Origin of the sequence: Pseudonocardia parietis, assembly GCF_017876315.1 — a bacterium.
Classification (GTDB): Bacteria; Actinomycetota; Actinomycetes; order Mycobacteriales; family Pseudonocardiaceae; genus Pseudonocardia; species Pseudonocardia parietis.
In genome coordinates, this window is the sequence record NZ_JAGINU010000001.1 from 3,982,172 (window position 1) to 4,097,514 (window position 115,343).

94 protein-coding genes (1 of these 94 cut by a window edge) are annotated in these 115,343 nt (G+C 73.5%); 44 read left to right on the top strand and 50 right to left on the bottom strand.

Annotated features, from left to right (window positions below; translation table 11 throughout):
* Nucleotides 1–290: 290 nt before the first annotated feature.
* The 3 genes from JOF36_RS18875 to tcuA form a co-directional block, all read right to left on the bottom strand.
* Nucleotides 291–2,783, bottom strand: coding sequence for an HNH endonuclease signature motif containing protein (locus JOF36_RS18875; RefSeq protein ID WP_210028364.1), 2,493 nt, complete (start codon nt 2,781–2,783; stop codon nt 291–293).
* 495 nt (nt 2,784–3,278) lie between these two features.
* On the bottom strand, nt 3,279–3,938 hold the full coding sequence (locus JOF36_RS18880) for a GntR family transcriptional regulator (protein ID WP_210028367.1): 660 nt from the start codon (nt 3,936–3,938) through the stop codon (nt 3,279–3,281).
* Nucleotides 3,939–3,973: 35 nt separating this feature from the next.
* Nucleotides 3,974–5,440 (bottom strand): FAD-dependent tricarballylate dehydrogenase TcuA, encoded by a 1,467-nt coding sequence (gene tcuA, locus JOF36_RS18885; protein WP_210028373.1) that lies wholly within the window; start codon nt 5,438–5,440, stop codon nt 3,974–3,976.
* A gap of 169 nt (nt 5,441–5,609) precedes the next feature.
* Between tcuA and JOF36_RS18890 the strand changes: the two genes are divergently transcribed.
* From JOF36_RS18890 to JOF36_RS18900, 3 genes are read left to right on the top strand one after another with little or no spacing between them, the layout of a single operon-like run.
* The gene (locus tag JOF36_RS18890; RefSeq protein WP_210028379.1) at nt 5,610–6,566 is read left to right on the top strand and encodes a Bug family tripartite tricarboxylate transporter substrate binding protein; all 957 of its coding nucleotides are present in this window, start codon (nt 5,610–5,612) and stop codon (nt 6,564–6,566) included.
* Nucleotides 6,563–7,099: a tripartite tricarboxylate transporter TctB family protein gene (locus JOF36_RS18895; protein WP_210028383.1), complete on the top strand. Its 537-nt coding sequence runs from the start codon at nt 6,563–6,565 to the stop codon at nt 7,097–7,099. The genes JOF36_RS18890 and JOF36_RS18895 overlap by 4 nt, the downstream gene beginning before the upstream one ends.
* A 4-nt stretch (nt 7,100–7,103) precedes the next feature.
* Nucleotides 7,104–8,618, top strand: a complete 1,515-nt coding sequence (locus JOF36_RS18900; protein WP_210028384.1) for a tripartite tricarboxylate transporter permease — start codon at nt 7,104–7,106, stop codon at nt 8,616–8,618.
* Between the two features lie 7 nt (nt 8,619–8,625).
* On the opposite strand, the gene JOF36_RS18905 is transcribed toward JOF36_RS18900, so the two are convergent.
* Entirely contained in the window at nt 8,626–9,717 is a 1,092-nt protein-coding gene (locus tag JOF36_RS18905; RefSeq protein ID WP_210028385.1) for an AbrB family transcriptional regulator, read from the bottom strand.
* Between the two features lie 135 nt (nt 9,718–9,852).
* On the opposite strand from JOF36_RS18905, the gene JOF36_RS18910 reads away from it, so the two are divergent.
* A complete protein-coding gene (locus JOF36_RS18910; protein WP_210028386.1) occupies nt 9,853–11,571 on the top strand; it encodes a class I adenylate-forming enzyme family protein in 1,719 nt (572 codons plus the stop codon).
* A 13-nt stretch (nt 11,572–11,584) separates the two neighbouring features.
* On the opposite strand, the gene JOF36_RS18915 is transcribed toward JOF36_RS18910, so the two are convergent.
* The 3 genes from JOF36_RS18915 to JOF36_RS18925 form a co-directional block, all read right to left on the bottom strand.
* Nucleotides 11,585–12,049 (bottom strand): nitroreductase/quinone reductase family protein, encoded by a 465-nt coding sequence (locus JOF36_RS18915; protein ID WP_210028388.1) that lies wholly within the window; start codon nt 12,047–12,049, stop codon nt 11,585–11,587.
* A 207-nt stretch (nt 12,050–12,256) separates the two neighbouring features.
* Complete coding sequence (locus JOF36_RS18920; protein ID WP_210028391.1) at nt 12,257–13,378, bottom strand: hypothetical protein; 1,122 nt, start codon at nt 13,376–13,378, stop codon at nt 12,257–12,259.
* An 8-nt stretch (nt 13,379–13,386) separates the two neighbouring features.
* Nucleotides 13,387–13,920 carry a YbhB/YbcL family Raf kinase inhibitor-like protein gene (locus JOF36_RS18925; RefSeq protein WP_210028395.1) on the bottom strand — a complete coding sequence of 178 codons (534 nt, stop codon included), beginning with the start codon at nt 13,918–13,920 and terminating at the stop codon, nt 13,387–13,389.
* A 102-nt stretch (nt 13,921–14,022) separates the two neighbouring features.
* Here JOF36_RS18925 and JOF36_RS18930 point away from each other — a divergent pair, with 102 nt between their 5' ends.
* Nucleotides 14,023–15,600 carry a Na+/H+ antiporter gene (locus tag JOF36_RS18930; protein ID WP_245352182.1) on the top strand — a complete coding sequence of 526 codons (1,578 nt, stop codon included), beginning with the start codon at nt 14,023–14,025 and terminating at the stop codon, nt 15,598–15,600.
* Nucleotides 15,601–15,847: 247 nt separating this feature from the next.
* On the opposite strand, the gene JOF36_RS18935 is transcribed toward JOF36_RS18930, so the two are convergent.
* The 7 genes from JOF36_RS18935 to JOF36_RS18965 form a co-directional block, all read right to left on the bottom strand.
* Complete coding sequence (locus JOF36_RS18935) at nt 15,848–16,180, bottom strand: GYD domain-containing protein (protein ID WP_210028401.1); 333 nt, start codon at nt 16,178–16,180, stop codon at nt 15,848–15,850.
* Nucleotides 16,181–16,295: 115 nt separating this feature from the next.
* On the bottom strand, nt 16,296–17,117 hold the full coding sequence (locus JOF36_RS18940) for a family 1 encapsulin nanocompartment shell protein (protein ID WP_307862462.1): 822 nt from the start codon (nt 17,115–17,117) through the stop codon (nt 16,296–16,298).
* Nucleotides 17,114–17,695 (bottom strand): hemerythrin domain-containing protein, encoded by a 582-nt coding sequence (locus tag JOF36_RS18945; protein ID WP_210028408.1) that lies wholly within the window; start codon nt 17,693–17,695, stop codon nt 17,114–17,116. Before JOF36_RS18945 ends, JOF36_RS18940 begins: the two co-directional genes overlap by 4 nt.
* Nucleotides 17,696–17,762: 67 nt before the next feature.
* Entirely contained in the window at nt 17,763–20,072 is a 2,310-nt protein-coding gene (locus JOF36_RS18950; RefSeq protein ID WP_210028412.1) for a xanthine dehydrogenase family protein molybdopterin-binding subunit, read from the bottom strand.
* A gap of 106 nt (nt 20,073–20,178) precedes the next feature.
* Nucleotides 20,179–20,940 carry an SDR family NAD(P)-dependent oxidoreductase gene (locus JOF36_RS18955; RefSeq protein WP_210028414.1) on the bottom strand — a complete coding sequence of 254 codons (762 nt, stop codon included), beginning with the start codon at nt 20,938–20,940 and terminating at the stop codon, nt 20,179–20,181.
* Between the two features lie 25 nt (nt 20,941–20,965).
* A complete protein-coding gene (locus tag JOF36_RS18960) occupies nt 20,966–21,961 on the bottom strand; it encodes an iron-siderophore ABC transporter substrate-binding protein (protein ID WP_210028419.1) in 996 nt (331 codons plus the stop codon).
* 87 nt (nt 21,962–22,048) lie between these two features.
* Nucleotides 22,049–22,804 carry a class I SAM-dependent DNA methyltransferase gene (locus JOF36_RS18965; RefSeq protein WP_210028424.1) on the bottom strand — a complete coding sequence of 252 codons (756 nt, stop codon included), beginning with the start codon at nt 22,802–22,804 and terminating at the stop codon, nt 22,049–22,051.
* Between the two features lie 212 nt (nt 22,805–23,016).
* Between JOF36_RS18965 and fabG the strand changes: the two genes are divergently transcribed.
* Nucleotides 23,017–23,775, top strand: a complete 759-nt coding sequence (gene fabG, locus JOF36_RS18970) for a 3-oxoacyl-ACP reductase FabG (protein WP_210028427.1) — start codon at nt 23,017–23,019, stop codon at nt 23,773–23,775.
* Nucleotides 23,776–23,859: 84 nt separating this feature from the next.
* Here the strand turns inward: fabG and JOF36_RS18975 are convergent, their stop codons facing one another.
* From JOF36_RS18975 to JOF36_RS19030, 12 genes are all read right to left on the bottom strand, one after another.
* Nucleotides 23,860–25,290, bottom strand: a complete 1,431-nt coding sequence (locus JOF36_RS18975; RefSeq protein WP_210028431.1) for a GH39 family glycosyl hydrolase — start codon at nt 25,288–25,290, stop codon at nt 23,860–23,862.
* Nucleotides 25,291–25,441: 151 nt separating this feature from the next.
* Complete coding sequence (gene cydC, locus JOF36_RS18980; RefSeq protein WP_210028435.1) at nt 25,442–27,166, bottom strand: thiol reductant ABC exporter subunit CydC; 1,725 nt, start codon at nt 27,164–27,166, stop codon at nt 25,442–25,444.
* Nucleotides 27,163–28,953 carry a thiol reductant ABC exporter subunit CydD gene (gene cydD, locus JOF36_RS18985; protein WP_210028438.1) on the bottom strand — a complete coding sequence of 597 codons (1,791 nt, stop codon included), beginning with the start codon at nt 28,951–28,953 and terminating at the stop codon, nt 27,163–27,165. The genes cydC and cydD overlap by 4 nt, the downstream gene beginning before the upstream one ends.
* Complete coding sequence (cydB, locus tag JOF36_RS18990; RefSeq protein ID WP_210028440.1) at nt 28,950–29,984, bottom strand: cytochrome d ubiquinol oxidase subunit II; 1,035 nt, start codon at nt 29,982–29,984, stop codon at nt 28,950–28,952. The genes cydD and cydB overlap by 4 nt, the downstream gene beginning before the upstream one ends.
* A 10-nt stretch (nt 29,985–29,994) precedes the next feature.
* A complete protein-coding gene (locus tag JOF36_RS18995; protein WP_210028442.1) occupies nt 29,995–31,437 on the bottom strand; it encodes a cytochrome ubiquinol oxidase subunit I in 1,443 nt (480 codons plus the stop codon).
* A 139-nt stretch (nt 31,438–31,576) separates the two neighbouring features.
* A complete protein-coding gene (locus JOF36_RS19000; protein WP_245350900.1) occupies nt 31,577–33,016 on the bottom strand; it encodes a M1 family aminopeptidase in 1,440 nt (479 codons plus the stop codon).
* A 10-nt stretch (nt 33,017–33,026) separates the two neighbouring features.
* On the bottom strand, nt 33,027–34,460 hold the full coding sequence (locus JOF36_RS19005) for a heparan-alpha-glucosaminide N-acetyltransferase domain-containing protein (protein ID WP_210028448.1): 1,434 nt from the start codon (nt 34,458–34,460) through the stop codon (nt 33,027–33,029).
* Complete coding sequence (locus JOF36_RS19010; protein WP_307862463.1) at nt 34,457–35,161, bottom strand: BPL-N domain-containing protein; 705 nt, start codon at nt 35,159–35,161, stop codon at nt 34,457–34,459. The genes JOF36_RS19005 and JOF36_RS19010 overlap by 4 nt, the downstream gene beginning before the upstream one ends.
* Complete coding sequence (locus JOF36_RS19015; protein WP_245352189.1) at nt 35,158–39,447, bottom strand: Pls/PosA family non-ribosomal peptide synthetase; 4,290 nt, start codon at nt 39,445–39,447, stop codon at nt 35,158–35,160. Before JOF36_RS19015 ends, JOF36_RS19010 begins: the two co-directional genes overlap by 4 nt.
* 245 nt (nt 39,448–39,692) lie before the next feature.
* Nucleotides 39,693–40,667, bottom strand: a complete 975-nt coding sequence (locus JOF36_RS19020; RefSeq protein WP_210028457.1) for an alpha/beta hydrolase — start codon at nt 40,665–40,667, stop codon at nt 39,693–39,695.
* Nucleotides 40,667–41,671: an Acg family FMN-binding oxidoreductase gene (locus JOF36_RS19025; protein WP_210028458.1), complete on the bottom strand. Its 1,005-nt coding sequence runs from the start codon at nt 41,669–41,671 to the stop codon at nt 40,667–40,669. Before JOF36_RS19025 ends, JOF36_RS19020 begins: the two co-directional genes overlap by 1 nt.
* A gap of 241 nt (nt 41,672–41,912) precedes the next feature.
* The gene (locus JOF36_RS19030; protein ID WP_210028462.1) at nt 41,913–42,377 is read right to left on the bottom strand and encodes a CBS domain-containing protein; all 465 of its coding nucleotides are present in this window, start codon (nt 42,375–42,377) and stop codon (nt 41,913–41,915) included.
* 343 nt (nt 42,378–42,720) lie between these two features.
* Here JOF36_RS19030 and JOF36_RS19035 point away from each other — a divergent pair, with 343 nt between their 5' ends.
* A complete protein-coding gene (locus JOF36_RS19035) occupies nt 42,721–43,179 on the top strand; it encodes a hypothetical protein (RefSeq protein ID WP_210028464.1) in 459 nt (152 codons plus the stop codon).
* 380 nt (nt 43,180–43,559) lie between these two features.
* On the opposite strand, the gene JOF36_RS19040 is transcribed toward JOF36_RS19035, so the two are convergent.
* Both JOF36_RS19040 and JOF36_RS19045 read right to left on the bottom strand, forming a co-directional pair.
* Nucleotides 43,560–44,219 (bottom strand): hypothetical protein, encoded by a 660-nt coding sequence (locus JOF36_RS19040; protein WP_210028466.1) that lies wholly within the window; start codon nt 44,217–44,219, stop codon nt 43,560–43,562.
* 8 nt (nt 44,220–44,227) lie between these two features.
* Nucleotides 44,228–44,779, bottom strand: a complete 552-nt coding sequence (locus JOF36_RS19045) for a DUF4389 domain-containing protein (protein WP_307862464.1) — start codon at nt 44,777–44,779, stop codon at nt 44,228–44,230.
* Nucleotides 44,780–45,013: 234 nt separating this feature from the next.
* Between JOF36_RS19045 and JOF36_RS19050 the strand changes: the two genes are divergently transcribed.
* The 9 genes from JOF36_RS19050 (at nt 45,014) to JOF36_RS19095 (ending at nt 57,662) form a co-directional block, all read left to right on the top strand.
* Nucleotides 45,014–45,883 carry a universal stress protein gene (locus JOF36_RS19050; RefSeq protein WP_245350901.1) on the top strand — a complete coding sequence of 290 codons (870 nt, stop codon included), beginning with the start codon at nt 45,014–45,016 and terminating at the stop codon, nt 45,881–45,883.
* 331 nt (nt 45,884–46,214) lie between these two features.
* On the top strand, nt 46,215–47,867 hold the full coding sequence (locus JOF36_RS19055; RefSeq protein ID WP_210028474.1) for a sensor histidine kinase: 1,653 nt from the start codon (nt 46,215–46,217) through the stop codon (nt 47,865–47,867).
* Nucleotides 47,868–48,017: 150 nt separating this feature from the next.
* Nucleotides 48,018–48,905: a universal stress protein gene (locus JOF36_RS19060; protein WP_210028483.1), complete on the top strand. Its 888-nt coding sequence runs from the start codon at nt 48,018–48,020 to the stop codon at nt 48,903–48,905.
* Nucleotides 48,906–49,819: 914 nt separating this feature from the next.
* Entirely contained in the window at nt 49,820–51,091 is a 1,272-nt protein-coding gene (gene istA, locus JOF36_RS19065) for an IS21 family transposase (protein WP_210026967.1), read from the top strand.
* Nucleotides 51,092–51,928 (top strand): IS21-like element helper ATPase IstB, encoded by an 837-nt coding sequence (gene istB, locus JOF36_RS19070; RefSeq protein WP_245350810.1) that lies wholly within the window; start codon nt 51,092–51,094, stop codon nt 51,926–51,928.
* A gap of 1,295 nt (nt 51,929–53,223) precedes the next feature.
* The gene (locus JOF36_RS19075) at nt 53,224–54,252 is read left to right on the top strand and encodes an Acg family FMN-binding oxidoreductase (RefSeq protein WP_210028485.1); all 1,029 of its coding nucleotides are present in this window, start codon (nt 53,224–53,226) and stop codon (nt 54,250–54,252) included.
* A 393-nt stretch (nt 54,253–54,645) separates the two neighbouring features.
* Nucleotides 54,646–55,335 (top strand): universal stress protein, encoded by a 690-nt coding sequence (locus tag JOF36_RS19080; RefSeq protein WP_210028488.1) that lies wholly within the window; start codon nt 54,646–54,648, stop codon nt 55,333–55,335.
* Between the two features lie 1,577 nt (nt 55,336–56,912).
* Nucleotides 56,913–57,368, top strand: coding sequence for a CBS domain-containing protein (locus JOF36_RS19090; protein ID WP_210028489.1), 456 nt, complete (start codon nt 56,913–56,915; stop codon nt 57,366–57,368).
* Nucleotides 57,369–57,401: 33 nt separating this feature from the next.
* Nucleotides 57,402–57,662 (top strand): hypothetical protein, encoded by a 261-nt coding sequence (locus JOF36_RS19095; RefSeq protein WP_210028490.1) that lies wholly within the window; start codon nt 57,402–57,404, stop codon nt 57,660–57,662.
* Between the two features lie 121 nt (nt 57,663–57,783).
* Here the strand turns inward: JOF36_RS19095 and JOF36_RS19100 are convergent, their stop codons facing one another.
* The 3 genes from JOF36_RS19100 to JOF36_RS19110 all read right to left on the bottom strand — a co-directional run bounded on the left by JOF36_RS19100 (nt 57,784) and on the right by JOF36_RS19110 (nt 59,750).
* Nucleotides 57,784–58,437, bottom strand: a complete 654-nt coding sequence (locus JOF36_RS19100; protein ID WP_210028491.1) for a response regulator — start codon at nt 58,435–58,437, stop codon at nt 57,784–57,786.
* 117 nt (nt 58,438–58,554) lie between these two features.
* Nucleotides 58,555–59,571, bottom strand: coding sequence for an Acg family FMN-binding oxidoreductase (locus JOF36_RS19105; RefSeq protein WP_210028495.1), 1,017 nt, complete (start codon nt 59,569–59,571; stop codon nt 58,555–58,557).
* Between the two features lie 8 nt (nt 59,572–59,579).
* The gene (locus JOF36_RS19110; RefSeq protein ID WP_210028496.1) at nt 59,580–59,750 is read right to left on the bottom strand and encodes a hypothetical protein; all 171 of its coding nucleotides are present in this window, start codon (nt 59,748–59,750) and stop codon (nt 59,580–59,582) included.
* 178 nt (nt 59,751–59,928) lie between these two features.
* Here JOF36_RS19110 and JOF36_RS19115 point away from each other — a divergent pair, with 178 nt between their 5' ends.
* The 7 genes from JOF36_RS19115 (at nt 59,929) to JOF36_RS19145 (ending at nt 64,772) form a co-directional block, all read left to right on the top strand.
* Nucleotides 59,929–60,210, top strand: a complete 282-nt coding sequence (locus JOF36_RS19115) for an SHOCT domain-containing protein (RefSeq protein ID WP_245350902.1) — start codon at nt 59,929–59,931, stop codon at nt 60,208–60,210.
* A 273-nt stretch (nt 60,211–60,483) separates the two neighbouring features.
* Entirely contained in the window at nt 60,484–61,377 is an 894-nt protein-coding gene (locus JOF36_RS19120) for a universal stress protein (RefSeq protein WP_210028502.1), read from the top strand.
* A gap of 123 nt (nt 61,378–61,500) precedes the next feature.
* A complete protein-coding gene (locus JOF36_RS19125; RefSeq protein ID WP_210028504.1) occupies nt 61,501–62,076 on the top strand; it encodes an Rv1733c family protein in 576 nt (191 codons plus the stop codon).
* A 273-nt stretch (nt 62,077–62,349) separates the two neighbouring features.
* Entirely contained in the window at nt 62,350–62,586 is a 237-nt protein-coding gene (locus JOF36_RS19130) for a CBS domain-containing protein (protein ID WP_210028510.1), read from the top strand.
* Between the two features lie 496 nt (nt 62,587–63,082).
* Nucleotides 63,083–63,289: a hypothetical protein gene (locus JOF36_RS19135; RefSeq protein WP_210028512.1), complete on the top strand. Its 207-nt coding sequence runs from the start codon at nt 63,083–63,085 to the stop codon at nt 63,287–63,289.
* The gene (locus JOF36_RS19140) at nt 63,289–63,735 is read left to right on the top strand and encodes a universal stress protein (protein ID WP_210028514.1); all 447 of its coding nucleotides are present in this window, start codon (nt 63,289–63,291) and stop codon (nt 63,733–63,735) included. Before JOF36_RS19135 ends, JOF36_RS19140 begins: the two co-directional genes overlap by 1 nt.
* Nucleotides 63,736–63,878: 143 nt before the next feature.
* Nucleotides 63,879–64,772, top strand: coding sequence for a universal stress protein (locus JOF36_RS19145; protein ID WP_210028521.1), 894 nt, complete (start codon nt 63,879–63,881; stop codon nt 64,770–64,772).
* 209 nt (nt 64,773–64,981) lie between these two features.
* Here JOF36_RS19145 and JOF36_RS19150 read toward each other — a convergent pair whose 3' ends face one another.
* The gene (locus JOF36_RS19150; RefSeq protein ID WP_210028524.1) at nt 64,982–65,449 is read right to left on the bottom strand and encodes a universal stress protein; all 468 of its coding nucleotides are present in this window, start codon (nt 65,447–65,449) and stop codon (nt 64,982–64,984) included.
* Between the two features lie 626 nt (nt 65,450–66,075).
* Between JOF36_RS19150 and JOF36_RS19155 the strand changes: the two genes are divergently transcribed.
* Entirely contained in the window at nt 66,076–67,119 is a 1,044-nt protein-coding gene (locus tag JOF36_RS19155) for a tellurite resistance/C4-dicarboxylate transporter family protein (RefSeq protein WP_245352193.1), read from the top strand.
* 277 nt (nt 67,120–67,396) lie between these two features.
* On the opposite strand, the gene JOF36_RS19160 is transcribed toward JOF36_RS19155, so the two are convergent.
* The 4 genes from JOF36_RS19160 to JOF36_RS19175 all read right to left on the bottom strand — a co-directional run bounded on the left by JOF36_RS19160 (nt 67,397) and on the right by JOF36_RS19175 (nt 70,859).
* Nucleotides 67,397–68,146, bottom strand: coding sequence for a succinate dehydrogenase/fumarate reductase iron-sulfur subunit (locus JOF36_RS19160; RefSeq protein WP_210028528.1), 750 nt, complete (start codon nt 68,144–68,146; stop codon nt 67,397–67,399).
* A gap of 43 nt (nt 68,147–68,189) precedes the next feature.
* Nucleotides 68,190–68,933: a succinate dehydrogenase cytochrome b subunit gene (locus JOF36_RS19165; RefSeq protein WP_307862465.1), complete on the bottom strand. Its 744-nt coding sequence runs from the start codon at nt 68,931–68,933 to the stop codon at nt 68,190–68,192.
* A gap of 81 nt (nt 68,934–69,014) precedes the next feature.
* Nucleotides 69,015–69,392, bottom strand: coding sequence for a cupin domain-containing protein (locus JOF36_RS19170; protein ID WP_210028529.1), 378 nt, complete (start codon nt 69,390–69,392; stop codon nt 69,015–69,017).
* Between the two features lie 231 nt (nt 69,393–69,623).
* Complete coding sequence (locus JOF36_RS19175) at nt 69,624–70,859, bottom strand: MFS transporter (protein WP_281071543.1); 1,236 nt, start codon at nt 70,857–70,859, stop codon at nt 69,624–69,626.
* Nucleotides 70,860–71,122: 263 nt separating this feature from the next.
* Here JOF36_RS19175 and JOF36_RS19180 point away from each other — a divergent pair, with 263 nt between their 5' ends.
* From JOF36_RS19180 to narI, 4 genes are read left to right on the top strand one after another with little or no spacing between them, the layout of a single operon-like run.
* On the top strand, nt 71,123–74,833 hold the full coding sequence (locus JOF36_RS19180) for a nitrate reductase subunit alpha (RefSeq protein ID WP_372447455.1): 3,711 nt from the start codon (nt 71,123–71,125) through the stop codon (nt 74,831–74,833).
* Complete coding sequence (narH, locus tag JOF36_RS19185; RefSeq protein ID WP_210028543.1) at nt 74,833–76,596, top strand: nitrate reductase subunit beta; 1,764 nt, start codon at nt 74,833–74,835, stop codon at nt 76,594–76,596. Before JOF36_RS19180 ends, narH begins: the two co-directional genes overlap by 1 nt.
* Nucleotides 76,593–77,228, top strand: coding sequence for a nitrate reductase molybdenum cofactor assembly chaperone (gene narJ / locus JOF36_RS19190; protein ID WP_210028547.1), 636 nt, complete (start codon nt 76,593–76,595; stop codon nt 77,226–77,228). Before narH ends, narJ begins: the two co-directional genes overlap by 4 nt.
* The gene (narI, locus tag JOF36_RS19195; protein WP_210028551.1) at nt 77,225–77,956 is read left to right on the top strand and encodes a respiratory nitrate reductase subunit gamma; all 732 of its coding nucleotides are present in this window, start codon (nt 77,225–77,227) and stop codon (nt 77,954–77,956) included. The genes narJ and narI overlap by 4 nt, the downstream gene beginning before the upstream one ends.
* 19 nt (nt 77,957–77,975) lie before the next feature.
* Here the strand turns inward: narI and JOF36_RS19200 are convergent, their stop codons facing one another.
* Together JOF36_RS19200 and JOF36_RS19205 are read right to left on the bottom strand one after the other, a co-directional pair.
* Nucleotides 77,976–78,449 (bottom strand): hemerythrin domain-containing protein, encoded by a 474-nt coding sequence (locus JOF36_RS19200; RefSeq protein ID WP_210028555.1) that lies wholly within the window; start codon nt 78,447–78,449, stop codon nt 77,976–77,978.
* Between the two features lie 53 nt (nt 78,450–78,502).
* Complete coding sequence (locus JOF36_RS19205) at nt 78,503–78,676, bottom strand: hypothetical protein (protein ID WP_210028556.1); 174 nt, start codon at nt 78,674–78,676, stop codon at nt 78,503–78,505.
* Nucleotides 78,677–78,853: 177 nt separating this feature from the next.
* On the opposite strand from JOF36_RS19205, the gene JOF36_RS19210 reads away from it, so the two are divergent.
* Nucleotides 78,854–79,174, top strand: a complete 321-nt coding sequence (locus JOF36_RS19210) for an acetate--CoA ligase family protein (protein ID WP_210028560.1) — start codon at nt 78,854–78,856, stop codon at nt 79,172–79,174.
* Nucleotides 79,175–79,451: 277 nt separating this feature from the next.
* Here JOF36_RS19210 and JOF36_RS19215 read toward each other — a convergent pair whose 3' ends face one another.
* Complete coding sequence (locus JOF36_RS19215) at nt 79,452–80,939, bottom strand: bifunctional aminoglycoside phosphotransferase/ATP-binding protein (protein ID WP_210028568.1); 1,488 nt, start codon at nt 80,937–80,939, stop codon at nt 79,452–79,454.
* Nucleotides 80,936–81,847: a universal stress protein gene (locus JOF36_RS19220; protein WP_210028570.1), complete on the bottom strand. Its 912-nt coding sequence runs from the start codon at nt 81,845–81,847 to the stop codon at nt 80,936–80,938. Before JOF36_RS19220 ends, JOF36_RS19215 begins: the two co-directional genes overlap by 4 nt.
* Before the next feature lie 384 nt (nt 81,848–82,231).
* On the opposite strand from JOF36_RS19220, the gene JOF36_RS19225 reads away from it, so the two are divergent.
* The 4 genes from JOF36_RS19225 (at nt 82,232) to JOF36_RS19240 (ending at nt 88,619) form a co-directional block, all read left to right on the top strand.
* The gene (locus JOF36_RS19225) at nt 82,232–84,160 is read left to right on the top strand and encodes a methylmalonyl-CoA mutase family protein (RefSeq protein WP_210028572.1); all 1,929 of its coding nucleotides are present in this window, start codon (nt 82,232–82,234) and stop codon (nt 84,158–84,160) included.
* A gap of 23 nt (nt 84,161–84,183) precedes the next feature.
* Nucleotides 84,184–86,373, top strand: a complete 2,190-nt coding sequence (gene scpA / locus JOF36_RS19230) for a methylmalonyl-CoA mutase (RefSeq protein WP_307862756.1) — start codon at nt 84,184–84,186, stop codon at nt 86,371–86,373.
* Complete coding sequence (meaB, locus tag JOF36_RS19235; RefSeq protein WP_210028578.1) at nt 86,373–87,356, top strand: methylmalonyl Co-A mutase-associated GTPase MeaB; 984 nt, start codon at nt 86,373–86,375, stop codon at nt 87,354–87,356. Before scpA ends, meaB begins: the two co-directional genes overlap by 1 nt.
* Nucleotides 87,357–87,494: 138 nt before the next feature.
* On the top strand, nt 87,495–88,619 hold the full coding sequence (locus tag JOF36_RS19240) for a VanZ family protein (RefSeq protein WP_210028584.1): 1,125 nt from the start codon (nt 87,495–87,497) through the stop codon (nt 88,617–88,619).
* 77 nt (nt 88,620–88,696) lie between these two features.
* On the opposite strand, the gene JOF36_RS19245 is transcribed toward JOF36_RS19240, so the two are convergent.
* Complete coding sequence (locus JOF36_RS19245; protein WP_210028585.1) at nt 88,697–89,452, bottom strand: HpcH/HpaI aldolase family protein; 756 nt, start codon at nt 89,450–89,452, stop codon at nt 88,697–88,699.
* 54 nt (nt 89,453–89,506) lie between these two features.
* Here JOF36_RS19245 and JOF36_RS19250 point away from each other — a divergent pair, with 54 nt between their 5' ends.
* Nucleotides 89,507–90,118, top strand: coding sequence for an NAD(P)-binding domain-containing protein (locus JOF36_RS19250; protein WP_210028590.1), 612 nt, complete (start codon nt 89,507–89,509; stop codon nt 90,116–90,118).
* On the opposite strand, the gene fdhA is transcribed toward JOF36_RS19250, so the two are convergent.
* Complete coding sequence (fdhA, locus tag JOF36_RS19255) at nt 90,049–91,263, bottom strand: formaldehyde dehydrogenase, glutathione-independent (protein WP_210028594.1); 1,215 nt, start codon at nt 91,261–91,263, stop codon at nt 90,049–90,051. The two genes, JOF36_RS19250 and fdhA, sit on opposite strands and share 70 nt — an antisense overlap.
* Before the next feature lie 300 nt (nt 91,264–91,563).
* Here fdhA and JOF36_RS19260 point away from each other — a divergent pair, with 300 nt between their 5' ends.
* The 4 genes from JOF36_RS19260 to JOF36_RS19275 all read left to right on the top strand — a co-directional run bounded on the left by JOF36_RS19260 (nt 91,564) and on the right by JOF36_RS19275 (nt 95,468).
* On the top strand, nt 91,564–92,772 hold the full coding sequence (locus JOF36_RS19260; RefSeq protein ID WP_210028597.1) for an acyl-CoA dehydrogenase family protein: 1,209 nt from the start codon (nt 91,564–91,566) through the stop codon (nt 92,770–92,772).
* 51 nt (nt 92,773–92,823) lie between these two features.
* Nucleotides 92,824–93,756 (top strand): alpha/beta hydrolase, encoded by a 933-nt coding sequence (locus JOF36_RS19265; protein WP_210028598.1) that lies wholly within the window; start codon nt 92,824–92,826, stop codon nt 93,754–93,756.
* A gap of 200 nt (nt 93,757–93,956) precedes the next feature.
* A complete protein-coding gene (locus JOF36_RS19270) occupies nt 93,957–94,661 on the top strand; it encodes a DUF742 domain-containing protein (protein ID WP_210028602.1) in 705 nt (234 codons plus the stop codon).
* Between the two features lie 21 nt (nt 94,662–94,682).
* The gene (locus JOF36_RS19275; RefSeq protein ID WP_210028608.1) at nt 94,683–95,468 is read left to right on the top strand and encodes an LLM class F420-dependent oxidoreductase; all 786 of its coding nucleotides are present in this window, start codon (nt 94,683–94,685) and stop codon (nt 95,466–95,468) included.
* Between the two features lie 16 nt (nt 95,469–95,484).
* On the opposite strand, the gene JOF36_RS19280 is transcribed toward JOF36_RS19275, so the two are convergent.
* On the bottom strand, nt 95,485–97,635 hold the full coding sequence (locus JOF36_RS19280; protein WP_210028611.1) for a putative bifunctional diguanylate cyclase/phosphodiesterase: 2,151 nt from the start codon (nt 97,633–97,635) through the stop codon (nt 95,485–95,487).
* A 139-nt stretch (nt 97,636–97,774) separates the two neighbouring features.
* Nucleotides 97,775–100,309, bottom strand: coding sequence for a DEAD/DEAH box helicase (locus JOF36_RS19285; protein WP_210028615.1), 2,535 nt, complete (start codon nt 100,307–100,309; stop codon nt 97,775–97,777).
* 83 nt (nt 100,310–100,392) lie between these two features.
* On the opposite strand from JOF36_RS19285, the gene JOF36_RS19290 reads away from it, so the two are divergent.
* The 4 genes from JOF36_RS19290 (at nt 100,393) to JOF36_RS19305 (ending at nt 107,823) form a co-directional block, all read left to right on the top strand.
* Nucleotides 100,393–102,078, top strand: a complete 1,686-nt coding sequence (locus JOF36_RS19290) for an ATP-dependent DNA ligase (RefSeq protein ID WP_210028616.1) — start codon at nt 100,393–100,395, stop codon at nt 102,076–102,078.
* Between the two features lie 73 nt (nt 102,079–102,151).
* Nucleotides 102,152–102,892 (top strand): beta-phosphoglucomutase family hydrolase, encoded by a 741-nt coding sequence (locus JOF36_RS19295; protein ID WP_210028618.1) that lies wholly within the window; start codon nt 102,152–102,154, stop codon nt 102,890–102,892.
* 62 nt (nt 102,893–102,954) lie between these two features.
* A complete protein-coding gene (locus tag JOF36_RS19300; RefSeq protein ID WP_245352203.1) occupies nt 102,955–105,276 on the top strand; it encodes a glycoside hydrolase family 65 protein in 2,322 nt (773 codons plus the stop codon).
* A gap of 180 nt (nt 105,277–105,456) precedes the next feature.
* Nucleotides 105,457–107,823: a HelD family protein gene (locus JOF36_RS19305; protein WP_307862466.1), complete on the top strand. Its 2,367-nt coding sequence runs from the start codon at nt 105,457–105,459 to the stop codon at nt 107,821–107,823.
* 5 nt (nt 107,824–107,828) lie between these two features.
* Here JOF36_RS19305 and JOF36_RS19310 read toward each other — a convergent pair whose 3' ends face one another.
* The 4 genes from JOF36_RS19310 to JOF36_RS19325 form a co-directional block, all read right to left on the bottom strand.
* Entirely contained in the window at nt 107,829–108,419 is a 591-nt protein-coding gene (locus JOF36_RS19310; RefSeq protein WP_210028632.1) for a DinB family protein, read from the bottom strand.
* A gap of 63 nt (nt 108,420–108,482) precedes the next feature.
* Entirely contained in the window at nt 108,483–109,217 is a 735-nt protein-coding gene (locus JOF36_RS19315) for a gamma-glutamyl-gamma-aminobutyrate hydrolase family protein (protein ID WP_210028635.1), read from the bottom strand.
* Entirely contained in the window at nt 109,214–111,052 is a 1,839-nt protein-coding gene (gene recQ, locus JOF36_RS19320; RefSeq protein WP_210035926.1) for a DNA helicase RecQ, read from the bottom strand. Before recQ ends, JOF36_RS19315 begins: the two co-directional genes overlap by 4 nt.
* Before the next feature lie 137 nt (nt 111,053–111,189).
* Nucleotides 111,190–112,044 carry a polysaccharide deacetylase family protein gene (locus tag JOF36_RS19325; protein ID WP_245350904.1) on the bottom strand — a complete coding sequence of 285 codons (855 nt, stop codon included), beginning with the start codon at nt 112,042–112,044 and terminating at the stop codon, nt 111,190–111,192.
* A gap of 204 nt (nt 112,045–112,248) precedes the next feature.
* Here JOF36_RS19325 and fgd point away from each other — a divergent pair, with 204 nt between their 5' ends.
* A complete protein-coding gene (gene fgd, locus JOF36_RS19330) occupies nt 112,249–113,253 on the top strand; it encodes a glucose-6-phosphate dehydrogenase (coenzyme-F420) (protein WP_210028638.1) in 1,005 nt (334 codons plus the stop codon).
* Between the two features lie 5 nt (nt 113,254–113,258).
* Nucleotides 113,259–114,038: an enoyl-CoA hydratase/isomerase family protein gene (locus tag JOF36_RS19335; RefSeq protein ID WP_210028641.1), complete on the top strand. Its 780-nt coding sequence runs from the start codon at nt 113,259–113,261 to the stop codon at nt 114,036–114,038.
* 61 nt (nt 114,039–114,099) lie between these two features.
* Here JOF36_RS19335 and JOF36_RS19340 read toward each other — a convergent pair whose 3' ends face one another.
* Both JOF36_RS19340 and JOF36_RS19345 read right to left on the bottom strand, forming a co-directional pair.
* A complete protein-coding gene (locus JOF36_RS19340; protein WP_210028645.1) occupies nt 114,100–114,948 on the bottom strand; it encodes an AfsR/SARP family transcriptional regulator in 849 nt (282 codons plus the stop codon).
* A 283-nt stretch (nt 114,949–115,231) separates the two neighbouring features.
* A protein-coding gene (locus tag JOF36_RS19345; RefSeq protein WP_210028649.1) for an ATP-binding protein crosses the window boundary here: on the bottom strand, nt 115,232–115,343 show its end. 842 nt of this gene lie beyond the right edge of the window; 112 of the gene's 954 nt are visible here — the last part of the coding sequence; its start codon lies off the right edge, out of view; its stop codon occupies nt 115,232–115,234.

The following is a 115,343-nucleotide window of genomic DNA, read 5'->3' on the forward strand; positions in this document are numbered from 1 at the left end:
CCAGGGTGATGTGTCGTCGATTTCCCGGCTGGGCGGTGCGCGTGGATCGGCGTGGGGCACGGTGACTCCTCGGACAGCGGTATGCGGTCGGACAGGCCGGGGCGACCAGTGCGTTGCTCCCCGGGGTCTCCGGCCGCCTTCACCCGGGGCCGGGAGGGCGTGACGGTGTAGCACCGCACTCCGCCGGCCCAGCAACTCCGCCGGCCCAGTAACTCCGCCGGCCCAGTAACTCCGCCGGCCTACCGCGGTCGGTCTTGGTCATGGATGGACCAGTGGCGTCCGGCCGGAGATCAGAACGGCGGTGGCTCGTCCCGTGCTTCGCCGCCGCGGGGCGTGGTGTCGCCGGGCGCGGGGGCGTCGGGTGCGTGGTCCTCGCCTGGTGGGGCGCGGTCGTGTCGGCGCAGGTCGGGTTGTTCGTGGTCGATGTCGTAGGCGGGGTGGTCGAACCAGGGTTCGGGGTCGCGGTGGACCGGCCGGGTCGGGGGCGGCAGGATCGGTTCGGGCTCGACGGGGTAGTGCCGCCCGAGTGGGCTGGTCCAGATGAAGTGGCCGGGTTCGGGCTGTTCGAGGCGCCATCCGCCCTTGGTTTTGAGCATGTGGTGGTGGCGACACAGTGGTGCCAGGTCGTCGTGGGTGGTGGTGCCGCCGTGACTGTGATCGAGTGTGTGGTCCTGGTCGCAGCGTCGGGCCGAGGTGCGGCATCCGGGGTGGACGCAGGTGCGGTCGCGGACCTCGGTGTGGCGGCGTAGCGGCGCGGACGGGAATCGGGCGGTGGGGTCGGCGTCGAGTTCGGTCCAGGGTTCGGTCTGTTGGCGGTGTTGTTCGTAGCGGGCGGCGATGTCGGTGATCACCCCGGTCCAGCGGCCGTGCTGTGCCGCGGTAGCGGTCAGGGTGGCGAGCTGGGTTTCGGGGATATGGAGTTCGACGATCCCGCCGGGCGGTCCGGTGGGGTCGCGGGGTGTGGGTCGGTGGCGGGTGAGGCCTTCGGCCAGGAGGTGTCCGTGGTCGTCGACGATGACCCAGCGCCATTGGGCGCGGCGTTGGCGGGCGACGATGCGGCGGGCAGTGTGGGCGGGGATCGGGCCCCAGCCGGGTAGTTCGGCGGCGCGGTCGTCGAGGCCGAGTAGGGTGCTGAGCGGGACCCGGACCTCCACGCCGAGGCTGCTGCTCGGGCTCGTTGTCGCCGTGCTGGGTGCCGGGCGGTGGTCACGCTGTTCGTCCTGTTCCGGAGTGGGTCGCTTCGACGTGTCCTGCTCGGCTCGGGCGGGTGCACCCGTCACGGCGGCGCCGCTATCCGCATTACCGCCGCGGGTGTCCTCGCAGGTAGCGCGGGTATCGAGTTCGCGGCCACCTGCCGGCGAACCACCCGTGTCCGGTCCATCGGGCTCGGGGTCGCCCGGGCCGGGGGCAGAGCCGGGGCCGGGGCCGGGTTCATCGGGCCCGGAGTCATCCGGTCCGGGCCCGCCGGACCCAGGTTCCTCGGGCTCGCCGGAGCCGGACTCGTCGGACTCGTCGGACTCGTCGGACTCAGGCTCCTCGGGTTCTGGCTCGTCGGACCCGGACGCGCCGGACGTGGGTTCGCTCGGCTCGGCCTCGTTGGACGCGGGGTCGCCGGATGCGGCGGCGCCGGAGGCACTCACCGTGGTCGCGCTGAACTCGGCCTCGGCCTCGGACCCGGACCCGGACCCGGACCCGGACCCGGACCCGGACCCGGCCTCGGATCCTGCCTCGGGCTCGGGCTTCCCGGGCTCGAGCCTGCCGGAGTCGGGACCGGAACTGGGCGGGCCGGTAGCGGGCCGGTCGGACGCAGCACCCGCTCGACCGGACCCGGCATCACCGGACCCGGCATCACCGGACCCGGGGGTACCGGAGTCAGGAGTACCGGACCCGGGGGTGCCGGACCCGGGAGTTCCGGCGCCGGCTTCACCGGACTCGGTGTCGCTCACGGTCGTGCCGGGATCGGCGTGGCCGGCGAAGCGCTCCAGTAGCGCCTGCAGGATCTCGGCGCGGTTCAGCCCGTGCAGTGATCCGTCGAGCAGGCCCAGTACGAGGTCGGCCCGGACCTGGTCCAGGGTGCCGGGGTGCCCGTCGTGGCGGGCGGCGCGGGCCAGGGCGTCGAGGCGTTCCCAGGCGGCGGCGGCCTCGTCGGCCGGGAGACCGCTCGCCGAGAGCACCGCGGTGCCGTCGGCGCACAGGTAGGCCACCACCTGGCGGTCCCGGATCGCCTTGCGGTAGCGGCGTTCGTAGTAGGCCGGGTCCAGCTCCAGGACCAGGCGCTTGATCCGCTCGGCGATCTGGCCGGTGGTCAGCCGGGGTGCGTGGGGCAGGACCGCAGCGCAGACTGCGGCGATCTGGTCGGCGGGTAGGTCGCCCAGGTGCTGGGCGAAGACCCGGGCCTTGCCGCGGTCGATGTGGCCCTGCGACAACGCCGCCTGCACCTGCGGCAACGCGTGCACCAGCACGAACGCTAAATCGGTCTCCGACTCTGCGGCGCGTCGGGTCCAGGCCAGGGCGGCGCGGACCTCGTCGGCGCCGTAGAGCTCGGGGGTGTCGGCGCGGCGGACCTCCAGGGGCCCGGCGAACGGGCGCCGGCACACGACCTCGGCCATCGTGGCGAACATCCGGGCCTGCTCGTGGGCGAGCTGGCGGGACTGGGCGACCAGGACGTCACCGATGTCGTCGTTGGGCACCCGGTCAAGGTCGAGGCCGGCGAGTGTGGTGGCCAGCTCGGGGCCGGGCGACAGCGCCGCCAGCCCTTCTGGAATCACCTGCCCGACCACCATGAATCGAACATACCGTCGACCCCCGACAGTTTCGGTCCATCGCTCGGCGGCGAACCGGACGAGGGGGTCTTTCGGCGTGTGGAACGGGTCGCCGGCTGCTGCTGCGGTCACTCACACGTGCGTCGTCGCGCGCGCCCGAGCTTCGGGGTGTGCGACGAAGCGATCCGTCAACAACGCGGATGGCGTCAGAGCGACGTCTTCCCCGTCCTCGACGGCGCGGCGCGCCGGCAGCCTCAGGAACGCTCCAGTAGATGGACGGTGCCCGCAGGTCCGCAGGCCCACGCGCCGGCGACGGCGAGCGGCACGACGCCTGGTCGGCGAGATCGAGCGCCGATCGGCGTCCACCCGGCAGCGACCGCGTCCGCCGGCACCCGACGCCGCCGCGCCAGGACCTCCCCCGACCGCAGTCCGATCATCCGGCCCGGCCCGGCCCGGCCGGCCCGACCATCAGACCCGGCCCGATCGCCACCGGAGCGGCTGCGCCGACCGTGCGGATCAGGCGCGGCCGGCTGCCTCACGCAGCAGGTTCAACCGGAGAGACCGGGCGGTGTTCATGTGCGCCGCAGCGATCCCGGCGGCCCGGTCGGCATCCCGGTCCCGCACCGCCCGCAACAGATCGGCGTGCTCGCCGAGGGCCTCGTTCCAGCGCCCGCCCACCGAGAGCGTCGAGCGCGGCGCGTGCACCAGGTGCACGCTGAGTCGCTCGAGCAGGTCGATCAGCACGGGGTTGTGCGTGGCCTGCCACAGCATCGCGTGGAACTCCAGATTGGTCCGGATCCGGGCCGCGTCGTCGGGCTCCACGAGCTCCCGGTCGCGGGCCAGCAGACCTTCCAGGCGCAGCAGGTCGGAGGTGCGGTGCCCGGCCGCGGCCTGGCGGGCGGCTTCGGCCTCGAGCATGATCCGCATGTCGTAGATCTGCACGACCTCCTCCGGGTCGACCCGCCGGACCTCCAGTCCGCGCACCCCGGGGACCAGCAACCGGTCCTGCTCCAGGCGCCGCAACGCCTCCCGCACCGGAGTGCGGGAGACGCCGAACCGCTCGGCCAGAGCGGTCTCGCGCAGCGGGGTACCAGGGGGGAGCTCGCCGGCGACGATGTCCGCCCGCAGGCCCGAGTACACCGTGGTGCCGTCGGGCCGCGCCCCGTTCGCGGTCATCGCTGCCCAGCTCCCATCGTGGCGCCCGTCGGTACTCAGGCCAGTGTCCCAGCCCGCCGCCCGAACACCGCCCCCGAGGTCAGTCCGGTCCCGCCGGGGTAGTTCCCGCTGAACAGCCCCCCGAGCATCTCCCCGCAGACGAACAGCCCGTCGATCGGCGCGCCGTCCGTACCGAGTACCCGGCCGTGGGTGTCGGCACGGAGCCCACCGAAGGTGAAGGTGATCCCGCAGGTGACCGGGAAGGCGTAGTACGGCGGCTGCTCCAGCGGGATCGCCCAGTTCGACTTCGGCGGCTCGACCCGCGCCGCGCGGCCGTCCTTCACCGCGATGTCCAGCGGGACGGACTCGTCGATCGCGGCGTTGAACTCCTTCACGGTGCCGGCCAGCGCCTCCGGATCCACCCCGATGCCGGCGGCCAGCTCCTCGAGCGATCCGGCGGAGACGACCGAGACGCCCGCCATGTCGTACTCCTCGGCGCGCAGGCTGGATCGGGTGCGGGCGTCGAAGATCTGGAACGCGACGCCGCCCGGCTGGGCGAGGATCGAGGCGCCGTACCGGGCGTAGGTGTAGTTGCGGAAGTCGGCGCCCTCGTCGACGAACCGCCGGCCGTGGGCGTTGACGATGATCCCGAGCGGGTAGCCGCCGCGGGTGAGCTGGTTGGTGAGCTCGCGGTTGCTCTCGTTGTCCGCGAACCACGCGTCCCAGGCGACGCTGTGGCACGTGCCCCAGTCGCCGTGGACGTCGGCGCCCGCGGCGATCGCGGCCGTGAGCATGTCCCCGGTGTTCAGCGGGGTACCGCGCACCTTCGCCTGCTCCCAGCCCGGGCCCAGGTGCTCGCGGCGCATGTCGGCGTCCGCCTCGAAACCGCCTGCGGCCAGCACCACCGACTCCGCGGTGACGGTGCCCGAACCGCCGTCGGTGCCGGTCCAGGTCACACCGGTCACCCGGTCGCCGTCGCGAACCAGGTCCCGGGCACGGACGCCGTGGCGGACGGTGATCCCGGCCCGCTCGGCTGCCGAGGCGTGGTCGGTGATCAGGCCCTTCCCGCCGCCGGTGTTGCCGACGGCGAGCCCGCCCCAGAACACCTGCCTGCCCTCGGCGTCGGGATAGGCCTGGCGCTCGTACATCAGCCGGTAACGCAGGCCCTTGCCGTGCAGCCACCGGATGGCGCCCTGGCTCTGCGCCACCAGGACCTCGGTCAGCTCCGGATCGTTGCGCCCGGAGGTCACCTTCGCCATGTCGGCGTGGAAGGCCTCCTCGGGGTAGGGCGGTAGATCGCTGATCGGGTGCCGGTCGTCCGGGTCGAGCAGATCGGCGATCGAGTCGAGGCCGTCGTGCGCGATCCGGACCGCCCCGGCGGTGTAGTAGCTGTTGCCGCCGTCCTGACCGCGGTCTCCCTTCTCCAGCAGCAGCACCCGGCGCCCCCGCTCGGCGGCGGCATGTGCCGCGCTGAACCCCGCGTTGCCTCCGCCGACCACCACGACGTCGAATCGTTCGTCCATCGATGCCTCCCTTGTACCGAGTGGATACGAGTGTATACCGTTGTATCCATCGGGGCGGCGGTGAAGGCCGTCACCGGAACCGGCTGGAGGCGTGATGGAGCGACGAGGCTCGTCGAGAACCCGACAACGGCGGCCTGCGCCGGGGAGCTGGGTCCCCTGGACGGTGGCCGTGCTGGCCACTCTCCTGGTGGTGTCGACCGCGCCGTCCGAGCGGACCGGATCGGCCACGCACGACGTGCTCGCCGGTGGCCAGATGCGGCTGATGGCTCCGGCCGCGCCCGGCGGTGGATGGGACCAGACCTCGCGCGAGATGCAGGCGGCGCTGCGGGACCTGACCGGGCGGACCGAGGTCTACAACGTCGCGGGCGCAGGCGGAACCATCGGGCTGAGCCAGTTCGTCCGGTTCGGCGACGACCCGACCCAGCTCATGACCACGGGACTGATCATGCTGGGAGCGGTCGAGGCGAACGGCTCCGAGCACTCGCTCGACGACACGACCCCGCTGGCCCGGCTGACGACCGACTACCAGGCCGTGGTCGTTCCGGCCGAGTCCCCGCTGCGCTCGACCGCCGACCTGGTCGCGGCGATGCGCGCCGACCTGTCCGCGGTGTCGATGGCGGGTGGCTCGGCAGGTGGCGTCGAGCAGATCCTGGCCGGGCTGATGGCCGAGGCCGTCGGCCAGGACCCCGCACAGGTCAGCTACGTCGCGCACTCCGGCGGGGGAGAGGCACTGACCACCCTGCTGTCCGGTCGCGCGACGATCGGGATCTCCGGGCTGTCGGAGATCGAACCGCAGATCGAGGCGGGCACGGTGCGCGCACTGGCGGTGTCGAGCGCGCAGCGGCTGCCCGCGGTGCCGGACGTTCCGACGCTGGGCGAGGGAGGCGTCGACGTCGAGCTGGAGAACTGGCGCGGTGTCGTCGCGCCCGCGGCGATCTCCGACGAGGAGGAACGCGCGCTGGAGGACGTCGTGGTCGCCATGGCCCGCACCCCGGCCTGGCAGGACGCCCTGGCTCGGCGCGGATGGGGCGACGCCCTGCTCGCCGGCCCGGAGTTCGAGGAGTTCGTGCAGAGCGAGCAGGCGCGGGTCTCCCAGGTACTGACCGAGCTGGGGGTGGGGTCGTGAGCGACGACCGGACCGAGGCGGACGACCGGACCGGGACAGCAGCCGCCGACGGGGGCCCGGCGGGTCTCGAGGACCGCCGCGAGCTGATCGCGTCGGCCGCACTGGGTGGTGTGATGGTCGTCGCGGCGGTGCTGATCCTGGTGGACGCGGCCCGGCTGCCCACCACCTCCGACGCCCTCGGTCCGGCGGCGGTACCGATCCTGGTGGGAGCACTGCTCGGCGTCGTCGGGGCGGTGCTCGCGATCCGGACCGGCCTGCGCCTGGCCGGTGCCCCGCAGGGCGCCCTACGCCCGGCGGGCGGCGCCGTGCGGGTTGGCGTGATGGTGCTCGTGCTGGTCGTGTTCGCCGTGCTGCTGCCGGTGCTGGGCTTCGTGCTGTCGTCCGCGGCGTTGTTCGCGATCACCGCGCTGCTGCTGGGCGCGCCGTCCGTGGGACGTGCGATCGCCTACGGCTGGGGTCTCGCCGCGATCGTCTTCCTCGTCTTCGACCGGCTGATCGGGCTCACGCTCCCGGCCGGACCCTGGGGGTTCTAGCCAGATGGACCAGCTCGGACTCCTGCTCGACGGGTTCGCCGCCGCACTCACACCGGCCAACCTGTTGTGGGCACTTCTCGGCGTCACGATCGGGACGGCCGTCGGCGTGCTGCCCGGCATCGGCCCCGCCCTGACGGTGGCGCTGCTGCTGCCGGTCACCTTCCGGCTCGAGCCGACCAGTGCGCTCATCCTGTTCGCCGGCATCTACTACGGCGGGATGTACGGCGGCTCGACGACCTCGATCCTGCTCAACACCCCCGGCGAGAGCGCTTCGGTGATCTCTGCGCTGGAGGGCAACAAGATGGCCCGCTCCGGACGCGCCGCCGCGGCGCTCGCCACCGCCGCGCTGGGCAGCTTCGTCGCGGGCACCGTCGGCACGATCGCACTGACGTTCCTCGCACCGGTCGTGTCGGACCTCGCCACCTCGTTCGGGCCGCCGGAGTACGTCGCGTTGATGGCGGTCGCGTTCGTGACGGTCAGCGCGTTGCTCGGCGCCAGCCTGCTCAAGGGGGCGGCGAGCCTGCTGATCGGCATCACCGTCGGACTGGTCGGGCTCGACTCGCAGAGCGGACAGCCACGGCTGGTCTTCGGCATCGACTCGCTGCTCGACGGCATCGACGTCGTGATCGTGGTCGTGGCGCTGTTCGCGCTGGGGGAGACCTTCAGCCACCTGCTCACGGGCACCGGGCACTCGACGGTGGAGCCGCTGCGGGAGCGGGCCGTGCTGTCGGGCGCCGACCTGCGCCGGTCGTGGCCGGCATGGTTGCGCGGCACCGCGCTCGGCTTCCCGATCGGCAGCCTTCCGGCCGGTGGGGCCGAGATCCCGACGTTCCTCAGCTACAACCTCGAGAAGCGGCTGACCCGGCATCCCGAGGAGTTCGGGAAGGGCGCGATCGAGGGTGTCGCGGGGCCGGAGGCGGCGAACAACGCGGCCGCGGCCGGAGTGCTGGTGCCATTGCTGACGATCGGGTTGCCGACCTCGGCGACCGCGGCGGTGATCCTCACCGCTTTCCAGTCCTACGGCCTGCAGCCCGGTCCGCAGCTGTTCTCCGAGTCGGGGCCGCTGGTGTGGACACTGATCGCCAGTCTCTACCTCGGCAACGTCATGCTGCTGGTGCTGAACCTGCCGCTGGTCCGGCTGTGGGCTCGGGTGCTCACGATCCCGGCGTACGGGATCTATGCCGGTGTGGTGGTGTTCGCCGCCCTCGGTGCCTTCGCCGCCGGGGGAACGACGGCCGACCTGCTGGTCCTGTGCGCGATCGGGCTGCTCGGACTGGTGATGCGCGAGGCCGGTGTGCCGGTGGCGCCGGCCGTCGTGGGGCTGATCCTGGGCCCGCTGGCCGAACAGCAGCTGCGTCGCGCCCTGACCCTGTCCGAGGGGGACCCGTCGATCCTCGTGTCCGGTCCGGTCACCGTCGGGTTGTGGTGCGTCGTCGCGGTCGCACTGGGCCTGGCCGGCGTGCGGACGATCCTCCGGCGCAGGCCGCGCCCGGCAACCCGGGCCGGACAGCAGGTGTGACCGGCGCTCAGCCCTGGACGCCGGTGCCGAGGCGTCGTCCCACGAACCGGGCGAGCCACGGCGCGACCAGCAGCATCAGGATCACCCGCAGCACCTGGACGGCGAGCACCGACGTGACGTCCACCCCGGAGGAGATCGCGGTCGCCAGCACCGCGTACACCCCGCCCGGGGTGGTCGCGAGGTAGCCCTCCAGCAGCGTCATCCCGGTGAAGTGCGACAGCAGCAGCCCCAGCCCCGCGGACACCACGACCACGGCCAGGATCAGCGCCGTCGCCAGGGGCAGCACCCGGGCGACGGTGCTCAGCGCGTGGCGGGTGAACCGGAGCCCGGCCTGCCAGCCGATCACCGCATAGGCCACGCCGACCAGCAGCATCGGTACCGAGGCGTCGAACGACAGCCCGGACAGGCTGATCGCCAGCGCGACCACCATCGGGCCGAGCAGGGAACCGGCGGGGACCCGGGCCAGCCGCCCCAGCGGTACCCCGACGGCCACGCAGACCGCGGTGACGACGAGCCCGACCCACCACGGCGCGTCGGTGACCGGGGGGCTGCCGCCGTCGCCGGGTGAGCCGGGCCGGGCGCCGTAGACGAGGGTGGCGACGACCGGCATCGTCGCCGTCACCAGCCCCACCCGCAGATACTGGATCACCGCGACGACGCGTTCGTCGCCACCGAGCTCGCGGCTGATCGCGACCAGCCCGGAGGCACCGCCCGCGGTCTGCGCGAGCATCCCGGTGAGCGGGGTGACCCCGCGCTGCAGGCCCATCAACAGCCCGGCCGCCATGCTGGCCAGCAACGTCCCGAGGCTGATCAGCAGCACCGGGAGCCACTGCGCCGCCACGGCCGCGAGCGTGTCGGGGCGGGCCAGCAGCCCGATGACGATCCCGATCACGGCCTGGCCACCGGACGTGATCGACCGCGCGACCCGGGCGGGGCCGAGGCCGGTCAGCGCGAGGGCGGCCGCCACGAACAGTCCGGCGAACAACGCGGGGGAGGGGACGGCCAGCGCGCTCAGGGCGGCGGTGCCGGCGACGGTGAGCACGGCGAGCAGCAGCCACCGCCACCAGCAGATGCTCCGGAGGCGCCCGGACGCCGTCACCGTGGGATCACGCCTGCGAGGGTAGGTCGGTGGGTCGACGGTGTCCCGGTGAAACCTCACACGGTCGTTGATCCGTCGCAACTACTTCCGGTCGGGCGCGTGACCGGGTAGGACGGGCGGTGAGGAGGTGCGCCGATGGCGGAGCACGCCGACGAGGTCGGGCTCGGGCCGGTGATCGCGGGTCTGACCGCGCCGGGCGGGGAGTTCGCGCTGGAGACCGTTGAGGTCGGCGGGATGCCGATGCGGGTCTACCGCCGCGCCCCGCACACGCTGCGCGAGCTGTGGGAGACGACGGCGGCGTGGCCGGAGCGGACGTTCACCGTCTACTACGGCGAGCGGCTGACCTACGGCGAGCACCGGTCGCTGGTCGCGGACCTGGCGGGCCGGCTGCTCGACCCGTTCGGGCTCCGCCGGGGTGACCGGGTCGCGATCGCGATGCGCAACGTCCCGGAGTGGCCGGTGGCGTTCTTCGCCGCGCAGGTCGCCGGCCTGGTGGTCGTGCCGCTCAACGCGTGGTGGAGTGCCGCGGAGCTGGCCTGGGCGGTGGCGGACTCGGGGGCCCGGGTGGTCGTCGCGGATCCGGAGCGGACGGAGGCGCTGACCGCGACGTGGGGCGCCGATCCGGCCGGAGCGGTTCCGGTGGTGCGGGTGCGTGGTACCGGGCCGCAGGCACCGCCCGGCGTCGTCGAGTGGGCCTCGCTCGGCCTGCGTACCGACGGTCCCGGCTCGGTCGACGACCTGCCGGCTCCCGGCCCCGACGACGTCGCGACGATCCTCTACACCTCCGGGACCACCGGTCGTCCCAAGGGCGCGGTCGGCACGCACCGCAACCACGTGACGAACCTGCACAACGTCGCGCTGCAGGCCCGCGCCACGGCACTGCAAAGTGCAGATGTTCGCTCCGCAAGCTCGCTCAGCGGCGCCGAACCGCCCGCGGGGCAGCAGGGCACGCTGCTGATGTACCCGATGTTCCACATCGCCGGGATCAACGGCCTGGTCGGCGCGGTGCTGGCCGGCTCGAAGCTGGCGACGCTGCACCGCTGGGACCCGGAGCAGGCCCGCGCCGTCGTCCGGTCCGAGCGCCTGACCCGCTCCAACGGGGTCCCGTCGACGACGGCGGAGTTGCTCGACGGTGCCGACCCGCAGGACCTGGCGTCGTTGCGGACGTTCGGCATGGGCGGGGCGCCGGTGCCGCCGGAGCTGGTGACCCGGATCGGGCGGGAGCTCGGCGCCGGTGTGGCCAACGGCTACGGCCTGACCGAGACGACGTCGGCGATCTGCGCGAACACCGGATCGGACTACGCGGCCCGGCCGGACAGCGTCGGCCGGCCCGCGCCGGGTGCCGAGCTGCGGATCGCCGGGCCGTCCGGGGAACCGCTGCCGGACGGCGAGATCGGCGAGCTGTGGTTCCGCGGGCCGAACATCGTGCGCGGGTACTGGAACGACCCCGATGCCGACGCCGCGGCGTTCGTCGACGGCTGGTTCCGCAGCGGGGACCTGGGGCACGTCACCGACGGCTGGGTGTACGTCGTCGACCGGCTCAAGGACGTGGTGCTGCGCGGCGGGGAGAACGTGTACTCCGCGCAGGTCGAGGCCGCGATCCACGCGGTGCCGGGTGTGGTCGAGGTGGCGGTGTACGGCGTCCCGCATCCGCGGCTCGGCGAGGAGGTGGCGGCGTTGGTGCGCGGGGCACCCGGCGCGGACCGCGACGACGACGCCGTACGCGCCGCCGTCGCGGACCGGGTGGGGACGTTCGCGGTGCCGGCCCACGTGGCCTGGACCGGCGAACCACTGCCGAGGACGGCGACCGGGAAGATCCGCAAGCGGGAGCTGCGCGACGCCTTCCCGGGCTGAGGTGCGGGCCTGGTCAGACCGGGTCGACGCGGAACACGGGGCAGATCCCGGCCAGCTCCCCGAGCGCCTCGGGGGTCGGCTCGGCCGCGACGCCGTTCTCGACCATGAGCTCCACGCCGTCGGGCGTCACCTCCGGCCAGGCCCGCAGGACCGGCCGGGCGGCGTCGGCCGGGAGCTCGGTGAGGACGACCGGCTCGGGCTCGGCGGTGGGTGCGCTGCTCAGCGTCGCCCGCCCGTCCGCGGCGCGGACGTTCTTGATCCAGTCGGCGGCCGGGAACCCGCCGACGACGAACCGGGTGCCACCGGACTCGTGGACCGTCAGCGGGGTGGAGCGGGGCGCGCCGCTGCGGCGGCCCGGGACGGTGAGGACCGGCAGCTCGAACGGCAGCTCGCCGCGCTCCCGCCGGCCGAGGAACTCGTCGTTCATCTCCTTGAGTCCGCGCGGGGCGCGGATGAGGCTGCGTGGGTCGTCGATCACGGGCGGGCTCCCCTGCTCAGTACGGCGTACGGAGTCCCAGAGTGCCACCGCGCGGGGCCGGCGTCGAGGAGATTTCCGCGACGGGTGGCGCCGACACCGCGGTGGCGACGGCGGTCCGCGGCCGGGTACGTGTGCAACCCGGGTCAGGCCGACATGCGGACGGTCCTGCAGCAGGCGGTCAGGAGATCCCGTGCGAGACCGACGTGCTCAGGTGTCCCGGGCGGCGTCGAGCTCCTGCTCGGCGCGGGTGACCTCGGCATCGGCCCGCCGGGCGCGCCGGGCGGCGTCGCCCGCCTCCCGCTCGACCGACTTGAGCGCGCGGTCGGCCTCGGTCGCCTCGGCACGGGCCCGGTCCAGCTCCGCACGCAGGTCGTCGACGCGCCGATGGGCGTCGTCGCGGTGCTCGGCGGCGTCGTCCGCGCGTTCCCGGGCGTCGTCGCGTTCCCGGGTCGCGTCGTTCGCGGCGAGCCGGGCCTGTTCGAGCCGGTCCTGCGCGTCGGCGAGCGCCTGCTCCCGGCGTTCGCGGTCGCGGCGTTCGGCTGCCTCGCGTTCCCGCTCCTCCCGCTCGGCCCGGCGCTGTTCCCGGGTGCGCCGGTCCACCTCGCGGCGCTTCCGGTCGAGCTCGCCGGTGCCGGTGCCGGTGCCGGTGTCCGAGTCCGAGCCCGTGTCCGCGTCTGTGTCCGTGTCTGCGCCGGAGCCCGGGCCGCCGTCCGCGGCCGCCCCCGAACCTGCGCCTGTGCCGGTGGCCGGGCGCTCGTCCTCTGAGTCCGAGTCCGTTCCCGGGTCCTTCTTCGGCCGGGCCATCTTCCGAGCCTGTGACGGCCCGGACCGACGCCCGTCACCGTCGTCGGCACCGAAGGTCCCGAAGCCGCTGTGCCGCTCGAAACGCACCAGCCGCCCGGAACGCACCTGTGCGGCCAGGTCGTCGTCGGCCAGTGCCGACTCCAGCACGCCGCGCACCTCGCGCTCGAGGCCGGAGTCGACCTGCTGCCCGGCCTCCCGGCCGAGCCGTGCCGCGCGCCGGGCCAGCGCCCCGACCAGCTTGTTGCGCTGGGCGGAGACCTGACGCAACGCCGAGCCGTCCAGCGAGCGCTGCGCGTCGGCCAGGGGGCCGGCCAACGCCAGCAAACCTTCGACCTCGTCGGGAGCCGCATCGACGAGCAGGTTGGTCAGCCAGGCCGCCCGGGTGGGACGCCGGAGTGCGGCGATCGCCCGGGCGGCGGCCTTGTCCCCGGCATCGCGGGCGTGGGTGACGGCGTCGTCCCGCGCGGCGACGAACTCCCCGGGCGGCACCCGGTAGAGCTGCTCGGCGACGGCGTCGGCGTCCACGACAGCGGTCAGCTCAGGTTCGCGTGCGTCCCGACCAGCACCGCCCGGCCGAGGGTGTGGCCGAACAGGTTGAACGCCAGGAACGCGGGCGTCGCGGTGGCGGGGATGTCCAGCGACGGCACGTCGACCGCGTGCACGGCGAAGAAGTAGCGGTGCGGACCGTGCCCGGGGGGCGGGGCGGCACCGAGGTACCGCGCCAGGCCGGCGTCGTTCGGCAGCTGCACGGCGCCCTCGGGCAGCCCGGAACCGGCCTCGTCACCGGCGCCCGCGGGCAGCGAGGTCACCGACGCCGGGATGTTCAGCACCGCCCAGTGCCAGAACCCGGACAGGGTGGGGGCGTCCGGGTCGTAACAGGTGACCACATAGGACTGGGTTCCCTCGGGGGCACCGGTCCAGGACAGCTGCGGGGAGACGTCCTCGCCGCCGGCGCCGAAGATGCCGGAGAGCTGGGGTGTGGCGAGCGCGGAGCCCTCGGCGACGTCATCGCTGGTCACGGTGAACGACGGGACCGGGGGCAGCTCGTCGTAGGGGTTGCGGGGCACTGTGGACGACCTCCTCGAATCGGATGCGGGTGTCCGCACGATCCTGGCACGGCGCGCCGAGTTCCGTCCGGCAGGCGAGTGTGCAGGCTGGCACGTGTGGAGATGCTGCTGCTCGTCGTCGGCCTGATGCTGGCCGCGGTCGTGCTGGTCGGGGTGGGGGAGCGGCTGCGGCTGCCGTGGCCGGCGCTGATGGTCGTGCTCGGCGCGGTCGCGGCGCTGGTCCCCGGCCTGCCCGACGGGTTCGCCGTCGACCCGGACCTCATCCTGCCGCTGTTCCTGCCGCCACTGCTGTTCGCGACCGCGCAGCGCACGTCGTGGGCACTGTTCCGGGCCCGCTGGCGGACGATCGCGCTGCTGGCCGTCGCGCTGGTACTGGTCACCGTCACGGCGGTCAGCGCGACGGCATGGGCGCTGGTCCCCGGGATCGCGCTCACCGCGGCGGTGGCCCTCGGGGCCATGGTCGCGCCGCCGGACCCGGTCGCGGTCGAGGCCGTCGCCGGGCAGGTGGCGATCCCGCGGCGGCTGATCGCGGTGCTGCAGAGCGAGGGCCTGTTCAACGACGCCATCGCGCTGGTCGTGTTCCAGACGGCGGTGCTCGCGACCGTCTCCGGCGACGAGCTCAGCCCGCTCGGCCTGGGGTGGCGGTTCGTCGCCGGTGCGGCCGGCGCCGTGGTCCTCGGTCTCGCGGTCGCCTGGCTGGCCCGCACCGTGCTCGGCAGGCTCACCGACACCACCGGTCGCAGCGCGCTGACCCTGGTGCTGCCGTTCGCGACCTACCTGGCCGCCGAGGAGGTCCACGCGTCCGGGGTGGTCGCGGTCGTCGTGCTGGCGCTGCAGCTGCGGGCCCGGGCGGGCGCCGACGAGGCCGCGGAGCGGATCACCCAGACGTCGCTGTGGGACGTGGTGGAGCTGCTGGCCACCGGTGTCGCCTTCGGACTGATCGGGCTGGACCTGCGGCAGGTGGTGACCGGAGCCGGGGACGAACTGCCCCGGATGCTCGGGCACGCCGCGGTCGTCTGCGTCGTGGTGGTCGCCGTCCGGACACTGTGGATGTTCGTGGCCTGGCGGGTGGTGCGCCGCGGTGACGACGCGACCTCGGTGCCCCGTACCGGACGCGAGGCGGTGCTGCTGGCCTGGTGCGGCATGCGCGGGCTGGCGACCCTGGCGCTGGCGCTGTCCCTGCCGGTGACGCTCGCGTCCGGCGCGCCGTTCCCGTTCCGGTCCGAGCTGGTGCTCATCGCGATCTCGGTGCTCGTGGTGACGCTGCTGCTGCCCGCGTTCACCCTGCCCGCGCTGGTGCGGGCGCTCGGCGTGGACGACGAGGCCGAGGCCGAGCGGCGCGCCGAGCGGGAGATCGTGCTCCGGGCCCGCCGTGCCGCGATGGCGACCGTCGAGTTCGAACGGGGGATCCGGCACCTGCCCGACGACGTCGGTACCCGGCTGCGCGAGCGGATGGAACGCCTGGGTGGCGTGCTGTCCGGTGAGACGGCGACCGAGGAGGACCGGCAGCGGCTCGCCGCGATCCAGGCGGTACGCGGGCAGCTGGCCGAGGCGGAGGCCTCGGCACTGGCCGCGGCCCGGGCCGAGGTGCTCTCCGCCCGCCGGGAGCCCGGGGTGGACCCGCACGCCGCCGACCGGGTGCTGCGCCGGCTGGACCTGCGGACGGTGCTGCTCGACTGACCGAGCGCGGCAGACGCCCGACGGCCTGGCGTCCGGCAGCGCCCGAGTGATCGTCATTTCAGTGCCGATCGGTGCCACGGATGGCACGGATCGGCACTCATCGGGTGATCACGCCGAGCGCGGAACCCGGTCCGGCGACCTGCTGACCTACGACGCGGACCTGGTGAACGGTGTCCCGGCCGCGGAGCCGGGACACCGCTGACCGGCTCCCACAGGCGAGCAGCTCGGCACGACCGCCGCGTCCGGATCAGGTGCCGGGGGCCCGGTAGACCCCGGCCGCCTCACCGGCCTTGCCCAGCACCGCGACCAGCCGTCCCGGATCGATCAGCTCCCGGGTCTCCACGCTGCGGAACGCACCCGAGCTGTTCACCGCGATCGACGCCGCGGCGGCCGCTTCGGCGTCGGGCAGGTCACAGATCGCCATTCCGTCGTGGCCGCCGAACATGAGGTAGATCGACTCCAGACTGCCCCCGGCCCCCTCGGCCACCGCGCGTGCCGCGGCTGTCCGGTCGCCCGGGTTCTGGATCATCCTGCTCCACGCCTCGGCGGTGTAGGAGAAGAACAACACGTACTTGGGCATCGCGTCCTCCCTGCTCGATCGGCTCGATCGCCTCGCCGGGACGGCGGAGGCGTGCCGGGCTACTCGCCGCCGATCTCTCCCGGGTTACGGGCCGCTCGCAGCAGGAGCGGAGGAGTCAGCGCAGCACCACCGCCGCGTCGGGCTCGGTGACCCGGAAGGTGAAGGACTCCTCCAGGTAGAGGTGCACCTCGCCGGCGTCGTGGTCGGAGTAGCCGATCGCGATGTCCTGGCCGACGTCGAGCACGAAGTCGCCGCCCCGCTGAGAGACGACCAGCGCCCCGTCCAGCCCCGGTGCGCGCAGGATCTGCCCGCCGAGGATCCGGGTGAGGTGGTCGAACAGCGGATAACCGCCGTGCTCGGCGGTCTCGGCGATCCGGGTGAAGCCCTGCGGGCCGATCGCGAGCGCGAACGGGCCTTCGATCCCGCTGCAGCGCAACCGGTCCACTGCCCGTGCGACGATGCCGGGGTAGTGGTCGGCCTGCTCACCGAGCGGTAGCGCGGGGTGGGGCGAGGACTCGACGACGCCCTCGATCAGCGCGTCCGGCCAGCCGTGGAACATCGCCCGGTTCTCGATCTCCGCGGCCTCCCGGGCGGCCCGGGCGAGGTCGTCGAACTCCGGGTCCTGGGCGCCGCGCTCGAGGTCGTCGATCTCGTCGCGCGACACCGTGAACGGCACCCGGAACTCGGCGAGCGGCTGGACCCGGCGCAGCCGGGCGGTGGCACGCCCGGCCGCCACCCCGGGCGGCGGGCCGCCGAGCCGGGTCGAGCGGCCGAGCGAGACCGAGGAGGTCTCCCAGCCGGCGGCCCCGCCCCAGTCGGCGAGCCGGCGTCCGGCCAGCAGCGGGGTGAGCCGCTCCCGGGCCTCGTCGTCGATCGCTTTCCAGGCCGTGACCGGGATCGGCGCCTTGTCGCGGAGGAGATGGTCCTGCACGGTCACTGGTTCTGTCCCTTCAGACTGCCGATGCCGAGGCCGGCGGTCGTCGCGGTGGAGGGATCGAGGCGTTCCTCGACCCGCTCGACGTAGGCCTCGGGGTCCTGGTCGGTGTTGTCGAGGCCCGCGGTGGTGGGGTGGGCCTCGAGGAACTCCGCGAACTGCTGCCCGAGCGAGTCGCGCAGCCCGGAGGTGGCGCTCTGGCGGAAGTTGGCCAGGCCCTCGTTCTCCTCCTCGGCCATGTGCTCGTCGTTGGCGCGGCGGGCGTCCCAGACACCGGCCCACCATTCCTGGGAACCGACCGGGTTGCGCTCGGCCCGCGCGACCCCGTCCCGGATCTCGTTGTGGTCCCCGATCGCGTCGAGGGTCTCCTCCTCGGGGTCCTCGCCGTGCGCCAGCAACTGCGGGTAGAAGATCTTCTCCTCGGCGATGGCGTGCACGTCGAGCCGGGCGGCGAGTGGCTCCCACAGCCGGGACAGCTCGCGCGGATCGGTCCCCGCGCGGGCCTGGAGCTCGTCCAGGTCCGCGAACTGTCTCCGGAACCAGGCGTGGTCGTCGAGGATCAGCGTCGTGATGTCGGGCACGATCCGCAGCGTAGGTCCGCGCCGCCCGCCCGGCACGGCGAAGACCGTACCGGGCGGACGGCGGGGGTCAGGCCGTCGTGGTGGTCGACAGCGCCCGCCACACGTTCTGCGGGGTCAGCGGCATGTCCACGTGCCGGACGCCGAGGTGCGACAGCGCGTCGACGACGGCGTTGTGCACCGCAGGCGTCGACCCGATCGTCCCGGACTCGCCGATCCCCTTGGCCCCCAGCGGGTTCAGGTGTGTCGGCGTCTCGGTGGTGGACGCCTCGAACCCGCACAGGTCGGCGGCGGACGGGATCGTGTACGAGGCCAGGTTGCCGGAGGTGGGGTTGCCGTCGTCGTCGTAGCCGACGTTCTCGAACAACGCCTGGGAGATCCCCTGCGCGATCCCGCCGTGCTGCTGGCCCTCGACCAGCATCGGGTTGAGGATCTTCCCGCAGTCGTCGACGGCGACGTGGCGCAGCAGCGAGACCCGGCCGGTGTCGGCGTCGACCTCGACGACGGCGATGTGCGTGCCGAACGGGAAGCTGGACTGGCCCTGCGTGAAGTCGAGCTCCTCGCGCAGGGCCGCGGCGGCGCCGTCGGCCCGGCCGCTGCCGTCCTCCGCCGCGGCCGCGGCCTGCGCCCAGGTCACCACCCGGTCGGCGACCCCGCGCACGCCGAGGCCCTGCTCGGTGAGCTCGATGTCGTCGACCGAGGCCTCCAGCAGGTGCGCGGCGATCTCCCTGGCCCGGTTCACCAGCTCGCCGGAGGCGGAGTGGATCGCGCTGCCGCCGGTCTGCAGCGAGCGCGACCCGAGCGTGCCGGCGCCGCGCGGCACCTGTGCGGTGTCCGACTGGACGAGACGGATCTTCTCCATCGGGACCTTCAGCACTGCCGACGCGACCTGGGCGAACGCGGTCTCGTGACCCTGGCCGTGCGCGCTGGTGCCCGCCGAGACGGTGAAGCCGCCGTCCGGGTGCGCCTGGGCCGAGCCCCACTCGCCGTCGAGCCCGAGCGGGGCGGTGACCTCGACGTAGCAGCCGACGCCGATGCCCAGCAGCGACCGGTCGCCCGCCGCGCGCCGGGCCCGCTGCTGCTCGCACAGCTCGCGGTAGCCGGCCGCCTCGATCGCCGCGTCCAGGGTCCGGGCGTACTCGCCGTTGTCGTAGGGGGCGCCGGTCACCGTGGTCATCGGGAACGACTCCGGCGGGATGAAGTTCAGCCGGCGCAGCTCGGTGGGATCGAGGTCGAGCTCGTCGGCGGCGATGTCGAGGACCCGCTCGAGCATCTGGGTCGCCTCGGGGCGCCCGGCGCCCCGGTAGGCGCCGACCGGGGTGGTGTTGGTGGCCACCGAGCGCCAGGAGAACTCGATCTTCGGGATGTCGTAGACGCCCTGGGACATGAGGTGGGTGAGGGTGGGCAGGATGGTGCCGATCATCGGGTAGGCCCCGACGTCGCCGACGACCCCGGCCCGCAGCCCGACGATCCGGCCCTCGCGGGTCAGGCCGAGCTCGACGTCCTGGCGCTGGGCGCGGCCGTGGACCATCGCGAGCATGTTCTCCGAGCGGGTCTCGGTCCACCGCACCGGATGCCCGAGCAGCAGGGCCGCGCGGGCGACGATCGACCACTCGATGTACTCGAAGGCCTTCGGCCCGAACCCGCCGCCGACCCGCGGTGCGATCACCCGGACCAGATCCGGTTCCAGGCCGAGGTCCCCGGCGAGCGCGGCCTGCGCCCCGTGCGGGGTCTGGGTGGGCAGCCACATCGTGACGCCGCCGCCGGGCTCGCCCGGGACCGCGACGCACCCGTTCGGCTCCATCGGGACGCCGGCGATGCGCTGGTTGACGAAGGTGGCGCGCACGACGTGGTCGGCGCCGTCGAACAGGCCCTCGATCTCACCGGTGCCGCCCGCGGCGGCCACGTTGGTCCCGGCGTCGTCGAACAGCAGGCCCGCGCCGTCGGCGAGGGGCGCCTCGTAGCCGGTCACCGCCGGGAGCGGCTCGATGTCGGGGACGACGGCCTCGGCCGCGTCCTGGGCCTGGGCGGCGGTCCGGGCGATGATGACGGCGACGATGTCACCGACGAACCGGACCTTGCCGTGGGCGAGGTGCGGCCGGGACATCGTGTCGGGGACGACCCCGGGCAGCCCGGCCCGCGGCGGCAGCCCGAGCGTGTCGAAGGTGTGGACCGCCTCGACACCCGGCAGGGCCCGGGCCTCGTCGACGTCGATCGCGCCGAGCGTGCCGTGCGCGATCGGGGACCGGATGAACACCGCGTGGTAGGCCCCCGGGTGCGGCAGGTCCGCCGTGTAGTCACCGGCTCCGGTGATCAGCTCGCGGTCCTCGGTGCGCAGTACCCGGTTACCGAGGTACGAGCCCTGAGTGGTGATCGACATCGTGGCGGCTCCTCTCACGCGGCGACGACGACGCGTGGGGCGGGGGAGTTGTGTCGGTGATCACGCTAGCGGCTGATGTGTCACCGACCAACCCTCCCGGTGCCGCTCAGGTGATGGTGATCCCGCCGTCGACCGGGATGGTCTGCCCGGTCAGGTACCCGCCGGCGTCCGAGGCCAGGAACACCACGGCCGCGGCGAGCTCCTCCGGGTCGCCCGTGCGGCCCATCGGGATCCGCGCGGACATCTGCTCCAGGTAGCCCGGCTTGTACTGGTCGGTCATCTCCGAGGCGAAGAACCCGGGCGCGATCGCGTTGACCCGGATGCCCTTGCGCTCGGCCCACTGCTGGGCCAGGTCCCGGGTCAGCCCGATGACCGCCGCCTTGGACGCCGAGTACGCGGCCTGCGGCAGCGCGGCGGTGGTCAGCCCGAGGATGCTGGAGATGTTGACGATGCTCGACCCCGGCTCCATCCGGGCCGCGCAGGCCTGCGCCATCCAGTAGCTGCCGTTGAGGTTCACGTCGATGACCTGCGTGAACTGCTCCGGGGTCTCCTTCAACGCGGGGACAGCGGTGCCGATCCCGGCGTTGTTGACCAGCACGTCGAGCCGGCCGAACTCGTCGATCGCCCGCTGTGCGAGCGCCGTGCAGTCCGCCGGGTCCGCCACGTCGGTGGCGACGGCGACGGCGCGGCGCCCCGCGGCCTCGACCAGCTTCACGGTGTCGGCCAGCTTGTCGGTGCGCCGGGCACCGAGCACCAGGTCCGCGCCCGCCTCGGCGAGGCCCTTGGCGAAGGCCACGCCCAGCCCGGCCGAGGCACCGGTGACCACGGCGACCTTGCCGTCCAGTCGGAATCGCTCCATCACGCTCACGGGCGCGACCCTAACCCGGACCGGCTCAGGACCCGGCGCGGCTCAGCGCCGCGTCGAGCTGCGGGACCAGGCGCTCCAGCGCGTAGGGGGCCGAGAGGACGCTGTTGTAGGTCATCGCGCCGCGGGTGTCGGCGTCCGGGACGACCATCCGGCCCTGCGCGACCACGGGGACCTGTGCCAGCACCGCGTCGCCGTCGACCTGGGCCTTCGCCGAGCCCTCGTCGGCCAGCATCACCAGCGTGTCGCCGTCGAGCAGACCGGTCTGCTCCGCGGAGATCTCGACGAAGAAGCTCTCGCCGTCGTCGAGCTCGGCGATCCGCGGCGGCTGGACGAAGCCCAGACCGGACATGAACCGGCCGCGGGCGTCGGCGGCGGTGAAGGCGCCGTACTTCCCGTCGAACGGCAGCACGGTCGCCCCGACCTTCCCGCGGAACTGCGGGTGCGCCTCGACCGCGTCGGTGAACGCGGCGTCGGCCTGCCGGATCAGCTCCTCGCCCCGCTCGGGCTCCCCGAGCGCGGTGGCGACGGTGCGCATCTGGTCGTCGCGCGTGACACCGAACGGAATCGTCCCGGCCGGGCGGGCGACGACCGGGGCGATGGCGGAGAGCTGCTCGTACATCGGCTGCTCGATGCCCGAGCTGACGGCGAGGATGACGTCCGGGGCGAGTGCCGCGATCTGCTCCAGGTTCGGCTCCCCGGTCAGGACCACCGGCGGCTCACCCTGCACGAGCCCGCGGGCCCACGGTCCGAGCCCGCCGGTCTGCTCGTAGAAGGTGTACGACGCGGTGGCCACCGGGGTGACGCCGAGCGCCAGCACCGGGTCCGCGTCGGTGACGCCCAGGGCGACGACCCGCTGAGGTCGTTCCGGGATCTCGGTGGTCCCGAAGGTGTGCTCCACCTGGACCGGGAAGGGGCCTCCCGCCGCTCCCTCCGGTGCATCGGCGCCGTCGCCCGGGGCGGCGGACGAACAGGCGGTGAGCAGGGCCAGCAGGGCCACCAGGGGGAGGAGCTTTGTCAGCACGGCGCGGACATTAGCCGAGCCTTGCCTGGGCGGGGTACTCGCGCCCGCGTCGGTCGCGGCGTTGCGGCCGACGCGGACGCACCGTGACTAGCGCGGACGGCGCTTGCGGGCCACGACGGCCCGGTAGAGCAGCGGGTCCCGGCTCGTCGCGAGCCGGTGCTCGTAGACGCTGGAGTCCAGCTGCTCGAGCTCCCCGGACTCCAGCATGGAGTTGATCAGCCCGGCGAACCCGGTGGTGTCGCCGTCGGACAGGAAGTCGTCGCGCAGCGTGATGGCGACGAAGCCGTCCACCGCGACCATGTCGAACGCGGCCCTGAACGCCTCCGGCGGGATGTCACCGAAGCCGAGTGCCGCCACGCAGGTCATCGCGTCGAAGCCGCCGGAGGCGATCGCCGATGCCCGGTCCGGCTCCAGTGCGGTGAGGTCGATCACGTGGTAGTCGTCGTAGGCGTCGGGACGGTCGCGCTCGGCGGCCTCCCTGGCCTCCGGGATGATGTCGACGCCGACGACCTTGCCGATCCCGCGGGACCGGAGCTCCTCGGCGACGATGCCGTTGCCCGCGCCGACGTCGAGCACCCGCAGGCCGCCCGGGTCGACGCGGTCCGCGGTGAGCTGCCCGGCGAGCAGGTCGCAGACCACCGGCGGTGACTGGCACTGCAGGACCTCGTAGAACAGCTTCTCGTACAGGCCGGGGACCTTGTAGAGCTCGTCGTAGTCGTGGAACCGGTACTCCGTCCACCCGGTGCCGGTGTCGACGACGCAGTACTCCGTGTCCTGCTCGTGGGACTGGGTGGTTTCCGGCAGTGCGAGCCGGAAGGACGGTTCGGAACGCTCTACGGCCATAGAAGCACCTCGTGGTCGGGGACGGGACACCCCCGACGGTAGTCGACGGGATGCCCCTGGCCGGGTGAGCAATCGCGCACAGTTGCCTGCCCAACGGCGGGTGGTGGGTGACACGATCGACCCCGGCGGCGCGGCCGGACACCCGACGACTCGGGCACCGGCGGTGCGCCGCACCGGTTTCACCGGCGATGACCGAGGACGCGAGGAGAGACATGACCCAGCAGCAGAGGACCGCCATCGTCACCGGGGGTGCCCGCGGGATCGGCGCGGCGACCGCGATCCGGCTGGCGGCCGACGGGCACAAGGTGGCCGTGCTGGACCTGGAGGAGTCGGCCGCCAAGGCGACCGTCGAGACCATCGAGGGTGCCGGCGGCACCGCGGCGGCGTTCGGCGCGAACGTGGCCGACACCGCGGCCGTCGAGGCGGCCGTCGGCGCGGTGGCCGAGAAGCTCGGCCCGCCGACGATCCTGATCAACAACGCCGGGATCACCAAGGACAACCTGCTGTTCAAGATGTCCGAGGACGACTGGGACGCGGTCATGGGCGTGCACCTGCGCGGCTCGTTCCTGATGGCCCGCGCCGTGCAGAAGCACATGGTCGAGGCGAAGTGGGGCCGGGTGGTCAACCTGTCGTCGACCTCGGCGCTGGGCAACCGTGGCCAGGCGAACTACTCGACGGCCAAGGCGGGCCTGCAGGGCTTCACCAAGACCCTGGCGATCGAGCTGGGCAAGTTCGGCGTCACGGCGAACTGCATCGCCCCGGGCTTCATCGCCTCGGAGATGACCAAGGCGACCGCGGAGCGCCTCGGCGTGGACTGGGAGCAGTTCAAGGCGTCGCGGGCCACCGAGATCCCGGTGCAGCGTCCGGGCACCCCGGAGGACATCGCCCAGACCGTGTCGTTCTTCGTCGACGAGCGGTCGTCGTTCGTGAGCGGCCAGGTCATCTACGTGGCGGGTGGCCCGAAGGCCTGAGCACCGGCCGACATACGAACGGGACCGGCCCACCTACCGTGGGCCGGTCCCGTCGTCGTACGGCACCGGATCAGTGGTGCCGGGTCAGGCGTTGCTCTCCATCGGGACGATCGCCCAGCCGGGGATGGCCTCCTGGCCGGGGACCGGCACCGGGTCGGCACTGAAGTTCATCAGCAGCACCGCACCGTCGGCGGCCCGGAACGCGCCGAGCGTGGAGCCCTGGGCGCGGCCCAGCTCGACATCACCCTCGCGCAGCTTGGGGACCAGCCAGCGCCAGGCGTCGGTCAGCGGGGTCGGCTGCCCGCCGTCCTCCTCGGTGGCCGGGCTCCACAGCGACGAGTACTCCAGGTCGTCACTGCCCTCCGGGCCCCACAGCAGCGCACCCTGGGTGCCGGAGCGGGCCATCGCCTGCAGGACGGCGAGCGTCGACACGGCGCTGGCCGGGGTGCCGTAGCCGGCCTGGGCGTCGGCCGGGACGTTCGCGTAGAACTCGCCCCACCAGATCGGCAGCTGGGTCCGCTCCTGGATCCACCGGTCGATCACCGCGAACTTGTCGGCCCCGACGTCGACCGGGGAGATCGCGTCCTGCTGGCCGCGGTTGGTGGTCGCCCCGTCGACGACGATGAAGTCCGCGCCGACGTTGTTGGCCAGCCAGTACTCGATGACGTCGAGCGGACGCTGGTCCAGCGCGCCCCACGGGCCGCGGATGGGCGAGGCGTCGGGGGAGTCCGGCGGGACGCTGCTCATGACGACGTACGGGCCGCCGACCTGGACGTCCGGCCGGACGGACTTCACCGCTTCGTAGACCTTGTTGTAGAGCTCGGTGTAGCCCTCGTAGTCCCAGCGGTTCTGCTCCTCGTGGTAGAAGCCCTTGAGCTCGTTCCACACCAGGACGCGGTCGACCTGCGGGTAGCGCGCCACGGCCTCCTTGGCCAGGTTCGCGTAGTCGTCGAAGTGCTCGGGCAGGACCTGGCGCTCGAGCTTGTCCCACGCGGTGACGCCGGGCGGGCCGCCCTTCATCCAGTCCGGGCCGCAGCACAGCGTCAGCATCGCCTTGCCGCCGGTCTCCTGGGTCAGCTCCATCCGGCGATCCAGCGAACCCCACTCGAACTGGCCCGGCGCCGGCTCGGGGTTCAGCGTCCCGAAGCCCATGAGGTGGTGGTTCTGGTACTCGGGGCCCAGGCTGGACAGGATGTCGGCGCCGCGCTGCCGGGCGGCGGCCGGCTCGGTGTCGTCCAGGCTGTTCTGGGTGTGGGTGACACCGAGCTCCATCGGGCCGGGCTGCTTCTCCCAGGTCCAGCCCTCGTTCAGGTCGAGGGCGCGGGCGGAGGCCTCCAGCGCGGTCGGCGGTGGGCCGCCGGTCTCCGGGCCGCCCGAGGTGCAGGAGGCCAGGGCGAGCACTCCGACCAGGAGTACGGCCAGGGCGGACACCCGGCGCGAGGCCGAGCCGGTCGCCGGGGACGGCAGCAGCCGTCGCGGTGGCCTCGTCGGGGAGGGACGGCGGGACGCTCGCACGGGTTGGGACCTCACGTTCTGACACGGTCGCTGACACGTTCCGTGGCCGCTCCGACGAGACCGTGTCGTCGGGTGGCCGGTGCCCAGACTGGCAGCGGGCCGCTGTGATCCACCTGAGAGCGGGTTGCAGCCGGTCGGTCGCAGCCCGCGTTCAGGCGTTCGGAGCAGGGTAGGGGCGCGGTTCACGGTCCTGCCCATCAGGTCCGCGACGGCGGCGCAGGCGCTTGTCCCGCAGCGTGTACACCGCGTCGACCCGGTCGAGGACGGCCGGGTCGTGGGTGATCAGCACGACCGAGCGGCCCGCCGCGGCGGCCAGCAGGTCGTCCAGGACGGCGTCACGGGTGTCCGGGTCGAGGTGCGCGGTGGGCTCGTCGAGGACGAGTACGGCCGGGTCGACGAGCAGCGCGCGGGCCAGCGCGAGCCGGCGGCGCATCCCGCCGGAGAGCCGGGCGCCGTGCGCGCCGACCTCGTGATCGAGGTCGAGGCCGGCCAGCCCCACCCGGTGCAGCACGCCGCTCAGCTCGGCGTCGGTCGCCCCGGACGCGGCGAGGCGCAGGTTCTCTCGCACGGTCGAGTCGAACACGTGCGGATCGGCCGGGACGCCGGAGACGACCCGGCGCACCTCGTCCGGCGGGCGGGTGGTCAGCTCGTGGCCGCCCAGGGTGACCGACCCGGTGAGCGGGTCGAGGAACCGGAACAGCACCGCGGCCAGGGTCGACTTGCCCGAGCCGCTCGCCCCGACCAGCGCGACGTGCTCGCCCTCGGCGACGTCGAGGGCGAGGTCGTCGAGCACGGCGGGCCCGGGCGTCCCGTCCGGCTCCGGGTGGGCCACCCTCAGCCCGCGGATCCGCAGCGCCCCCCGGGCGGGCAGCGGTGCGGGTCCGGGCTCGCGGCGCGCTACCGACGGTTCGGCGGCCAGCACCGGCACCAGCCGGGCGAGCCCCGCGCGCACCGTGGCGAGCTTCGCGGCGGCGGCCGGGAGCGGGGCGACGATCTCGAAGGCGGCCAGCGCCGTGAGCACCAGCACGGCCATCGGGACGGCGCCGAGCGTGCCGGCGTCGACGGCGGCGACACCGAGCAGCAGCGTCGCGGCCAGGGTCAGCCCGGCGACCAGCGCGCCTGCCCCGGCGCCCAGCCCGAGCAGCGCGGCGTCACGGCGCGCGGTGCGGGTGAGCTCGGCGTCGGCCGCCTCGACCGCGCGCACGGCCCGGTCGGTGGCGCCGTGGGCGATGAGATCGGGCGCGCCGTCGAGCAGGTCCACCAGGCCGGTCGAGAGCCGGGCCCGCGCCCGCGTGGCGCGCGCGGCCGGACCGCGCGACAGCGCCGCGGCGACCGCGGGGACGGCGACACCGGCCAGCAGCAGCCCCGCGGCGAGCAGCACGCCGCCGGGCACGAGCAGCGCGGTCGCCAGCAGCACCGCACCGGAGCCGACCAGGGTGGCGGCGCCCAGGGGAAGGACGCTGCGCACGACCAGGTCCTGCACCGAGTCGGTGTCGCTGACCAGCCGCGACACCAGGTCACCCGAGCGGAACCGGTGGATCGGCTCGGTGGCCGCGAGCCGGGCGTAGACCCGGTTGCGCAGGTCGGCCAGCGCGCGCAGCGCGGCATCGTGGCCGACGAGGCGCTCGGCGTAGCGGGCGACCCCGCGGCCGACGCCCAGCGCCCGGGTGAGGACGACGGCGACCGACAGCGCCGTCACCGACGGGTGCTGGGCCGCGGTGGCGATCAGCCAGGCGGCCAATGACAGCAGCCCGGCACCGCAGGCGGTGGCCAGCGCGCCGAGCAGCGCGCCGCCGAGGACCCCGCGGGCCTGCGGGCGCAACACCGAGCGGGCCAGGGCGGCGGTGCCGGTCGGGGTGGTGCCGGGGGCGCTCATCGCCGGGCCGCCACGGCGTCACCGTGCTCGACGGCACCGCTGTGCTGGGTGGCGCTGCCGTGTTCGATACCGACGGTGCGGTCGGTGTGCTCGGCCCAGCCGGCGTCGTGGGCCACGACGAGCGCGGTCCGCCCACGCAGCAGCTCCGTGGCCGCGGCGCGCACGGCGGCCGCGGAGTCCGGGTCGAGGTGTGCGGTGGGCTCGTCCAGCAGCACCAGCGGGGCATCGCGCAGGAACGCCCTGGCCAGCGCCACCCGCTGCCGTTCGCCCGACGACAGCCGGGACCCGCCCTCCCCGAGGGGGGTGTCCCAGCCGCGCGGCAGCCGCGCGACGACCGCGTCGAGCCCGGAGCGGCGGGCGGCCGCGTGCACGGCCGCGTCGGAGGCGTCCGGGTCGCCGAGCCGGACATTGTCCGCGACCGACCCGGCGAACAGGTGCGGCTGCTGCGGGACCCAGGCGATGCCGTGCCGCCACGCCTCGAGGTCGAGCTCGGCGAGGTCGGCGGCCTGCGTGGCGGTATCGCGGCCCGGGATCCGGACCGTCCCGCCGGTGGGTGCGACGAACCCCAGCAGCACGCCCAGCAGCGTCGACTTGCCGGAGCCGGACGGGCCGCGCAGCAGCACGGACTCGCCGGGACGCACGCGCAGCGACAGTCCCGCGAGGGCGTCGGTGGATGCGCCGGGGTAGCGGACGCGCAGGTCGTCGACCACCAGTCCGCGGCCCGCCGGATCGGGGACGGGCGGCGGTGTGGTCCCGCCCGCCGCACCCCCGGCCGGGCGGTCCAGCTCGGCGAACACCTGCTGGGCGGCGGCGACGCCCTCCATGCTGGCGTGGAAGCGGGCGCCCACCTCGCGCAGCGGCAGGTAGGCCTCCGGGGCGAGGATCAGCACGAACAGCGCGGTCGCGTAGTCGAGGTCGCCGTAGAGCAGCCGTAGCCCGACCTCGACGGCGACCAGCGCCACCGCCAGGGTGGCGAGCACCTCGAGCACGAACGCGGACAGGAACGCCACCCGCAGCGTCCCCATCGTGGCGTGGCGGTGCTCGTCGGTGGTGTCGCGGACCTTCTCGGCGACGACGCCGGCCCGCCGGAACAGCGCGAGCGTCGGCAAGCCCTGCACGACGTCGAGGAAGTGCCCGCCGAGCCGGGACAGCAGGTGCCACTGCCGCTCGGTGCGGGCCCGGGTGTGCATCCCGACCAGCACCATGAAGACCGGGATCAGCGGCAGCGTGACCCCGATGACGATCGCCGAGATCCAGTCGGCGTCGGCGACGACGACCAGCACCGCGACCGGGACCAGCACCGCGAGCACGAGCTGGGGCAGGTAGCGGGCGAAGTAGTCGTCGAGCGCGTCGAGCCCGCGGGTGGCCAGGGTGACGATCTCGCCGGTCGAGCGCGACGGGTCGGGCGGTGCGGCGGCGAGCCGGCGGACCAGGCGCATCCGCAGCTGCGACTTGGCGCGGGCCGCGCTGCGCAGCGCGGCGGACTCGGCGCCGTAGGACAGCAGCGCGCGCGCCAGGGCCACCACGGCCACCGCCGCGACCAGCCCGGCGAGGGCGTCGAGGCCGGCGCCGGCGCCCTGGAGCGCCCCGTCGGTGCCCCAGGACGGGGTGGCGCCGGCGATCACCTGCGACACCAGCCAGGCCTGGGCCAGGATGAGTCCGGTCGCGGCGACACCACATGCGGCGGCGACGAGCAGGTGCACACGGACCGCGCTCGCCGTCCGTAGCAGTCTGGGGTCCACCGGCGGGCCGCCGGCTCGAGTCGGGGTGCTTGTCGTGGTGCTCATCGTGGCGCCGGTACCTGCGGTTCGACGCGCTCGCCGCCGAGGCGCTTGCGGAAGACCCAGTAGCTCCAGCTCTGGTAGAGCAGCACCAGCGGCAGGAACACCACGGCCACCCAGCTCATCACGGTCAGCGTGTACGGGGCCGACGCCGCGTTCGCGACGGTCAGGGTGTGCGCCGGGTCGGTCGTCGAGACCAGCAGCTCCGGGTGCAGCTGGCCGAACAGCACGACCGACAGCCCGCCGACGGCGAGCGCGGTGGCGGTGAACGCCCAGCCCTCGCGGCCGAGGAGCACCGCGATCCCGGCCAGCGCCAGCGCCAGCCCGGACGCCCAGGCCACCGGGGTGGTCCACGCCGGGTCGCGCAGGGCCAGCGTGGCGGTCAGGAACGCCACCGTCAGCAGCAGGACCGGCAGCACCGCGCGTACGGCGAAGCGCCGCGCCCGGCGGCGCACCGGGCCGTCGGTCTTCAGCGCCAGGAACACCGCGCCGTGCAGCAGGAACAGTGCTGTGGTGACCGCGCCGCCGAGCAGGGCGTAGCCGTTCGCGAGATCGCCGAGCGACGCGGTGACGACGGTGTTCGCGCCGTTGCCGGGTGCGGTGCGGATCGTGGGCAGGCCGCGGACGAGGTTGGCCAGCACCATGCCCCACACGAAGGCCGGGACCAGCGACCCGACGCCGATGCAGACGTCCCACCGCAGCCGCCACGCGGCGTCGTCGCGCTTGGGCCGGTACTCCAGGCCGACCCCGCGCACGATCAGCGCCAGCAGCACGAGCAGCACCGGCAGGTAGAAGCCGGAGAAGGTGGCCGCGTACCAGGCGGGGAACGCGGCGAACATCGCCCCGACCGCCGCGATCAGCCAGACCTCGTTTCCGTCCCACACCGGGCCGATCGCGCCGAGCGTGACCTCGCGATCCTCCTCGGAGCGGCCGAGGACGCGCAGCAGCATCCCGACACCGAAGTCGAAGCCCTCCAGGACGAGGTAGCCGGTCCAGAGCACGGCGACGGCCAGGAACCAGATCGTGGGCAGGTCCATGACGACCCCTCTAGTAGCTGAACGCCGGGTCGCGGCGCTCGGTCGGCTCGGGTGGCGGGTCGTCGGCGTAGGGCATCACCGCGCCGGGGCCCGCCTTCACGTAGCGGAACAGCAGTCCGACCTCCACGACCGCCAGCACGCCGTAGAGCAGCGTGAACGCAGCGAGCGAGAACGCGACCTGGCCGAGGCTCACACCGGGGGAGACGCTGGCCGCGGTCAGCAGCTCGCCGTGCACGGTCCACGGCTGGCGGCCCATCTCGGTGAGCACCCAGCCGAAGATGTTGCCGGCCAGCGCCGCGGGCAGTGCCGCGACGACGACCTTGTACATCCAGGTGTTGCCCGGCAGCCGGCCGCGGCGCGTCAGCCACAACCCGGCGACGGCGACGGCGACACCGGACAGGCCGAGGCCCATCATCAGCCGGAACGACCAGTACAGGACGGCGATGTTCGGCCGGTAGTCGCCGGGACCGTAGAACGCCTCGTACTGGGCCTGGACGTTCTCGATGCCCTGCACGGTGCCCCACGGGTCACCGGTGGCGAGGAAGCTGAGCACGCCCGGGATCTGGACGTTGATGTGGTTGCGGCTGCCGTGGATGTCACCGACCGCGAACAGCGAGAACCCGGCGGACTCCTCGGTCTGCCAGAGCGCCTCGGCGGCGGCGATCTTCATCGGCTCGTGCTGGGTGGCCAGCTTGGCCTGGTGGTCGCCGGAGACGGCGACGAGCGCTCCGGCGATCGCGGTGACCAGGAACCCGGCGCGCATGCTCGTGCGGAACAGCTCGCGCTCGGACGCGTGGGGTGTGACGTCCCCGTCGCGGGGCCTGCGTTCGCGCATCAGCTTCCAGGCGCTGACCGCGGCGACGAACAGGCCCGCGATGACGAACGCCGCCGCCACCACGTGCAGGTAGGTCGACCAGGCCTGCGGGTTGCCCAGCACGGCGCCGATGTCGGTGAGGCGGGCGCGGCCGGTGGCCTGGTCGACCTCGTAGCCGACCGGGTTCCGCATCCAGGCGTTCGCGGCGAGGATGAAGAACGCCGACAGGTTCGACCCGATCGCGGCGGCCCAGATGCAGGCCAGGTGGACGCCGCGGCGCAGCCGGTCCCAGCCGAAGATCCACAGACCGATGAAGGTCGACTCGAGGAAGAACGCGATGAGCGCCTCCATCGCCAGCGGCGCCCCGAAGACGTCGCCGACGAAGGTCGAGTAGGTGCTCCAGTTCATCCCGAACTGGAACTCCTGGACGATGCCGGTGACGACACCCATCGCGAAGTTGATCAGGAAGAGCTTGCCGAAGAACTTGGTCGCCCGCAGGTACTCGGTGCGGCCGGTGCGGTACCACGCGGTCTGCAGCGCGGCGACGATCACCGAGAGGCCGATCGTCAGCGGCACGAACAGGAAGTGGTAGATCGTCGTGATCCCGAACTGCCAGCGTGCCAGGTCCAACGCGTCCATACCGGCCCCGCCCTCCGCGAAGTTCTACGTCCAGTAGTAGTTCTACCGTACGTAGAAGATCGAAGGGTGACGGGGCGGCGTGGGAACGGCCACGCGTGTCGCTACTCGCTCAGTTTCGATGTTCGCTCCGCAAGCTCGCTCAGTCCCGCGCGAACGCCCCGTGCGCGCGCAGCACGTCGAGGACCTCGGGCAGCTCGGCGAAGGCGCGTTCGACGTCGCCCGGTGCCGCGACCCGGTGCGCGTTGACGGCCACGTAGGCGCGCGTCGCGGCGTCGAACCGGTCCTCGCCGACCCGGCGGCGGCCCTCCAGCAGGGCGGCGGCGCCCTGGTCGTAGACGCCGGAGACGTAGGCCGTGAAGCTGCCCCCGCGGCGGTCCCAGAACGCCATCGGCGCGCCGATCGGGCCGTCCTCGGCGCGGGAGAACGCGGTGATCCGGTAGTCGTCGAACTGCTCGGCGACGACGGCCTGGGCCCAGGTGGCGAACGCCTCGTCCAGCCAGGGGTCGCGGCCCTGGTCGTTGCCGACCAGGGAGTAGAACCACATGTGGGCGAGCTCGTGCGCGACCAGCGCCGGCCGGGTGCCGTCGGACACGTCACCGAACTGCAGGTGGGTCGGGAACTCGACGCCGTCGCTCTGGGTGGGCACGATCGTCAGCCACAGGTCCGGGTACGGGTACGGCCCGAGCAGCCGCTCGAGCTTCGGCAGGTACTCGGCGACGGCGTCGGCCCAGTCCTGCGCCGAGCCGCGCAGCGCGCCGCCGTCCCCGGCACCGGCGCGTCCGGCGACCGGGACCGCGACGTGCACCCGGGTCGCCCCGACCGTCGTTGCGGTGATGCGGTAGTTCCCGACGGCGAGCGCGACGTCGCGTACCGCCTCGGCGGTGAAGGTGTGCGTGGTGCGCCCGGGGCCTGCGGCGACCGTGCCGGTCGGGGTACCCACCCCGGCGACCTGCTGGTCGTCGTCGGCGGTGACCGCGAGGGAGGCCAGCCGGGCGTCCTCGGCGACGACCGTCTCGCCGGACATGTCGACGGCCGGGGTCCGTACCCAGCCGCGGTCGCGCACCCAGGCCAGGACCGGCAACGGGGTGCCCAGCCACGCGGTCCCGGCCGAGGGGGAGTGCCCGATCCGCTCGGCGGAGTCGGCGCCGAGGGTGAGTGTGAAGCCGAGCTCGGCGGTCACTGTGGTGCCTGCCTCGACGCAGGCGGGCAGCGGCAGCTCCACCAGGGTGCCCGGGGCGCCTGCGGGGGCACCGGCGGGCTCGGACCGCGGAGTGGCCGGGGCCCCGTCCACCGCGGCGCGCGTGATCCGCGCCGACGTCCCGTCCGCGACCGTGGTCGGGCGGTTGGCCCAGAGCCGGAACACCAGCTCGCAGACCCGGGCGTCCGGGGTGAACCGGACGGTCTGCGTACCGGTCGCCGACGACAGGTCCGGCGCCATGTCCAGGGTGGCGTCGACGACCGGGCGGTCGTCCGACGGCGCGGCCCGCTCGGGCCCGACGCCCGCGGCGCAGCCACCGAGCACCGCCAGGACGACCGCGACCGCGGCGAGCGCCCGGTGCCGCCGGGTCAGAACGATCATTGCGGTGACGTTAGGTGCGGCGGCCACCCACAGCGACCGGCGGCGCCGCCTCGTGCGCCGGGCTCACCCGATCGCGTCCGGCGGCGCGGGCCCGGGCCCGGGCCCGGTCCCGCAGTGCGTGCGCCGGAGCGGAGACCAGGGCCTCCAGCGGGCCCCGGCCGACTCCCCGCCGCCAGGCGAGACCGATCGCCGCGGCGACCGCGATCTGCCAGAGGTAGCCCTCGACCGGATCGAACGTGTCGAGCGGGGAGTTCATGAACAGGACCGAGGCCACGTAGAACGTCAGGGTCATCGCCCCGGCGGCCGCGACCGGGCGCAGCACGTGCCCGAGCACCCTCGAGACGCCGGGCCTGGTGATCCCGGCGAGTAGCAGGGTGGCACCGAGCGCGGCCAGTGCGGCCCCGGTGGTCGCGACGACGTCGAGCGGGGTGCCCGAGTGCGGCGCAGCCGTCGCGAGCCACCACCAGGTGGTGGTCGGGGTGACGCCGTCCGGCGTGCCGGTGACGGCGGCGGCGACCGTCGGCGCGGACTCGAGCAGTGCCGGTGGGCTCGCCGCCACGATCGCGGCGTAGCCGCCACCGGGCCCGAGCAGCCACATCGAGATGCCGGTCGCGGCGAGCGCGGCCGCGGTACCGCCGGCGAGCAGGCTCACCGCGGTCCGCACCGAGGACAGCCGCAGCCGCCCGACGACGAGCCCGACGGCCATGTACGCCAGCCAGATCACCGCCGGGTAGGCGCCGGTCACCGTCAGCCCGGACAGCAGTCCGAGCGGGTCGGCGACCAGGTCCACCGGCGACGGATGGCCGGGGTCGGTCCGCGGCAGCAGCGGGCGCACCAGCTGCGACAGCACGGGGATCCCGAGGCAGAACAGCACCGCGAGCGGTGCGAGGACCCGGGTGGGCAGCGCGACCAGCGGGATCGCCAGCACGAACGCGACGGCGTAGTAGGGCAGGATCAGCGTGGCGATCGACGGGTCGGTCCAGCTCAGCGCGAACGCCAGCAGCAGCAGGATCCCGGCCCGGGTGGCCAGCGTCGCCGCGGCGGCCCGCAGGTCCGGTCCGGCCCGCACCTGCGCGCGCCCGGTCACGAACGCCAGCGACACCCCGGCGAGCACCGCGAACAGCGCTGCCGATCGGCCGCCGAAGATCAGGTAGCTGGTGGTGGGGGCGCCGTCGTCGCCCGCCTCGAGCAGTGCGTGCACGGCGATGATCCCGAACAGCGCGAGGCCGCGGGCGGCGTCGACGCCGAGCAGCCGGCCGGTGCGTTCCTGCGGCGGCGCGGTGCGCGGAGCCGGTGCCGGGGGTGGTGGGCCGGTGGCCGGGACGAGGGGAACGGTCGGGCCGTCGACCGGCGCGAACGTCGTCGTGGCGTTCTCCGTGGCCGGGCGCTGGGCCGGGATCGAGGGCACGGTGCCCGGGCCGGGCGGGGGAGTCGGTCGGTTCACGCCATCACCTCGTCGATCAGCTGGAGGCCGAGGTCGCGGGCGTCGGCGCGGGGCAGTCCGGCGTCGTCGAACCAGTCGGGACCGGCCTCGGGATGCGGGCCGACCACGCCGACCCGGCCGGCGCCGAAGGGCGTCACGGCCGCGGCGACCTCGTCGTTCGGGTAGCGGGCCAGGACGGTGCCGCCCGTGCCCGCGTCGAGCAGGAAGTGCGGCCCGTCCTGGAAGTAGAGGGTCCGGTCGCGGCCGCACCAGTCGAGCCGGACCAGGGCGTCGCCGTCGTGGGTGACGGTGGCGCCGCGGGTGTCGATCCACCGGTCGGTGTCGCCGGGCAGCAGCCCGAACCCGGGGGTGGCGCCCGCGAGGTAGCCGCCCAGGCAGAAGCCCAGGTAGCGGCCCCCGCCCGCGACGAGGTCCCGCAGCGGGCCGCGGGCCCGGCGCACCACGGGCCAGGCGTCCTCGAGGGTGCCGCCGCCCGGCTGGGCGTACAGCGTGGCGCCGGCCAGGACGGCCGGGCTCAGCTTCAGCTCCTCGCGCGGGCCGACGAACCGGACGTCGAACCCGTGCCGCGACGAGGCCAGCAGCGCCGCGACCGACTCCGGGCAGCCCGGCACGGTCGCCGGTCCCCGGTAGACCAGCGCGAGCGGACCGTCGGTGCGCACCGGGGCGGACCGGAACCGGTCGAGCAGACCGCGCAGCCTCACCGCTCGTCCACTCGGTGCCGCGACCGGCCGCCGCACAGCGACACGGCGTCACCGGCGCCGGCCCGGCCGGACCGCGGGCCGGCGACCCGGTGCCGGCCCACGGCCGAGGACGCGACGAGCTTCGGGGTCGTGCGCCCGGCCTGCACCGAGCGCATCCGCAGGGTGCGGCCCGTGTCGACGACCGGCCCGACCCGGGTGAGCACCGTCGTCCGCTCGGGGTCGACCGCCCTCAGCCGGTCGGTCTCCTCGACCGGTGCGGCCGGGGCGACGGTGGCGGCCGAGGCGATCGGGGCGCCCGCCGCAGCTGTCCCCGCCGGCGTGTCGACGACCGGCTGGGCGGTGATGCCCCGCCACCGGCTGCCCGCGGGCAGGTGCTCGCCCTTCATCACCAGCGACAGCGGCTCGAGCCGTACCCCGGCGCCGACGACGGAGTCGTAGAGCACGATCGCCCGGTCGCCGACCGACGCTCCGTCGGCCACCCGGATCCCGGCCATCTTCATGACCCGGTCCTCGAACAGGTGGGTCTGCAGCGACACGTCGCGGCCGACGACGGCGTCGTCGCCGATGTCGACCAGGTCGAACTCGGTGAGGTAGGTGGTGGACACGCACGTCCGCCGCCCGATCCGGGCACCCATCAGGCGCAGCAGGGGCGGCAGCATCGGCGTCCCGGCCAGCATGCCCAGCAGCGCCGGTACCGCGGCGGCCTCGTACAGCCCGGTGACGAACTCCGAGCGCCGGACGAAACGGCTCCAGAGCGGCTCGGTGCGTGCCCGGTAGGTGCCGACCACCAGCCACTTCACCGCGGCGACCAGCAGCACCAGCAGCAGCGCCGTGCCCAGGGCCAGCGCAGGCGCGGCGAGCACCACGGTCCACGCCGAGGAGGTCCGGGCGACGTCGGAGAGCGCCTGCAGGAACAGGTGGATCGACACCGCGATCACCGAGGCGGGCAGGGTCGCCCGCAGGAACTCGATGCCCAGCCGCTCGGCGACCCGGGCGCGCGACGGCCGGAACGTCAGGCTTTCCGGCTGCTCGCCGGAGTCCTGGCGGACCGGCAGGTTCATCGCCGGGGAACCGAGCCAGGTGGTCTCCCTCGGCACTCCCGACGGCGGCGGCACGGTCGCGACGCCGATCAGCGACTCGTCGCCCAGGGTCGTCCCGGCGGGAACGATGGCGGCGTTCCCGACGAACGCGCGGCGCCCGACCAGCGTCGGGCGCCGCACCATCCAGCCGTTGTGGAAGGTCGCGCTGCCGACGCTCGCCATGTCGGCGACGAAGCTGCCCGCCGAGATCGTCAGCATCTCGGGGTCGATGTGCGAGGCGGTCGAGACCTCCGCCCCGCGCCCGACCCGGGCGCCGAGCAGCCGCAGCCAGAGCGAGGTGTAGAGGGTCGCGTACAGCGAGTTGGTGAAGGCCAGGCTCATCTCGAGCAGCTTGTCGCCGAACCACTTGCGCAGGCCGAGCGCCGAGCGGGCCGGGAACACGCCGGGGCCGGTACGCGGCGACACGATCCACCGGCCGGCGGCGACCAGCACGCAGACGGTGACCACGAAGACCGGGCCGACGAGGAACGCGACGGCCAGCGCCGGACCGGCGCCGAACAGCAGCAGCGACGTCCACACCAGCAGCACCGCGGGCACCAGGGACGCCAGCGCGACCAGCTCCAGGGCGGCGACGCCACCGACCGCGGCGGCCAGGTGGCGCCGCGTCCAGGACGGTGCCGGACCGCGCTCGGTCAGCTCGGCGACCGCGGCGTCGGCCGCGTCCGGGACGCAGGGCGACCCCGCCCAGTGCTCGGCGCGCGGGATCAGCTGGTCCGCGGCGACCGCGGACTGCTCGCCGACCACGGCGTCGGCGCCGATCACCGCGCCCGGTTCGACGACCGAGCCGGCACCGACGTGCGCGCCCTCACCGACCGCGATCGGCGCGACGGTGACCCGACCGTCGGCCACCGTCCAGGGCCGTAGCGCCGCGCCGTAGCCGACCGTGGCGCCGTCGCCGACCTGCAGCATCGAGGGCAGCGAGAGCACCGACGTGCCGACATGGACGTCCCGGCCGATCCGGGCGCCGAGCAGCCGCAGGTAGCCCGGGGCCAGCGGGCCGCCGGACAGCACCGGCAGCGGGGACATCGCCAGCAGCATGTCCGCCGCCCACAACCGCAGGTGCACCCGGCCCCACAACGGATGGGACCCGGGCCGCAGGCGCGCGGTCAGCGCGCGCACCGCGAGCGGGGCGAGCAGCCAGCGCTGCAGCAGGAAGATCGCGGTCGAGCCGAGCGCCAGCTGGGCCAGCACGGCCGGCGCGACCTGCCCGTCGTGCCAGGCGTACACCCCGGCTGCGGGCAGGGTCATCGTGAGCATCAGGACGAACAGCGCCGCGGCCTGCGCCGTCCCGGCGGCGGTGTAGCGGCGCCGCGAGTGCCGCAGCGGCTCCGGGCGCGGGGGCGGCGGCACCGAGCCGGCGCCCTGCTCCGCGGCCGACTCCGGGTCGAGCGCACCGGCCAGGCCGCGGACCGTCGGGTGCTCGTAGAGGTCCCGCACCGCGGGGGTGCGGCCGATACCGCGCTCGCGCAGCAGCGTCACGACCCTGGCGGCGAGCAGCGAGTGCCCGCCCAGCTCGGTGAAGAAGTCGGCCTCGACCGAGACCTGGCCGGGGTCCAGCGCGAGCGCCTCGGCGAGCACGTCGCGGACCGCGGTCTCGAGCTCGGTCGCGGGCTCCACCAGCGGCCCGGCGGAGGAGACGATCCGCGGTCCGGACGGCGCGGGCAGCTTCGGCCGGTCGACCTTGCCGCTGGCCATCATCGGCAGCCGGTCCAGGACCTCGACGTAGCCGGGGACCATGTACTCGGGCAGCCGGGTGCGCAGCAGCTCGTGCAGCCCGGCCCGGTCCACCTCGGGTCGGGCGGCCACGACGTAGACGGTGAGTTCCTCACCGGTGCCGTCCTCGGGCTTCGACAGCGCGGCGACCGCGCTCTCGACGTCGGCGTGCTCCAGCGCGACGCTCTCGATCTCGCCCAGGTCGACGCGGTGCCCGCGGATCTTGACCTCGTCGTCGGCCCGGCCCAGGTAGACGATCTCGCCGTGCTCGTCGAACCGGGCGAGGTCGCCGGTGCGGTAGAGCCTGCCGTCGCCGTTGCGCGGCGCCGCGGGGTGGCGGACGAAGCGGTCCGCGGTCTTCTCCGGGAGGTTGACGTAGCCGACGGCGACGCCGGGGCCGCCGATGCAGAGCTCGCCGACCTCGCCGTGGCGGACCTCGCGCAGCTGATCGTCGAGGATCACCGCCGAGTAGGTGGGCACGGGGCGGCCGATCGTGACCGGCTTGCCGGGGTGCAGCTCACCCCAGGTGCAGGTCACGGTGGTCTCGGTGGGGCCGTAGGTGTTGAGCATCCGGCGCCCCGGCCGCGCCCAGCGCTCGACCAGCCCGGCCGGGCAGGCCTCGCCGCCGACCAGCAGGGTGCGCAGTGCGGGCAGCTCGCGCGGGATGGTCGCCAGCAACGTCGGCACGCAGCACAGCACGGTGACGCCGGTCTCGGCCAGGAAGTCGCCCAGCTCGGCGCCGATCCGCCGGGAGTCGGTCGGCCCGACGACGAGGGTGGCGCCGGCGGCGAAGGTCGGCCAGATCTCCTCGATCGAGAAGTCGAACGAGATCGTCATGCCCTGGTAGACGCGGTCGTGCGGCCGGACGTCGTACACACCGGTGATGACGTGCACGAAGTTGCAGATGCTCGGGTGCGCGACGGCGACGCCCTTGGGCCGGCCGCTCGATCCCGAGGTGTAGATGATGTAGGCCAGCGGGTCCGATCCCGGCGGGACCGGCTCGACGGGGTGGCGGGGCAGCCGCGCGACCTCGTCGGTGCAGAGGTCCAGCGCGATGACCCCGTCGCGGGGGAGCTCGGCCGCCAGGTCCGACGTGGTGACCAGCAGGTTCAGGCCGGCGTCGTCACGGATGTAGCCCACCCGGTCCGGTGGGGCCGCCGGGTCGATCGGGACGAACGCGGCGCCGGTCTTGAGCACGGCCAGCAGTACCGCGTAGGTCCGCCAGGTGCGGTGCAGCAGGATGCCGATCCGCCGCCCGGGCGCCGCGCCGTGGGCCTGCAGGTACCGGGCCAGCTGTGCGGCCCGCGCGTCCAGCTCGGCGTAGGTCAGCTCCAGCGCGCCGTCCTGAAGCGCGACCGCGTCCGGTGTCCGGGCCACGGTGGCCTCGAAGAAGCGGTGCAGCCGGTCCGGGAACCGGACCGGCGGCCCGGCCGGGACCGGGGTCACCGGGTCGGCCGCGCGGGTCGGGGACATCGTCACGTGCTGTCACTCTCCTCGGACGACGGCGGCCGGCCGGGCCAGGGGAGACGGGGAGGTCAGGGAGCCGCTCCGGCCGGGACGCCGTTGTTGGTGCACCCCGAGTCTCCGTTCCACCACCCGTCGGCGTTACGTCGGCGTGACCGGAACGGAGGCGTCGATGTGACGTTGCGTGCGAGAGGAGGGGCGTCGACGCGTCCAGTGGGGGACTGCGCTGCTCCGTACGGGGGAGTGCCGGGCGGTCAACCGGCCGCTGGGCCGAGCGCGAGGGTCCGGGTGAGGAATCCCACCTGTGCGGTCACGGAACGTTCGAACATCGCGCCGCAGTAGACGTCGAAGTGCCCGCAGCCGAGCTCGAGGACCTCGGCGCCGGCCCCCGCCCGCGCCGCGACCGCCCGGGCGGCGGCCGGCGGTGCGATCGAGTCCCTGATGGCGACCACGAGCAGCAGCGGGGCGCGCAGCCGCCGGGCCGCGGTCACCGGCCGGTTGAACGGGATCCGCAGCACGCCCCGGGCCCGCATGGTGTTGCGGAACGACGGCCCGGTGATCGCGGAGTAGCCGGCCTCGGCGTCCGGCGCGGTGACGGCCGCGGTCGCACCGGGTGGGCCGAACACGCCGATGCGATGCGGCGGGCGGCCCAACAGGGAACCGGCGACATCGAGCAGGCCGTGCCCGATGAGCCTCGCCGGCTGCCCGGGGCCGGCGTGGCGGAGGATCTCGCGCAGCGCGGCGCGCCCGTCCATCGCCGCGCCCTGCGCGATCACGGCGGCGACCTGACCGTCCCGTGCGGCGACCGGGACGACGTGGCCGCCGGAGTACGAGCTGCCCCAGAGAACGATCCGCTCCCGGTCGACGCCCGGCAGCGCGCGGGCGTGCGCGATCGCGGCGTGGTAGTCGGCCCGGTGCCGCAGGTGGTGGACGTCCTGGGCCAGCGCGGGGTCGGCGGTGCCACCGCTGGTGCCGAAGCCCCGGTAGTCGAAGACGAGCACGTCGCACCCGGCGGCCGCGAAGCGCTGCGCGAACGGCAGCAGCCCGCAGTCGCGGGTCGCGCCCAGGCCGTGCCCCAGCACCACGCACGGCCGCCCGCGGGATCCGGCGAGCGCGTCCGACGTCGCGGTGAGGTGCCAGGCGGCGCAGCGGGTGCCGCGGGAGGCGAACGAGGTCTCGGCGGGCGTGACATCGCCCCGCTCTGTCGTCGGTGCTGGCCGGTCGGACACTAGACTGCCTCGACGACACTTTCCGGCGGACGGCGAGGAGTCGCCGGCACCGGCACCCCTTGGCCGAGCCGGAGCACCACCTGCGGTGGGCGGCTCCCGCTGAGCAGCCGTCGGACCCGCTCGCGCACTTCGGCTACTTCGACCAGTTGGGACAGGAACGAGGCGGACAGACCTTCCGAGGTCGCCGTCAGCAGCACTCGTTGCAGTGCCTCCCCGGCGCGCAGATCTTCTCGCGAGCCTTCGGTGTGCACACTGAGCACGGCGATCAGTGGATCGGACTCGAACGCCGCCGGCGCGGGCCGCGGATAGGCGGTACCGCCGAAGTCGCGGACCACCCATGGTTGGTTCGGCGGGGGGCAGGGCCCGCCGGCCGAGGCCGGGACGCCGTCGGCCCTGCCTGGACGATGCCCGGTCCATGTCGACATCTCCTCGACGAAGGCGTCGTCGCGTGTCTGCTGAGCATGCGCCTGACGGGCGAGTTCGCCCAACGCGTCCAGCTCGGAGCGCTCGGTGACCAGCTGGAGCCAGGCACCCTCCTCGAGGGCGGCGCGTCGCAGGGCGGACCGAGCGGATCCTGAGACCGCCCCGTCTCGGAACGGGCGGCGGTTGGTGCGCCGGCGCGGCACTGTGTCCAACAGTCGGCGTTGCTCCTCGGTCGCACGGACCGTACCGCCGTGCCGGACGACGGCGAGCAGTTCCGGATCATGCCGGTCGGGGAGGCGGGTGACCATCGGCCGGATCCCGATCCCGGTCAGGGCCAGCCGCAGTGTGAACAGCGCGGCACCGCACCCGATCCGTAGCTCGCGGTCGGTCGGGTCGGCAACCGGTACACGCCGGTCGGTGTCGGCGCGCAGCTCGATCCGGTCCGGCCACAGCCGGAAGCGCCATGGCTGACTGTTGTGCAATGACGGTGCGCGCACGGCGAGTGCGAGTACTGCCCTCGTCGCATCGGCGTCGAGACCGAGTGTGCCGGTGATCGCTCCGAGTCCGTAGGTCGTGTCCATGCCGCCCCCTCTTCTGCACCGCGATGTCCGGCGTTTCGTCTCGATGTCGATGATGGGGCCGGCTGCGGTGGTCAGGGTAGGTTCGAACGTCCCGCGACCCCTGGGCGAGGGTCCCGGTCGGGCCTGAGAAGGCGGTGGGCAGGCGCGGACGTGGTGCCGGTCCCATGCTGGGAGGCTGTGCGCAGGACGACATGGCCGCACGGTCAACGCCGGGCCGGCTCTTCGGGACTCGCTCGTGGCGCTACTGTCGGGCGCTGTCGCGGCGCAGTGCGCATGCGTGATTCCTGACGATGTCCATCGCCGTCACGATCCCGCGGACCCGCCCGGCCTCCGTGACGAGCACCGCGTCCCGGGCGCGGGCGGTCATCACGGCCGCGGCCTCGGCGAGTGGGATCGTGCCCGGTAACACCACCGCGTCGCCGTGGACCTCGGCGACCGGCAGTTCGATCGCGCCGAGCGGGCTGCGTTGCGCGGCGATCCCGCGCAGCAGGTCCGGCTCGGTCAGGAGCCCGACACACCGGTTCGCCCGGAACACCGGGAGGTGGTGCACGCCCTGGGCCACCATCAGATCCAGCGCGACCCGTACCGGGGTCTGCGGGGTGACCGCCACCAGCCGGGGCGACATGATCTCCCGTAGGAGCGGGTCGCGTGGGGAGTCGAGGGTTTCGGGCGGGGCGGCGGGACGGGCTGGCCGGTCGTGTCTCATGACGTCCTCGATCCCTCTGCGGTCGGCCCCGGGGCCCGGGCTCGCTCGTGCCCGAGCGTCGTCGGTGTGGGTGTACGGCGGACCGGGCACAGGACCGGGCGCTCGACGCCGAACGTCCGTGCCCGGCGGGTCCTTGGTCCCGCCCGTCGCGGGGCGCCGACCGGGAGAAGGCCTCGCATGGATCCGGCGGGAGACGCCCCGGGACGCGGGGCAGTGGGGCGGATCGACGTGAGGGCGGGCGACCAGCATCTTCCGGGCCGGACGACCTGGCTGGTGCAGGACTCACGGCTCTGAGCCTCCGGGAAGCAGGGCGGGCAGTCTGGCTGTGGCGAAGGAGGTCGTTGTGAAGCCCCTGCTCCCACGCCGTCAGGTCCGTGAACTGACCCGGTTGCGGACCTGGTGGTTCTGGCTCGCCGGCTGGGTCGGGCTGGCCGTGCTGGCCTTCGTCAACGGGACCGTGCGGGTCGTCGTCTACCAGGACCTCGTCGGGGAGACCGCGGCTCGCCAGATCGCCACCAACCTCCTGATCATCATGATCGGCGTCTACACGGTGGTGCTGCACCGACGTTGTCCGCTGCCTGACACCAGGGCGGCGCTCGCGGTGGGGATGGCCTGGACCGCGCTGACCCTGGCCTTCGAGTTCGGTGTCGGTCACTACGTGTTCGGGACCGCGTGGGCGGCGCTGCTCGCAGACTATGACCTCGTCCAGGGGCGCCTCTGGATTCTGGTGCCGATCGCGACGCTGCTCGCGCCTGCTCTTGTCCGTGCCGGCCGGCGGAACCGACGTCCTGAGGGGCGCTGATCTGCGCCCCGCTCTGCCTCTCGTCGATCAGGAGCAGAGGTGTTCGCGACCCGACCCACAGGACGGTCCGCTCGCGGCCGGATCCATCGGACGCCGGTCTTGAGTCGAGCGTTCGGCGTCCTGATGATCGTCGGTGCAGCCTTGAACACGGTCTTGCTCGCTACTCGTCCGGAGCTGTACCGCATACCCGGTGAATGGTTCGGCGGGCCGCAGGTCCTCGGCCGGCTGTGGGCTGCGACCTTCGGCGACCACCCGACGGTGTGGATGGCGGTGATCGGGATCGGGTACGAGCTCGTGGTCGGCGTGCTGGCTGTTGCCCGCGACCTGCGCCTGCGGCTCGCCGGGCTGCTCACGAGGCTCCCGGTGTGGCCCGCGGTCCCTCACCGTGGTGCTTCCTCGCGTTCCCGGCGTGACCGTGCACCGACGACGATCACGGCGATGCCTGCGTCCAGCAGGCCGACACCGGTCCAGACGGCCGCTGCGGAGGTCGCGCCGAGCCCCGGCACCTGGGCGGCGACCTGGACGTCGGCGGTCACAGGGCCGCTGCCGTCACTGTCCATCACCACCGCGGTCCAGTTGCCCGGCTCCGGGGTCCAACGGGCGGTCTGGGTGGCCGGGCCGGAGGCCGACGCCACCCAGAACGTCTGGGTCCCCGGCCGGGTCGCAGATGAGGTGCCGGCCAGCTCGTCGACCCGACTCCCGCTCGTCGGACCGGTGCTGGTCGCCTCGCCCCGCCAGACTCCGTGGGCGACGCCGTCGAGGTAGCGGGCCACGTGCGCGGTCGGGCCGATCGCGACGAACACCTCCTCACCGCGGTGTGCGGTGGCCTGCAGGGCGACCTCGCCGACCACACGCGTGACCGCGTCCGGGTCGGAGTGGATCAGCACCGGATCGCTGCGCAGCGCGGCACCGTTGGTCGAGACAGTGCCGATGCCGGAGGTGACGAATCCGGCCGCGTCGCGGCCGAGCCGGTCGGTGGCCAGTGCCGTGGCCCCCGCGACGAGCAGGCCGGTCGCGATCGCGGTGATGACCGCGCCCACGACGAGCACTACTGATCGGCCCGAGGGTGGCGGCACCGGTGCCACCGATGACGTCGCGTGGGCGGCTCAGGTGAGAGGTCATCGGCCCCTGCGGACGTCGGGCGCGGCGCGGTCGGTTCGTCGCCGCCCTGGTCGAGCCGAAACGGTGGGTAGGCGTCGGTCATCAGCGCGGCGTAGGCCACGACGCGCAGCACCCACCGGTCGCAGCCGACGACGGTGTCGAACAGGCCGCGTGGATAGCGCCCGGTGAACAGCAGTGCCACGGCGGCGATCAGCACCAGCACGCTCACCAGGCCGCCGGCAAACGCGATCGGGCCGATGGTGTCGCTCCACCCCACGACCGGGCCGCCGGCCCCGATCAGGACGAGCAGCACGAGATAGTGCGGCAACGCCGGCAACCACCACTTGACGAGCACGAGCCCGCGGGAGAGCCGCTCGGGCGGATCGACCTCGAGACGAGCCGGGAAGTCGGGGCGATCGGCGAGGGTGAACGGCGGGTAGCGGTCGGTGCCGTTCGCGGCGTAGCCGTGGTACGCGACCCGCCACCCCCAGCGCAGCACACGGAAGGCCCCCTCCGGTGGTCCGTTGCCGATCGGGGAGCGACCGTGGGCGGCACCGTCCGTTGCCCCTCGGTCACCCGCAGCGGCCCGGCGGAATCCGCGGGTAGTGCGCGTCGAGCCGCCGAATGTCCATGCCGCGGCGGGCCCTTCGTCCCGCCCGTCGGGGACCGGCGGCCGCGGCGCCATGCCGCGCCGGCGCGGATCGTCGGGGCCACCGACGAGAAGGGGGCCCGCATGGACCCGATGACGACCCGCCCGGTGGCGGCCGGGGTGGACGGTTCCGAGCGATCGCTGGTCGCGGCACGGTGGGCGGCGCAGCGTGCCCGCGACCTGGACGTCACGTTACGGCTGGTGGCCGCGACCGGGCTGCCCGAAGCAGACGCCATGGGACTTCCTCCACTGGGTAACGAGGGGCACGTCCGCCGGGCCAGGGCCGCCGCTGCCGCGGCCCTGGAAACGGCCACCATCGAGGCGCGGGAGGTGCTGGTGGCAGGCCGGATCGACGCGACGGTGGCCGACGCGACCCCGGTGCAGGCGCTCCGGGACGCGTCCGGGAACGCGCAGCTGCTGGCCGTCGGCCACCGGGGGCGCGGCGGGTTCGCCGAGCTGCTGGCCGGGTCGGTCGCGGTGACCGTCTCGGCGACGGCCCGTTGCCCGGTCGTGGTCCTGCGCGGGGAGCAGACTGCGGGCGGGCCGGTCGTCGTCGGCGTCGACGGGTCGGAGCGTTCCGAGGCCGCGCTCGGCGCCGCGTTCGCCGAGGCCGAGCTGCGCGGGGCGCCGCTGGTCGCCCTGCACGCCTGGGCCGACGACGTCGTCGACCCCTACGTCCGACTGCTGTCCTACCAGGAGGAGCATCGGCGCGAGGAGCAACGTCTGCTGGACGGGGCGCTCGCCGCGTGGATCGAGAAGTTCCCGGACGTGCCGGTCCGCCGGGAACTGGTCCACGAGCGTCCGGTCGCTGCGCTGGTCGCCGCTTCCGCGGGAGCGGCGCTGGTGGTGGTCGGCTCACGGGGACGTGGCGGGCTGACCGGGCTGCTGCTCGGCTCGGTGAGCCGGGCCCTGCTGCACCACGCACGCTGCCCGGTCCTGGTAGCCCGCGGCTGAACGCCGCCGGTCGACGGCCGGTACTTCGCCGGAGCGGGCCGTCGGCTCGGTACGGCGACCGGCGGATCCGGTGTCGCACGGCACCGTCTCTGTGCAACAGGCCGCCATGGCGGCCCGACCGCCACGGGACCCGACCGCGCGACGTTCCGACCCGCCTCGCTGCTGTCCGGCGGCAATCCGGTCTGATATCGGGCCCGCGCGGCGCCCGTCGATCAGGGTGGGTGCCCGTCGTGGTGCCCGGGCCACGCCTCCCGGCGCGCTGTAACCCGAGGGAGCGGTCGTGCGAGTACGTGAGTCGGTGTCAGGTTCGGGACCAGGAGGGTGGTGTGCGATGACAGAGCCCCTGGACCAGGGCGAACCGGGAGAGCTCGCGCGCCTGCTGTCGGGGCTGCGGCTCGACCAGCTGATCGGCGAGGTGCAGGAGCGGCTGGGCGAGATCGCGACGACCCGGCGGCGGATGCAGAAGCTGCTCGACGCGGTCCTCGGTATCGGGGCGGGCCTCGAGCTCGACGCCACGCTGGAGCGGATCGTCCGGTCGGCGGTGGACCTGGTCGAGTCCCGCTACGGCGCGCTCGGGGTGCTGGCGCCGGACGGCTCGATCTCGCGGTTCGTCGACGTCGGTCTCGACGAGGACACCCGGGCGGCGCTCGGCCGCCCGCCCGAGGGCAAGGGGCTGCTCGGGCAGCTCATCGTGGACCCGCGACCGCTGCGCCTGGCGGATCTCTCGACCCATCCGGCGTCGGTCGGTTTCCCGCCGAACCACCCGCCGATGCGCAGTTTCCTCGGCGTCCCGATCCGGGTGCGCGACGCCGTCTACGGCAACATCTACCTGACCGAGAAGATCGGGGCCGCCGAGTTCACCGCCGACGACGAGCTGATCCTGCGTGCCCTGGCCGCCGCGGCCGGGATCGCCGTGCAGAACGCCGCCCTGTTCGAGCAGGGTCTGCAGCGCCAGCAGTGGCTGGAGGCGGCCGCGGAGATCCGCGGCGAGGTGCTGGCCGGCACCGACGGGCCGGACACGCTCGCGCTCGTCGCGCGCCGGTGCCTGGAGTTGTGCCGGGCCAGCGGGACGCTGATCGCGCTGGGTCCGGACGGCGACGGTGAGTTCCACGAGGGCGCCACCGCGGGCCGGGCGTGGCCTCGGAGCGGTCTGGGCGGGACGTTGCTGCGCGACGTGGTCGAGGGCCTGCAGCCGGTGCTCGCGGACAGCTCGCGCGCCGTCGTCGACACCCCTGCCGACCTGGCGGGCGGCCCGACCGTCGCGGTCCCGATGCGGGCGGTCGAGCGGGTGATCGGCGTGTTGATCGCGCAGCGCGAGCCGGGTGATCTGCCGTTCCGGCCGGCGGAGGTGCCGCTGCTGGTCTCGTTCGCCGACCAGGCCGCGCTCGCCCTGGAGCTGGGGGAGAAGAACCGCGCGCAGCAGCAGTTGGCGGTGCTCGCCGACCGCGACCGGATCGCCCGCGACCTGCACGACCATGTCATCCAGCGGCTGTTCGCGGTCGGGTTGAAGCTGCAGGGCATGCTGCGCCGCACCGCCGACGCCGACGTGCGGGACCGGGTGCAGCTGGCCGTCGACGAGCTGGACCACACGGTCCGCGAGATCCGCACGACGATCTTCGATCTGCACACCGCCGACCAGGGGGTGGGTGGGCTGCGTCGCCGGCTGCTCGACATCGTCGCCGACGTCACCGCCGAGTCCACGCTCGTGACCTCGGTGACCACCGGTGGGCCGGTGGACACGCTCGTCCCGGCGGCCGTGGCGACCCACCTGCTCGCGGTGGTCCGGGAGGCGGCGACCAACACCGTCCGGCACGCCGGGGCGAGCACGCTGACCGTGACGGTGGAGGCCGGCCCGGAGCTCACCGCCGCGGACACCGCGGACAGCGGCGCTGCCGTGACCCAGCTTGCCGGGGCGATCTTCGAGTGGATGCGCTGCCGCCGCAATCCGGTCCGGGGGATTCCACTATCGGAACGCTCAGCATGAACGACTACGAAAGAGCCCATACCCCGCGACGCGCGCGATCACTGACTCCGCGGTCGATGTCCGGCGCGCAGGAGCCACGCTCATCCCGGAGGGCTCGGTGCGCTCACCCCGTTCCTGATCGACCGGAACCTTTCGAGGGAGTTCGAGGCGATGAGTAATCAGCTGCACGGTCGGGGCCCGGTGCTCGTCGGTGTGGACGGGTCCGAGTCCGCCGCCGATGCGGTGCGCTGGGCAGCGACCGAGGCCGCGGCCCGTGGCACCGGACTGCGGCTGGTATCGGTGTTCACCCCGCTGCCGGCGCGTCATCTGCACGATATGGGGCTGAGCGCGGCCTACGATCAACAGGTCAGAGCCACGACCGCCGAGACACTCGACACGGCCGTGGAGTTGGCGGGCCACACCGCTCCCGAGGTCGTGACCGAGGCCGAGGTCGTGACCGGCTACCCGGCACCCGTACTGGTCGAGGAGTCGGCTCACGCGGCACTCACGGTCGTGGGCAGCCGTGGTCTGGGCGGGTTCAGCGGCCTGCTCATCGGATCGGTTGCGGTCGCGCTCGCGGCCCGCGGTCAGTCTCCCGTGGTGGTGGTCCGCGGGGACCACAGTGAGTGGGCGGGTGGGGACCGACCCGTGGTGGTCGGCATCGACGGCTCACCGACCAGTGAGAAGGCCGTCGCGGCGGCGTTCGAGGAAGCAACGCTGCGTTCAGCGCCGTTGGTCGCTGTGCACAGCTGGCTCGACGTCGTCCTCCAGCCGGCTGGGACGATGCTCAACCGAGACGCCGTGCAGGCCGAGGAGCAGAGCGTACTGGCCGAGCGGCTCGCCGGCTGGGAACAGGACTTCCCCGACGTGGAGCTGCGCCGGACGGTCGTCGAGGACCGACCCGCCCGCGCCCTGATCACCGCCTCCGAGAGCGCGCAGCTCGTGGTCGTCGGCACGCGCGGACGGGGCGGGGTGGCCGGACTCCTACTCGGCTCGGTCAGCCACGCGCTGCTGCACCATGCGCAGTGCCCCGTGCTTGTGGTGTCGCCAGAACAGTGACGGCCCTGGCTATGCCGGGCAGGTTCGCGGCTGAGCGCATTCACGATGCAGGTGACATGCCCCAGCCGCCACGGCTGCGGATCAGCGGGTGTCGGCGGCGGCGAGGGGTGCCTCCGTCGGGCCGGACGACCGTCCGGCACCGGTGACGTAACCGACCCGGATTCCGGCGAAGTCGAGCACGGTGCGGCCGCTGTTCATGAGATCTCCTGTGGGCACGGGCGACGCGGACCCGGCTCGGATCGGGTGGCGCAGGCGTCCGCGCCGGGGCCGGACGGCACCCATTCTCGAGGTCGTTTGGTTCCCGCCCGATCCAGAATCCCTGGCCGGTCGCGGCGGCTCCGGACGATTCCCGTGGCGGACCCGCCGTATGCGGGCGCAGGTGTCGCACACACGGCCTCGCTGCGTCGACCTTCGGCTGGCGGGGGGTCTACCCGGAGCGAGTGGCGGTGTGGGGGACGTCGTCCGGTGTCAGGAACGTGCTCGCTCCGCCTCGACCCCTGCCCGATCCCTGTGCATGGCGCGCCATCGCGTGACTCGGTCCGCACGGTGGGACCACTGGCCCGAACGGCGGGGCCCCGTGGCCCTGGCTCGGCGGTCGGCAGGACGGGGACCGTGTAGCCACCGAGCAGCAGAGGCGATGACGATGAGTTCACCTGATCTCGCCGCGGTGCGTGCCGCGCTGACCCTGGCGGCCCGCCGACCAGGTGCAATGGGCGCATGCGCCACTGCGATGAGGGGACAACCGCCGCCCGGTGGGCCAGGGCGCCCACGACCCCGGGGACCCCACACACAGACACCACCACCGACCGGCACCCTGCCCGACCGTCGAAGACGTCGCACCGGGTGTCGACGACGCGCTGAGACTGACCCTCTAGCGACGGGTTGGGACTGACCCCTCCATCGAGGCTGGAGGGGTGATCACGTTGGAAGAGTGGGCTGAGGTCCGTCGTCTGCACCGCGCCGAGGGCGTGCCGATCAAGGAGATCGTCCGCCGGCTGGGACTGGCGCGAAATACGGTGCGGGCGGCGTTGCGGGCCGACGCGCCGCCCTCGCGGGAGCGTGGACCGCGCGGGTCGTTGGTGGACAAGGTGGAGCCGCAGGTCCGGGCCCTGCTGGCCGAGTATCCGAGGATGCCGGCGACGGTGATCGCCGAGCGGATCGGCTGGACACACTCGTTGACCATCCTCAAGGACCGGGTGCGTGAGCTGCGGCCGTTGTTCGCCCCTCCCGACCCGGCGGACCGGATCGAGTACGCCCCCGGTGAGCTCGCGCAGTGCGACCTGTGGTTCCCGCCGGTCCCGATCCCGGTCGGTGCCAGCGGGGCGCGGGTCCTGCCGGTGTTGGCGATGACCTGCGGCTTCTCCCGGGTGACGGACGCTGTGATGATCCCGTCCCGCAAGGCCGGCGACATCCTGGCCGGGATGTGGGAGATCATCGCAGGGTGGGGCCGCTGTCCCCGCACGCTGGTCTGGGACCGCGAGGCCGCGATCGGCGGCACCGGGCGACCCGGCGTCGAGGCAGCTGCGTTCGCCGGGACGCTCGGGGTGCGGATCAAGCTCACCCCGGCACGGGACCCGGAGTCGAAGGGACTGGTGGAGCGGCGCAACGGCTACTTCGAGACCTCCTTTCTGCCCGGACGCAGCTTCGTCTCGCCGTTCGACTTCAACGCCCAGATCGAGACTTGGTTGACCGAGGTGGCGGGCGCCCGGCACCTGCGCTCGATTGGGACCACCCCCGCCACGCGGTGGCCGATCGACCGGGCCGCGATGGTCGCCCTGCCGCCGGTGGCGCCGCAGGTCGGGCTGACCGGGCGGGTTCGGCTGGCGCGTGACTACTACGTGCGCGTCGACGGCAACGACTACTCGGTCAACCCGGCCGCGATCGGCCGGTTCGTCGACTGGATCGCCACTCCCGCCCTGGTCGCGGTCACCTGCGCCGGGCAGATCGCGGCCACCCACGAGCGGGTCTGGGCCAGCGGCGCCACGGTGACCGATCCCGAGCACCGGGCCACCGCCCGCGCCCTGCGCACTGCGTTCACCGCCGCCCGTGACCGCGCCCGCCATGACACGCGCTCCCACACCGATGGGCACGTCGTGGCCCTGCGCGCGCTGCCGGATTACGACGCGCTCTACGGCGTGAACTTCGACCCCGCACCCGACCCGACCGCCACCGCTGAAGGGCAGTAGATGACCACCCCGAAGACGACCGCGACGACCAGCACGACAGCAGCCACGGAAGCCACGAAGACCGGTGGCGTGAGCACCGAGCTCGGCTCGAAGCTGGCCTACCTGACTCGCGTGTTGAAGACGCCCACGATCGCCCGCGTCTGGGACGACCTCGCCGCCCAGGCCCGCGACCTGAACTGGTCGCACGAGGAGTACCTGACCGCGGTCCTGGAGCGCCAGGTCGCCGACCGTGAGTCCGCCGGCACCACCATGCGCATCCGCACCGCCCACTTCCCGGCCGTGAAAACGCTGGAGGAGTTCAACCTCGACCATCTGCCCTCTCTGCGCCGAGACCTGCTCGCCCATCTGGCGACCGGCACGTTCGTGGCCAAGGCCGAGAACGTGATCCTGCTCGGACCGCCCGGGATCGGGAAGACCCACCTCGCGATCGGGATCGGGGTCAAAGCCACCCAGTCCGGGCACTCGGTGCTCTTCAACACCGCCGGCAACTGGATCACCCGCCTCGCTGCCGCGCACCAGGCCGGGCAGCTGGAGGCCGAGCTACGCAAGATCCGCCGCTACAAGCTGATCATCATCGACGAGGTCGGCTACATCCCCTTCGACCACGACGCGGCGAACCTGTTCTTCCAGCTCATCGCCTCTCGCTACGAACAGGGCTCGGTCATGGTCACCAGCAACCTGCCCTTCGGACGCTGGGGCGAGGTCTTCGGCGACGAGATCGTCGCCGCCGCGATGATCGACCGCCTCGTCCACCACGCCGAGGTCCTCACCCTCTCCGGCGACTCCTACCGCACACGCGCCCGCCGCGAACTCCTCGCCAAAGACCGCGACAACTAGCACGAACCGGGCACACAGGGGTCAATCCCAAACCGTCGCCAGGGGGTCACTTCTAACCCGCCGTTGACACCGGGGCCGGCAAGGAGACCGGACCGATGATGAGCCAGGAGCCGCCCGCCCCCACCTCCGCAGCGGGCGACTACACACTACGGGACACCACCGTTCGTCTGGGTGCTGAGTTCGCCGGGCAGGTGTCTGTCGCCCGGGTCGCCGCTGTCGTGGCAGGGGCCCGGGACGATCTCGACAGCGTCCCGCCGCTGCGTTGCCGGAGCTGCTCGAACGCCTTGCCCGCCAACGCCTGATCGATCCGGAGGGCGAGACCGATACAGTCGGCGGCCTGGCGATGGCCACCGGACTCCCGCGGCCAGGATCTGCAGAGCACGGGACGGGGTATCGGGCGCGGCTGTCGGCCCGTAGGAGCAGCCCGTTACGAGCAGCTGAGCACCGCTGGACAGATCAGCCAGGAAGCTCGTGAGCACGTCGCGCACGACCAGGGCGTGCATCCGCAACCTCGGCCACCGGCGTCGGTAGGGCGCCAGCGTGTGCTCGATCTCCCGGTGCAGCCGTGCCACCACCACGTCCCACTCGTCGAGCGCGGTCGGAGAAATCCGGCCCAGGCCCGGTGCCGGTCCGGCCCAGGTCCGCACGAGATGGTCAGCGCGGTCTCGCGGTGTAGCGCTGTGGCCACCGCAGTGGAGACCGCGATCGGTGAGGTCCACGGCACGAGCGCGAGGACAACGGGGCCCGTGGTGCGCGCCGGCGACGGGATCCTCGCCACCGGGCGCCCCCCACGAATTCGGCCCGCCGGTAGCCGGCGCGGCCGGACTCCCCGGAAGGAGAAGCAAGGGCGAGAGGCACAGCTCGGCGCGCTTCCACGGCTGCGAACGCGAGCGCGGCACCGCTTGCCGGGCCGACACGGCAGGTCACCGGTCCGTCCTGAGCGGCCTCGGCATCCGGTCCCTGCCGCGTGTCCGGTTCCGGCGGGTCGAGTCGCAGTAGCGGCCCGTCGGGCGCGGGGCGGACGGTCGGGGCCGTGGGCGTGACTTGCGGATCGGCACTCATCTTCGCAGGGTGACTGCCGATACGCGGGTCCGGCAGGGACTTCGGCCCCGCCCCACCGGCTCGATCTCTGGCCGAATCCTCCCGGAGGGCGGCGGTCGTGTCGTACACCCCATCGGCTGCTGGGACCGTGGGATGCTGAGTTCCCTGCCGCGGACGCGGGCGTGCGGAAGCGTTCTGCCGTGGGTGACCTCCGCCCCTGGGGGGTTCGGGCGGGACGTGTGAGTGTGGGATGCATGGACGCTGAAGGCCGGATGAGTCCCGAGGCGATGGCCCCCCGGGCGGATCCGCGTGAGCCCGCGGGCGAGGGGTGCATGCGGGAAGCGGTGGAGCTGGCGGTGCGGGCCCCGTCACTGCACAACACCCAGCCCTGGCGATGGCGGATCTGGGCGCACGAGGCCTGGCTCTACGCCGACCGTGACCGGCGCCTCGCCGCGACCGACCCCGATCGTCGTGACCTGCTGATCAGCTGCGGCACCGCCCTGCACCATCTGCACGTGGCGCTCGCGGGGTGCGGCCAGGCCGTGACGACCGAGAGGTTCCCCGACGTCGACGACCGCGATCTCGTCGCGAGGATCCGGCTGGTGGCGGGGGCACCGGACCAGGTCGAGGCCGGCTTGCAGCCCGCGTTGCTTCGGCGCCGTTCCGATCGCCGCCGGTACGGCCCGCACCGAGTGGAGCCCACCATCCTCGAGGAGTTGGGGAGCCGAGCCCGACGGCATGGGGTCAACCTTGTTCCGGTGTTGCGCGCGGACCAGATCGCCGAAGTCGCCGACGTGCTCGGTACCGCCGCCGACGCGCAGCGTCGCCGGCCTGGTTACGTGGCGGAACTGATGACGTGGACGCATCGATACGCGGGGGCACACGACGGAGTACCGACCACTGCTCGCCCGAAACGGTTGACCAGCGTTCCCGCCGGCCCGGTCCGCGTCTTTCCGCCAGGCCGGCTGGTCGGCCCGGCCGAGACCGGACCCGACGGGAGCGTTCTCGTCGTGCTCTGCACGGAGGGTGACGACCCGCAGAGCCAGCTGCGAGCAGGCGAGGCGACCAGCGCGGTGTTGCTGGCCGCGGTGCGCGCAGGTCTGGCAACCGTCCCACTGAGCCAGGGGCTCGAGCTGCCCGAAACTCGGTCCCGGCTGGCGCGCACCGCGTTACACGTGGCCGACTATCCACAGATGATCATTCGACTCGGTTACCCACCTGATGACCGTGAGTTGCCGGAGACCCCACGGCGGCGGCTGGAAGCCATGATCATGCCCTCCTGACGTCCTCGGTGCGCGTTCGCGATCGGCGACAAGTGTTGCCAGGGTCTGCGTGTGCCCGGCAACTCGATCTGCCCGGTCGGGGCGCGTGGCAGCGTCACGACGCCGCGTTCCACGCTCCCCGCCTCGCGGCCGCCGAGACCGAGCAGGCGGCCTGGCGAGGAGCCCGGCTCGTCCTGGAGCAGACGATCACCCATCGAGTCGCCCTCACGACCGATCCCCCCACCCCCCACCGCGCCGGGGCCGGAGGAGCCGGTCGCCGAGCGATCGCGCGACATACCGCCTGTGCACGCCGGTCGAACGTCCCTTCCCACGGAGACCGTTGCCCCTGGACCACGCGCAGCCGGCGCGGGAGGGTCAGTTTGTCCAGATTGCACCGTTGTGAAGGGCGCGCTGATGTCGACATCCTCGTACGTGATCCTCGTCGTGTTGCTGTGGCTGCTGCTCGGGCTCGGCTCGGTGCTGTTGTTCCTGGGCCGACGCGGATACCGCAGCGCGAGCTGGTATCTGCTCGGAGCGGTGCTGGGGCCGTTGTTCGTGCCCATCGCGGTGGAACGCGGCCGACGGGTCAACCGAGTGCATGAGCGCTCCGCCCCGCCCGACGGTCCTCGAAACGCCGGACAGATGACCGTGCTCGTGGGGATCGACGGGTCCGTCGAGTCCGACCAGGCCGTGCGGGACACGGTCCGACTGTTCGGCCCTGCACACGCCCGCGTCGTGCTGGTCGCCGTCGCCGACCCGGACATCGCCGAGTTCGGCGACGCGGCCCGCCGGCAGGAGCGGCACGAGCTGCTGGCCACCCGGGCGAGCTGGCTGCCTGCCAACGGCCCCGCGCCGGTGCTCGAGGTTCTGTACGGGCAACCCGACCTGGTACTGCTGGAAGCCGCGGCGAACGAGCAGGCCGACGTCCTCGTCATCGGCCGCCGCGGCCGGGGCCTGTCCCACGTGCTGCTCGGCAGCGTCGCCCGCTCCCTGACCCGGCGCTCCCCGATACCCGTGCTGTTGTCCGGACAGCCGACACCACCGCCCGCAGGCGGCGCCGCAGACGAGAACCGCGCGGTGATCGGTGGTCACGGCGGATCGTGAACCCCGACGGGGCCGGAACGCGACGGCCGGCTCGGCCACGGCGCTTCGGCCCGTCACCATGGTTTCCTCAGCGACCATCGGTACGGTGGCGCGCTGGTCGAGGGCGACCGCTTCGAGCTGGGAGCTCACCTCGAGCTTGGTGAGCACATTGCACATCTGGGTCCGCACGGTGGCCGGCGACACCGCGGCTTTGCAGGCGATCGTCGAGGCCCGCTGGCCGGCCGACAGGAAGTCAGAACCTCGCGTTCGCGCACTGTCAGGGTGGCCAGCGCGGCGGCGACTCGCTGCTGTACGTGTGTGTGGAGATGGTGCAGTTCGATCAGTCGTGCGCGGTGGGCCGGCGCGGTGATCGAGTGCCTGGCGATCGCGGCGCGGGTGGTGGTGAGCAGCGTGTGGAGCGGGGCCGTCTTGGGCACCCACCCGAGCGCGCCAGCTGCCAACGCCGCCTCGATCCGGTGGCCACGCCCCTCCGTCCTCAGCGCGATCCGGCTGCCGGGGGCAGCGCGGGCGTCGGTGACGGGGGGACGGTGGTGTCGTGCCCGGCCCACCGGTCCGGTGTCCTCCGTGGACTGATACTCCATGCCGCCCGGTCCTTTCGCGTGCCCGCCAACGGAACCGCAGGGTCACCGAGGTCTGGAGTGACGCCGTCCAGATTGGGTGCCTCAGATCACTTTCGTCGAGCCCGGCGTGGCGACCGCCCCCGCGGCGCAACATCCGCCGCCGCCGGCGGGGCGGGGCCGGCCCTCACCCATGGGCCGGTTCGGGAGTGCACCGCAGGCGGTGGGCCCCGGCCACGTCGTCGGTGGCGTCTCGGCCAAGGAAGCGGTCGGCGGTCCAGGCGTGGGTGCAGAACCGGGTCGGAGCGTCGCCGACGCGACCCCCGACCTGTGCGGCGCTCATGCCGCTGGCCTGGACAATCTGGTCCTGGCCGGCCGAGGAGGTTGGTAGCTGGGTGGTCCGGCCCGAATGTCGGGCGGTGTCGGGGAGGGCGGCTGCAGAAGCGATCACCCGTGATCCGTTCCGGCGAGCCTGCCCAGCTACCTGCATCGCGCGACCGTGAACGCACGGCGAGACCGTCACGGTGCACCGGGGGATGGTGCACCGTGACGGCCGGGCGCCGGGCTCAGCGCCCCGGGGCCGGCGAGCCGGGACACGGGCGCGCCGCGGCACGGCTGTTGGCTGGCCCTTCGGCCTTCGCGTTGCGGGCCATTCGGCCCGACCGCGCAGGCCGCCGCCGACCGACGCTGGCGAGGACCTGGTTCGCCCGGGAGACGGGTAGAGCGATGGTGGCGGTCCGGGCGCTGGAGGGTGTGTCCGGACAGGGACACCAGCCCCGTACACCGGCGAGGGGATACGGATCTTCGAGCTGTCCCTGACACCCGGCCAGGCCGGGCGGCGTACCCCGGCGGGGCGACGGCGATCGATCAACAGGAGGTGACCATGTCCGACAGAAGTGCTTTGTCCGGCGGGCTCCGGCACGCGTTGTCCATCCGGTCGCGGGCGTCGGTCGGCCCGCGTGCCGACGACCGTCCGGGCTCGCGGCGGATGTGCGCGGACGCGACGCGCGGAGGACGACGATGAGGGCCGCCGATGTGATGACGGCGCCGGCCGTCACGGTCCCTGCGGCGACACCGGTTCCCACGGCTGCGGCGCTGCTCGCCTCGCACGGGTTCACCGCCGCTCCGGTGCTCGACGGTGAGGGGCATCTGATCGGGATCGTGACCGAGGCGGACCTGGCGCGAAACCGGATCCGGCCCGAGGGGTGGCCGGAACAGGGGGCGGGGCTGCCCGGCACGGTCGGTGAGGTGATGACCCGGGCTCCGCTGGCGATGCGTCCGGAAGACGATCTCGCTGACGTCGTCACGCTGATGCTCGATGCTCCGATCCGATCTGTGCCGATCGTCGACGACGGCGTCGTCGTCGGTGTCGTCACCCGCCGCGACGTGCTGCGGGTGGTGGCGCGCGGTGAGCTCACCTCCGCCGAGGTCCGTGCGCGGAGGCCGCTTCCCACTCGATCGGGAGGAAGCAGATGAGCGCACCGATTCGAGCGACGCACGGTCGCGGCAGTGCGCGACGCCGAGGAACGGGTACGCCGGTACGCGTGGGAACTGGAGGTCGAGACCCGCACGGTCACCGGTCTGGTCGCCGTGCACGCGTGGGCGGACACCGCAGGTGAGGAGGTCGACGATCGGACGGGCGGGTTCGAGCGCGAGGAGAACGAGCGGATGCAGCTGCGGATCCTTGCCGCTGCTGCACGGCTCGACCAGCCAGGCCTTGCTCTACGAGCTGCGGTGCCCCCTGGCCGTGGTCCGGACGGACGGACCTGATATGTAGCCGGTTCGTCACGTGGGGAGGGTGAGGCGGTGTCCGCGACTGTCGTCGTGGACACCGGAGACCGGCGGTCCGCGGCTGGTGTGGGCGGTGCCCCTGCCGTAGGAGAGGGGCCGGTCAGTGCCTGTGGCGCCGCTCGGCGGCGTAGACCGCGGCTTCGGTGCGGCGTGCGTACCCGAGTTTGTGCAGCACGGACGACACGTAGTTCTTGACGGTCTTCTCGGCCAGGTGCAGCTCGCCGCCGATCTGCCGGTTGGTCAGTCCGTCCGCGACCAGCTCCAGGATCCGCTGCTCCTGCGGGCTCAGCGCGTCGTAGCGGGGGTCGGACTCCGCACCGGCGCTCTCGCCGTTGCGCAGCCGCTCCAGCACCGCGGCCGTCGCCTTCGGGTCGAGCAGTGACCCGCCCGCCGCGACCGTGCGGACGGCGCCCACCAGGTCCACTCCGGCGACCTGTTTGAGCAGGTAACCGGACGCCCCGGCCATGATCGCGCCGAACAGCGCCTCGTCGTCGGCGTAGGAGGTCAGCATCAGGCAGGCGGGCGGCGGGTCGAGCGTGGAGCGCACGTCCCGGCAGACGGTGACACCGTCGCCGTCGGGCAGCCGGACGTCGAGAATCGCGACGTCCGGGCGCAGCGCGGGCAGCCGGACCGCCGCCTGCGCGGCCGTGGCGGCCTCGCCGACCACCTCGATGTCGTCCTCCAGCTCGAGCAGCTGGGCCAGCCCCCGGCGCACGATCTCGTGGTCGTCGAGCAGGAACACCGAGATCGTCACGATCGCCTCCGCGTCTGGTCCGTCCGATCCGAGGTTAGTGCCCCAGCCCTCGCCCCGGCAGCGCCCGAACGGCCCGCCACCGGGGACGAAGGTCCGTGCCGTCACCCGGCGGACGGGTCAGGTGCCGTGGACGAGGACGTCGGAGAGCCTGCGGCGTGGAGTGGTCGGCAGCTCGCGATCGTCGGGGGCACGTCCGATGCGGATCAGCAACTGCGGGCGGTCGGGCGTGCGCAGCACCTGGCGAGCCACGTCCGAGCGCGTCTGCGTGGCCTCCAGCAAACGGGACAGCGGACAGGTCGCGAAGCCCGACCGGGTCGCGGCGAGGAGCACCGCACCGGCCGCTTCACCAGCCGCGAGCCGCGCCGGGTCGTCGTCGGCCGGGGTGGTGAGCACGACGATCGTGGCCCGGTCCTGACCCGTTCGGGGTACCGGCAGTGAACCGGGCGGGAAGCGGACGCCCAGGTCCGGCTCGCAGGGCCGGCGCGCGGAGACCGGTACCGACTCGGCATGCACGCCATCGCCGGAGCCGGCATAGCGGTGCGTCCACACCAGCAGCTCCGCGGCTTGCCCCGGACGCGTGCGCATCTCCCGGGCCGCCTCCAGCTCGAGGTCGGCGAGGTGGCCGCGCGCGAGGTGGCCGCGCGCGAGGTCGCCGGACACCGTGTGCATGGTGACGCCGTACCGGGCGGCGTGAAACCCGAGCGCCGCGCGCGTGTGCCGGGCGACCAGTCCGGCGGTGAACGGGCGCCGGTCGGTGTGCCGGTGCGCGATCGCGCGGGCCAGGGGAGCCTCGGCACGACTCTGCTGGTCCGGAGGCGACCCGGTGAACCGGACGGTCGCGAGGTGGTCACGATCCCCGTCCGGGAAGCGCACAATCTTGTGACCGGCCCCCGCGGCGGCGAGCGCGACGTGCAGGTGCAGCAGCGCCGCCCCGCAGCTGATCAGGTGATCGCGGCGGTTCGGGTCGGTGAACGGCAGGCGGCGCTCCGGGTCGGCGTACAGCTCGATCCGGTCCGCGCTGATCCGCCACCGCCAGGGCTGGACGTTGTGCACCGACGGCGCGCGCAGTGCGGCCCCGACGGCGCTGTGGACCGTCTCCGGGCGCGGCAGCGCCCTGCCCGGGTTCGTACTCATCGGACTGGTCATCGGACTGTCGTGGCTGCGGGGATAGTCACCGAGACCTGGCCGTCGCTCGAACCGAGGCCGCGGCCGGCGGACAGGCCCTGCCCGACCTCCCCGGCCACCCGCAGCGTGCGATCGGTCGAGGTGAGGGCGACGAGCACGGCCCCACTCTGCGGCATCCGGTCAGCCATGGCGTCCTCCTCAGCAGTGTCCTGCCCACCCTGCGCCGCGGGCGAGCCGTGGAGCAGGGCCGACCGTCCCCGCCGGCCGGGGCGCAGTACCCGTCGGTGGCCGGGCCGGGCTTCCCTTCCGGGGCGGCGAGAGCGCGTCGATGCTGGGTGATGACGACGACCGCGTGAGGTGATGGCGATGTTCTGGTGGAACGGTCACATGGACAGCTGGGGCATCGCGCCGATGGTCCTCGGGTGGCTGCTCGTCGTGGGACTGCTGGTCGTGGGCGTCGTGCTGCTCGTAGGCAGGTTCGCGCGGCCGGGTGGCGCGGCTCACGGCTCGGCGGAGCTGCGCCCGTGCGCGGCGGATCTGCTCGCCGAGCGCTATGCCCGCGGCGAGATCGACGACGAGGAGTTCCGGCGTCGCCTGCAGGTGCTCGACGCCACCGGGTCGCGGGGCCCGGCGCGGCCGGGCCGATGACGATGCCGTCCGGATCCGGTGGCATCTGCGGGCGCCCGCCGGGACGACGGCGCCCACCGATCCACTTCACGGGGCCCACGCCCGGCGTGCCCACCGACCTCGATCACAACAGGTGGCCAGACCTGCCGGGCCCACCGGCGAGCGGGGATCCACCGGAGAACAACGGCCCGGTCGTGGCGGGCCGGACGACCCGCCACGGCCGGGCCACGCGGCCGCGGTGCTGCTTCCGCGTCGGCGGCAGCCTGACCGGCAACCCGATGAGAGGAGTCAGCGATGAGCGCATCGCAGGGGTGGCCGATCGTCGTAGGCGTCGACGGGTCAGCGTCCGGGATGGACGCCGTGCGGTGGGCAGCGGCGTGGGCGGCCGAGCAGGACAGACCGGTGCGGCTGATCACCGCCGTCGGGCCGGCGCCATACCAGACGCTCGGGCCGGAAGCGCTCGTCCGGGAGAACTACCGGGAGGCGGCGCTGCGCGCGGCCGAGCAGCAGATACAGGCCGCGGCCGGCGCCGCTGCGCAGGTCGTGGCGGTGGAACGGATCCGTACCGAGATCCGTAACGGCACGCCGGCCGAAGTGCTGCACGACGAGTCGATCCGGGCGTCGATGCTGGTCGTGGGCAACCGGGGCCGTGGCGGGTTCCGCGGTCTACTGCTCGGCTCCACCGGCGTCGCGCTGGCGGCAGCGGTCCGCTGCCCGCTCGTGGTCGTCCGTGGCCGGCCCGCACCGGACGGCCCGGTCGTGGTGGGGGTGGATGGTTCGCCGGACTCCGACGCCGCGCTCGGGTTCGCCTTCGAGACCGCCGCGCGGTGGGGTGCACCGCTGACCGCTGTCCTGGCCGGGGCCGACCCGGTGGTGGATCCGGCCGTGGCCGTGGTGATCGACCGGGCGTTGATCGAGCGCGAGCAACGCGAGCTGCTCGCGCAGGCTCTCACCGGGTGGCTCGCGAAGTTCCCCGATGTCGAGGTGCGCGGCGTCGTGGCGCACGGCTCGCCCGCGGCTGCGCTCATCGAGAAGACCCCGCGGGCCCGCCTGATGGTTGTCGGCTCCCGCGGTCGGGGTGGCCTGGCGGGGCTCGTGCTGGGTTCGGTGAGCCAGTCGCTGCTGCACCACGCGGCATGCCCGGTAGCGGTCGTACGAGCCAGCGGCGACCATCTCGTCGAGCCGTGACGACGCCACCGACGGCCGTGCCGCACTGTTGACGGCTCGTCGCCCGTCCCCGCCGCCATCGCGACGCCGGCGACCGCCGTCTACAGCAACGGGCAGGAGGTCGCTCATGAACGGAGGATCGTCATGTCCAGCGCAGCGTCGTCGCCCACGCCCTCGGCTCCCAGCCGGCTCCACCGTCGGACCCGCAGGATCGAAGATCTTGTCAGCGTTCTGCTCGCGGTGCTGCTGCTCGGTGCCGGCCTGATCGCCACCGCCGTAGCGGCCGGCACGTACGGCGGCGCGCAGGAGCGGATCCGGGCGGAGAGCACCGAGCGACACCCGACGACCGCGCGGCTGGTCGCCGACGTCGGCGCCGCGGGCACGGAGCCGGCGGTGCTCCACCCGGCTCGTGTCGAGTGGATCGGCCGCGACGGCCGGCCGCGCACCGGGCACACCCCCGTGGGGGCGCCCGGCCGGGCCGGTGACCCCATTGAGATCTGGACGACCGCGGACGAGCGTCCGGTGCCCCCGCCGCTGACCGATCTGCAGGCCGGGGTGGCGGCGGTCGTGGCCTGGGTCATGGCGGCGGCCATCGGTGCCGGGGTGGTCTTCGCGATCGGGAGGCTGCTGTTCCGGTGGACGGCTGCCCGCTACGCGCGGGCCTGGGCGCAGGACTGGTCGGATGTCGAACCGGCCTGGACGGGCCGGGCCCTGTCCTGAGGCTTCGGTGCTTCGGCGCAGGTCGTCGCCTTTCCTGCGGGAGGCCTCGTCCCGACCGCGCTGCGCGACGTCCGTGCGCGGGGCGACGTCCGGTCTCTCTCGCCGGTGACCGGGTCACCGCGTGGCCGTCAGGTGATCGAGCGGCCGGAGCTGGGTGACGGGTGCGGCCGCGGCGGGCCGGAGGTCCCGAATCCGTGTGGCCCCCGGGCCCTGTTCACTCCCCGTGGGATCAGCGACCGTGGACTGCAGGTAGCGGCGTTCGACGAGGAGATCATGATGATCCAGGGTCCGGTGGCCGCCGGCGCCGATCTCGACGAGGTGCAGGTCCGTGACCTCATGACGGTGGACACGGTCACCGTGACGGTCGACGACACGGTGTGCACCGCCGCCGAGGTGATGCTCGAGGCCGGCGTGCGGCACATTCCGGTGCTACGCGACGGGCGCCCGGTCGGCATGCTCTCGATCCGCGACCTGCTGGCGGTCTTGCTCGATGGTGGGAGCGCCCCGTGAGAGGACCGGGGGCGACGGCGTTGCTCGCCGCCACCGACCCCGCGGCGGAGCGGTGACGGCAACTGCGGGCGAGCCGGCCGGGCAGATACCGGCGGTCCGATGTCGAGCCCGTCGACCAGGCGTCGGCCTGCGACCGTCGCGGGCTCCCCGGTAGTGGGTGTCGACGGTCGGTGGGCCACCCTGCCCGCAGCACGACCCTGAGTCTGAGGGGGCAGCGTCCCGTTCAGCGCCCGATCGTGGACGGCGGCGTAGAACGAGCCGACCTCCAGCTGGTTCGGTGAGTGTGCAGCTCGCCGTGCCGAGCACCGCCGGCTCGGACGCGTTGGGCACCGGCAGGGTCGGCGCCCCGACCGGAGCGACGGGAGTCCCTCCCACCGAGTGGACCTCCGGGGCCGGACGGACCGGCCCGGGCCAGGCGGGAGATCCCCGGTATCGGGGCCGCCGGCCCTGTCCGGACCGCGGGCCGGAGCGGACGCTCGCCGCCATGATTTCTACGATGGGCGATCCCGTGACCGGCCTCGGCTCGCCGGTGCGCGTGCAGGCCGACCTACACGCGCAGCAGTACCGTGGCCTTTGGCCGGTGAAGTGGTTCCTGCTGGTGCAGCTGCTCGCTCTGGTGATCGGGTCGGCGTTCGCGTTCGCGTTCGCCGAGCTCGGCGCGGTCGCCGTCGGTGCACGGCTGATCCAGGCGGGTGGCCGGTGATGAGCGGGCCGGTCGTCGTGGTCGGTGACGGCGAACTGACCAATCACGTGGCGGGCTGGGCGGCGGGGCTGGCTCGCCGGACCGGTCGGGACCTTCGCCTGGTAGTCGTCCTCTCACTCGAGCCACCTGCCGGCGAGCCGGAGCGGGTCGCCTCGGTGGCCCGCGTGCTCGTCCGTTCCGACCTCGATCACATCGCCGACGACGTCGCGAGCCGGTCGGGTGCCGTCGATGTCGAGGCGGAGGTTCGGGTCGGGTGCTGGGCCGACGTCGTTGCCGACGAGGAACGTACGGCGTCGGTGGTCGTCGTGCCGCACGACGCACGTTCGGTCGGACCCGCGCACGTGGTGGCCGCGGACCCCGAACCGGGCCCGCGCGGGTCGGTCTGGCACCGCGTCCGCCGCCTGACCACAGCTGACGCCGGACCCGGTGTGCTGCGGACGCGGTGACCGGGACCGCTGCGGGCGCCTGGTCCGGAGGGGTGGGGTTCCCGGCCTCGGTCGGGGCCTTGGTCCCACCGGGACCGGGGCCACCGGACCGCAGTGGGGCCACCGCATCAGACGACCGTGGGGCAGGAGGGAAGGAGGACTCGATGCAGGACGAATCACCGGTCCTGACCGGAATCGACGGATCCGACGAGTCACTCGTCGCGGTCGGGTGGGCGGCGGAGGAGGCCCGTCGGCGCGAAGCACCGCTGCTGCTGATGGAGGCCGTGCCCTGGACCTCGTTCCGGGCGATCGGCCTGCCCTGGCTGGGGCAGGAGTACGACCGCGACATCGCGGTCCGCGCCGCCCGGGAGCGCCTCGCCCGTGCCGCCACGATCGCCCAGGACGCGTTGCCACCCTCCCGGATCACCCACGAGGTGCGGGGCGGCTCAGCGGCCGAGGTCCTCCACGACGCCTCCGCCGGCGCCCGACTGCTGGTAGTGGGTAGCCGCGGCCGGGGCGGTTTCGCCGGCCTGCTCGCCGGCTCGGTCGCGGTCACCGCGGCGTCGACGGCGCAATGCCCGGTGGTGGTGTGCCGCCGGGCACCGGCCCCGGGTGGACCGGTCGTCGTCGGCGTGGGACGCGAGAGCGACCCCGCGCTCGAGTTCGCCGTCGAGCAGGCGATGGGACGCGGGGTGCCGCTGGTCGCGGTGCGCGCATGGTTCGACGAGACGATGGACCCCTACACCGAGGCGCTGCTCGCCCAAGCCGGGCGGCAGGAGCGGGCGCTGACCGCGGTGGCCGAGCGGACCCGCGCGATTCTGGAGCCGTGGCAGACGAAATACCCCGGGCTCGCTGCCCGGGAGCGCATCGTGCTGGACAGCCCGTCCGGCGCACTGGTCGGGGAGTCCACCGGGGCGCAGTTGGTGGTCGTGGGCTCTCGGGGGCGGGGATCGGTCACCGGCCTGCTCCTGGGCTCGACCGGGCAGGCGGTGATGCGGCACGCGCACTGCCCGGTAGCCGTGGTCCGGGCGCCGGGCGGCAGGCACGACGCCGGATGACCGCGGCGCTCCCGCCGCCGACCTGCCCACATCGACGGTGAGCAGGCACCGCGGCGAGGCCGTCGATGGTCCCGGGCGGCCAGCGACCTGGCCGCCCGGCGAATCCACCTAGGGACCGCCCCTCCTACCTGAACCGGTTGCGCATCGAGTACGTCAGGGCGAGAGTGGGCCCTGCGCAGTCGCGGGCGTGGTCGTCGCCGGTCTGCGGGTCAGGCCCGGACCACGACCACCGTGCAGTGCGCGTGGATGACGCTGTTGAGCCCGACTGAGCCGATCATCAGGCTGGCGGTCTCGCCTCGGCCGCGGTGTCCCACGACGAGTATCTCCGCTCCGCGGGACAGCCGTTCCAGTACCGCACCCGGGGGGCCGCGGTGCACCTCGACCTCGAGTGGGGGGTTCGCTGTGCCTCGTGCCGTGCGCGCCTCGGTCACCGCCTTGATCTGCTCCGCTGCCTTCTCTCGCGCGGACTCGCGGAGCCCGGCCATGTCCACCGTCGCGCCGAGGCTCAGCACCCAGGATGCGGGGACGTCATAGACGAGCACAACGCGGGCTGTCAGGCCACGTAGGACGGCCTCGTCCAGCGCGAACTCACACGCGGCCCGGGATCCCTCCGAACCGTCGATCCCGACCAGGATGTGGCCCGCCCCGGCTCCGGCCGTCTCGTCACCGTCGCTCATCCGTGTGCTCCCCTCATCGTGCGGTTTCCGGGAAGTGTGCCCGACGTGGCCGAAGTGGACAGGGTCGAACGGCTCGGGTCGGTCCGGCCGCGGGACGCGGACGGGGCGGGTCAGGTACGGGCGAGCCCGCGATGAGCGGGTGTATCGACGCGTCGTCCTGAGCGGGATTGGGTGACCAAGTCCCGGTTCGTGGCGGGCGCGGCCGCTCCCGAAACACCCGCGTCAGCCGACCAACGCCGGCGAGCAGACCTTGAAGCAATCAGTCTCTGTCAGCTGGCGGCGAGGCGCCGGACGGTGGTGACGCTAAGTACGGCGGCCGCTGACGAAGCCGCCGAACGCGATCGCGTAGAGGTAGGACAGCTGCCAGGTGGCCGGCATCCGCAGGGCCGTGCCCAGGCGGCCGAGCATCGTGCCCTGCGGCGCCCCGGTCGCGCAGCAGCAGGTAGGTGACCACGGCGTAGACCACGAGCAGCAGCACCGCGACCAGCTCGAACGGGAACGTGGGTCCGAACGCGTCGACGAGTTGCACGGTGGTGAACGAGGAGATCGCCGTCCCGCCCATTCCCGCGCCGAACACGGCGAGCGCCGCGGTGCGTGGACCGCTGCCTACACTCGCGGCCGTGACGATGCCCCTGACCGGACGTGTCCGGCAGGCGGTCCGGGCATTGACCCCGGGGTACTTCGCACTGGTGATGGCCACCGGGATCCTGTCGATCGGCATGCACCGGGTCGGCGTTGTCGCGCTCTCGGAGTTGCTGTTTGTCGTCTGCGCCGCCACGTTCGCCGTTCTGGTCGTGCTCACCGGATGGCGCCTGGTCAGCTTCCGCGACGCTGTCGTCGACGACTTCATCGACCCAGGCCGCGCGTTCGGCTTCTTCACCTTCATCGCAGGCACCAACGTCCTCGGCGTGCGGCTCTCCATCGGCGGTTACCACACCACGACCGCGACCTTGCTGATCGTCTCTGGTGTGACCTGGCTGGTGCTGGGCTACGTGATCCCGTGGACGGCGGTGCTGAGTCGGACGCAGCGCCCGGTCGTCGCGACCGCCAACGGGACCTGGTTCATCTGGGTGGTCGCCAGCCAGTCGGTCGCGGTCTCCGCGGCCACCCTGGAACCGCTGTCGGCATTCGACGGGCTCCGGGGTGTGCTGGCAGTGGTAGCGGTGTTCTCCTGGTCGGTGGGGGTCTTCCTGTACGCCTCGGCCGCCGTGTTCGTGGCGGCCCGGATGATGCTCTACGAGCTGCGCCCGGTGGACCTGACCCCGCCCTACTGGGTGGCCATGGGCGCGGCCGCGATCACCGCCCTGGCCGGGGCACGGATCGCCGAGATGGACGTCGCACCCATGGTGGTGGCCACCCGCGGTCTCGTTGCCGGCATGTCGGTCGCGTTCTGGTCATTCGCCACCTGGCTGATCCCGGTGCTGATCGCGGCCGGGTGGTGGCGCCACCGTGTGCACCGAGTGCCCCTGACTTACCAGGCCACGCTGTGGAGCGTCGTGTTCCCACTGGGTATGTACGCCGTCGCGAGTCTCGATCTCGGTGAGGCCGTCGCGCTACCACTCGTGGGCATCATCGGCGCGGTCGAGCTGTGGCTTGCTTTCGGCGCCTGGGCCCTGGTCTTCGCCGCCATGAGCGTGCACCTGTGGCGCACCATCATCCGGGTGACATGAGAACGCGGCGACGATCTCTCATCGTGTGCGTCGTGGAGGGTCGCCCACCCCTCCCCACCAGCTACTGGGCGGGTCGCTGGCCGGGAACGAGTCGTGGCCGCTCACATCCTGCTCGGTCGCCTCGGCCTCTGTCGATTCTTCCTCTGCAGCAGGCGTGCCGGCGTCGCCACCGGTGCCTGCGTGTTCGGGTCGTGCCGCCGCTGGGCGGTCGTGCGGTGCCATTGCAGAACCTTCCTCGTAGACGTCCCGACCGGCCGCCGCGGGGACGCCGACCGGTTCATCGATCACCTTGCGTGAGTGCACTGAGGATGTCCCGATCGAACCTCGAGATCACATCGAGCGGGATCTCCTTGGGGCAGACAGCCGTGCACTCGCCGATCTGGGTACATGCCCCGAAGCCCTCGTCGTCGTGCTGCGTGATCATCGTCAACGCCCGTGACGCACGCTCCGGTTGCCCTTGCGGAAGCCGGCCGAGGTGGCTGACCTTCGCGCCGGCGAACAGCATCGCCGACCCGTTGGGGCAGGCCGCGACACAGGCACCGCAGCCGATGCAGGTCGCGGCTTCGAAGGCACGGTCGGCGTCGGTCCTGGGCACCGCCACAGCGTGGGCATCCGGGGCCGCCCCGGCCGGTGCGCTGACGTAGCCGCCCGCCGCGATGATGCGGTCGAACGCACTCCGGTCGACGACGAGATCCTTGATGACGGGAAACGGCGCCGCACGCCACGGCTCCACGTCGATCACGGCACCGTCGGCGAAGCTGCGCATGTACAGCTGGCAGGTGGTGACCGCGCTTTCCGGGCCGTGTGCGATGCCGTCGATCACCACGCCGCACGTGCCGCAGATGCCTTCGCGGCAGTCGTGGTCGAACGCGATCGGCTCACCGTCGGTCAGCGCGAGACGTTCGTTGAGCACGTCGAGCACTTCCAGGAATGACATGTCCGGCGTGACGCCGTCCACCTCATAGGCGACGAGCCGGCCACGCTCGGCGGGACCGTTCTGTCGCCACACGCGCAGTGTGATCTTCACGGGTCGCTCCGTTGCTTCATCTCGACGCAGGCAGTGGTGGCCATCAGCCCACCCATCCGGACAGGATCGCGATCGGGGGGAGGAGGAACCCGGCGGTGATCACCACCGCGACCGACACGGCAGCGCCGTCGAGGGTGCGACGCCGGTGCACGCTGGTGTTCGCTCCCAGCGTCGCGAACGCGCTCCAGAACCCGTGCCGCAGGTGCAACCCCACCGCCAGCAACGCGACCGCATAGCTCACGGTCACCCACCACACCCCGAAACCATTGACCATGCGCTCGTACGGGCTTTCGGACGGGCCGCCGGGATGGATTGTGTTCCAGGTCAGGTGGAGCAGGTGGTAGACCACGAACAAGGCCACGACCACACCGCCCCATCGCATGGTGAACGAGGCGTAGGTTCGCTGTACACCACGCGGCGCCCGGCGGCTGGCATACCGTCGGCTCCCACGTCCGCCAGTGGCCCGGCGCGCTCGGGCCCACAGCACGCCCGCCGCTCCGATGTGGATCAGCACGCTCGCCAGCAGCACCACCCGAATGATCCAGAGCGCACCGGCATGTGGCAGCAACGGTGTGCCCATCGTGCGCAGGTGACGCGCATAGCCGTCGAACGCGGCCTGCCCGGAGAACACCTTGAGGTTGCCGTACATGTGCACTACCAGGTACAGCACCATGATCAGCCCCGTGACCGCCATCGCCGCCTTGAGGACCACGGTCGAGTGCAGCACCCATCGCCGCGTCGAGATCGGCCGCACAGTGATCACACCGTCCTGCGGTTCGGTCGGCACCGACGACGCCGCGGAGCGGTCCAGCGACCTACTCTGCCACTGCGGCAGTCGATCATCCTGGCGGGTGCGGTAGGCCCCTGCTCATTCACCGTGCTGAGCGGAGCGATCAACTGGGGCGGCCGCCCGCATGCCGACCTTGGCGACCGTGAGCAGCACGACGGCGTCCTCGATCGCATCGAGCCGGTGCGACCGCGGGGGGACCACGACGAGATCACCCTGCCTGCCGTCCCACGCATCCTCGTCGGCGACAAGCCGGACCCGCCCGCGCAGCACGTGCACCGTGGCCTCGCCCGGGTTGTCGTGCTCGGCCAGCGAGCGCCCGCTCACCAGCGCGACCACCGTCTGGCGCATCACGCGCTCGTGCCCGCCGACAACGGTGCGCGCAGCCCGCCCCGCCGTCGACTGCCGAGCCGCCTCGAGCTGCTCCCGAGCGAGCGCATCCAAGGAAAGCTTCTGCACAGCCACCCCTCCCGGCGGACTCGCCGCCACGCCCAGGGTGACACCGCACACGACGCCCCTCAAGGGCACCCCGACAAGTTGTGGTGACGGCCTGCGTCGCGCTCTCCGTCCACGGCATCGAGCCGCAGGCCCGGCGGGTGCATTGTCGGCATGGCATTGGTGGCCTGTCCGCGGTCAGCCGTTTCCCGACCACCTCGTTCGACAGTCGTGCCAGCAAGCAGCAGGCGTGTGTCAGCCGGCGGCCAGGCGGCGGACAGTAGTGGCGCTGAGGACGGCGGCCAGCAGGGCTGCGAGGGCCATCAGCACGAACCCGAGCGTGTAGGTGCCGGTCAGGGTGTAGACCGCGCCCATGATCAGTGGTGGGAAGAACCCGCCGAGGCCGCCGGCGGCCCCGACCACCCCGGTCACCGTGCCGACCCGCTCGGCCGGGACCGTGCGCGCGACCATCGCGAACACCGCGCCCGTCCCGATCCCCAGCACCGCGGCCAGCAGCAGGAACGCCACCGTGCCCGCCGGCAGCAGCTCGAGCTTGAGTGCCGCCAGCAACGCGAGCAGGGCGGCGACGACGAAGACGGCGACGAGCACCCGCACCGGGGGCAGCCGGTCGGCCAGCCACCCACCCACCGGGCGCATGAGTACCGCCAGCACCACGAACCCCGCGGTGCGCACGGCCGCGTCACCCCGCTCCAGCCCGTAGTCGTTGATCAGCTCGGTCGGCAGGTAGACGCTGAAGGCGACGAAGCCGCCGAACGCGATCGCGTAGAGGTAGGACAGCTGCCAGGTGGCCGGCATCCGCAGCGCGACCGCGAGGCGGCCGAGCATGCTGCCCTGCGGCACCGGCCGGTCCGGCCGGTCGCGCAGCAGCAGGTACGCGGCGACCGCGTAGAGCACCAGCAGGACCGCGACCAGGTCGAACGGGAACGTGCGTCCGACCGCGCCCGCCAGCTGCACGGTGGTGAACGAGGAGATCGCCGTCCCGCCCATCCCGGCCCCGAACACCCCGAGGGCCAGGCCGCGCCGCTCCGGCGGGTACCACGAGTTCACGAACGGCACCCCGATCGCGAACGTGGTGCCGCCGAGGCCGAGGAAGAAGCCGCCGACCAGGTAGGCGGCGAACGAATCGGCCAGGTGCCCGAGGTAGAGCACCGGTAGCACGGTGAGCAGCGCCAGCGCCGGGAACATCCGGCGGGCACCGAGCCGGTCGGTCAGCGCCCCGACCGGTATCCGGCCCAGCGAGCCGACCAGGACCGGGACCGCCACCACCAGCGACTGCTGGAACGAGCTGAGCCCCAGCTCCTCGCGCAGCGACGCCCCGAGCGGGGAGAGCAGCGCCCAGGCCCAGAACGTCAGCACGAAGCCGACGGTGGACAGCGCCAGCATCAGCGCCGGGCTCCCGCCCGTACCGCCGGCCGGCGACGTCCCCGCGCGGTCCCGCCCCGCGCGCTCCCGCTCCGACGGTGCGGACATGGCGTCCTCCTCGATCCGGTCCGCGGCGCTCACCGTTCGGCACGCCGCCACGGGGGGCGTCCACCGTGGTGCCTCCCGTTCCGGGCCGCAAGGGGCCGGACGTCCCGTCCGACCTGGGGCGATCGACTTAGTGATCAACTACCACTTACCTCTCGCGCGGAGACCGGCGAGGGTCCAGGATGAGTTGTCTCCGAACCGATCCGTGATGCAACTCCCACCACGATCGGCCCGTGCGCGGGCAGGAAAGAGTCCACATGGGATCCATGACCGGTGGCCGGGCGACACCCGGGGACGCCGCAGCGGCGGGCGTCACCGACGGGCCCGCGGCCGACGCACTGCTGCGTGCCGGGCGGTTCCTGCACCGGCGGCCGGTGACCGGCGACCTGCGCGCCGAGTTCCGCCGAGGCGGCCGCGAGGGCGACGTCTTCTACCGGGACCGGTGGAGCCACGACAAGGTCGTCCGGTCCACGCACGGCGTGAACTGCACCGGATCCTGCTCGTGGAAGGTCTACGTCAAGGACGGGATCATCACCTGGGAGACCCAGGAGACCGACTACCCGTCGGTGGGGCCGGACTCACCGGAGTACGAGCCCCGCGGCTGCCCGCGCGGGGCCGCGTTCTCCTGGTACACCTACTCGCCGACCCGGGTCCGCTACCCGTACGCGCGCGGCGTGCTGGTCGAGATGTACCGCGAGGCCCGCGCCCGACTGCGGGACCCGGTCGCCGCCTGGGCCGAGATCACCGGCGACCCCGAGCGCCGGCGCCGCTACCAGTCGGCCCGGGGCAAGGGCGGGCACGTGCGGGTCTCCTGGGACGAGGCCGTCGAGATCATCGCCGCCGCGCACGTGCACACGATCCGCACCCACGGCCCGGACCGGATCGCCGGCTTCTCCCCGATCCCGGCCATGTCGATGGTCAGCCACGCGGCCGGGTCCCGGTTCGTCGAGCTCGTCGGCGGGGCGATGACGTCGTTCTACGACTGGTACGCCGACCTGCCGGTGGCCTCCCCGCAGGTGTTCGGCGACCAGACCGACGTGCCCGAGTCGGGGGACTGGTGGAACGCCACCTACCTGCTGATGTGGGGCTCCAACGTGCCCGTCACCCGCACCCCGGACGCGCACTGGATGGCCGAGGCGCGCTACCGCGGCCAGAAGGTCGTCGTGGTCTCGCCCGACTACGCCGACAACACCAAGTTCGCCGACACCTGGCTGCCCGCCCAGCCCGGCACCGACGGCGCGCTGGCCATGGCCATGGGCCACGTGATGCTGACCGAGTTCTTCGTCCGCCGCCAGGTGCCGTTCTTCACCGACTACGTCGGCCGGCACACCGACCTGCCGTTCCTGGTCAGCCTCGACGTCCGCGACGGCGCCTATGTGCCCGGCCGGTTCCTCACCGCCGCCGACCTGGGTGAGCAGAGCGAGGGCGCCGACTGGAAGACCGTGCTGCTCGACGACCGCACCGGCGAGCCGGTGGTGCCGAACGGCTCGCTCGGGTTCCGCCACACCGAGTCGGGCGAGGGCCGCTGGAACCTGGACCTCGACGGTGTCGAGCCGCGCCTGACCCTGTACGGGAGTGGCGACGGGACCGCCGAGGTGCTCTTTCCTCGGTTCGATGCCGCGGACGGGACCGCGGGCGTGCTGCGCCGCGGGGTGCCGGTCACCCGGGTCGGCGGCCGCACCGTCACCACCGTGTTCGACCTGATGCTGGCCCAGTACGGCGTCGCCCGCGACGGCCTGCCCGGAACCTGGCCGTCCGGCTACGACGACGCGAGCGAGCCCTACACGCCGGCCTGGCAGGAGCCGATCACCTCGGTCCCGGCCGAGCTGGCGACCCGGATCGCCCGGGAGATGGCGGAGAACGCCGAGGAGTCCGGCGGCCGGACGATGATCATCATGGGGGCCGGGATCTGCCAGTGGTTCCACGGCGACACGACCTACCGGGCGATCCTCGCGCTGCTGCTGCTCACCGGCTCGATGGGCCGCAACGGTGGCGGCTGGGCGCACTACGTGGGCCAGGAGAAGTGCCGCCCGGTGACCGGCTGGGCGACCATGGCCTCGGCCACCGACTGGCAGCGCCCGCCACGCCAGATGATCGGGACCGCGTACTGGTACACGCACACCGACCAGTGGCGCTACGACGGCTACCGGGCCGACGCGCTGACCTCCCCGCTGGCCGACGGCGCGCTGTCCGGGATGCACACCATCGACACGATCGCCCGCTCGGCGCGGCTCGGGTGGATGCCGTCGTATCCGCAGTTCGACCGCAACCCCCTCGACGTCGCCGACGAGATCCCGGACGGCGCCGACGCCGCCACGCACGTCGCCGGCGAACTGGCGGCGGGCCGGCTGCGGTTCGCGATCGAGGACCCGGACGCGGAGCAGAACTGGCCGCGCGTGCTCACCCTGTGGCGGGCGAACCTGCTCGGCTCCTCGGCCAAGGGCGACGAGTACTTCCTGCGCCACCTGCTCGGCACCCACGACAGCGTCCGCGCCGAGCAGACGCCCGAACACCTGCGGCCCCGCGACGTGACCTGGCGCGAGGGCGAGCCGCCGCGCGGCAAGCTCGACCTGCTGGTGTCGCTGGACTTCCGGATGACCAGCTCGACGTTGCTGTCCGACGTCGTGCTCCCGGCCGCGACCTGGTACGAGAAGCACGACCTCAACACCACCGACATGCACCCGTTCGTGCACGCGTTCAACCCGGCGATCGACCCGCCGTTCGAGTCGCGCACCGACTTCGACGCGTTCACCGCGATCGGCCGCCGCTTCTCCGAGCTGGCGCGCACCCACCTCGGTGTGCGCCGCGACGTGGTCGCGGTGCCGCTGCAGCACGACACCCCCGGGGAGACCGCGCAGCCCGGCGGCGTGGTGCGGGACTGGAGCCGCGGCGAGTGCGAACCGGTCCCGGGGAAGACCATGCCGAACTTCGTCGTCGTCGAGCGCGACTACCCGGCCGTCGCCGACAAGATGGCCACGCTCGGCCCGCTCACCGAGCAGCTCGGCCTGGTCACCAAGGGGATCACCTACCACCCCGACGAGGAGGTCGCCGAGCTCGCGGCGGCCAACGGGGTCATGTCGTCCGGGGCCGGTGCCGGGCGCCCCGCGCTGGACACCTCGGCGAGGATGGCCGAGGCGATCCTCGCGCTCTCGGGCACCACCAACGGCCGGCTGGCCACGCAGGGCTTCCGGACCCTGGAGCGGCGCACCGGGACCCCGCTCGCGGACCTCGCCGAGGGCAGCGAGGAACGGCGCATCCACTTCGCCGACACCCAGGCCCGGCCGGTCCCGGTGATCACCAGCCCGGAGTGGTCGGGCAGCGAGACCGGCGGGCGCCGCTACGCCCCGTTCACCGTCAATGTCGAGCGGCGCAAACCCTGGCACACCCTCACCGGGCGGATGCACTTCCTGCTCGACCACGAGTGGATCCGCGAGTTCGGCGAGATGCTGCCGATCTACCGGGTACCGCTGAACATGCGGGCGCTGTTCGGCGAGGGCGCGATCGGCGACACCGACGGCCGCTCGGTCGTCGTCCGCTACCTGACCCCGCACTCGAAGTGGTCGATCCACTCCGAGTACCAGGACAACCTGTTCATGCTCTCGCTGTCCCGCGGCGGCCCGGTGGTCTGGATGTCGGTCGAGGACGCCGCCGCGATCGGCGTGCGGGACAACGACTGGGTGGAGGCGGTGAACCGCAACGGGGTGATGGCGTTGCGGGCGACCGTCAGCCACCGGATGCCGGCGGGCACCGCGTTCGTCTACCACGCCCAGGAGCGGGTGGTGAACGTCCCGCTCACCGAGACCACCGGGAAGCGCGGCGGGATCCACAATTCGCTGACCCGGATCCTGGTCAAACCGACGCACCTCATCGGTGGCTACGCCCAGCTGTCGTTCGCCTTCAACTACCTCGGCCCGACCGGAAACCAGCGCGACGAGGTCACGGTGATCCGCCGTCGCTCCCAGGAGGTGCGGTACTGATGCGCGTGATGGCCCAGATGGGCATGGTCATGAACCTCGACAAGTGCATCGGGTGCCACACGTGCTCGGTCACCTGCAAACAGGCGTGGACGAACCGCGGCGGTGTCGAGTACGTCTGGTTCAACAACGTCGAGACCCGCCCCGGGCAGGGCTACCCGCGTCGCTACGCCGACCAGGAACGCTGGCAGGGCGGCTGGGTCCGCAACCGGCGCGGGCGCCTGCAGCTCAAGGCCGGCGGCCGGTGGCGCAAGCTCGCGACGATCTTCGCGAACCCGGTGCTGCCGAACATCCGGGACTACTACGAGCCCTGGACCTACGACTACGAGACGCTCACCGAGGCGCCGCTCGGTGACGACTTCCCGGTCGCGCAGCCGCGCTCGCTGCTGACCGGCGAGCCGATGCAGGTCGAGTGGAGCGCCAACTGGGACGACGACCTGGGCGGCGGCCCCGAACTGGCGTCGCAGGACCCGGTGGTGGAGAAGCTGCGCCGCGAGTCCGAGGACGCGGTCAAGCTCGACTACGAGCGCGCGTTCATGTTCTTCCTGCCGCGGATCTGTGAGCACTGCCTGAACCCGTCGTGCGTGGCGTCCTGCCCGTCCGGGGCGATGTACAAGCGCGCCGAGGACGGCATCGTGCTCGTCGACCAGGACCAGTGCCGGGGCTGGCGGATGTGCGTGACCGGGTGCCCGTACAAGAAGGTCTACTTCAACCACCGCACCGGCAAGGCCGAGAAGTGCACGTTCTGCTACCCGCGGGTCGAGGTCGGGCTGCCGACGATCTGCTCGGAGACCTGCGTCGGGCGGCTGCGCTACATCGGTCTGGTGCTCTACGACGTCGACCGGGTCGGCGAGGCCGCCGCGGTCGAGAACGAGCAGGACCTCTACGAGGCCCAGCTCGACATCCTGCTGGACCCGAACGACCCCGAGGTGGTCGCGGCGGCGCGCCGCGACGGCATCGCCGAGGACTGGATCGTCGCCGCCCAGCGCTCGCCGGTGTACAAGCTCGCCAAGGAGTACCGGGTGGCGCTGCCGCTGCATCCGGAGTTCCGCACGATGCCGATGGTCTGGTACATCCCGCCGCTGTCGCCGGTGGTCGACCGGCTCACCGAGACCGGCCACGACGGCGAGTCCGCCGCCAACCTGTTCGGCGCCGTCGACGCGCTCCGGATCCCGATCGACTACCTGGCGGAGCTGTTCACCGCGGGCGACCCGGAACCGGTGCGCGACGTGCTCAACACCCTCGCCGCGATGCGCGCGTTCATGCGCGACGTGACGCTCGGCCGCGAGATCGACGAGTCGATCCCGGCCGCCGTCGGGATGGACGGTGCCCAGATCATGGAGATGTACCGGCTGCTGGCGATCGCCAAGTACGAGGAGCGCTACGTCATCCCGACCGCGCACCAGGGCGACGCGCACCGGCTCGAGGAGCTGGCCTGCTCGCTGGACTTCGAGGGCGGGCCCGGGATGGGCGGCGAGGGACCGGACGGCGGGGCACCGTTCGGCGAGGCCTCCGGACGGCCGGTCCCGGTGTCGGTGGAGACCTTCCACGCGCTCGCCGACCGGCAGACCGCCGACGGTTTCGGCGACACGGAGAGCCGCCGCGGGCGGGTGAACCTGCTCAACTGGGACGGCCGGGGCCGGCCCGACGGCCTGTTCCCGCCCCGCCGGACGGCGGCCGAGCGGGCCCGTGACGGTGCCGCCGCGGCCGAGCACGCCGGGGACACCGGGCGGGACGGGGCCGGACCGGCGGGCGGTGCGCAGTGAGGGCCGAGCTGAGCGCCCGGGACCAGACGGTCGTGCTGCAGGCGGTCTCGGTGTGCCTGCAGCACCCGGATGCGCGGGTGCTGGCTCTGTTCCCGCTCGTGCGCGCGGCCGTCGCCGAGCTGCCGGACTGTCGCTCGGCCGAACGGCTGGCCCACTTCCTCGACGTCGCCGACGCCACGCCGCCGATCCGGGCCGCGGCCCACCACGTGTCGGTGTTCGACACCCGCCGCCGGTGCTGTCCGTACCTGACCTGGTGGTCCGACGGCGAGACCCGCCGCCGCGGCGCGTCGCTGGCCGCGGTCAAGGCGCGCTTCCACGTGGCCGGGTACGAGCTGACCGGCGGCGAGCTGCCCGACTACCTGCCGGTGGTCTGCGAGTACGCGGCCACCGCCGACCTCGCCGACGGGCTGGCGCTGCTGCAGGAGCACCGGCCCGGCCTGGAGCTGCTGCGCCTGGCGCTGCTGGACGCCGAGACCCCGTACGCGGCGCCGGTGGAGGCGCTGTGCGCACTGCTGCCCGGCGCCTCACCGCGCGACGTCGCCGCGGCCAAGGCGCTGGCCCGCTCCGGCCCGCCGCGCGAGCAGGTCGGGCTGGAGCTCGCCCCGTTCACCCCCGCCGGAGGAGCGTCATGACCACGACCTGGCTCGACGTCCTGCTCTGGGCAGTGCTGCCCTACGTGATGGTGGTCGTGCTCGTCGGCGGCACGATCTGGCGCTACCGCTACGACCGGTTCGGCTGGACCACCCGGTCCTCGGAGCTGCACGAGTCACGCCTGCTGCGGATCGGCAGCCCGATGTTCCACTTCGGGCTGCTGGTCGTGATCGTCGGCCACGTCATCGGGCTGGTCATCCCGGCATCGTGGACCGCCGCGATCGGCATCACCCAGGAGGCCTACCACGTGCAGGCGCTGGTGCTGGGCGCGATCGCCGGGATCAGCACGCTGGCCGGGATCGCGATCCTGATCTACCGGCGGCGCACCACCGGCCCGGTGTTCTCGGCGACCACCCGCAACGACAAGCTCATGTACGTGGTGCTGGTCGCCGCGATCGTGGCCGGGCTGGCGACGACGCTGCTGGGCGCGGCCGGCGGCGAGGAGCACAACTACCGCGAGTCGGTCTCGCCGTGGTTCCGCTCGCTGTTCGTGCTGCAGCCCGACGTCGCGTCGATGGCGGCGGCGTCCACCGGGTTCCACCTGCACACGCTGATCGGGATGGCGCTGTTCGTCATCTGGCCGTTCACCCGGCTCGTGCACGCCTTCACCGCGCCGCTGCAGTACCTGTTCCGGCCCTACATCGTCTACCGCAGCCGCGACGGCGGTCCGGCGGCCCGGCCCGACCGGCGCGGCTGGGAACGGGTCTGACCTCCGTCACGCGAGAGAATCACCCGATGGCCGGACGGTGATCCGGGTGTGCCTCGGCCCACGCCGCCATCGCCCTGTTCCAGCCCGGGCCGTCCAGCGTCACCAGAGTCGCAGGGAACAGCCCATCCTCCTCACGCGCGATGTGGTCGCGCAGGTCGGCCATCTCCCGGCGCAGCCGCTGCACGTCCGCGGGGTCGCCCAGATCGATCCGCTCCAGAAACGCCTCGAGGGCCCGGTGCTCGGCAGCCAGCGTCCCGACGTAGTCGACGTAGAGATCGTCGGCCTCGGCCATCACGACGAACACGCCGTTCTCCTCTCCCCGCCAGTGGCTGCGCAGCTCCCCGGCCATCTCGACCACCAGCCGGTCCGCGGTGTGCCGATCACCGTGTTCGAGTGCCCGCAGTGCCCCGCCCCCCAGCGTGGTCGCGCGTTCGTGCTCGGCGATGTAGTCCCGGATCAGCGGGATCTCACGACAACCGCAGTAGTGGCACACGCGCCGCAGGGTCCCAGCCGCAGCCCTACCGGGCCAACATGATCCGCCCCGGGTCATGCCGGTACACGGCTCGCCGCCGCCCACTCGATCGCGGCCGCCGCCCGGTCGTGTGCGAAGTGGCGCACCTCGGGGTGCAGGGCCAGGTTTGCCGGCTGCGGGCCGTGGGTGCCGAGGAACCCGACCACGGCGAGCGCGACCCGCCGGATTCGGTTCTGGTGCCCGGCCACGAACGTGACGTGCCGGATCAGGCTGCGCAGATTCGCCCAGTCGGGGAATCCGGTACGCCCCGGTCTACCGGGTGCACGGTGGCGACGATGCTGTCGCCCGCCGGCGGTCGCTGGGCCGGCCGGTGGCGTTGAAGGCCGACGCGGCCGGCCTGCTGCACAAGAGCCGGGAGGGTGGGGGTGCTGGATCTGGACTCCGAGGCCGAGGTGCGCGACGGCGTCGAGCACCTCGCGCGGCGGTTCGGGTCCCGACTCGACGGTGTCCTGGTCCAGCCGACGGCGCCGCCCGGGGTCGAGGTGCTGGTCGGGATGACCCTCGACGAGGTCGTCGGCCCGATGCTGACCCTCGGCCGGGGCGGTACTGCAACCGATCTGCTCGGCGACGGCCGCCGACACCTGCTGGTGCCTGCGGGCGCGTCGGAGGCGGGGGGCGCGCTGGAACAGGCAGGCCTCGGTGCCGCGGTGCTCGGGCGGCATTCGCTGAGGTGCAGGACGTGGTGACGCGCTGGGGTTGGCTGGCGACCACGGTTGCGGGCCTGTGGAGGCCGAGATCAATCCACTGGTCGTGGGAACGGACGGGGCCGTCATCGCCGTCGACGTGCGAGCCCGGTTGGCGGGCCCGGACGACGCCCAGCGTCTCGCGACATGACCGGGAGCGCTCCGCCCATTCCGGCTCCGCAGGGCGCCCGAGCGCCCGACCACCGTGACGGCGAAGCCGTGCGCAGAATGAGGCCGTGCGCAGTGTGCGCCCCCGGAGGTTCGACCGGCGCAGGGCGGTTCAGCCCGTGGTCGTTGCGTCGGCGCGGCACGCGGTGGTGGTGTCCTCCCAGGCCCGCACGGCCGCGTCGACCGACTCCCGTGCCGGGCCGGTGGTCCATACGGTGACCGCGTCCGGCCAGGGCCCGGTGCGGTCGGCCATCTCGCGGGCGATGTCCGGGGAGGCGTCCGACGGGTTCGGGGCGCGCGTGCGGATCCGGTCCTCGGCGGTGGCGGGATCGGTGCGGCACTGCAGGGGCAGGAACGCGGCCCGGGCCTGGCGGGCGAGGTCGGCGGCGGTATCGCGCCACCGCCGATCGGTCCAGGATGCGTCCAGGACGACGGACTCGCCGCGGGCCAGCAGCAGCCCGGCCCGGCGGAGCAGCTCGGAGTAGGTGGCGTCGGTGTGGGTGGGGGAGTAGATCCCCTCCCCGTAGCCGGCCGCGGCGGAGTCGGCCGGGTCGAGCCCGGCGAGCTCCTTGCGCAACCGGTCGCTGGACAGCACGACCGCACCGGTGCGCGTGGCCAGCCCGGCGGCCACGGTGGACTTGCCGACCCCGGGCAGTCCACCGACGACCGCGAGGCGCACCGCCGCTGCCCGCAGTCGGCGGACGGCGAGGTCCAGATGGGTGCGCGCCAGGTCCGCGGCCGGGTCGTCGCCCTGGTCGTGGCGCAGGCAGGCGACCTTGCAGCGGACCAACGCCCGGTAGGCGATGTAGTGGTCGGCCAGCGACGCCGCAGCGGTGTCCCCGGCGAACTCCCGATAGGCCTCCAACAACCTCTCCGCGGCGTTGGGTGAGCCGAGTCGTTCCAGGTCCATCGCCAGGAACGCGACGTCGTCGATGCCGTCCACATAGCGCAGGCGGTCGTCGAAGTCGAGGCAGTCCAGCAGCCGGGGGCCGTCGTCGAGGCAGAAGATGTCATCGGCGAGCAGGTCGCCGTGCCCGTCGACGACCCGACCGGCCCGTACCCGCTCGGCGAAAAGAGGTTCCCGGCCGGTTAGGTAGTCGTGCACCAGCGCCGCGGCCTCGTCGAGCAGGTCCGGGTCCAGCGGCCGCCCGGCGAACGGCGCGAGCTCGGCGAGGTTGGCCTCCCACCGCGCGGCCACCGCGTCCCGCTCACCCGCCGCGGCGGCCTGAGCGGTGCGCGGGGCGTCGGCGTGGAAGCGGGCGACCAGCCGGCCGACCGCGCGCACCTCGTCGGTGACGTCGTGCCCGTCGCGGGCCAGGGTGGACAGCCGCCGGTCGGCCGGCATCCGGCGCATCACCAGGACCGGCTCCGGTGCATCGCCCTCCGGTCCGGTGAACGCGCCGACGCCGAGGTAGCAGTCCGGGGCCAGGCGTCGGTTGAGCTCCAGCTCCCGCTCCAGTGCCGCACGCCGCAGCTCGATGCGGCTGAAGTCGCAGAACGCGGTCCGGACCGGCTTCTTGAGCTTGTAGGCGCGGTCGCCGAGCAGCAGCACGACGCCGATGTGCGTCTCGTGGGCCACCGCGCCGGCCGACGGGCTCACGGCTGTATCTCGGAATGGTCCAACGGCCCGGTCGCGGTGAGGACGACGACCGGGCAGTGCGCGTGGTGCAGGACGGTGCGGCTGACCGAGCCGAGCAGGAGTCCTGCCAGGGCGCCGTTGCCGCGGGAGCCGACGACGAGCAGCTGCGCCCGCTCGGCGGCCCGCAGCAGGGCCTCGGTGGGGTGGCCCCGCACCAGCTCGGTCTCGATCGGCACGTCCGGGCGTGCGGTCCGGGCCGGCTGCACGGACTTGTCCAGCTGGCCGTGCTCGGCGTCCTCGACGGCGCCCCGTTTTTCGAGCAGCTCCAGCACGAAGGGGTCGATCCGGTCGTGGCTCCAGGCCCGGACGGCGAGCACCGAGGTCCCGAGCGCGCCGGCGGCGTCGACGGCGTGGCGCAGGGCCTGCGCGCCCGGGTCGGAGCCGTCCACCCCGACCACCACCGGTCCGTCTTCGGCACCCGGCCCGCGGACGACGACCACCGGGCACGGGGAGGTCGCCGAGAGCGCCATCGACACCGACCCGGCGAGCATCCCGGTGAACCCGCCGCGGCCGCGGCTGCCCACGACCAGCAGCTGTGCGGTCTGCGCTTCGGTGAGCAGCGCGCGTTTCGGCGAGCCGACGAGGACGACGTGGGAAACGATCAGCTCCGGGGCCAGGACGTGGGCCTGCGCCGCGGCGCCGGTGAGTTCTGTGCGGATGTGTGCCAGCAGCCTGTCCTGTTCCCGCGGATCCAGCTCGCCCACCGCCGCCATCGGCCGGTAGCCCGCCCACTCGACCACGCCGACCAGGCGCAACGGTGCGCTCCGGCGCCGCGCCTCGGCGGCGGCCCAGCGCACGGCGGCCAGCGCCGACTCCGAACCGTCCACGCCGGCGACGACCGCCGGCACCTCCCCCTCGGCCATGGTCATGTTCGGCCGCTCCTCCCCGTCGAGCGTCGGTCGGCAACGCCCCGAGCGTTGACCGGCCTGGTGTGTGCTGCCCACGGTGTCAGCGGGAGCGGCTGCAGCACAGGGGGCGGAAGTCCCGGGTGGCGATCACCGGCGATGTCCGGCCGCGCGCCCCGCGCGGCGCGGGTGGGAACGGTCTGATCCCGGCCACGACAAGTGTGATCCCGGCCATGACTATCGGCATCCACGTCCGTCGAGTGCGTCACACGGTGTGCGCGCCTCGCCACACGTCCTGCATCCGGCGGGCCGTGCTCACTAGACTCCGCTGCACTTCGGCGACGCCACCGCGGCGGCGCCCGGCGGGCAACGAGGCCGCCCCGCGGGCCGGTGAGGAGAACAGAGCGCATGACCGACAGCGACCGCGGCGCGGTCGACCCAGGTGACGCGAACCGCCCGGTGGAGCCCGAGGAGCTGGTTCTCGCAGGCGGGTTCGACCCGGTGACCCGCGAACAGTGGCTGGCGGCCGCGGACGCCGTGGTGCGCCGGTCCGGCCGGATCGCCGAGGACGCCGAGCTCGGCGCCGGCGTCGAGACGCTGACCCGCACGTCCGCGGACGGCATCCGGGTCGCCCCGCTCTACGCCGCCGAGGACGTCGAGGGGCTGCCGGACACCGGCGTCCCGGGGGCGTGGCCGTTCACCCGCGGCGCGCGCACCGACGGGCCCGTGCCCGAGGGCTGGGACATCCGCCAGCGCCACGCCGGCACCGACGCAGCGGCGGTCCACGAGGCGGTGCTGGCCGACCTGGAGTGCGGCGTCAACTCGATCTGGCTGCGGATCGGCGAGGGCGGCGTCCCGATCGACGGCCTCGCCGACGCCCTGGACCGGGTCCACCTGGACCTGGCCGGGGTGGTCCTGGACGCCGGCGCCGACGCCCTCGAGGCCGCGAACGCCTACCTGGACCTGGCCGCACGCAACGGCATCGAGGACGCGGAGTTCCTCGGCTCGCTCGGCGTCGACCCGATCGGGCTGCGCGCCCGCGCCGGTGCCGGCCCGGACGTCGCGGGCGTCACCGTCACCGACGTCGTCGACGTCGCCCGGCGGGTCGCCTCGACCTTCCCGAAGGTCACCGCGCTCACCGTCGACGCAACCGTGATCCGCGAGGCGGGTGGCTCCGACGCCCAGGAGCTCGGCTGGTCGCTGGCCGCGGGCGTCGCCTACCTGCGCGAGCTGACCGGCGCCGGGCTGGACGTCGCCGCCGCCGCGCGGCTGCTCGAGTTCCGCTACGCCGCCACCCCCGAGCAGTTCCCGACGATCGCGAAGCTGCGCGCGGCGCGCCGGCTGTGGGCGCGGGTGCTGGAGGCCAGCGGCACCACCGAGGTGCCGCAGCGCCAGCACGCCGTCGTGTCCGAGGCGCTGTTCTCCCAGCGCGACCCGTGGGTGAACATGCTGCGCGGCACCGTCGCCGGGTTCGCCGCGGGCGTCGGCGGCGCGGACGCGGTCACAGTGCCGCCGTTCGACGCCGCGCTGGGCGCCTCCGAGCCGTTCTCCCGGCGGATCGCGCGCAACACCCAGACCCTGCTGATCGAGGAGTCGCACCTGGCGCGGGTCATCGACCCGGGCGGCGGCTCCTGGTACGTCGAGCACCTCACCGACGACCTCGCGCAGGTCGCGTGGGCGTTCTTCCAGGAGATCGAGGCCGCGGGCGGCGCCGTCGCCGCCCTCGATTCCGGCCTGGTCGCCGGGAAGGTCGCCGAGGTCCGCGCGAAGCGCGAGTCCGACGTGGCCCGCCGGAAGACCCCGCTGACCGGCGTCTCCGAGTTCCCGAACCTGGAGGAGAAGCCGGTCGAGCGCGAGCCGCTGCCGGAGCCGGTCGAACGCGGCGGGCTGCCGCTGTACCGGCCGGCCGAGGCGTACGAGCACCACCGCGACCGCTCCGACGCCGTCCTGGCCGCGGACGGGGCGCGCCCCACGGTCTTCCTGGCGACGCTCGGGCCGCTGGCCGCCTACACCGCGCGGGCCGGTTTCACCCGCAACCTGCTGGCCGCAGGCGGGATCGACGCCGTCGAGGCCGGCCCGACCGAGTCCGCGCAGGACGTGGTGGACGCGTTCGGCGGTGCACCGGCGAACGTCGTCGTGCTGTGCTCGTCGGACGCGCTCTACGACGAGCGGGCCACGGAGACCGCCGCCGCGCTGCGCGAGGCGGGGGCGTCCCGGGTCCTGCTGGCGGGTAAGCCGAAGGAACAGGTACCTGGCGTGGACGGGTACCTGTTCGCTGGCTGCGACGCACTCGCCGTCATCGACGACGTCTACACCGCCCTGGAGGGGTCGAAGTGACTTCCATCCCCGACTTCACCTCGGTGCCGCTGGCCTTCGGGGACACGGTCGCCACCCCGGCGTGGTCCGGCTCCGCGCCGACCTGGGAAGCCCCGGAGGGCATCGGCATCAAGCCGCTCTACACCGCGGCCGACCTCGCCGACGTGGACTTCCTGCGGACCTACCCGGGGATCACGCCGTACCTGCGCGGGCCGTACCCGACGATGTACACCAACCAGCCGTGGACGGTCCGGCAGTACGCCGGGTTCTCCACCGCGGCCGAGTCGAACGCGTTCTACCGGCGCAACCTGGCCGCCGGGCAGAAGGGCCTGTCGATCGCCTTCGACCTGGCCACCCACCGCGGCTACGACTCCGACCACCCGCGGGTCGCCGGCGACGTCGGCATGGCGGGCGTCGCGATCGACTCGATCCTCGACATGCGCCAGCTGTTCGACGGCATCCCGCTGGACAGGATGTCGGTGTCGATGACGATGAACGGCGCCGTGCTCCCGGTGCTCGCCCTCTACATCGTCGCGGCCGAGGAACAGGGCGTGAGCCCCGAGAAGCTGACCGGAACCATTCAGAACGACATTCTGAAGGAGTTCATGGTCCGCAACACCTACATCTACCCGCCGCAGCCGTCGATGCAGATCATCTCCGACATCTTCGGCTACACCAGCGCGAAGATGCCGAAGTTCAACTCGATCTCGATCTCCGGTTACCACATCCAGGAGGCGGGGGCGACCAACGACCTGGAGCTCGCCTACACCCTGGCCGACGGCGTGGAGTACCTGCGGGCCGGTGTCGACGCCGGGCTGGGCATCGACAAGTTCGCGCCGCGGCTGAGCTTCTTCTGGGCGACCGGCATGAACTTCTTCATGGAGGTCGCCAAGATGCGGGCCGCGCGCCTGCTCTGGTCCAAGCTCGTGCACCGGTTCGATCCGGCCAACGCGAAGTCGCTGTCGCTGCGGACGCACTCGCAGACCTCCGGCTGGTCGCTGACCGCGCAGGACGTCTACAACAACGTCGTGCGCACCTGCGTCGAGGCGATGGCCGCGACCCAGGGGCACACCCAGTCGCTGCACACCAACGCCCTCGACGAGGCGCTCGCGCTGCCCACCGACTTCTCGGCACGGATCGCCCGCAACACCCAGCTGCTGCTGCAGCAGGAGTCGGGCACGACGAACGTCGTCGACCCGTGGGGTGGCTCCTACTACGTCGAGAAGCTCACCTACGACATCGCGAAGCGCGCGTGGGCCCACATCGACGAGGTGGAGAAGGCAGGCGGCATGGCCCAGGCCATCGACGCCGGCATCCCGAAGATGCGCGTCGAGGAGGCCGCGGCCCGTACCCAGGCCCGGATCGACTCCGGCCGCCAGCCGGTGATCGGGGTCAACAAGTACGTCGTGGGGACCGACGAGCAGATCGACGTGCTCAAGGTCGACAACGCCAACGTGCGCCGCGAACAGCTGGAGAAGCTGCAGAAGCTGCGGGCCGAGCGCGACGACCGCGCGCTCGACGAGTCGCTGCGCAGGCTGACCGGTGTCGCCGAGAAGATCGCCGAGGGCGGCCCCCGCAGCTTCGAGGACAACCTGCTCGGGCTGGCCGTCGACGCGGCCCGCAACAAGGCCACCGTCGGTGAGATCTCCGACGCGCTGGAGAAGGTGTTCGGGCGCCACGCCGGTCAGATCCGCATCATCTCCGGTGTGTACTCCGCCGAGGCCGGGCAGAACCCGGCGATCGACCGCGCCCGCGAGCTCGTGTCCGAGTTCGCCGAGCACGAGGGCCGCCAGCCGCGCATCCTGGTGGCGAAGATGGGTCAGGACGGCCACGACCGCGGCCAGAAGGTGATCTCGACGGCGTTCGCCGACATCGGCTTCGACGTCGACGTCGGCCCGCTGTTCCAGACCCCGGCCGAGGTCGCGAAGCAGGCCGCCGAGTCCGACGTGCACGTGATCGGCGCCAGCTCGCTGGCCGCGGGTCACCTCACGCTGGTCCCGGAGCTGCGCAGCGAGCTCGCCGCGCTGGGGCGCGAGGACATCATGGTCGTCGTCGGCGGGGTCATCCCGCCGGCCGACGTGCCCGAGCTGCTCGAGATGGGCGCGGCCTCGGTGTTCCCGCCCGGCACGGTCATCGCCGAGGCGGCGGTGGACCTGCTCGGGAAGCTGTCGGCGGAGCTGGGTCACGGCGAGCCCGGGACACAGACCGGGGCCGGGAGCGTGTTCGCCGACTGATGGCTCCCCGGATACCTGATCCCGCCGAACTCGCCCGTGGTGTCCTGGCCGGAGACCGCACCCTGCTCGCCCGGGCGATCACGCTCGTCGAGTCGAGCCGGCCCGACCACCAGCAGGCCGCCCAGGAGCTGCTGCTGGAGCTCACGCCGAAGGCGGGCGCCGCGGTGCGGGTCGGCATCTCCGGCGTGCCCGGCGTGGGGAAGTCCACGTTCATCGAGTCGCTCGGCACCCGGCTCACCCGCCGCGGGCACCGGGTCGCGGTGCTGGCGGTCGACCCGTCGTCGACCCGGACCCGTGGCTCGATCCTGGGTGACAAGACCCGGATGCCGCGCCTCGCCACCGACCCGGACGCGTTCGTCCGGCCGTCGCCGTCCGCGGGGACGCTCGGCGGGGTCGCCCGCCGCACCCGGGAGACGATGGTCGTCATGGAGGCCGCGGGCCACGACGTCGTGCTGGTCGAGACAGTCGGTGTCGGCCAGTCCGAGACGACCGTCGCCGGGATGGTCGACACCTTCCTGTTCCTGACCATCGCCCGCACCGGCGACTCGCTGCAGGGGATCAAGAAGGGCATCCTCGAGCTGGCCGACGTCGTCGCGGTGAACAAGGCCGACGGTCCCTACGAGCGCGAGGCTCGGGCCGCGGCCCGCGAGCTCGCCGGGGCGCTGCACATGATGACCCCGACGTCGCAGCACTGGCGCACCCCGGTGATGTCCTGCTCGGCGCAGACCGGGATGGGCCTGGACAAGGTCTGGGACTCGGTGTGCGAGCACCGCGCGGCCCTGGACAAGGCGGGCGAGCTCGCGACCCGGCGGGCCGACCAGCAGGTCGACTGGATGTGGCAGATGGTGCGCGACCGCCTGATGGACCGGGTGCGCCACGACCCGGACCTGAAGCAGAAGCTCCCCGAGCTCACCACCGATGTCCGCACCGGCGCCCTCACCCCGACCCTCGCCGCACAGTCCATCCTCGACGTCCTGCGCTAGCCTCACACCCCTTCCCACCACCTCACACCTGCTGCAGCGGGTGTGCGGCGCAGCGAACGGGTGTGAGGCAGCGGTCCACCCGGACGCGCGCCGGTGAGCGCCGCGGGTGGGGCCGGTCGGTGGCTAGGTTCGGTTGTCGTGAACGACCGGATCGTCCCTGCCGTCCTCGCCATCGCCTTCGGGGCGGCACTGATGCTCGCGGTGCTCGTGCCCGTCGTCGCGCTGTCGTACCGGCGGCGGGGCCGGTTCGGCCCGCGCGAGCTGCTCATGGTGGGCACCGTCCCGGTCTACGGGCTGGCGATCCTGACCTACACGCTGCTCCCGTTGCCGCAGGTGGATGCGGCGTTCTGTGCCGGGCGCTCCGCCGCGGACGTGTTGCAGACCCGCCCGTTCCAGTTCGTCGCCGACATCGCGCGGATCGCGTCCCGGCAGGATGCGGGCGGGATGCGGGCCTGGATCGCCAACGGCGCGGTGCAGCAGGTCGTGCTCAGCGTGGTGCTGTTCGCACCGCTCGGATGGCTGCTGCGCGGCCCGTTCCACCGCTCCCTGCCGGTGACCGTCGTGGCCGGGTTCGGGGTGTCGTTGCTGGTCGAGATCACCCAGTACACCGGCAACTGGTTCCTGTTCCCGTGCGCCTACCGGGTCGCCGACGTCGACGACCTGATCGCGAACACGGCGGGTGCCCTGCTCGGCGCGCTGGCCGCGACGCTGCTGTGGTCCCGGCGGTCGGCCGCGGCAGGCGATCCCGGACGGCCGACTCCGGTGACCGTGGGACGGCGGATGCTGGGTGCGGTGTGCGACGTGGTCGCGGTGTGGGCCTCGGGTGCGCTCCTCGGGGCGGTCCTGGTGGCCGGGACCTCGTTCACCCTCGGCGGGCTCCTGGGGCCGTTGCCCGACTGGTACGAGGGCGCGCGGGAGCTCGTCGGGTACTGGGTACCGCTGGTCCTGTTCCTGGCCATCCCGCTCGCCGGGGCCGGTGGGACGATCGGCCAGCGGGCCGTGCGGCTGCGCCCCGCCCGGCCGGACGGCGGTGTGCCCTCGCGCGGGCGGCGGCTGCTGCGCGTTCTGCTCGGCACCGGCGGGCTGCTCCTGCTGTCCGGCCCGAGCGGCGCGCTCGGCCTGCTCGGGCTGGTGTGGGGTGTGGCGAGCCTCGTGGGCCTGTTCCGCACCACCGGGCACACCGGCCTGGCCGGGCGGATCACCGGGCTGATCATGGTCGACGAGCGGGCGCGGGTGCAGGAGCAGCTCGATGCCCGGCCATGATCGGGGAGTCGTGCAGGATACGTGCCGGATATGGCACCGATCCTGCACGACCCGCTGATCACACCGTGCCCGCCGGCTCACCCGGCACGGGCCGCCGCGAGCTGCTCGGTGAGCGCCGCCCGCAGGATCGCGTGCTCGGCGGCGAGCATCGTGAACGTGGCGCCCAGCTCCCGGAACCGGCGGGCGTGCGCGGGGGAGTCGGAGTAGACCCCCGCCGGTACGCCCGCGGCCGCGCACCGGGCGAGGATCCCGCCGACGAGCTCGCCGTACTCGCCGGAGCGGGGGCCGCCCGGGTCCTGCGCGCGCAGCCCGAACCCGTGGGCCAGCGCCAGGTCCGACGGGCCGACGAACACCGCGTCGACACCCTCGACGGCGAGGATCTCCTCCAGGTTCGCCACCGCCGCGACCGTCTCCACCATCACCACGCACCGGCCGGACGACAGCGGGTCACGGCCCAGCCAGGACGGCCGCACCGGCCCGAAGCTGCGGATGCCCGCCGGCGGGTACCGGCACGCGGCGACGGCGGCCGCGGCCTGCCCGGCGGTGTCCACCAGCGGGACGAGCACCCCGTCCGCGCCCCGGTCCAGGGCCCGCCCGATCGCCTCCGGACCGTGCCCGGGCACCCGGACCAGCGAGCGCGTGCCGGAGGCGGTGAGTGCCTGCAGCATGCCGAGCACGGTGTCGTCGCCGATCAGCCCGTGCTGGGTGTCCACGCAGACCAGGTCGAAGCCGGCCGAGCCGACCACCTCGGCGACGGCGGACGACGGTAGCTGCAGCCAGCCGCCGACGGCGCCGCCGGTGAACATCGGGTCCGGGGTACGCACATCGCTCATGGGCCGACCGTGCCCGGCGCGGGCGCGACACGCCAGTGCGGCATCATCGGCGCCATGTCGTCGCTACCGTCGCGCCCGGTGGTCGGGATCCTGCACCCCGGCGTGATGGGGGCCGCGCTCGGCTCGGCGCTCAAGGCCCGGGCCGGTGCGGTGATCTGGGCGGACGCCGGGCGCACGCACACCACCGCGAAGCGCGCCGAGCTCGCCGACCTCATCGCCGTGCCGGACGTCGGTGACCTCGCCGCACGCTCCGACGTCATCGTCTCGGTCTGCCCGCCGGACGCCGCCTTCGAGGTCGCCCGGGAGGTGGTCGCGGGCCTCGCGAACAGGTCCGACCCGCCGCTCTACGTGGAAGCGAACACGATCACCCCGGACGCCGTGCGGGAGATCGCGTCCGCGCTGGCCGGGCGGGCCACCGTCTGCGACGCCGTGCTGCACGGCCCGCCCGCCTGGGAGCGCGGGACGACCGTGCTGTGGCTGGCCGGCCCGGGCGCCGACGCCGTCGCCGGGCTGCTCGAGGGCAGCCCGTTCGACGCCCGGGTGCTCGGGACCGGCCCCGGTGACGTCGGCGCCGCGAGCGGGCTCGCGGCGTCAGCTCACGCCGCGACCGACCCGTGCGGGTCGAGCACGAACTTGCGGGCCACCCCGCCGTCGAACTCCTGGTAGCCGCGCGGCGCGTCGTCCAGGGAGATCGTCGTCGCGTTGACCGCCTTCGCGATCTGCGCCCGGCCGCTCAGGATCGCGTTCATCAGCTGCCGGTTGTACTTCTTCACCGGGCACTGGCCGGTGGTGAGGCTGTGCGACTTGGCCCAGCCGAGCCCGATCCGGACGCCGAGCGTGCCCTGCTTGGCGCCCTCGTCGACCGCACCGGGGTCCCCGGTCACGTAGAGCCCGGGGATGCCCAGCGCACCGCCGACCCGGGTGACCTCCATGACGGAGTTCAGCACGGTCGCCGGTGCCTCACCGGCGTCCTTCCCGTGCCCGCGGGCCTCGAACCCGACGGCGTCGACGGCCGCGTCGACCTCCGGCTCACCGAGCAGCTGCTCGAGCTGTTCGGGCAGCGTCCCGTCGGCGGACAGGTCGATCGTCTCGCAGCCGAAGCTGCGGGCCTGCTCCAGCCGCTCGGCGATCATGTCCCCGACGACGACGGTGGCCGCGCCGAGCAGCTGCGCCGCGTGTGCGGCCGCCAGTCCGACCGGCCCGGCCCCGGCGACGTACACGGTGGAGCCCGTGGTGACGCCCGCGGTGAGGGCGCCGTGGTACCCGGTCGGGAAGATGTCGGACAGCATCGTCAGGTCGAGGATCTTCTCCATGGCCTGGTCCCGGTCCGGGAACCGCAGCAGGTTGAAGTCGGCGAACGGCACCATCACGTACTCGGCCTGGCCGCCGACCCAGCCGCCCATGTCGACGTAGCCGTAGGCGGCGCCGGGGCGGGCCGGGTTGACGTGCAGGCAGACACCGGTCTTGCCCTCGTGACACATCCGGCAGCGCCCGCAGGCGATGTTGAACGGCACCGAGCAGATGTCCCCGGGCTCGACGAACAGCACGTCGTCGCCGACCTCGACGACCTCCCCGGTGATCTCGTGGCCGAGTGACTGCCCGACCGGTGCGGTGGTGCGACCGCGAACCATGTGCTGGTCGGAGCCGCAGATGTTGGTCGTGACGACCTTGAGGATGGCCGCGTGCGGGGCCTTCTTCTTGATCTTGAGGCCCTCGACGACCTCGGTCGGCAGTTCCAGTTTCGGGTAGTCGATCGACTCGACGGCGACCTGTCCCGGTCCCTTGTAGACGACCACGCGGTTGTCGGGCATGTGCCTGGCTCCCCTCGATGCCGCAGGCGCCACCCGGGGCCCGGGGGCGCGTGGCGGCGCGTCCGGGCCTCGCCCCCGTGTGCCGGCCACGTCGCCGGAGCCGACGTTGCCACGCCGGCACCGCTCGCGCCATGGGCCGATCGGCCGTGGAGGGTCGGACGGCCGCGAATGCCTTGGAGACACTGGATGCCCCGGTGACACCGGATGCCCCTGCGGCACCGGATGCTCCGGAGACACCGGCGCCCGGTGTGCCCGGCGCGACGACGGGCGGTGGTCGCGGCGGCGGGCGATACTGCGCGGATGCCCGACGACGACCTCATCGCCCCGCCGGTCCCGGTGCTGACCGCTCCGCACCACACCCCGGAGCGTGCGGCGCTGCAGGAGCGCACCCGCGAGTTCGCGACGACCCGGGTCCGGCCGGTGGCCGACGAGCTCGACCCGCGCAAGGGCGAGATCCCGCGCTCGCTGCTCGACGAGATGGGCGAGCTCGGGTACTTCGGCATCACGGTGGGCACCGAGTACGGCGGCCTCGGACTGGGCGCGTTCGAGTACTGCATGGTCGCCGAGGAGCTGGCCCGGTCCTGGATGAGCGTCGGGTCGATCATCGCCCGCGCCCAGGGCGCCGGTACGAACGTCGCCGACGCCGGCCGCCGCGCCGAGCTGCTGCGGCGCAGCGCACGCGGCGAGAGGATCGGCGCGATCGCACTGTCCGAGCCCGATGCCGGGTCCGATCTCGCCGCGGTCGAGACGCGCGCGGTGCGCGACGGCGACGAGTTCGTGCTGACCGGGCACAAGCGCTGGACCGGCAACGCGAAGGCCGCGGACTTCATCCAGGTGCTGGTCCGGACCGACGACCCCGAGCCGGGGGAGAAGCGCTCGGCGGGGCTGGCGAGCGTCGTCGTCGAGAAGGAGCGCGGCACCTTCCCCGCCGGCCTCACCGGCACCCCGATCGACAAGATCGGCTACCACGGGTTCGTCACCTGGGACCTGGAGTTCGACGGTCTGCGCGTCCCGGTCGCCAACCAGCTCGGTGCCGGCGGCGAGGGGTTCGCCGACGCCCAGGCCTGGCTGAACATCGCCCGCGTGCACACCGCGGCCCGGGCGGTCGGCCTGGCCAGGGCCGCCGTCGAGGACTGCATCGTGTACCTGCAGCAGCGGCGCCAGTTCTCGCACCCGATCGGCGACTTCCAGGCCGTGCGGTTCACCCTCGCGACGATGGCGGCCCGGGTGGAGCAGGCGCGATCGTTCTACCAGCACGTCGCGCACCGGATCGACCAGGGAGAACCCTGTGCGCGGGAGGCGGCGATGGCGAAGCTGGTGGCGACCGAGATGGCAGCGGAGGTCACCGCGGACGGCATCCAGCTGCACGGCGGCAACGGCTACACCACCGAGCACCAGGTGGAGCGGCACTGGCGCGACGCCCGGTTGACCACGATCTTCGAGGGCACCAGCGAGATCCAAAAGAAGATCATCGCCGACCGGTTGCTGCCACGCAGCCCGCTGGGCTGAGCGTGATCGTCGATCTCGAAGGTGCGCCGCGGAACGGATAGCGTGCGGGGCATGCCGCTGGACCCCGCGTTCCGTACCGTGCTCGACACCCTCGCCGCCGCCGACGCGCTGCCCCTGACCCGCGACGGCGACGCGGTCGCCACCCGCGAGCACTACCGGCGTCTCGCCACCGCCCGGCGGGGGCCGGACTACGTCCCGGAGGAGGTCGCGGCGGTCGCCGACGACGTGGTCGACGGGCCCGGCGGCGCGGTGCCGGTGCGGACCTACACTCCTGCGGCCGACCGCGGCGCGGTGCTGCTCTACCTGCACGGCGGCGGCTGGGTGTGCGGCGACCTGGAGACCCACGACCCCGTCTGCCGGCGGGTGGCGAACGCGACCGGCGCCGTCGTCGTCGCGGTGGACTACCGGCTCGCGCCCGAGCACCCGCATCCCGCCCCACTGGACGACGCGTGGGCGGCCCTGCTCGCGGTCGCGGGCCGCTACCCGGACCGCCCGCTGGGCGTGGCGGGCGACAGCGCCGGTGCGAACCTGGCGGCCGGGCTGGCGCTGCGGGCCCGGGACCGCGGCGGGCCCGCGCTCGCCGGGCAGCTCCTGTTCTATCCCGCGCTCGACCCGGACCCGGCGACCCCGTCGTTCGAGGAGAACGCGGACGGCTACTTCCTCACCGCGTCCGACATGCGCTGGTACTGGGCGCAGTACCTGTCCGGTCCCGAGCCGGCCGGACCGGAGATCGCGCCGCTCGGTGCGACGCCGGCCGATCCGTCCGGAGTGGCCCCGGCGGTCATCGCGACCGCGGAGTTCGACCCGCTGCGCGACGAGGGCCGGGACTGGGCGGCGGCGCTCGCCGGCGCCGGGGTCCAGGTGTCCACCGTGGAGGGACCCGGTCTGGTGCACGGTTTCGCCGCGTTCCTCGGAACCGTGCCTGCCGCCGAGCGGGTGACTGGTGAGGCGCTGGCGCGGTTCACCGAACTGCTGCAGAGCTGAGCCGACCGCTGCAGAGGTGAGCCTGCAGAGCTGAGCTGAACCGCTGCAGAGGTGCCCCGGAGTCCGCGTCACACGGATGTGACACGCCCGGCATCGTCCGGTAGCGCGCCGGGTCCACGCTGTGTGTCTGCTCGGTGGCGCACCGTGAACCGCCCCGGGTCACGGACCGGACGGCCGCGGGCCGCGGGGAGCGAGGGCGGATGGCGCGGTCGGAGATCGGGCGGACGGGTGCCCGGTTCGGGGAGCCGACGCCCCGGCACGCACCCGATCCGGAGCACCCGCACGGTCCACCGGACGACGCGGCGCCCGGACCCGGCAGGGCCGCCGACGAGCGACCCGCCGACCAGCGACCCACCGACCAGCCACTCGCCGGCGAGCCACCCGCCGGGGAGGACCTCGTCGGCGTCACCGGGGCCCGGTTCGGCGGCCACTCCGCGAAACGCACGCGCAGGTCCCGCCGGGAACGTGCCGCCGAGCCCGCCGCCCGGGACACAGACCCCGACACCTGGGACGCGACCCGAGCGACCGCCCCGCTCCCCGCGATCGTCGACGACCCCGCCCCCGGCCTGGCCGCGTCCACCCCGGTCCGCCCGTACGTCCTGACCGGCGGCCGGACCCGGGTCCGGACGGAGCTGCGCCTGGAGACCCTGGTGTCGGCGAGGCCGGTGCGCGGTGCCGCGCCGGTCGACACCGCGGAGAAGGCGGCAGTGCTGGGCATCTGTTCCCGGCCCCGGTCGGTGTCGGAGGTGGCCGCGCTCGTCGGGGTGCCGCTCGGTGTCGCCCGGGTGCTGATCGACGACCTGGCGACCGAGGGCAGGGTGGCCGTGCACGGCGTCTCATCCGCCGAGGACGGGCCCGGCCCGGCGTTGCTGGAGCGGGTGCTGTCCGGGCTGCGAAGACTGTAGGGCGGGGTGAGGATGGGGGCCATGACCGACCCGCGTCCCGTCCGCATCGGACTGCAGCTGCAGCCGCAGCACGCCGACTACTCCGACATCCGCAACACCGTCGCCGCGGCCGAGGAGGCCGGCGCCGACGTGGTGTTCAACTGGGACCACTTCTTCCCGCTCTACGGCGAACCCGACGGCAGGCACTTCGAGTGCTGGACCATGCTCGGCGCCTGGGCCGAGGCCACGTCGCGGGTACAGATCGGCGCCCTGGTGACCTGCAACAGCTACCGCAACCCCGATCTGCTCGCCGACATGGCGCGCACCGTCGACCACATCTCGGGCGGGCGGCTGATCCTCGGGATCGGGGCGGGCTGGTTCGAACGCGACTACGACGAGTACGGCTACGAGTTCGGCACCAAGGGCGACCGGCTGCGCGACCTCGCCGGGGCCCTGCCCCGGATCCGGAACCGCTGGGCGAAGCTCAACCCCGCCCCGACCCGCGACATCCCGCTGCTGGTCGGCGGCGGTGGCGAGCGCAAGACCCTGCGCTACACCGCCGAGCACGCCACGATCTGGCACGGGTTCGGTGACGTGGAGACCGTGACGCACAAGTGCTCCGTGCTCGACGGGCACTGCCGCGACATCGGCCGCGACCCGGCGGAGATCGAGCGCTCGGTCGCCGTCGAGGGCACCCCGGACGAGATCGGGCCCGGCCTGTACGACGCGGGCGTCCGGCTGTTCACCGTCGGCCAGGACGGGCAGGACGGCTACGACCTGGGCCTGCTCAAGGAGTGGATCGCCTGGCGCGACGAGCGCAACGGCTGACCGGCTCCCGCGACGGTCAGTCCGCCCGCAGGAACGGGTCCCGCACGAGGTCCGGGACCCGTTCCGGGACGACGGCCGGCGCGTAGTACCAGCCCTGGGCGTTCGCGCAGCCGTACTCGCGCAGCCGGGTCGCCTGTTCGCGGGTCTCGACGGCCTCCGCGGTGACCTCCAGGTCGAGCGCGGAGGCCAGCGAGATCAGGGTGCGCAGGATGACGTCGTCGCGTTCGGCCGAGCCGGCGACGAAGTGGCCGGCCAGCTTCAGCACGTGCACCGGCAGGTGCCGCAGATAGGCCAGGTTCGAGTAGCCGGTGCCGAAGTCGTCGATCGCGATCCGCACGCCCATCCGGTCGAGCTCGCGCAGCGTGGCCAGCGGCCGTCCCGGCGCCCCCATCAGGTCGGACTCGGTCAGCTCGATCTGCAGCCGCTCGGCGGGCCAGTCGTGCCGTTCCAGGGTCGCGGCGACGTCCGCGACCAGGTCGGACTCGGCGATCTGGCGGGCGGCGACGTTCACGCTGACCAGCAGCGGCCGGTCCGGGTCGGCGTCGGCCCAGAGCCGTCCCCGGCGGCACGCCTCGTCGAGCACCCGGCGCCCGAGCGGGACGACCAGGCCGGTCTCCTCGGCGAGCGGGATGAACCGGTCCGGGCCGAGCAGCTCGCCGTCGGGCCGCTGCCAGCGCACCAGCGCCTCGACCCCGATCGTGCGCTCGTCGGCGAGCCGGACCAGCGGCTGGTAGACGACCACGAAGTCGTTGCGGCGCAACGCCTCCGGCATCTGTGAGGACAGCTCGAACCGGCGTACGTCGGAGCGGTGCCGCTCGCGGTCGTAGACCACGTACCGGCCGCGCCCGGAGTGCTTGGCCGAGTACAGCGTCGTGTCGGCGGCCTGCATGAGCTCGTCCGGGCCGAGCTCGCCGTCGTGGCGCACGACGCCCACGCTCGCCGAGATCACGATGTCACGCCCGTCGATCCGGACCGGGCGGCGCACGGTGTCCAGCGCGCGACCGGCGACCTCCTCCAGGCTCGCGCGGTCCCGGCAGCGCGGCACCAGGACCACGAACTCGTCGCCACCCGTGCGCGCGACCAGGTGCCCGCCCGGCTCCAATGTGGACTGAAGGCGGTCGGCGAGCGCCTGCAGCAGGCGGTCGCCCGCCTGGTGGCCGAGAGTGTCGTTCACGACCTTGAAACCGTCGAGATCGAGGTAGCAGATGCCCGGGCGGGTGCCGTCCGCCCCGTCCTCGGCGATCGCGGCGTTGAGCCGCCCGAAGAACACCGACCGGTTCGGCAGCCCGGTGAGCGGGTCGTGCGTCGCCTGGTGCTCCAGCTGCTGCTGCAGCTCGAGCTGCTCGGTCACGTCGGAGACGACCCCGACCAGCCGGTGCGCGGTCCCGTCCGCCTCGCGCAGCGGGGTCAGCACGGCGTCGATCCAGATCTCGGTGTCGTCGGCGCGGCGCACCGACCGGACGAGCCGGAGCCGGTCCAGCGAGCCGTTCAGCAACCGGGTCCGCTCCGCCCAGACCTCGGGCGCCTCCTCGACGGAGACGAAGTCGACGATGTTCATCGCCGCGAGCTGCGAGCGGGTGTAGCCGAGCATCGCGGCGGCGGCGTCGTTGGCCTCGATCGACGGCACGTCCGGGTCGAAGATGATGATCCCGACCGCGGCCGAGTCGAACATCGCGGCGAACCGCGCCTCGGAGGCCCACCGGGCGCGCTCGGCGCTGCCCCGGGCCTCGAGCGCCGCGCGGGCGATCTGCTCGTGCTCGACGAGGGCGTTGCGCCGGGACGCCTCGAGGTACCCGCGGGCGAACGCCCCCTGGATCGCGGCGAGCCGGTGCACCCGGGGCGCGGTGTCCACGGCCGGCTCCAGGTACGCGCCGAGCAGCGTCACGCCGACCTCCAGGCACACCGGGTCGGTGGCCCGGGCGTCGAGCAGCAGCTCCCGGCCCGCGCCGGCGGGGACGGCCGGGTCGAAGGGCTCGGCGAGCGCGGCCTCCCGCAGCCGGGCGGCCGGGCGCTCCAGTGACCGGCGCAGCTCGGCCGCCGACCCCCCGCAGTGCGGGGTCAGGGCCGCGGACCAGGACTCGGCGAGCACGGTGGCGGCGGGGACCCCGCCGGGGCGGAGGGCCCGGCCGTGTCCTGCATGTGCAGCGGCGACATCGGCCTGCTGCATCCACCGCTCCCGTTCGTCCCGGTGGAGGGGAGTCCCCTCGTGATCGGGAGACACCGTAACCGATCCGGCACCGGCGATGGGGCCGACCGGGCCGCATCCGGGACACATCCGGGTGACATCCGGATCCGGACCCGCCGCGTCAGGACCCGTCGGTCACCGCGGTCACCCACACGACTGCCTCACCGGCCTCGTCCGAGGCACTCAGGTCGACCTCGGCGGTGATCGCCCAGTCCCGGTCACCGGCCGGGTCGTCGAGCACCTGGCGCACCAGCCAGCGGTCCGCCTCCTCGGTGAGGTCGAACAGCTCGGGACCGCGGGCGTCCGGGCCGAAGCCGATCCGGTCGTGGATCTCGTAGTACGGCTCCAGCGCGTCGCGCCAGCGCTGGGCCGTCCAGCCGGCGTCGGCGTCGAGCTCGCCCAGCTCCGCGAAGCGGCCCAGCGCGGCCAGCTCGACCCGGCGGAACAGCGCGTTGCGGACCAGCACCCGGAACGCGCGGGCGTTGCCGGTGACGCCGGTGGCCGCGACCGCGACGACGGCGCCGGGCGGGGTCACCTCACCGGACTCGTCGGCCCCGGCGGCGAGCTTCTCCCACTCGTCCAGCAGCGACGAGTCGGTCTGGCGGACCAGCTCGCCGAGCCACTCGATGAGGTCGGTCAGCTCCTCGGTGCGGGCGTGCTCGGGGACGGTCTGGCGCAGCGCCCGGTAGGCGTCGGCCAGGTAGCGCAGGACCAGGCCCTCGGAGCGGGCCAGCTGGTAGTGCGAGACGTACTCGGTGAACGTCATCGCCCGCTCGCTCATGTCCCGCACCACCGACTTGGGGGAGAGCACCGCGTCGGCGACCCACGGCGCGCCCCGGCGGTAGGTCTCCAGGGCGGCGTGCAGCATCTCGTCGAGGGGCTTCGGGTACGTCACCTCATCGAGCCGGGCCATCCGCTCCTCGTACTCGATGCCGTCGGCCTTCATGGCGGCGACGGCCTCGCCGCGGGCCTTGTTCTGCTGGGCGGCCAGCACCTGGCGCGGGTCGTCCAGGGTCGACTCGACCACCGAGAGCATGTCGAGGGCGTAGTCCGGTGACTCCTTGTCGAGCAGCTCGAAGGTCGCGAGCGCGAACGGCGACAGCGGCTGGTTCAGCGCGAAGTCCAGCTGCAGCTCGTCCACGATCCGCACCCGCGGCCGCTCGGCGCCCTCGACCGGGTACTCCTCGACGATCCCGGCCGTGCGCAGTGCCCGGTAGATCGCGATCGCCCGCAGGATGTGCTTGACCTGCCGCTTGCGGGGCTCGTGGTTGTCGGTGAGCAGGTGGCGCATCGCGGCGTAGGTGTCCCCGCCACGGCCGATCACGTTCAGCAGCATCGCGTGGGTGACCTCGAGGTGGCTGGTCAGCGGCTCGGGCCGGGCCTGCTGCAGCTTCTCGAAGGAGGTCTCGGACCAGCCGACGAAGCCCTCGGGAGCCTGCTTGCGCTGCACCTTGCGCCGCTTCTTGGGGTCGTCGCCGGCCTTCGCGAGTGCCTTCGCGTTCTCGATGTCGTGCTCGGGCGCCTGCGCGACGACGGTGCCGACGGTGTCGTACCCCGCGCGGCCGGCGCGCCCGGCGATCTGGTGGAACTCGCGGGCCTTGAGCGGGCGCACGCGACGGCCGTCGTACTTGGACAGGGCGGTGAACAGTACCGTGCGGATCGGCACGTTGATCCCGACGCCGAGGGTGTCCGTCCCGCAGATGACCTTGAGCAGCCCGGCCTGGGCGAGCGTCTCCACCAGGCGCCGGTACCGCGGGAGCATCCCGGCGTGGTGCACGCCGATGCCGTGGCGGACCAGCCGGGACAGGGTCCGGCCGAACCCGGAGCTGAAGCGGAACGCGCCGATGGTCTCGGCGATGGCCGCCTTGTCCTGTTTCGAGGTGACGTTGACGCTCATCAGCGCCTGTGCCCGTTCGACGGCGGCCTGCTGCGTGAAGTGGACGACGTAGACCGGCGCCTCCCTCGTCGCCAGCAGCTCGGTGATCGTCTCGTGCAGCGGCTCGACGACGTAGCGGAAGTGCAGCGGGACCGGCCGCTCCACGGACGTGATCTCGGCGGTCTCCCGGCCGGTGCGCCGGGTGAGGTCCTCGGCGAAGAACGACGTGTCGCCCAGGGTGGCGCTCATCAGCAGGTACTGGGCCTGCGGCAGCTCGATCAGCGGCACCTGCCAGGCCCCGCCCCGGGACGGGTCGGCGTAGAAGTGGAACTCGTCCATGACCACGGAGCCGACGTCGGCGCCGGAACCGGTGCGCAGGGCCAGGTTGGCGAGGATCTCCGCGGTGCAGCAGATGATCGGCGCGTGCTCGTTCACCGCGGCGTCGCCGGTGAGCATGCCGACCTTGTCCGCACCGAAGACCTCGCACAGGGCGAAGAACTTCTCGCTGACCAGCGCCTTGATCGGCGCCGTGTAGAAGGTGCGCTCGCCGCGGGCCAGGGCCGCGGCGTGCGCGCCGATCGCGACCAGGGACTTCCCGGAGCCGGTCGGCGTCGACAGGATGACGTTGGCGCCGGTCACCAGCTCCAGCACCGCCTCCTCCTGCGCCGGGTACAGCGACAGCCCGCGCTCCTCGAACGCCCAGTCGGCGAAGGTGTCCACCAACTCGGCGGGATCGGTCTCGTCGGGCGCGGTGCGGGGGAGCCGGTCGGTGAGCGTCATGATGCCGCAGATTGTGCCTGGCGGTCCCCGCGCGCGGAGCAGGGCCGGGATCCCCTCTCTCACGCACGGCTACGGTGTCACCCGTGGTGAGGGGTGCGGTGTCCGGCGGGGCGGGCGCCACGCTGCCCGATCTCGTGCCGCCGATGCTGCCCGCGACCGGTGAGCTGTCCGACGCGACCGACCCGGGCCGCTGGGCCGTCGAGTTCGGCTGGGAGGGCCATCGCTGCGTGGCCTACGTCCGTCCCGGGCGGGTCCGGCTGCTGTCGTCGACCGCACGCAGCGTGACCGGATCGTTCCCCGAGCTGGCGGTGCTGGCCGACCGGTCCCCGGCGGGCGGGATGGTGCTGGACGGCACCGTCGTCGCGCTGGACGAGGCGGGCCGCCCGTCCCGCGGCCCGCTGCTGCGGCGCACCGCGACCCTCGCCCCGGACGACGCGCTGCGCACCGAGGTCCCGGTCGGCTACGTGGTCACCGACCTGCTCTGGTGTGACGGGCGGCGGATCCTGGAACTGCCCTACCGGCGTCGCCGTGCCGCGCTGGAGGAGCTCGACCTGGCCGGACCCAAGATCCTGGTGCCGCCGTCGTTCGGGCTGGACGAGGCCGAGCTGGTCGCCCGCACCGCGGAGCGCTACGGCCTGGACGGGCTGCACCTCAAGCGCCTCGACGTGCCGTACCAGCCGGGGCGGCGCTCCCGGCACTGGCTGCGGGTCCCGCTGCGCCGCCGCCGCCAGGTGCTGGTCGCCGGCTGGGTGCCGGCCGGAGCCGGGGCCGGGGCAGCCGCCGAGCCCGGCCCGCAGCGGCGCGAGCGGATCGCCGCGGTACTGCTGGCGCTGCCCGGTCCGGACGGCCCGCACTACGTCGGCCGCGTCGGTGTCGGCGCCGCGGACGCCGACACCCGCACCGTCCTGCGCGCCCCGGCCTCGGGCGAGCCACCGCTCGACGTACCGGACGGGATCGCGGAGAACGCCCGGTGGCTGGCGCCCGGCCTGGTCGCGGCCGTCGAGCACCGCGGGCGGACGGCCGCGGGCCGGCTCGCACTGCCGTCCTGGCGGGGGCTCGTGCCTGCCGGGGAGCAGGACGAGGACCTGCTCGCCGAGGCGACCGCGAGCCGCCCGCCCCGGCGCCCCACCGGACGGCGTGGTGCCCCGGGCACCGGCGGACCCGGCGCCGACCGCCCGGCGGCGGGCCCGAGCGCGACCACGGCCACGGCCCCGAGCGCGACCACGGCCTCGGCCTCGGCGCCGGAGCAGTCGCCGGTGGAGCAGCCCGGCCCGTGGCACGGCCCGCTGTCGCGGCGCCTCGAGCAGCATTTCGTCTACAACACCCTCAACACGATCGCCGCGCTGGTCCGGACCGACCCGCCGCGCGCCCGGGAGCTGCTGCTCGGCTTCGCCGATCTCTCCCGGGCCGCCGACCGCGCCGAGGAGCCCGCGATCCGGCTCGACGAGGAGCTCGCTGCCGTCCGGGCGTACCTGCAGATCGAGTGGACCCGGTTCGGGGCCCGGCTGCACGCCGAGGTCGACGACCCGGGCACGGCCGGTGCCGACCCGGCCGCGGCCGTCCCGCCGCTGGCGGTGCTGGCCGCCGTCCGGCGCGGGGTGCAGGAGCAGATCGAGCCGGCCGCCGGCGGCGGTGCGCTGCACGTGCGGCTGACCGCTGCGACCTGCCGGGTCGAGGTCCGGCCCGTGCAGCCGGGCGGCGATCCCGCCGCTGCCGCCGGCGCCCCGCTCGTCCTGCTCAGTCTGCCGCTGGACGTGCCGGGCGGGTGACGGCCCCGACGCCCGGCCGGCGGGACGCTCCCCGGGAGGGCGGACCTTCATCGATCCGGATACCGTGCCCGCCATGCTGGGGCTGCCCGACGGCACACGCGCGTGCCTGTTCGACCTGGACGGTGTACTCACCGACACCGCGAGCGTGCACGCCGCGGCGTGGAAACAGATGTTCGACGAGTACCTGCGCTCGCGCGACGACCGTGACGGCAAGGGTTTTACCCCGTTCGACGCCGGAGCGGACTACGGGCCCTACGTCGACGGCAAGCCGCGGCTGGAGGGCACCCGCAGCTTCCTGGCGTCCCGCGGGATCGAGCTGCCCGAGGGCACCCCGCAGGACTCCCCGGACACCGAGACCCTGTGGGGCCTGTCGACCCGCAAGAACGACCTGGTACAGGTCAAGATCACCGAGGGCGTGGACGTCTACCCGGGGTCACTGCGCTACCTCGAGGCCGTGACGGCCGCCGGGCTGCGCACCGCCGTCGTGTCGTCGTCGGCGAACGCCGAGCAGATCCTGCGCGTCACCGGGATCGAGCGGTTCATCGACCACCGGGTGGACGGGGTCACCGCCCGCGAGCGCGGATTGCCCGGCAAGCCCGCACCCGATACGTTCCTCGCCGCCGCGGCCGACCTGGAGGTCGAGCGGACCTCCGCCGTGGTGTTCGAGGATGCGCTGGCCGGTGTGCAGGCCGGCCGCGCCGGAGGCTTCGGCGCCGTGATCGGCGTCGACCGCCTCGACCAGGCCGCCGCGCTGCGTGAGCACGGCGCGGATGTCGTCGTCACCGATCTCGCCGACCTGCTGGAGCGTTCGTGAAGCCCGACCACCTGCCCACCTTCACCGTCGAGCCGTGGGTGGTCCGCGAGCCGCGCCTGGACATGGACGCGATGGGACAGAGCGAGTCGGTGTTCGCCCTGTCCAACGGGCACATCGGCCTGCGCGGGAACCTCGACGAGGGGGAGCCGCACGTCCTGCCCGGCACCTACCTGAACTCGTTCTACGAGGTGCGCCCGCTGCCCTATGCCGAGGCCGGCTACGGCTACCCGGAGTCCGGGCAGACGGTCGTGAACGTCACCAACGGCAAGCTGATCCGGCTGCTGGTCGACGACGAGCCGTTCGACCTGCGCTACGGCACGCTGCGCCGCCACGAGCGGGTGCTGGACATGCAGGCGGGCACCCTGTCCCGTGATGTCGAGTGGGAGTCCCCGGCCGGCCGGGGGGTGAAGGTCCGCTCGACCCGGCTCGTGTCGCTGACCCAGCGGGCGATCGCGGCCATCTGCTACGAGGTCGAGGTCATGGAGACCGGCGAGGGCGACGACAGCGCCGGCAAGAGCGAGGACGCCCTGCTGGTCCTGCAGTCCGAGCTGGTCGCCAACGAGCAGCTCCCGGGCCGCGGTGCCGACGACCCGCGCCTGGAGGCCGCGCTGGACAACGTGCTCGAGCCCGAGCAGTCCCGCGCCGGCGACGCCGGGGCCACCCTCGTGCACCGCACCCGCGGGTCCCAGCTGCGCTGCGGCGCGGCGATGGAACACGAGGTCAGCGGGCCGGAAGGGATCCAGATCTCGACCGACGCCAACGAGGACCTGGCTCGCACCACGATCATCGCCCGGGTCCGGCCCGGTGAGACGCTGCGGGTGGTCAAGTACCTGTCCTACGGCTGGTCGTCGCGGCGCAGCCTGCCCGCGGTCTACGACCAGGTCCGCGCCGCCATCGCCGCCGCCCGCTACACCGGCTGGGACGGCCTGGTCGCCGAGCAGCGCGAGTACCTCGACGACTTCTGGGCCACCGCCGACGTCGAGATCGACGGCGACGCCGAGCTGCAGCAGGCGATCCGGCTGGCGACCTTCCACATCCTGCAGGCCGGTGCGCGCGCCGAGCGCCGCTGCATCCCGGCCAAGGGGCTGACCGGCGACGGGTACGACGGCCACACCTTCTGGGACACCGAGACGTTCTGCCTGCAGGTGCTCTCGTTCGTGGCCCCGGACGCGGCCGCGGACGCGTTGCGCTGGCGGCGCTCGATCCTGCCCCAGGCGTTCGAGCGGGCCGAGACGCTCGGGCTGAAGGGCGCGGCGTTCCCGTGGCGGACGATCCGCGGCCACGAGTGCTCGGGCTACTGGCCGGCCGGGACCGCGGCGTTCCACATCAACGCCGACATCGCCGACGCGGTGCGCCGGCACGTCGCCGCCACCGGGGACACCACCTTCGAGCTCGAGGTCGGCCTGGAGCTGCTGGTCTCCACCGCGCGGCTGTGGCGGTCGCTGGGCCATCACGACTCGGCGGGCAACTTCCGGATCGACGGCGTGACCGGCCCGGACGAGTACTCCGCGATCGCGGACAACAACGTCTACACCAACCTGATGGCGCGTCAGAACCTGCGCTATGCGGCCGAGGTCGCGGCGAAGCACCCGCGCGCGGCGTCCCGCCTCGGCGTCGACTCGGAGGAGATCGCCTCCTGGCGCGACGCGGCCACGGCCATGCTGATCCCGTTCGACGAGCGGCTGCGCGTGCACCCGCAGTCCGAGGGGTTCACCGACCACCAGCTGTGGAACTTCGAGGACACCCCCGCCGAGCGCTACCCGCTGCTGCTCAACTACCCCTACTTCGACCTGTACCGCAAGCAGGTCATCAAGCAGGCCGACCTCGTCCTGGCGATGCAGATCTTCCCGGACGAGTTCACCGACGAGCAGAAGCGCCGCAACTTCGCCTACTACGAGGCGATCACCGTGCGGGACTCGTCGCTGTCGGCGTGCACCCAGTCGGTGATGGCCGCCCGCACCGGGCACCTGGAGCTCGCCCACCAGTACCTCGCCGAGGCCGCACTGGTGGATCTGCACGACCTGGCGGGCAACACAGACCACGGCATGCACATCGCCTCGATGGCCGGCACCTGGACCGCGGTCGTGCTGGGCTTCGGCGGGATGCGGTGCGAGGCCGACGGGCTCTCGTTCGCGCCGGTGCTCCCGCCGTCGCTGTCGCGGATCTCGTTCGGGCTGAAGTGGCAGGGGCGGCGGCTCCGCGTGTCGATGACGCCGGACGAGGTCGAGTACCACCTGCTCGACGGTGCCCCGATGCGGCTGCGTCACCACGACGAGCCCATCGCCCTGGACGTGGAGGCACCGGTGACCGCGCCGACGCCGCCCTCGGTCTGGGTGGAGCCGGTGGAGCAGCCCTACGGCCGGACCCCGCGCCAGCGGGCCTGACCCCCGCGCCGGCGGGCCTGACCCCGCCGGTGAGCCGGACACCGCGCACGCCGGCCGGGTGGGTGCCCGGCCGGTGTCCGGCGGCGGCTCGCGGACCGCTGGTACTTTGGTAGGTCGCGCCGCTCGACAGCATCTCGACAGCAGCCAGACAGCACGAGGTGCCGCCGGGCGGATGCGATCGTGTTCGTCTCCTCGGTGGAGGAAGCCCGCGCCGTGCCCGAACCCATTCCTGACTCCGAGGACCCGGTGGATCCTGAGCTCGTCCACGAACAGTCCTATGTGGCCATGCTGTACGTGCAGCTCGAGGACCGCCGCCGCGACACCGTGCGGCGCCTCACCGACACGCTCCGCGAGGAGACCGTCGGCACCCCGCAGGCGCTGACCCAGCGCGACGCCGCGGCGGCGCTGCTGGCGGACAAGCTGGCCGCGTTGCGGGCCGCCGAGCACGGCCTCGCGTTCGGCCGCCTCGACACCGACTCCGGGGAGACCCGCTACGTCGGCCGGATCGGGCTGCTCGACGAGCAGAACGAGTACGAGCCGCTGCTGATGGACTGGCGCGCGCCCGCGGCGCGGCCGTTCTACACGGCGACGGCGGCGAACCCGGAGGGCATGCGCCGCCGCAGGCACCTGCGGACCCGGCTGCGCGAGGTCGTCGCGATCGACGACGAGCCGCTCAACCTCGCCGAGATGGACGAGGACGAGAAGGCCCGCGCCGGTTCCGGCCTGACCAGCGAGGCCGCACTGCTGGCCGCGGTGTCCGAGGCCCGGACCGGGCGGATGGGCGACATCGTCGCCACCATCCAGGGCGAGCAGGACCGCATCATCCGGTCCAAGCCGTCCGGGGTGCTGGTCGTGCAGGGCGGGCCCGGTACCGGCAAGACGGCCGTCGCGCTGCACCGGGCCGCCTACCTGCTCTACACCCACCGTGACCGCCTCGCCCGGCGCGGCGTGCTCGTCGTCGGGCCGAACCCGACGTTCCTGCGCTACATCGGGCAGGTGCTGCCGTCGCTGGGGGAGACCTCGGTGGTGCTCGGCACGGTCGCCCAGCTCTATCCGGGCCTGGACGCGCGCCGCGACGAGGACCCGGCCACGGCGGAGCTGAAGGGCCGGGCGGATATGGCCCCGGTGATCGCCGCCGCCGTGCGGGACCGCCAGCAGGTGCCGCGCACGCCGGTCGAGCTCGTCGTCGAGCAGCAACGGGTGGTGCTCGACCGCGACACGGTCGCCCAGGCCCGTACCCGGGCGCGACGCTCCCGCAAGCCGCACAACGAGGGCAGGCGGATCTTCCGCAAGGAGCTGCTCCGGCTGCTGGCCCAGCAGGTCGCCCGCAGCGTCGGCGCCGATCTGCTGGACCGCCGCGACGTCGAGGACATCCGCGACGAGCTGGCCGAGTCGCCGGACATCCGGCGCGAGCTGGACCTGCTGTGGCCCGTGCTGTCCCCGGAGCAGCTGCTCAGCGACCTGTTCGCGGACCGCAAGCGGCTGAACTCGGTGGCCCGGCGGATCCCGGCGCCGGAGCGGGTGCTGCTGGAGCGGGAGACTCCCGGCGACGACGTGCCGTACGACCAGCGCTGGTCGACCGCCGACGTCGCGCTGCTCGACGAGGCCGCCGAGCTCCTCGGCGACGACGGTTCGGCGCAGGCCGCGGCCGAGGCGGCGGCGCTGCGCGAGGAGGTCGAGTACGCCCAGGGCGTGCTGGACGTGCTGGACCTGGAGGAGGACCTCGACCCGGAGCTGCTGCGCGCCACCGACATCATCGACGCCGACCGGCTCGCCGAGCGCATGCAGGTGTCGCGCTACGACTCCACCGCCGAGCGGGCCGCCGCGGACCGCGAGTGGACCTACGGGCACGTGATCATCGACGAGGCGCAGGAGCTGTCCGCGATGGCCTGGCGCATGGTGATGCGCCGCGCGCCCGCCCGGTCGATGACGCTGGTCGGGGACATCGCGCAGACCGGTGACCGGGGCGGCGCGGGATCGTGGGACGAGGTGCTGTCGCCGTTCGTGAAGCGGCGCTGGCGCCTCGAGCAGCTGACGGTGAACTACCGCACGCCCTCGGAGATCGCCGACGTCGCCGACGACGTGCTGGCCGAGATCGACGCCTCGCTGGAGCCGCCGTCGTCGGTGCGCTCGACCGGGGTGCCGCCGTGGGCGGCGGCGCTGCCCGAGGACCCGGGCGAGCGGGACCGGATGCTCGCCGGGCGGGTCGCCGCCGAGCGCGACGCCGTCGGGGACGGCCGCACGGTCGTGCTGGTGCCGACGGCACGGGTGGGCGCCGTGCGGGACGCGCTGGTCACGGCCGGGGTGATCGCGGCCGGCTCCGACCCGGAGGACCTGGACACCGCGGTGGTGGTGCTGCCGGTGGCCGGGGCGAAGGGGCTGGAGTTCGACGCCGTGCTGGTCGTCGAGCCGCAGGAGATCCTCGACGAGTCGCCCCGGGGGTACAACGACCTCTACGTGGCGATCACTCGCGCCACCCGGCGCCTCGGCGTGCTGCACTCCGGGGAGCTGCCACCGGTGCTCAAGCGGATCCCGCGCGAGCAGTAGCGCGCTCACCGCGTGACGGGAGTGCCCCCACGTGCCCGGTACAGGTCGCGCAGCAGCGCGATCTCGGCGCCGTGGTGGAGCACCTCGCGGTGGATGTGCAGCACGAGCGTCGAGAGCGGCTCGTCGGCGTACGGGCCCTCGGCCGGCCCGCAGGGGCGGGCGAGCCCGTCCGTGCCGAGCGCGGCGACGCCGGCCACCCAGCGGCGGTACCCGTCGTCGAGCTGGGCCAGGGCCTCGTCCGCGGTGCCGGCGTAGGCGTGCGAGGTGAAGTCGATCGCCGGCCCGCCGAAGTGGCTGTGCACCCGCATCCCGAACACGCCGACGATCACGTGCGCCAGCCGCCAGGCGATCGTCGTGACCGGGGGCGGGTCCGGCTGGGGGAAGGCGAAGTCGCACACCCACTCCCCGGAGCCCGCGCCGGGCGGGGTGGCGGACGCGCCGCGGCGGCGCACGCTCCACGCCCCGCCGGCCGGTTCCCAGAGGTACTCGTCATCGGTGAGGCCGGCGAACCGCGGTCGCAGGGCGGTCTCCCAGTGGAACGTGAGCTGCTCGCGCAACGCCGCGTTCCAGTCGATGTGCGTGGCAGGGGTCGTCATGGGCGCCACGGTAGGACCCGACCCGGACGACGACGGTCCGCAACCACTCCGGCGAGGGTGAGCTCAGCCGGCGCGCCGCACCTGCCCACCGGCGCGACCGGCGGCCGCGTCGACCAGCGCCCGGGCGAGCCGCAGATCGCTCGCCACCCGCTCGGGGTGCCACTGCACGCCCACGGCCCAGCCGGGGCCCTCGGTCTCGACGGCCTCGATCATGTCCCCGCACCGCGCGGCGACGCGCAGCCCGGACCCGAGCCGGGCGACGGCCTGGTGGTGGTGGCAGCGGACCCGCACCGGGCCGGTCCCGAGCGCGGCCTCGATCTGTGACCCCGGCTCCGGTTCGACGTCGACCGGCAGGAAGTCCGCGGGCCCGGCCGCGTGCACCGCGGCGACCTCGGCGCCCAGATCGTCGGGCAGGTGCTGGTACACCGTCCCGCCCGCCGCGACGTTCAGCAGCTGGTGCCCGCGGCAGATCCCGAGCACCGGCACCTCGCGGTCGAGGGCCCGGCGCAGCACGGCCAGGTCGGAGGCGTCGCGCTCGACCCGCGGCGGGTCGGTGTGCGGCCCGGGGGCGGCGCCGTAGTTCGACGGGCCGATGTCCGGGCCACCCGCGACGATCAGCCCGTCGAGCGAGTCCACCGCGTCCGCGGAGCCCTCGACCGGCGGGAGCAGCACCGGAACGCCCCCGGCGGCGACGACCCAGTCGACGTAGTTGCGCGGCAGCAGGACGACGTCCTCGTCCTCCATGATCCAGTAGCTGGCCGACTCGGCGTAGCTGCTGATCCCGATCAGCGGTCTCACGTGTCTCCTCCGTGCACGACCTCGAGTACCTGGTCCCCGTAGCGGGTCAGCTTGCCCTCACCGATCCCGGAGATCGTCCCGAGGGCGGCCCGGTCGGCGGGGGAGCGCGACGCGATCTCCCGCAGCGTCGCGTCGTGGAAGATCACGTAGGCGGGTACGCCCTGCTCCTTCGCCGCCGTGGCGCGCCACGCACGCAACCGCTCGAACACCGGCGCGGCCGCCGCCGACAGCTCCACCGCCGTCTTGGCGCCCGACCCGCCCCTGGACCGGCTCCGGGCCGCACGCGCCGTGCGTTCCGGCTCGGTCCGCAAGGTCAGCGGTTGCTCGCCACGCATGACCGCCGGGGAGGCGTCGGTGAACTCCAGCGACGAGTACGCCCCGCTGACCGCCAGCAGCCTGCGTGCCACCAGCTGACGGATCACGCCGCGCCACTGCGGTTCCGACAGGTCCGAGCCGATCCCGAAGACGGACAGCTCGTCGTGCGAGAACTGCTCGACCTTCGGCGTCCGCTTCCCGAGCAGGATGTCGATCAGGTGCACGGCGCCGAAGCTCTGCCGGCGCTCGTTCTTCAGCCGCCACACCGCGGACAGCACCTTCTGGGCGGCGACCGTCCCGTCCCACGACGACGCCGGCGTCAGGCAGGTGTCACAGTTCCCGCACCGCTCGGTGCCGAGATCCTGCCCGAAGTAGCGCAGCAGCTGCGCCCGGCGGCACTCGGTCGTCTCGCACAGGGCCAGCATCGCGTCCAGGTGCGCCGCCAGCCTGCGCTTGTGCGCGGCGTCGCCCTCGGAGTCGTCGATCATCTTCCGCTGCTGGACGACGTCGGGCAGCCCGTAGGCCAGCCACGCCGTCGACGGCTCACCGTCCCGGCCCGCGCGGCCGGTCTCCTGGTAGTAGCCCTCGATCGACTTCGGCAGGTCCAGGTGTGCGACGAACCGGACGTCCGGCTTGTCGATGCCCATCCCGAACGCAATCGTCGCGACCATCACCAGGCCGTCCTCGCGCAGGAACCGGGCCTGGTTCTCGCGGCGGACCGCGGCGTCGAGCCGCGCGTGGTAGGGCAGCGCGCGGACCCCCTGGGCGGACAGGAACTCCGCGGTCTGCTCGACGGACTTGCGGGACAGGCAGTAGACGATGCCCGCGTCGCCGGGGTGCTCGGTGCGCAGGAACTCCAGCAGCCGCTTGCGCTCCTCGCCCTTGGGCACGATCCGGTACTGGATGTTCGGCCGGTCGAAGCTCGCGACGAAGTGCCGGGCCCCGGTCAGCTCGAGGCGCTGGGCGATCTCGGTGCGCGTGGCGTCGGTGGCGGTCGCGGTGAGCGCGACCCGCGGCACGTCCGGCCAGCGCTTGGGCAGCTCGGAGAGCAACAGGTAGTCCGGGCGGAAGTCGTGCCCCCACTGGGCGACGCAGTGCGCCTCGTCGATCGCGAACAACGCGACCCGGCCCCGCTCCAGCAACCGGACACACGACTCGACCCGCAGCCGTTCCGGGGCCAGGTAGAGCAGGTCGAGCTCGCCGGCCAGGAACTCCTGCTCGGTGAGCCGGCGCTCGTCGGCGTCCTGGGTCGAGTTGAGGAAGCCGGCCCGCACGCCGAGCGCTCGCAGGGCGTCCACCTGGTCCTGCATCAGCGCGATCAGCGGCGAGATCACGACGCCGGTGCCGGAACGGGCGAGTGCGGGAACCTGGTAGCACAGCGACTTGCCGCCGCCGGTGGGCATCAGGACCAGCGCGTCGCCCCCGCCGGTGACGTGCTCGACGATCGCCTGCTGGTCGCCCCGGAAGGCGTCGTAGCCGAAGACCCGGCGCAGCACCTCGTGCGGGTCCGACGAGGCCACCGCGGCCGGCGCCGGCGCGAGATCCCCGACCGGGTGCTCCTCGGGGGGCGGCTCCCAGCCGTGGTCGTCATCGGGCTCGGGCGGGAGCGGGATCTCGTCCGGGGCGTCGACCACGGGTCCGATCGTACGAGCCGTGGTCAGCGGGCCTCGTCCGGCTCCGCGGATCCGGCACCGTCCGGCGCGGCAGGCGCCGCAGGGTCGTCCGGCAGGACGATGCGGTACCCCTGGTCGCGCAGCCACGGCAGGAGCTCGCGCAGCGCCCCGACGGTCTCCGCGCGGGGCCCGCCGCCGTCGTGCAGCAGGATCACACCGCCGTCGTGCAGGTCCCGCTGCACGGTCGCGACGATCGTCGCGGCCGGCACGCCGGTCCAGTCGCGGGTGTCGACCGACCAGCCCAGGGGAGTCATCCCGCTCGTCGCGGCCGCCTCGGCCAGAGCCGGTGACCAGGCGCCCTGCGGGGCGCGGAACAGGGACACGGGCACACCGGGGCCGCCCGCCGCGGTGATCAGCTCGGCCCGGGAGATCCCCATCGCCCGCGCGATGTCCGCCGGGGGCGCGCTCGCCAGGGCCGGGTCGTGGTCCGAGGTGTGGTCGCAGAGCCGGTGGCCCTGCGCGACGATCCGCCGGACCAGCCGCCAGTGCTCCATCGCGCGCTGGGTGACGGTGCAGAACGTGGCGGGCGCGTCGTACTGCGCGAGCAGGTCGAGCACCTGCGGGGTGATCACCGGGTCCGGGCCGTCGTCGAAGGTCAGGGCGACCGTGCGGCCACCGGCGGCCGTCGCCGTCCGCACCGCCGGACCCACCGGTGCCGGAGCGGCCTGCAGCGCACCCTGCTCGACGGCGTCCGGGGCCGGTCCGCCGGCGACCCGGGCGAGCCCGGTACCGGTGAGCACGAGGATCCCGGCGACGACGACGAGCAGGACCACCCAGCGCTGCAGGTAGGGCGGCCGGAGTAGTTGAGAGAGGATCACCCGCTGTCGCGCATCGAGCATCGATGTACCTCGATCGGGTGAGACGGCAGTGGATCGCACGGTACGAGACGGTCCGGCGGGGTGACGGCCGACACGCCGATCGAGGTACGTGCCCGGGTCCCGCGGACCGGGACGTGCGCCGGGGGCGGCCGACGTGTAGCAACGTCTGCGAGGACACGGCGCGTCGACCGGCGCGCGCGCCCGGCACGCGGTAAGGACTGATCCGTGGATCTGAAGATCGGATACAAGGCGTCGGCCGAGCAGTTCGGCCCACGCGACCTCGTGGAGTACGCGGTGCTCGCCGAGCAGCTGGGGCTCGACAGCGTCTGGGCCTCGGACCACTTCCTGCCCTGGCGGCACACCGGCGGGCACGCACCGGCGGCGCTGCCCTGGATGGCGGCGGTCGGGGAACGGACCGAGCGGGTGCAGATCGGCACCTCGGTGCTGACGCCGACGTTCCGCTACAACCCGGCGGTGCTGGCCCAGACGTTCGCGACGATGTCGATGCTGACCGGGGGCCGGACCACGCTGGGCGTCGGCACCGGTGAGGCGCTGAACGAGATCGCCGTCTCCGGGATGGAGTGGCCCGAGTTCAAGGAGCGCTTCGCCCGGCTGCGCGAGGCCGTCCGCGCGATGCGGGCACTGTGGACCCAGGACGTGGTGAACTTCGAGGGCGACTACTACACGCTGGTCGACGCCACGATCTACGACCGGCCCGAGCAGCCGGTGCCGGTGTACATCGCGGCCGGCGGCCCGATGGTCGCCCGCTACGCCGGGCGCCAGGGCGACGGCTTCATCTGCACCTCCGGCAAGGGCATGGAGCTTTACACCGACAAGCTGCTGCCGGGCGTGGCCGAGGGTGCGGAGAAGGAGGGCCGCGACGCCGGGGCGATCGACCGGATGATCGAGATCAAGATCAGCTACGACCGCGACCCGGAGGCGGCGAAGGAGAACTGCCGGTTCTGGGCGCCGCTCTCGCTCACCCCGGAACAGAAGCACTCGGTCGGCTCCTCGCAGGAGATGGAGCGCCTGGCCGACGAGCTGCCGATCGAGCAGGTCACGAAGCGGTGGATCGTCGCCTCGGACCCGGACCAGGCCGTCGAGCAGATCCGGCCCTACCTCGACGCCGGGCTGAACCACCTCGTCGTCCACGGGCCGGGCGGCGACCAGAAGCGCTTCCTCACCCAGTTCACCGAGGACGTGCTGCCGAAGCTGCGGAAGCTGGGGTGACGGCGATGAGCGCTGTCGTCCAGGACGGGCGCGTGCTGCGCTGCCGGATCTCCACCGGCCGCCACGGCGCCCTCGACGGGCCGGCCATGCAGGAGATCACCGAGGCGCTGACGAAGCTCGCCGACCAGGACCCGGCAGGTCCCGACGGCGTCGGCGCCGTGCTCGTGCACGGGGACGGCGAGAACTTCTGCACCGGCGGCAACGTCCGCGACTTCGCCGGGGCGCAGGACCGCTACGCCTACGTCCACGAGGTCGCCGACATCTTCCACGCGATGCAGCGCCCGCTGGTGAACAGCCCGGTCCCGACCGTCGCCGCCGTGCGCGGCTGGGCCGCAGGCGCCGGCATGAGCGTGGCGCTGGCCTGCGACCTCGCCGTGGGCGGGAGCTCCACCCGGATGCGCCCCGCCTACCCCGGGATCGGGTTCTCGCCGGACGGCGGCATGTCCTGGACCCTGCCCCGCCTCGTCGGTGCGGCTCGGGCGCGGCGGATCCTGCTCACCGACGAGGTGCTCGACGCCGAGGCGCTGAGCGGGCTCGGCCTGCTCGCCTCGCTGGTCGACGACGACGGCGTCGACGACGAGGCCGCCGCGCTCGCGCACCGGCTGGCCCAGGGGCCGACGGCGGCGCTCGGCCGGATCCGCGGGTTGCTCGGCCGGACCTGGGAGTCGACCCTGGACGAGCAGCTGGAGGCGGAGGCCGACTCGATCGCCACCTGCGCCGGCGGTCCGGAGGGCACCGAGGGTCTGACGGCGTTCGCCGAGAAGCGGCGCCCGCAGTTCCACTGACCACGAACGACGGGCGGCCCGGCCACGATCACGTGGCCGGGCCGTCCTGTGGCAGGAGTGGCTACCGGCCGCTGGCCGGGCTGCCGGCGGCCAGCCGGCGCCCGCGGCGGTCCGGGCGGGCCGCGCCGGGCATCCCGACGCCCCAGCGCTGCACCGGGCGGTGCAGGCCCGGGCCGAGCGGCCAGCCGGAGTCGAGCGGCGCGAGGAGCCGGTCGAGCTCGGAGTCCGCGGTGGCGCCGACGCTGTTGCGCAGCAGCTGCTGGAACCGGTCGTACTCGGCAAGCGCCTCGGCGACCTGCCCGCCGGCCAGCAGCGCCTCGACCAGCGCGCGGCGGGACCGCTCGCGGCTGGGGGCGCTCTGCACGGCACGCCGGGCGACGGCGACGGCGTCGTCGTGCCGGCCCACGTCGGTCAGCGTGCCGGACAGCCCCTCGAGCGCGAAGAGCCGCAGCTGGCGGAAGCGCTCCCGCTCGACCGCGAGCCACGGGGCCGTCCAGGACGGCAGGATGTCCGCCTCCAGCAGCGCCGTGCCCGGGCAGCCGATCTCCCGCACCGTGCGCACCGTGCTCGGTGCCGACAGCCCGCGGACCAGCAACATCGCCTCGGTGAGGTCGACGACGACGTTCTCGTCGAGGTGCCGCCGGCCCCGGTCGTCGGCGGTCAGCAGCCCCGGGACGTCGACGCCGGTGACGGCCTCGTCGAGCAGCCGGGCCGCCGGGGCCGGGCCGATCCCGGGCCACAGGTCCGCGGCCAGCGCGGCCGTCGGCTGCGGGCGGGCGTGCACGGCCAGGTAGGCGACCAGCCGGCGGGAGTCCACCGGCAGCGGGACGGCCTGGCCCCCGGCCCGCAGGCCGAAGGCGCCCAGCACGCGTACGTGCGGTACGGAACCGTCGGTGTCGCCGCTCGGCATGGACTCACTGGATCGACAGTGATCGTCGGACATGGCGGTTTCCCCGGATCGATCGTGGCATGCGGCCCGCAGGTGGTGCTGCGCCGAGCCGAGGCGCGCCGCCCGGGCGGGAGACCGCGGGGCGCGGAGAGGACACGACGAAACCGCACCAGCACGGACGGCGGGCGGCGTCTCCGTGCGGTGTGCTCGCCGGGTCAGGATAGCCGAGCCTGGTCCACGATGTGAGAGCCGGGCGAGGGTTTCCCCACACGTGGTACCGATTCGTGGTGCCGACCGGGCGGGCTCAGGACCTGCTCAGGAGCCGGACGTGGGTGCCGTCGCGCTCGTGCCACACGTGCAGGCTGTCGCACAGCTGGCGGGCGATCCAGGTCCCGCGCCCGCGTGCGTGCGACGGG

Coding starts and splice junctions, on each gene's coding strand:
- JOF36_RS19220 (WP_210028570.1), bottom strand. CDS start 81,847: ATGACCATGGCCGAGGGGGAGGTGCCGGCGGTCGTCGCCGGCGTGGAC.
- JOF36_RS19090 (WP_210028489.1), top strand. CDS start 56,913: ATGAGGGCCGCCGATGTGATGACGGCGCCGGCCGTCACGGTCCCTGCG.
- JOF36_RS19075 (WP_210028485.1), top strand. CDS start 53,224: ATGGACGCTGAAGGCCGGATGAGTCCCGAGGCGATGGCCCCCCGGGCG.
- JOF36_RS19260 (WP_210028597.1), top strand. CDS start 91,564: ATGCCCGACGACGACCTCATCGCCCCGCCGGTCCCGGTGCTGACCGCT.
- JOF36_RS18995 (WP_210028442.1), bottom strand. CDS start 31,437: ATGGACGCGTTGGACCTGGCACGCTGGCAGTTCGGGATCACGACGATC.
- JOF36_RS19055 (WP_210028474.1), top strand. CDS start 46,215: ATGACAGAGCCCCTGGACCAGGGCGAACCGGGAGAGCTCGCGCGCCTG.
- JOF36_RS19285 (WP_210028615.1), bottom strand. CDS start 100,309: ATGACGCTCACCGACCGGCTCCCCCGCACCGCGCCCGACGAGACCGAT.
- JOF36_RS19245 (WP_210028585.1), bottom strand. CDS start 89,452: ATGAGCGATGTGCGTACCCCGGACCCGATGTTCACCGGCGGCGCCGTC.
- JOF36_RS19310 (WP_210028632.1), bottom strand. CDS start 108,419: ATGACGACCCCTGCCACGCACATCGACTGGAACGCGGCGTTGCGCGAG.
- JOF36_RS19150 (WP_210028524.1), bottom strand. CDS start 65,449: ATGAGCGACGGTGACGAGACGGCCGGAGCCGGGGCGGGCCACATCCTG.
- JOF36_RS18880 (WP_210028367.1), bottom strand. CDS start 3,938: ATGACCGCGAACGGGGCGCGGCCCGACGGCACCACGGTGTACTCGGGC.
- JOF36_RS18935 (WP_210028401.1), bottom strand. CDS start 16,180: ATGCCCAAGTACGTGTTGTTCTTCTCCTACACCGCCGAGGCGTGGAGC.
- cydC (WP_210028435.1), bottom strand. CDS start 27,166: ATGAGCGCCCCCGGCACCACCCCGACCGGCACCGCCGCCCTGGCCCGC.
- JOF36_RS19140 (WP_210028514.1), top strand. CDS start 63,289: ATGAGCGGGCCGGTCGTCGTGGTCGGTGACGGCGAACTGACCAATCAC.
- JOF36_RS19225 (WP_210028572.1), top strand. CDS start 82,232: ATGACCGACAGCGACCGCGGCGCGGTCGACCCAGGTGACGCGAACCGC.
- JOF36_RS19135 (WP_210028512.1), top strand. CDS start 63,083: ATGGGCGATCCCGTGACCGGCCTCGGCTCGCCGGTGCGCGTGCAGGCC.
- JOF36_RS18930 (WP_245352182.1), top strand. CDS start 14,023: ATGCTGCTGCTCGTCGTCGGCCTGATGCTGGCCGCGGTCGTGCTGGTC.
- JOF36_RS19325 (WP_245350904.1), bottom strand. CDS start 112,044: ATGCTCGATGCGCGACAGCGGGTGATCCTCTCTCAACTACTCCGGCCG.
- JOF36_RS19030 (WP_210028462.1), bottom strand. CDS start 42,377: ATGAGACACGACCGGCCAGCCCGTCCCGCCGCCCCGCCCGAAACCCTC.
- JOF36_RS19295 (WP_210028618.1), top strand. CDS start 102,152: ATGCTGGGGCTGCCCGACGGCACACGCGCGTGCCTGTTCGACCTGGAC.
- JOF36_RS19060 (WP_210028483.1), top strand. CDS start 48,018: ATGAGTAATCAGCTGCACGGTCGGGGCCCGGTGCTCGTCGGTGTGGAC.
- JOF36_RS19120 (WP_210028502.1), top strand. CDS start 60,484: ATGAGCGCATCGCAGGGGTGGCCGATCGTCGTAGGCGTCGACGGGTCA.
- JOF36_RS19115 (WP_245350902.1), top strand. CDS start 59,929: ATGTTCTGGTGGAACGGTCACATGGACAGCTGGGGCATCGCGCCGATG.
- JOF36_RS18950 (WP_210028412.1), bottom strand. CDS start 20,072: ATGTCGATCACCACTCAGGGCTCGTACCTCGGTAACCGGGTACTGCGC.
- JOF36_RS19110 (WP_210028496.1), bottom strand. CDS start 59,750: ATGGCTGACCGGATGCCGCAGAGTGGGGCCGTGCTCGTCGCCCTCACC.
- JOF36_RS19335 (WP_210028641.1), top strand. CDS start 113,259: ATGAGCGCTGTCGTCCAGGACGGGCGCGTGCTGCGCTGCCGGATCTCC.
- cydB (WP_210028440.1), bottom strand. CDS start 29,984: ATGGACCTGCCCACGATCTGGTTCCTGGCCGTCGCCGTGCTCTGGACC.
- JOF36_RS19080 (WP_210028488.1), top strand. CDS start 54,646: ATGTCGACATCCTCGTACGTGATCCTCGTCGTGTTGCTGTGGCTGCTG.
- JOF36_RS19125 (WP_210028504.1), top strand. CDS start 61,501: ATGTCCAGCGCAGCGTCGTCGCCCACGCCCTCGGCTCCCAGCCGGCTC.
- JOF36_RS19130 (WP_210028510.1), top strand. CDS start 62,350: ATGATGATCCAGGGTCCGGTGGCCGCCGGCGCCGATCTCGACGAGGTG.
- JOF36_RS19015 (WP_245352189.1), bottom strand. CDS start 39,447: ATGTCCCCGACCCGCGCGGCCGACCCGGTGACCCCGGTCCCGGCCGGG.
- narH (WP_210028543.1), top strand. CDS start 74,833: ATGCGCGTGATGGCCCAGATGGGCATGGTCATGAACCTCGACAAGTGC.
- JOF36_RS19025 (WP_210028458.1), bottom strand. CDS start 41,671: ATGGACACGACCTACGGACTCGGAGCGATCACCGGCACACTCGGTCTC.
- JOF36_RS19105 (WP_210028495.1), bottom strand. CDS start 59,571: ATGAGTACGAACCCGGGCAGGGCGCTGCCGCGCCCGGAGACGGTCCAC.
- cydD (WP_210028438.1), bottom strand. CDS start 28,953: ATGAGCACCACGACAAGCACCCCGACTCGAGCCGGCGGCCCGCCGGTG.
- JOF36_RS19175 (WP_281071543.1), bottom strand. CDS start 70,859: ATGTCCGCACCGTCGGAGCGGGAGCGCGCGGGGCGGGACCGCGCGGGG.
- JOF36_RS18965 (WP_210028424.1), bottom strand. CDS start 22,804: ATGGCCGTAGAGCGTTCCGAACCGTCCTTCCGGCTCGCACTGCCGGAA.
- JOF36_RS19270 (WP_210028602.1), top strand. CDS start 93,957: ATGGCGCGGTCGGAGATCGGGCGGACGGGTGCCCGGTTCGGGGAGCCG.
- JOF36_RS19275 (WP_210028608.1), top strand. CDS start 94,683: ATGACCGACCCGCGTCCCGTCCGCATCGGACTGCAGCTGCAGCCGCAG.
- fdhA (WP_210028594.1), bottom strand. CDS start 91,263: ATGCCCGACAACCGCGTGGTCGTCTACAAGGGACCGGGACAGGTCGCC.
- JOF36_RS18900 (WP_210028384.1), top strand. CDS start 7,104: ATGGACCAGCTCGGACTCCTGCTCGACGGGTTCGCCGCCGCACTCACA.
- JOF36_RS19280 (WP_210028611.1), bottom strand. CDS start 97,635: ATGCAGCAGGCCGATGTCGCCGCTGCACATGCAGGACACGGCCGGGCC.
- meaB (WP_210028578.1), top strand. CDS start 86,373: ATGGCTCCCCGGATACCTGATCCCGCCGAACTCGCCCGTGGTGTCCTG.
- JOF36_RS19155 (WP_245352193.1), top strand. CDS start 66,076: ATGCCCCTGACCGGACGTGTCCGGCAGGCGGTCCGGGCATTGACCCCG.
- JOF36_RS18875 (WP_210028364.1), bottom strand. CDS start 2,783: ATGGTGGTCGGGCAGGTGATTCCAGAAGGGCTGGCGGCGCTGTCGCCC.
- JOF36_RS19300 (WP_245352203.1), top strand. CDS start 102,955: ATGGACGCGATGGGACAGAGCGAGTCGGTGTTCGCCCTGTCCAACGGG.
- JOF36_RS18910 (WP_210028386.1), top strand. CDS start 9,853: ATGGCGGAGCACGCCGACGAGGTCGGGCTCGGGCCGGTGATCGCGGGT.
- JOF36_RS19250 (WP_210028590.1), top strand. CDS start 89,507: ATGTCGTCGCTACCGTCGCGCCCGGTGGTCGGGATCCTGCACCCCGGC.
- JOF36_RS19050 (WP_245350901.1), top strand. CDS start 45,014: ATGGACCCGATGACGACCCGCCCGGTGGCGGCCGGGGTGGACGGTTCC.
- JOF36_RS19340 (WP_210028645.1), bottom strand. CDS start 114,948: ATGCCGAGCGGCGACACCGACGGTTCCGTACCGCACGTACGCGTGCTG.
- fabG (WP_210028427.1), top strand. CDS start 23,017: ATGACCCAGCAGCAGAGGACCGCCATCGTCACCGGGGGTGCCCGCGGG.
- JOF36_RS19180 (WP_372447455.1), top strand. CDS start 71,123: ATGACCGGTGGCCGGGCGACACCCGGGGACGCCGCAGCGGCGGGCGTC.
- tcuA (WP_210028373.1), bottom strand. CDS start 5,440: ATGGACGAACGATTCGACGTCGTGGTGGTCGGCGGAGGCAACGCGGGG.
- JOF36_RS19145 (WP_210028521.1), top strand. CDS start 63,879: ATGCAGGACGAATCACCGGTCCTGACCGGAATCGACGGATCCGACGAG.
- istB (WP_245350810.1), top strand. CDS start 51,092: ATGACCACCCCGAAGACGACCGCGACGACCAGCACGACAGCAGCCACG.
- JOF36_RS19265 (WP_210028598.1), top strand. CDS start 92,824: ATGCCGCTGGACCCCGCGTTCCGTACCGTGCTCGACACCCTCGCCGCC.
- JOF36_RS19000 (WP_245350900.1), bottom strand. CDS start 33,016: ATGATCGTTCTGACCCGGCGGCACCGGGCGCTCGCCGCGGTCGCGGTC.
- narI (WP_210028551.1), top strand. CDS start 77,225: ATGACCACGACCTGGCTCGACGTCCTGCTCTGGGCAGTGCTGCCCTAC.